At 58.7% G+C, this 115343-nt stretch carries 81 protein-coding genes, 1 other RNA gene and 1 pseudogene (1 of these 83 running past the window's edge); 31 read left to right on the top strand and 52 right to left on the bottom strand.

Annotation, left to right across the window (positions count from 1 at the left end):
• The 8 genes from ACWNZ1_RS22850 to ACWNZ1_RS22815 form a co-directional block, all read left to right on the top strand.
• Positions 1-1247: the 3' portion of a lactate permease LctP family transporter gene (locus ACWNZ1_RS22850; protein WP_456027915.1), read on the top strand. The gene continues 448 nt to the left of window position 1, outside the view; only the last 1247 of its 1695 coding nucleotides appear in the window; its start codon lies beyond the left edge, outside the window; it ends in the stop codon at positions 1245-1247.
• A 151-nt stretch (positions 1248-1398) separates the two neighbouring features.
• A complete protein-coding gene (locus tag ACWNZ1_RS22845; protein ID WP_135843628.1) occupies positions 1399-2223 on the top strand; it encodes a (Fe-S)-binding protein in 825 nt (274 codons plus the stop codon).
• Positions 2220-3677: a LutB/LldF family L-lactate oxidation iron-sulfur protein gene (locus tag ACWNZ1_RS22840; protein ID WP_265072693.1), complete on the top strand. Its 1458-nt coding sequence runs from the start codon at positions 2220-2222 to the stop codon at positions 3675-3677. The genes ACWNZ1_RS22845 and ACWNZ1_RS22840 overlap by 4 nt, the downstream gene beginning before the upstream one ends.
• Positions 3674-4345, top strand: a complete 672-nt coding sequence (locus tag ACWNZ1_RS22835) for a LutC/YkgG family protein (RefSeq protein ID WP_456027914.1) — start codon at positions 3674-3676, stop codon at positions 4343-4345. The genes ACWNZ1_RS22840 and ACWNZ1_RS22835 overlap by 4 nt, the downstream gene beginning before the upstream one ends.
• Positions 4342-7158 carry an FAD-binding and (Fe-S)-binding domain-containing protein gene (locus tag ACWNZ1_RS22830; RefSeq protein ID WP_456027913.1) on the top strand — a complete coding sequence of 939 codons (2817 nt, stop codon included), beginning with the start codon at positions 4342-4344 and terminating at the stop codon, positions 7156-7158. Before ACWNZ1_RS22835 ends, ACWNZ1_RS22830 begins: the two co-directional genes overlap by 4 nt.
• Before the next feature lie 148 nt (positions 7159-7306).
• Positions 7307-7597, top strand: a complete 291-nt coding sequence (locus ACWNZ1_RS22825; RefSeq protein WP_135843624.1) for a hypothetical protein — start codon at positions 7307-7309, stop codon at positions 7595-7597.
• Positions 7598-7692: 95 nt separating this feature from the next.
• Positions 7693-8090: a transfer-messenger RNA gene (gene ssrA / locus ACWNZ1_RS22820) on the top strand.
• Positions 8091-8277: 187 nt separating this feature from the next.
• Positions 8278-9534 (top strand): integrase domain-containing protein, encoded by a 1257-nt coding sequence (locus ACWNZ1_RS22815; protein ID WP_095667573.1) that lies wholly within the window; start codon positions 8278-8280, stop codon positions 9532-9534.
• Between the two features lie 146 nt (positions 9535-9680).
• Here ACWNZ1_RS22815 and ACWNZ1_RS22810 read toward each other — a convergent pair whose 3' ends face one another.
• From ACWNZ1_RS22810 to ACWNZ1_RS22790, 5 genes are all read right to left on the bottom strand, one after another.
• Entirely contained in the window at positions 9681-9950 is a 270-nt protein-coding gene (locus tag ACWNZ1_RS22810) for a hypothetical protein (protein WP_095667574.1), read from the bottom strand.
• Positions 9947-10927, bottom strand: coding sequence for an integrase domain-containing protein (locus tag ACWNZ1_RS22805; protein ID WP_095667575.1), 981 nt, complete (start codon positions 10925-10927; stop codon positions 9947-9949). Before ACWNZ1_RS22805 ends, ACWNZ1_RS22810 begins: the two co-directional genes overlap by 4 nt.
• Positions 10911-11264, bottom strand: coding sequence for a hypothetical protein (locus tag ACWNZ1_RS22800; RefSeq protein ID WP_095667576.1), 354 nt, complete (start codon positions 11262-11264; stop codon positions 10911-10913). The genes ACWNZ1_RS22805 and ACWNZ1_RS22800 overlap by 17 nt, the downstream gene beginning before the upstream one ends.
• Positions 11251-12657: a YfjI family protein gene (locus ACWNZ1_RS22795; protein ID WP_095667577.1), complete on the bottom strand. Its 1407-nt coding sequence runs from the start codon at positions 12655-12657 to the stop codon at positions 11251-11253. The genes ACWNZ1_RS22800 and ACWNZ1_RS22795 overlap by 14 nt, the downstream gene beginning before the upstream one ends.
• A 1068-nt stretch (positions 12658-13725) precedes the next feature.
• Positions 13726-14262, bottom strand: coding sequence for a LasR-specific antiactivator QslA (locus tag ACWNZ1_RS22790; protein ID WP_095667578.1), 537 nt, complete (start codon positions 14260-14262; stop codon positions 13726-13728).
• A gap of 533 nt (positions 14263-14795) precedes the next feature.
• On the opposite strand from ACWNZ1_RS22790, the gene ACWNZ1_RS22785 reads away from it, so the two are divergent.
• Positions 14796-15128, top strand: coding sequence for a hypothetical protein (locus ACWNZ1_RS22785; RefSeq protein WP_095669251.1), 333 nt, complete (start codon positions 14796-14798; stop codon positions 15126-15128).
• A 459-nt stretch (positions 15129-15587) separates the two neighbouring features.
• Here the strand turns inward: ACWNZ1_RS22785 and ACWNZ1_RS22780 are convergent, their stop codons facing one another.
• Positions 15588-16877 (bottom strand): hypothetical protein, encoded by a 1290-nt coding sequence (locus ACWNZ1_RS22780; protein WP_095667579.1) that lies wholly within the window; start codon positions 16875-16877, stop codon positions 15588-15590.
• A gap of 543 nt (positions 16878-17420) precedes the next feature.
• Here ACWNZ1_RS22780 and ACWNZ1_RS22775 point away from each other — a divergent pair.
• Complete coding sequence (locus ACWNZ1_RS22775) at positions 17421-18440, top strand: hypothetical protein (protein ID WP_456027912.1); 1020 nt, start codon at positions 17421-17423, stop codon at positions 18438-18440.
• A 255-nt stretch (positions 18441-18695) separates the two neighbouring features.
• Here ACWNZ1_RS22775 and ACWNZ1_RS22770 read toward each other — a convergent pair whose 3' ends face one another.
• The 13 genes from ACWNZ1_RS22770 to ACWNZ1_RS22710 all read right to left on the bottom strand — a co-directional run bounded on the left by ACWNZ1_RS22770 (position 18696) and on the right by ACWNZ1_RS22710 (position 33725).
• The gene (locus tag ACWNZ1_RS22770; RefSeq protein WP_143519871.1) at positions 18696-20069 is read right to left on the bottom strand and encodes a ComEC/Rec2 family competence protein; all 1374 of its coding nucleotides are present in this window, start codon (positions 20067-20069) and stop codon (positions 18696-18698) included.
• 238 nt (positions 20070-20307) lie between these two features.
• Positions 20308-21522 (bottom strand): patatin-like phospholipase family protein, encoded by a 1215-nt coding sequence (locus tag ACWNZ1_RS22765; protein WP_095667582.1) that lies wholly within the window; start codon positions 21520-21522, stop codon positions 20308-20310.
• Positions 21509-23740 carry a Mov34/MPN/PAD-1 family protein gene (locus ACWNZ1_RS22760; RefSeq protein ID WP_095667583.1) on the bottom strand — a complete coding sequence of 744 codons (2232 nt, stop codon included), beginning with the start codon at positions 23738-23740 and terminating at the stop codon, positions 21509-21511. Before ACWNZ1_RS22760 ends, ACWNZ1_RS22765 begins: the two co-directional genes overlap by 14 nt.
• 2 nt (positions 23741-23742) lie before the next feature.
• Positions 23743-24846, bottom strand: coding sequence for a ComEC/Rec2 family competence protein (locus ACWNZ1_RS22755; RefSeq protein ID WP_095667584.1), 1104 nt, complete (start codon positions 24844-24846; stop codon positions 23743-23745).
• A 1254-nt stretch (positions 24847-26100) separates the two neighbouring features.
• Positions 26101-26733 carry a Fic family protein gene (locus ACWNZ1_RS22750; protein WP_095667586.1) on the bottom strand — a complete coding sequence of 211 codons (633 nt, stop codon included), beginning with the start codon at positions 26731-26733 and terminating at the stop codon, positions 26101-26103.
• Entirely contained in the window at positions 26730-26939 is a 210-nt protein-coding gene (locus ACWNZ1_RS22745) for a hypothetical protein (RefSeq protein ID WP_143519873.1), read from the bottom strand. The genes ACWNZ1_RS22750 and ACWNZ1_RS22745 overlap by 4 nt, the downstream gene beginning before the upstream one ends.
• 654 nt (positions 26940-27593) lie before the next feature.
• Complete coding sequence (locus tag ACWNZ1_RS22740; protein ID WP_456027911.1) at positions 27594-27962, bottom strand: RidA family protein; 369 nt, start codon at positions 27960-27962, stop codon at positions 27594-27596.
• Between the two features lie 26 nt (positions 27963-27988).
• A complete protein-coding gene (locus ACWNZ1_RS22735) occupies positions 27989-29221 on the bottom strand; it encodes a D-amino acid dehydrogenase (RefSeq protein ID WP_256454235.1) in 1233 nt (410 codons plus the stop codon).
• Entirely contained in the window at positions 29221-30648 is a 1428-nt protein-coding gene (locus tag ACWNZ1_RS22730) for an amidase (RefSeq protein ID WP_456027910.1), read from the bottom strand. The genes ACWNZ1_RS22735 and ACWNZ1_RS22730 overlap by 1 nt, the downstream gene beginning before the upstream one ends.
• 4 nt (positions 30649-30652) lie before the next feature.
• Complete coding sequence (locus ACWNZ1_RS22725; RefSeq protein ID WP_265072680.1) at positions 30653-31336, bottom strand: amino acid ABC transporter permease; 684 nt, start codon at positions 31334-31336, stop codon at positions 30653-30655.
• Entirely contained in the window at positions 31333-31989 is a 657-nt protein-coding gene (locus ACWNZ1_RS22720; RefSeq protein ID WP_280944672.1) for an amino acid ABC transporter permease, read from the bottom strand. The genes ACWNZ1_RS22725 and ACWNZ1_RS22720 overlap by 4 nt, the downstream gene beginning before the upstream one ends.
• On the bottom strand, positions 31989-32777 hold the full coding sequence (locus ACWNZ1_RS22715) for an amino acid ABC transporter ATP-binding protein (protein ID WP_456027909.1): 789 nt from the start codon (positions 32775-32777) through the stop codon (positions 31989-31991). Before ACWNZ1_RS22715 ends, ACWNZ1_RS22720 begins: the two co-directional genes overlap by 1 nt.
• 78 nt (positions 32778-32855) lie before the next feature.
• On the bottom strand, positions 32856-33725 hold the full coding sequence (locus tag ACWNZ1_RS22710; RefSeq protein WP_456027908.1) for a substrate-binding periplasmic protein: 870 nt from the start codon (positions 33723-33725) through the stop codon (positions 32856-32858).
• Positions 33726-33823: 98 nt separating this feature from the next.
• Between ACWNZ1_RS22710 and ACWNZ1_RS22705 the strand changes: the two genes are divergently transcribed.
• A complete protein-coding gene (locus tag ACWNZ1_RS22705; protein WP_456027907.1) occupies positions 33824-34912 on the top strand; it encodes a GlxA family transcriptional regulator in 1089 nt (362 codons plus the stop codon).
• Between the two features lie 110 nt (positions 34913-35022).
• Here the strand turns inward: ACWNZ1_RS22705 and leuA are convergent, their stop codons facing one another.
• Both leuA and ACWNZ1_RS22695 read right to left on the bottom strand, forming a co-directional pair.
• Entirely contained in the window at positions 35023-36717 is a 1695-nt protein-coding gene (gene leuA / locus ACWNZ1_RS22700; RefSeq protein WP_456027906.1) for a 2-isopropylmalate synthase, read from the bottom strand.
• A gap of 425 nt (positions 36718-37142) precedes the next feature.
• Positions 37143-38624, bottom strand: a complete 1482-nt coding sequence (locus ACWNZ1_RS22695) for a leucine-rich repeat domain-containing protein (RefSeq protein WP_456027905.1) — start codon at positions 38622-38624, stop codon at positions 37143-37145.
• 336 nt (positions 38625-38960) lie between these two features.
• Here ACWNZ1_RS22695 and ACWNZ1_RS22690 point away from each other — a divergent pair, with 336 nt between their 5' ends.
• On the top strand, positions 38961-39827 hold the full coding sequence (locus ACWNZ1_RS22690; protein WP_456027904.1) for a hypothetical protein: 867 nt from the start codon (positions 38961-38963) through the stop codon (positions 39825-39827).
• 294 nt (positions 39828-40121) lie between these two features.
• On the opposite strand, the gene ACWNZ1_RS22685 is transcribed toward ACWNZ1_RS22690, so the two are convergent.
• Positions 40122-40463 (bottom strand): DUF6124 family protein, encoded by a 342-nt coding sequence (locus tag ACWNZ1_RS22685; protein ID WP_456027903.1) that lies wholly within the window; start codon positions 40461-40463, stop codon positions 40122-40124.
• Between the two features lie 438 nt (positions 40464-40901).
• Between ACWNZ1_RS22685 and ACWNZ1_RS22680 the strand changes: the two genes are divergently transcribed.
• Complete coding sequence (locus tag ACWNZ1_RS22680) at positions 40902-41339, top strand: hypothetical protein (RefSeq protein WP_456027902.1); 438 nt, start codon at positions 40902-40904, stop codon at positions 41337-41339.
• Positions 41340-41543: 204 nt separating this feature from the next.
• Here ACWNZ1_RS22680 and ACWNZ1_RS22675 read toward each other — a convergent pair whose 3' ends face one another.
• From ACWNZ1_RS22675 to ACWNZ1_RS22655, 5 genes are all read right to left on the bottom strand, one after another.
• Complete coding sequence (locus ACWNZ1_RS22675; RefSeq protein ID WP_456027901.1) at positions 41544-42182, bottom strand: hypothetical protein; 639 nt, start codon at positions 42180-42182, stop codon at positions 41544-41546.
• An 8-nt stretch (positions 42183-42190) separates the two neighbouring features.
• Positions 42191-49951: a two-partner secretion domain-containing protein gene (locus ACWNZ1_RS22670; RefSeq protein ID WP_456027900.1), complete on the bottom strand. Its 7761-nt coding sequence runs from the start codon at positions 49949-49951 to the stop codon at positions 42191-42193.
• A gap of 24 nt (positions 49952-49975) precedes the next feature.
• The gene (locus ACWNZ1_RS22665) at positions 49976-51682 is read right to left on the bottom strand and encodes a ShlB/FhaC/HecB family hemolysin secretion/activation protein (protein WP_280944665.1); all 1707 of its coding nucleotides are present in this window, start codon (positions 51680-51682) and stop codon (positions 49976-49978) included.
• A gap of 176 nt (positions 51683-51858) precedes the next feature.
• Entirely contained in the window at positions 51859-52758 is a 900-nt protein-coding gene (locus ACWNZ1_RS22660) for a proline iminopeptidase-family hydrolase (protein ID WP_135843587.1), read from the bottom strand.
• 90 nt (positions 52759-52848) lie between these two features.
• Positions 52849-53610 (bottom strand): LuxR family transcriptional regulator, encoded by a 762-nt coding sequence (locus tag ACWNZ1_RS22655; RefSeq protein WP_135843586.1) that lies wholly within the window; start codon positions 53608-53610, stop codon positions 52849-52851.
• A 164-nt stretch (positions 53611-53774) separates the two neighbouring features.
• Here ACWNZ1_RS22655 and ACWNZ1_RS22650 point away from each other — a divergent pair, with 164 nt between their 5' ends.
• Genes ACWNZ1_RS22650 through ACWNZ1_RS22625 form a run of 6 tightly spaced genes read left to right on the top strand, consistent with a single transcriptional unit; the run spans position 53775 to position 59962 of the window.
• Entirely contained in the window at positions 53775-54662 is an 888-nt protein-coding gene (locus ACWNZ1_RS22650) for a proline iminopeptidase-family hydrolase (protein WP_456027899.1), read from the top strand.
• A 3-nt stretch (positions 54663-54665) separates the two neighbouring features.
• Complete coding sequence (locus ACWNZ1_RS22645; RefSeq protein ID WP_046063111.1) at positions 54666-55613, top strand: ABC transporter permease; 948 nt, start codon at positions 54666-54668, stop codon at positions 55611-55613.
• A complete protein-coding gene (locus tag ACWNZ1_RS22640; protein ID WP_456027898.1) occupies positions 55610-56467 on the top strand; it encodes an ABC transporter permease in 858 nt (285 codons plus the stop codon). Before ACWNZ1_RS22645 ends, ACWNZ1_RS22640 begins: the two co-directional genes overlap by 4 nt.
• Positions 56464-57450 carry an ABC transporter ATP-binding protein gene (locus ACWNZ1_RS22635; protein WP_256454218.1) on the top strand — a complete coding sequence of 329 codons (987 nt, stop codon included), beginning with the start codon at positions 56464-56466 and terminating at the stop codon, positions 57448-57450. Before ACWNZ1_RS22640 ends, ACWNZ1_RS22635 begins: the two co-directional genes overlap by 4 nt.
• On the top strand, positions 57447-58418 hold the full coding sequence (locus ACWNZ1_RS22630) for an ABC transporter ATP-binding protein (protein WP_456027897.1): 972 nt from the start codon (positions 57447-57449) through the stop codon (positions 58416-58418). Before ACWNZ1_RS22635 ends, ACWNZ1_RS22630 begins: the two co-directional genes overlap by 4 nt.
• A 29-nt stretch (positions 58419-58447) precedes the next feature.
• Positions 58448-59962, top strand: a complete 1515-nt coding sequence (locus ACWNZ1_RS22625) for an ABC transporter substrate-binding protein (RefSeq protein WP_456027896.1) — start codon at positions 58448-58450, stop codon at positions 59960-59962.
• A gap of 50 nt (positions 59963-60012) precedes the next feature.
• Here the strand turns inward: ACWNZ1_RS22625 and ACWNZ1_RS22620 are convergent, their stop codons facing one another.
• A complete protein-coding gene (locus tag ACWNZ1_RS22620; RefSeq protein WP_135847943.1) occupies positions 60013-60603 on the bottom strand; it encodes a hypothetical protein in 591 nt (196 codons plus the stop codon).
• A gap of 356 nt (positions 60604-60959) precedes the next feature.
• On the opposite strand from ACWNZ1_RS22620, the gene katG reads away from it, so the two are divergent.
• Entirely contained in the window at positions 60960-63224 is a 2265-nt protein-coding gene (gene katG / locus ACWNZ1_RS22615) for a catalase/peroxidase HPI (RefSeq protein ID WP_256454216.1), read from the top strand.
• Positions 63225-63376: 152 nt separating this feature from the next.
• On the opposite strand, the gene ACWNZ1_RS22610 is transcribed toward katG, so the two are convergent.
• Entirely contained in the window at positions 63377-64225 is an 849-nt protein-coding gene (locus ACWNZ1_RS22610; RefSeq protein ID WP_135843579.1) for a phosphatase PAP2 family protein, read from the bottom strand.
• Positions 64226-64249: 24 nt separating this feature from the next.
• Entirely contained in the window at positions 64250-64921 is a 672-nt protein-coding gene (gene pmrG / locus ACWNZ1_RS22605; protein WP_256454215.1) for a lipopolysaccharide core heptose(II)-phosphate phosphatase PmrG, read from the bottom strand.
• A gap of 261 nt (positions 64922-65182) precedes the next feature.
• On the opposite strand from pmrG, the pseudogene ACWNZ1_RS22600 reads away from it, so the two are divergent.
• The 6 genes and pseudogenes from ACWNZ1_RS22600 to ACWNZ1_RS22575 form a co-directional block, all read left to right on the top strand.
• Positions 65183-66196, top strand: a pseudogene (locus tag ACWNZ1_RS22600) (methyl-accepting chemotaxis protein); the annotation flags it as partial.
• Between the two features lie 42 nt (positions 66197-66238).
• Positions 66239-67102, top strand: a complete 864-nt coding sequence (locus tag ACWNZ1_RS22595; protein ID WP_406550203.1) for a methyl-accepting chemotaxis protein — start codon at positions 66239-66241, stop codon at positions 67100-67102.
• A 236-nt stretch (positions 67103-67338) separates the two neighbouring features.
• A complete protein-coding gene (locus ACWNZ1_RS22590; protein WP_256454214.1) occupies positions 67339-69858 on the top strand; it encodes a Tc toxin subunit A in 2520 nt (839 codons plus the stop codon).
• Between the two features lie 33 nt (positions 69859-69891).
• A complete protein-coding gene (locus tag ACWNZ1_RS22585) occupies positions 69892-73815 on the top strand; it encodes a Tc toxin subunit A-related protein (RefSeq protein ID WP_456027895.1) in 3924 nt (1307 codons plus the stop codon).
• Positions 73812-78293: a SpvB/TcaC N-terminal domain-containing protein gene (locus ACWNZ1_RS22580; protein ID WP_265072665.1), complete on the top strand. Its 4482-nt coding sequence runs from the start codon at positions 73812-73814 to the stop codon at positions 78291-78293. Before ACWNZ1_RS22585 ends, ACWNZ1_RS22580 begins: the two co-directional genes overlap by 4 nt.
• On the top strand, positions 78290-81118 hold the full coding sequence (locus ACWNZ1_RS22575; protein ID WP_265072664.1) for an RHS repeat-associated core domain-containing protein: 2829 nt from the start codon (positions 78290-78292) through the stop codon (positions 81116-81118). The genes ACWNZ1_RS22580 and ACWNZ1_RS22575 overlap by 4 nt, the downstream gene beginning before the upstream one ends.
• Positions 81119-81204: 86 nt before the next feature.
• Here the strand turns inward: ACWNZ1_RS22575 and ACWNZ1_RS22570 are convergent, their stop codons facing one another.
• The 4 genes from ACWNZ1_RS22570 to ACWNZ1_RS22555 all read right to left on the bottom strand — a co-directional run bounded on the left by ACWNZ1_RS22570 (position 81205) and on the right by ACWNZ1_RS22555 (position 85404).
• Complete coding sequence (locus ACWNZ1_RS22570; RefSeq protein ID WP_256454211.1) at positions 81205-81573, bottom strand: glyoxalase superfamily protein; 369 nt, start codon at positions 81571-81573, stop codon at positions 81205-81207.
• Positions 81574-81697: 124 nt separating this feature from the next.
• On the bottom strand, positions 81698-83170 hold the full coding sequence (locus ACWNZ1_RS22565) for an N-acyl-D-amino-acid deacylase family protein (protein WP_256454210.1): 1473 nt from the start codon (positions 83168-83170) through the stop codon (positions 81698-81700).
• Position 83171: 1 nt separating this feature from the next.
• Positions 83172-84032, bottom strand: coding sequence for a MurR/RpiR family transcriptional regulator (locus ACWNZ1_RS22560; RefSeq protein WP_256454209.1), 861 nt, complete (start codon positions 84030-84032; stop codon positions 83172-83174).
• A 22-nt stretch (positions 84033-84054) separates the two neighbouring features.
• Positions 84055-85404, bottom strand: a complete 1350-nt coding sequence (locus tag ACWNZ1_RS22555; RefSeq protein WP_135843570.1) for a GntT/GntP/DsdX family permease — start codon at positions 85402-85404, stop codon at positions 84055-84057.
• A 333-nt stretch (positions 85405-85737) separates the two neighbouring features.
• On the opposite strand from ACWNZ1_RS22555, the gene ACWNZ1_RS22550 reads away from it, so the two are divergent.
• Positions 85738-87183 carry a SulP family inorganic anion transporter gene (locus ACWNZ1_RS22550; RefSeq protein ID WP_456027894.1) on the top strand — a complete coding sequence of 482 codons (1446 nt, stop codon included), beginning with the start codon at positions 85738-85740 and terminating at the stop codon, positions 87181-87183.
• A 123-nt stretch (positions 87184-87306) separates the two neighbouring features.
• On the opposite strand, the gene ACWNZ1_RS22545 is transcribed toward ACWNZ1_RS22550, so the two are convergent.
• The 3 genes from ACWNZ1_RS22545 to ACWNZ1_RS22535 form a co-directional block, all read right to left on the bottom strand.
• Entirely contained in the window at positions 87307-88200 is an 894-nt protein-coding gene (locus tag ACWNZ1_RS22545; RefSeq protein WP_135843568.1) for an NAD-dependent epimerase/dehydratase family protein, read from the bottom strand.
• A gap of 103 nt (positions 88201-88303) precedes the next feature.
• Entirely contained in the window at positions 88304-89215 is a 912-nt protein-coding gene (locus ACWNZ1_RS22540; protein WP_135843567.1) for a LysR family transcriptional regulator, read from the bottom strand.
• Between the two features lie 111 nt (positions 89216-89326).
• Positions 89327-89917 (bottom strand): NAD(P)H-dependent oxidoreductase, encoded by a 591-nt coding sequence (locus tag ACWNZ1_RS22535; RefSeq protein ID WP_456027893.1) that lies wholly within the window; start codon positions 89915-89917, stop codon positions 89327-89329.
• Between the two features lie 202 nt (positions 89918-90119).
• Here ACWNZ1_RS22535 and ACWNZ1_RS22530 point away from each other — a divergent pair, with 202 nt between their 5' ends.
• Positions 90120-90434 carry a putative quinol monooxygenase gene (locus ACWNZ1_RS22530; RefSeq protein WP_256454206.1) on the top strand — a complete coding sequence of 105 codons (315 nt, stop codon included), beginning with the start codon at positions 90120-90122 and terminating at the stop codon, positions 90432-90434.
• Here the strand turns inward: ACWNZ1_RS22530 and ACWNZ1_RS22525 are convergent.
• Entirely contained in the window at positions 90424-91188 is a 765-nt protein-coding gene (locus ACWNZ1_RS22525; protein WP_265072663.1) for a sulfite exporter TauE/SafE family protein, read from the bottom strand. The two genes, ACWNZ1_RS22530 and ACWNZ1_RS22525, sit on opposite strands and share 11 nt — an antisense overlap.
• A 216-nt stretch (positions 91189-91404) precedes the next feature.
• Here ACWNZ1_RS22525 and ACWNZ1_RS22520 point away from each other — a divergent pair, with 216 nt between their 5' ends.
• Together ACWNZ1_RS22520 and ACWNZ1_RS22515 are read left to right on the top strand one after the other, a co-directional pair.
• Complete coding sequence (locus ACWNZ1_RS22520) at positions 91405-92286, top strand: LysR substrate-binding domain-containing protein (RefSeq protein ID WP_265072662.1); 882 nt, start codon at positions 91405-91407, stop codon at positions 92284-92286.
• 97 nt (positions 92287-92383) lie between these two features.
• Complete coding sequence (locus ACWNZ1_RS22515) at positions 92384-92728, top strand: cupin domain-containing protein (RefSeq protein WP_135843561.1); 345 nt, start codon at positions 92384-92386, stop codon at positions 92726-92728.
• A gap of 73 nt (positions 92729-92801) precedes the next feature.
• Here ACWNZ1_RS22515 and gntB read toward each other — a convergent pair whose 3' ends face one another.
• From gntB to ACWNZ1_RS22475, 8 genes are all read right to left on the bottom strand, one after another.
• Positions 92802-93788 carry a guanitoxin biosynthesis L-arginine gamma (S) hydroxylase gene (gene gntB, locus ACWNZ1_RS22510; RefSeq protein WP_265072661.1) on the bottom strand — a complete coding sequence of 329 codons (987 nt, stop codon included), beginning with the start codon at positions 93786-93788 and terminating at the stop codon, positions 92802-92804.
• A gap of 195 nt (positions 93789-93983) precedes the next feature.
• Positions 93984-95099 carry an aminotransferase class V-fold PLP-dependent enzyme gene (locus tag ACWNZ1_RS22505; RefSeq protein WP_238346741.1) on the bottom strand — a complete coding sequence of 372 codons (1116 nt, stop codon included), beginning with the start codon at positions 95097-95099 and terminating at the stop codon, positions 93984-93986.
• 3 nt (positions 95100-95102) lie between these two features.
• A complete protein-coding gene (locus tag ACWNZ1_RS22500) occupies positions 95103-96311 on the bottom strand; it encodes an MFS transporter (RefSeq protein ID WP_265072660.1) in 1209 nt (402 codons plus the stop codon).
• A complete protein-coding gene (locus ACWNZ1_RS22495; protein ID WP_135843557.1) occupies positions 96308-97612 on the bottom strand; it encodes a hypothetical protein in 1305 nt (434 codons plus the stop codon). The genes ACWNZ1_RS22500 and ACWNZ1_RS22495 overlap by 4 nt, the downstream gene beginning before the upstream one ends.
• Positions 97609-98670: a threonine aldolase family protein gene (locus ACWNZ1_RS22490; protein ID WP_456027892.1), complete on the bottom strand. Its 1062-nt coding sequence runs from the start codon at positions 98668-98670 to the stop codon at positions 97609-97611. The genes ACWNZ1_RS22495 and ACWNZ1_RS22490 overlap by 4 nt, the downstream gene beginning before the upstream one ends.
• A gap of 11 nt (positions 98671-98681) precedes the next feature.
• Positions 98682-99644 carry a proline dehydrogenase family protein gene (locus ACWNZ1_RS22485; RefSeq protein ID WP_135843555.1) on the bottom strand — a complete coding sequence of 321 codons (963 nt, stop codon included), beginning with the start codon at positions 99642-99644 and terminating at the stop codon, positions 98682-98684.
• 309 nt (positions 99645-99953) lie between these two features.
• The gene (gene mmsB, locus ACWNZ1_RS22480; RefSeq protein ID WP_135843554.1) at positions 99954-100841 is read right to left on the bottom strand and encodes a 3-hydroxyisobutyrate dehydrogenase; all 888 of its coding nucleotides are present in this window, start codon (positions 100839-100841) and stop codon (positions 99954-99956) included.
• A 10-nt stretch (positions 100842-100851) separates the two neighbouring features.
• The gene (locus ACWNZ1_RS22475) at positions 100852-102378 is read right to left on the bottom strand and encodes a CoA-acylating methylmalonate-semialdehyde dehydrogenase (protein ID WP_135843553.1); all 1527 of its coding nucleotides are present in this window, start codon (positions 102376-102378) and stop codon (positions 100852-100854) included.
• Positions 102379-102516: 138 nt separating this feature from the next.
• Between ACWNZ1_RS22475 and ACWNZ1_RS22470 the strand changes: the two genes are divergently transcribed.
• The gene (locus tag ACWNZ1_RS22470; RefSeq protein ID WP_135843552.1) at positions 102517-103464 is read left to right on the top strand and encodes a LysR family transcriptional regulator; all 948 of its coding nucleotides are present in this window, start codon (positions 102517-102519) and stop codon (positions 103462-103464) included.
• On the opposite strand, the gene ACWNZ1_RS22465 is transcribed toward ACWNZ1_RS22470, so the two are convergent.
• The 6 genes from ACWNZ1_RS22465 to recC all read right to left on the bottom strand — a co-directional run bounded on the left by ACWNZ1_RS22465 (position 103461) and on the right by recC (position 115173).
• A complete protein-coding gene (locus tag ACWNZ1_RS22465; protein WP_256454201.1) occupies positions 103461-103964 on the bottom strand; it encodes an OmpA family protein in 504 nt (167 codons plus the stop codon). The two genes, ACWNZ1_RS22470 and ACWNZ1_RS22465, sit on opposite strands and share 4 nt — an antisense overlap.
• Before the next feature lie 3 nt (positions 103965-103967).
• Positions 103968-105236 (bottom strand): diguanylate cyclase domain-containing protein, encoded by a 1269-nt coding sequence (locus tag ACWNZ1_RS22460; RefSeq protein WP_280944664.1) that lies wholly within the window; start codon positions 105234-105236, stop codon positions 103968-103970.
• On the bottom strand, positions 105233-105808 hold the full coding sequence (locus ACWNZ1_RS22455) for a YfiR family protein (protein ID WP_135843549.1): 576 nt from the start codon (positions 105806-105808) through the stop codon (positions 105233-105235). Before ACWNZ1_RS22455 ends, ACWNZ1_RS22460 begins: the two co-directional genes overlap by 4 nt.
• A gap of 139 nt (positions 105809-105947) precedes the next feature.
• The gene (gene recD / locus ACWNZ1_RS22450) at positions 105948-108038 is read right to left on the bottom strand and encodes an exodeoxyribonuclease V subunit alpha (RefSeq protein WP_456027891.1); all 2091 of its coding nucleotides are present in this window, start codon (positions 108036-108038) and stop codon (positions 105948-105950) included.
• Positions 108035-111724 (bottom strand): exodeoxyribonuclease V subunit beta, encoded by a 3690-nt coding sequence (gene recB / locus ACWNZ1_RS22445; RefSeq protein ID WP_256454200.1) that lies wholly within the window; start codon positions 111722-111724, stop codon positions 108035-108037. Before recB ends, recD begins: the two co-directional genes overlap by 4 nt.
• Complete coding sequence (recC, locus tag ACWNZ1_RS22440; RefSeq protein ID WP_265072657.1) at positions 111721-115173, bottom strand: exodeoxyribonuclease V subunit gamma; 3453 nt, start codon at positions 115171-115173, stop codon at positions 111721-111723. Before recC ends, recB begins: the two co-directional genes overlap by 4 nt.
• Between the last annotated feature and the right edge of the window lie 170 nt (positions 115174-115343).

Here is a 115343-nt window from a genome sequence, read left to right as displayed (position 1 = left end):
GTTTCAACCCTCTGTACGCCGCCGGCCTGTGCCTGATCGCCAACACCGCCCCGGTGGCGTTCGGCGCGCTGGGTATCCCGATCATCGTGGCCGGCCAGGTCACCGGGATCGATGCGTTCAAGATCGGCGCCATGACCGGTCGCCAGTTGCCGCTGCTGTCGCTGTTCGTGCCGTTCTGGCTGGTGTTCATGATGGACGGCCTGCGCGGCGTGCGGGAAACCTGGCCAGCAGCGTTGGTCGCGGGCTTGAGCTTCGCCATCACCCAGTACTTCACCTCCAACTTCATCGGCCCGGAACTGCCGGACATCACCTCGGCCCTGGCCAGCCTGATTTCCCTGACCCTGTTCCTGAAAGTCTGGCAGCCCAAGCGCAGCGCAGGTGCCCAGATTGCTGGCGCCACTTCCAGCGCAACGGTCGCCGCCAGCGTCGGCGGTTTCGGCCAGCCGCGCAGCACCGTGGCTTCGCCCTACAGCCTGGGGGAAATTATCAAGGCCTGGTCACCGTTCCTGATCCTCACCGTGCTGGTAACAATCTGGACCCTGAAACCGTTCAAGGCGATGTTCGCCGCCGGCGGCTCCATGTACGGCTGGGTGTTCAACTTCGCCATCCCGCACCTGGACCAGATGGTGATCAAGGTCGCGCCGATCGTGGTCAATCCGACAGCCATCCCGGCGGTCTTCAAGCTTGATCCGATTTCCGCTACCGGCACAGCGATTTTCTTCTCGGCCTTGATCTCGATGCTGGTGTTGAAGATCAACCTTAAAACTGGTCTTACCACTTTAAAAGAGACTTTCTACGAGCTGCGCTGGCCGATTCTGTCCATCGGCATGGTGCTGGCATTCGCCTTCGTCACCAACTATTCGGGCATGTCGTCGACCATGGCCCTGGTGCTGGCTGGCACCGGCGCGGCGTTCCCGTTCTTCTCGCCGTTCCTGGGCTGGCTGGGGGTATTCCTGACCGGTTCCGATACCTCATCCAACGCTCTGTTCAGCTCGCTGCAAGCCACCACCGCGCACCAGATCGGCGTCAACGACACCTTGCTCGTCGCGGCGAACACCAGCGGCGGCGTGACCGGCAAGATGATTTCGCCACAATCGATCGCGGTGGCCTGCGCGGCGACCGGGCTGGTGGGCAAGGAGTCGGATCTGTTCCGTTTCACCCTCAAACACAGCCTATTCTTTGCAACGATCGTCGGCCTGATCACCTTGGCTCAGGCCTACTGGTTTACCGGCATGCTGGTGCACTGAGTACTACAGGTAACAGCGAAAAAACCGACGCCGAACCTCGATTCGGCGTCTGCTATTGATCACCGGGTCTGCAAGGCTGCTGAAAGATTTCCTGTCTATATTTCAGCAGCCTCAGCGGACGGATAACCGGGACCACCCGGAGACACGCCTGATGAGCGAGCTTTTTTATAACGCCGTGCCGAACGCGACCCGAGTCGCCCCGCCATTGCCCGAGCCTCGGCAGTACCCCAGCGAAAAACCGCAACGGGTCTATCTGTTCGGAACATGTGTGGTGGATCTGTTCTATCCCGAAGCCGGGATGGATGCGATTCATCTGCTGGAGCGCGAAGGGATCCGGGTGGAGTACCCGCAAGGACAAAGTTGCTGCGGTCAACCGGCCTACACCTCGGGATACACCGAGCAGGCGCGGACGGTAGCGCGAGCGCAACTGGCCCTGTTTGCCGGCGATTATCCGGTGGTGGTGCCCTCGGGCTCCTGCGCCGGCATGCTGCGCGAGCATTACGCCGACCTGTTCAAGGATGAGCCCGACACGCTCAAACAGGTCCAGGCCCTGGCGGCCCGGACCTATGAATTGGCCGAATTCCTGCTGTTTGTCTGCAAGGTGCAGCTGCAGGACAGCGGCGCGCCGGTGAAAATCGCGTTGCACACGTCCTGCTCGGCCCGGCGTGAAATGAACACCCACCTGCATGGCCGTGCGTTATTGGCACAGCTGCGCAACGTGGAGCGCGTCGAGCACAGCCATGAAAGTGAATGCTGTGGCTTTGGTGGCACGTTCAGCGTGCGCATGCCGGATATTTCCGGCGCGATGGTGGCCGACAAGACCCGGGCGCTGAAGGAATCCGGCGCGCACAAGGTCATCAGTGCCGATTGCGGCTGCCTGATGAACATCAACGGCGCACTGGAAAAACAGCAGGAGGCGTTACGCGGCCAGCATCTGGCGAGCTTCCTCTGGCAGCGTACCGGAGGTGTTGCATGAGCACGCCGACGCTGATCCCGACTGTAGAGGTGCAGGAAGATTTTCGCGCCCGAGCCCACAAGGCTTTGGACGACACGCAACTGCGAAACAACTTTCGCAGCGCGATGGATTCACTGATGACCAAACGGGCAACGTCTTTCAGCGATGCCCACGAAAGAGAACACCTGCGAGTGCTCGGCAATGCCGTCCGCGCCCGCGCGTTATCCAAGCTGCCCGACCTGCTCGAGCAACTTGAAACCAACCTGACCCGCAACGGTGTGAACGTGCACTGGGCGGAAACGGTGGACGAGGCCAATGGCATCGTCCTCTCGATCATCCGTGCTCACGAGGCGCGGCAAGTGATCAAGGGCAAATCGATGGTCAGCGAAGAGATGGAGATGAACCATTTCCTCGAGGCTCGGGACATTGAATGTCTCGAATCCGACATGGGGGAGTACATCGTCCAGCTCGATCACGAGAAGCCTTCACACATCATTATGCCGGCGATCCACAAGAACGCCGGTCAGGTCGCGTCCTTGTTCCACGACAAACTCGGCGTGGAGTACACCAAGGACGTTGACCAACTCATTCAGATCGGTCGCAAGGTATTGCGGCAGAAATTCTTCGAGGCCGACGTCGGCGTCTCGGGCGTCAACTTCGCCGTCGCCGAAACCGGCACGCTGTTGCTGGTGGAAAACGAAGGCAACGGGCGGATGTCCACCACCGTGCCGCCGGTGCACATCGCCGTGACCGGCATCGAAAAAGTCGTAGAGAACCTGCGCGATGTCGTGCCGCTACTGTCGCTGCTGACCCGTTCGGCCCTCGGCCAGCCCATCACCACCTACGTCAACATGATCTCCGGCCCGCGCAAGGCCAACGAACTGGACGGTCCCCAGGAAGTCCACCTGGTGCTGCTGGACAACGGTCGCAGCCAGGCGTTTGCCGACAGCGAATTGCGCCAGACCCTGAACTGCATTCGCTGCGGCGCTTGTATGAATCATTGCCCGGTCTATACCCGAATCGGCGGCCATGCCTACGGTGAGGTTTACCCGGGGCCTATCGGAAAAATCATCACGCCGCACATGGTCGGCCTGGCCAAAGTGCCAGACCACCCGAGCGCCTCTTCCTTATGCGGCGCCTGCGGTGAAGTGTGCCCGGTGAAGATTCCGATCCCCGCCCTGCTGCGGCGGCTGCGCGAAGAAAACGTCAAGGCGCCCAACAGCCCGAACCAGGTAATGCGCGGCCAGGGCAGCAAATTCTCGCCCAAGGAACGCTTCATCTGGAATGCCTGGGCCCGGCTCAACAGTTCGCCGCGGCTGTATCGGCTATTCGGTTTTTTCGCCACCCGCTTGCGCGCCCTGACGCCCAAAAACATCGGCCCGTGGACCCAAAACCACAGCGCCCCCAAACCCGCCGCCCGCTCATTGCATGACCTGGCCCGCGAACACCTGAACCAGCAGGGAGACCGCCGATGAGCGCCAAAAACAATATCCTCGCCAAGCTGCGCAAAAGTCTGACCGGCACCACGCCGGTTGCCGACAACTTCGATGTCGATCTGGTGACGCAAACCTACCGCTACGCGCCCGAGGAACGCATCCCACAATTGCGCAAATTGATGGAAGCGGTGCACACCGAAATCCACCTGACGTCCGGCGAAGGCTGGCCGGCGCTGCTGGCGCAATTGCTGCGTGACCGTCAGCTGCCGAGTTTGCTCATCGCCCCGACCACAGCGCACGGGCAAAAAATCACACAGTTCTGGGCGAACAATCCGGACCTGCCGGCCCTCAAGTACTACGACCGGCCGGTAGAGGAATGGAAAGCCGAACTGTTCAACGACACCCCCGCCAGCCTGACCGGAACCCTCGGCGCCATCGCCGCCACCGGTAGCCTGATTCTCTGGCCGACGCGAGAAGAACCACGGCTGATGAGCCTGGTACCGCCGATGCATTTCGCCCTGCTCAAGGCCAGTGAAATCCGCGACAACTTCTATGAAGTGCAACAGGAATTCGAATGGGCCCAAGGCATGCCCACCAACGCCCTGCTGGTGTCGGGCCCGTCGAAAACCGCCGACATCGAACAAGTCCTGGCCTACGGCGCCCATGGTCCAAAGGATCTGGTGGTCTTGATTCTGGAGGACCAATGACTCTTCCGGCCCCATTCCTGCGCGATGTACAGCAACTGATCCCGCAAAAGCGACGTTTCGACGATCCACTGTCGACCTTGGCCTTCGGCACCGACGCCAGTTTCTATCGGCTGATTCCGAAACTGGTGGTACGGGTCGAAAGCGAGGACGAAGTGGTCACGCTGCTACAACTGGCCCAGCGCGATAAGGTGCCCGTCACCTTCCGTGCGGCTGGCACCAGCTTGTCTGGCCAAGCCATCAGCGACTCGGTGCTGATTGTGCTGGGGGATAACTGGAACGGTCGCGAGATTCGTCAGCAAGGCACACAGATCCGTTTGCAGCCCGGTGTGATTGGCGCCCAGGCCAACGCCTGGCTGGCGCCGTTCGGGCGCAAGATCGGCCCTGATCCAGCCTCGATCAACGCCTGCAAAATCGGCGGCATCGTCGCCAACAACGCCAGCGGCATGTGCTGCGGCACCGCACAGAACACCTATCACACCTTGGCCGGTATCCGTCTGGTACTGGCCGATGGCACCCGCCTGGATACCGAGGACGACACCAGCGTGGCGGCTTTTCGTACAAGCCACGGCGAACTGCTGGAACGCCTGGCGACTCTGGGCCGCGAAACCCGCGCCAACACCGAACTGGCTGCGCGAATTCGCCACAAATACCGTCTGAAAAATACCACCGGCCTGTCACTCAATGCCCTGGTGGATTTCGACGAGCCTGTGGATATCTTGAGCCATTTGTTGGTGGGCTCCGAAGGCACCCTCGGCTTCATCAGCGCGGTGACCTACAACACCGTCATCGACCACCCGAACAAAGCCTCGGCGCTGATCGTCTTCCCCGATGTGGAAACCTGCTGCAACGCGGTCACCGTGCTGAAAAGCCAACCGGTATCGGCCGTGGAGCTGCTCGACCGCCGCAGCCTGCGCTCGGTGCAGGACAAACCGGGCATGCCGGATTTCGTACAGCATTTGTCGATCAATGCCTGCGCCCTATTGATCGAATCCCGCGCAGCTTCTTCGTCTTTGCTCCAAGAGCAACTGACCCGGATCATGGCTTCGCTGGCCGGTTTCCCGGTGGAAAAACAGGTCGATTTTACCGAAGACCCGCGGGAAAACGCCCGGCTCTGGGCGATTCGCAAGGACACCTTTCCAGCGGTGGGCGCGGTACGCAAAACCGGCACCACGGTGATCATCGAAGACGTGACCTTTCCGGTGGAACAACTGGCCATTGGCGTGAATCGCCTGATCGAGCTGTTCGACAAACATCACTACGACGAAGCGATCCTTTTCGGACACGCGTTGGAAGGCAATCTGCACTTCGTCTTCACTCAAGGCTTCAACAACCCTGAAGAAGTCGCACGCTACCAGGCGTTCATGGATGACGTGGCGCAGTTGGTGGCGGTGGAATTCGGCGGTTCGCTGAAAGCCGAACACGGCACCGGGCGCAACATGGCGCCGTTCGTCGAGCTGGAATGGGGCAGCGATGCCTATCAATTGATGTGGCAGCTCAAGCGCCTGCTCGATCCCAACGGGATCCTCAACCCGGATGTGGTGCTCAGTGAGGATCCGCAGATCCACCTCAAACATCTCAAGCCGCTGCCAGCCGCCGATGAGATTGTGGACAAGTGCATCGAGTGCGGTTTCTGCGAGCCCGTGTGTCCGTCCAAGGACCTGACCTTGAGCCCGCGCCAGCGCATCGTGATCTGGCGTGACATTCAGGCGAAGAAACGCGCAGGCATCGACACCATCGAACTGGAACGTGCCTACCAATACCAAGGCATCGATACCTGCGCCGCCACGGGCTTGTGCGCACAACGTTGCCCGGTAGGCATCAATACCGGGGAATTGGTGAAAAAGCTTCGCAGTCGTACCGCAACGCGTACGAAAACCGCCGATTGGCTTGCAAGCAATTTCGCCACAACCCTGCAAGGGGCTCGCTTTACCCTGCACGTTGCCAACGGCGCACGAATGCTGTTGGGCGCACCGCGATTGGCTCGCCTGTCAGCCAATCTGACGCGGTTGTCGAAGGGCCAGGTCCCACAATGGACCAACGCCATGCCCCAACCGGAGAAGGCCATCCGCTTCAGCCCCGCCGTATCCGACGAACGCCCACGAGTGGTGTACCTGGCGGCCTGCGTGTCGCGGGTGATGGGCCCGGCGGCCGGGGATAAAGAGCAGATGTCACTGTACGAAAAAACCCAAAGGCTGCTGGAAAAGGCCGGCTATCAAGTCGTCTTTCCCGACAACGTCGACAACCTCTGCTGCGGCCAGCCCTTCGCATCCAAAGGCTATGCCGAACAAGCCGAACACAAACGCCAGGAACTGATCGGCGCCCTGCTGCACGCCAGTCGCGGCGGGCTCGATCCGATTTATTGCGACACCAGCCCCTGCACACTGCGCCTGGTCCAGGACCTGGGGAATGTTCGCCTGGACCTGTACGATCCGGTGCGCTTCATCCGTACGCATCTGATGGAGCGTCTCGAATTCACCCCCCAGGATGAGCCCATTGCCATACACGTCACTTGCAGCACCCAACATCTGGGCGAAAGCCAGGCACTGATTGATCTGGCGCGCCAATGCAGCAAGAACGTCGTGATACCGGAAGGCATCCATTGCTGTGGTTTTGCCGGTGATAAAGGCTTCACCACCCCTGAGCTCAACGCCCACTCACTGCGAACCCTCAAAGACGCGGTTCAGTACTGCACCGAGGGGATTTCCACCAGCCGCACGTGCGAGATCGGTCTGACACACCACGGTGAAATCGACTACCACGGTTTGGTGTATCTGGTGGACCGCGTCACCCGCCCCAAACCCGTCAACGTATAGGGACGCCCTAGAGGACTCGAAGAAAAATCGAATTCCTGCGTTTCGCGGTAGTCACTTGAATAGGCCCGACGGTGTCGGGCCCTCAACCGACTCGGGCCTGGCCGCGACCCTCCGGCAGCGCCGAGACCATACGTTCAAGGAGATACACATGAAGCACATTGCATTTGCTGGCTTGTTCATTTCCGCTGCGATGTTGGCCTCTCCGGTGTTTGCAGATAGCCAGGCAGACCTTTGCCAGATCAATCTGCAGAAAATCAAGGACGCCAAGGTCAGTACCGAACAAATGAGCGAAGGCTTGAAGACCGATATTGACGCGACCGTCGGACAGGCCTCGGCCGAGCAAGCCAAAGGCACCGAAGAAGGCACCAAGAACTGCATCTCGCTGACCACCCAGGCTATCCAGAAGCTACAGAACAACACCAAAGGCGGTCAGCAGTAACTCGCGCCCGGCCAACCTTCGGGTTGGCCTTCGACGCGGATTGGCGTACACTGCAAATGCCTGGCGCTTCAGCAGATTCACGAAGCGACAGGTTCGGGGCCGTTTAGGATTCGACGCCGGTTGCGAAACTTTAGGTGCATGCCGAGTTGGTAACAGAACTCGTAAATCCACTGTTGCAACTTCTTATAGTTGCCAATGACGAAAACTACGGCCAGGAATTCTCTCTCGCTGCGTAAGCAGCCTTAGATCCTGAGCTTCTGGTACCTTCGGGTCCAGCAATCACCAGGGGATGTCTGTAAACCCAAAGTGATTGTCATATAGAACAGAATCGCCGTGCAGTACGTTGTGGACGAAGCGGCTAAAACTTACACAACTCGCCCAAAGCACCCTGCCCGTCGGGTCGCTGAGGGTTAACTTAATAGACACGGCTACGCATGTAGTACCGACAGCGGAGTACTGGCGGACGGGGGTTCAAATCCCCCCGGCTCCACCACTTCATCATCTAAAGACGTCCACGGACGTCTTTTTTTGTGCCTGAAATCCAGTAAATACGGGGGTTTCAGGGCCACGGGAGGCTTTCCAGGCTTTTTGAGTTCCAGGCAGTTTGGTATTCCCAATGGTATTCCCGGCTACCCGGCGCTAATCTTGGGAATACCAAAAGGTGTCATGGAGTACTTCTCATGTGCGCTCAAACCACCCGCCTCTCCGACCGCCAGCTCAAGGCGGTCAAACCGAAAGACAAGGATTACGTCCTCACGGATGGCGACGGGCTCCAACTGCGAGTCAGGGTCAATCGCTCGATGCAGTGGAATTTCAACTACCGGCATCCCATCACCAAGAATCGAATCAACATGGCACTCGGCTCTTATCCCGAGGTTTCTCTTGCGCAAGCCAGGAAGAAAACTGTTGAGGCCAGAGAGCTGCTTGCACAGGGCATCGACCCAAAAGCTCAGCGCAATGAGCTACAGGAAGCCAAACGAGCGGAAACGGAACACACCTTCGAGAACGTGGCCACCGCCTGGTTCGAGCTGAAGAAGGATTCCGTCACGCCGGCGTATGCCGAAGACATTTGGCGCTCCCTAACACTGCATGTTTTTCCGAGCATGAAATCAACGCCTCTCTCCGAAGTCAGCGCCCCAATGGTCATCAAGCTCCTTCGCCCGATTGAGGCCAAAGGCAGCCTCGAGACAGTTAAGCGAGTGAGCCAGCGCCTTAACGAGATCATGACCTACGGGGTCAATTCCGGAATGATCTTTGCCAACCCTCTCAGCGGCATTCGAGCGGTGTTCAAGAAACCTAAGAAAGAGAACATGGCAGCGCTACCACCAGATGAGCTTCCGGAGCTCATGATGGAAATCGCGAACGCCAGCATCAAGCGGACGACCCGCTGCCTGATCGAATGGCAGCTACACACTATGACCCGCCCTGCCGAAGCGGCGACTACCCGATGGGCAGACATCGACTTCGAAAAACGCATCTGGACCATCCCTCCGGAGCGAATGAAAAAGCGTCGTCCGCACACAATTCCGCTGACCGAACATGCACTCTCGTTATTGGAGACGCTTAAGCCCCATAGCGGCCACAGGGAATATGTGTTCCCGTCAGATAGAAATCCGCGCACCCACGCGAATAGCCAGACAGCCAACATGGCATTGAAACGAATGGGCTTTCAGGACCGCTTAGTCAGCCACGGCATGCGCTCCATGGCCAGCACAATTCTGAATGAGCATGGGTGGGATCCGGAGCTAATCGAAGTCGCGCTGGCGCATGTCGATAAAGACGAAGTTCGAAGCGCCTACAACCGGGCGGATTACATCGAACGCCGGCGTCCGATGATGGCCTGGTGGAGTGAACATATCCAGAAGGCAGCCACCGGCAGCCTGTCGGCATCCGCCATCAATCAAACCAGGGATCGTAACGTCGTGCCGATACGCTGAGCAGGCGACAATTCGTGCCGTGCAGCAGGGCGACTGAAGTGGCGACTGTCGCTAAATCAGCCGCATGCCTGCGCTTCTTCGGCCAAGCCCCTAAGTATGGGAAGGCTCCGCATTCCCGTACTTAGGGGCTCACGCTTAAAGGTCTATCAGACAACCACGAGTTGCGCCTTTCTGCGGCGGATCAGTCCTGCTGTTAACTCATAGTAATAGATGGTCGCTGGTGCTGAGCAACGCAGGTAGTGCTCTAAAAACCATCTGGTGTGCTTTTCCTTCCAGGACCAAGGGGTCGCACAACTCCAGCGCTCACGAATCGCCTCGTGCATCCTTTCTGCCTGCCTGATATGCCGCTCCCGCGTGGCATGCGCACCTTTGAGCACGGGGCTCAGAAACAACGCCATATCGAACTCGGACTTCATCGACGACCTCCGATGTAGGCACTCACCACGTCGATGCGGTTATGCCCCAACTCGTGGCTGATCTGCTGACGTGCACGCTGATCGAGTGCTCGATCCTCTCGTTGACCAAGACCGCCATTGATGGGCGCGGAGAAGCCGGTCAGTTGTTCATAGCGCTCACAGGCGTAAGCCGCCCGCAGTTCATGAAAGCCTTTCAATCCATGCTCATGCATGATGTCCCGCGCCGGTCGTACGATTGTCTGTAAGAAATCTTTGTAGCTTTCATCAGGTGTTAACAGATTCCTACTGCCCTTGGGTGAGGCCTCGCTGGCCCTGTCGAGGGCGCCACGAACTTGATCCGTGACCGCAATCCAACGCGGTGCCGATGCGCCTGATCGACCGCCTTTGGTGCCGTCCTGGATATTGATCTTGCCCAGTAGCCGAGCCTCACGTTGCAGCCGGGGCAAGTCCGCCAAGATCGCTTCACGCAGGCGCATGCCGGTCTCCCGAGCGAGGAGCACGATGGCACTCACCCTCAGTTGCTGTCGCTCTGACAGCGCTTGCGCAATCAGCCTGACCTGCACACGGTCTTGGCCTTGTGGCGCCTCACTACGCACGCCTGAGCGCTGCAAGCCAAGCGCCTTGCTCGGACTCGGGATTTTGACGTATTGATCACCGCGCAGCGCAGCCATCGTTCGGTTCACGCTGGACAGTCGGTTCTGCGCGGTGGCGATGCTGACGTTGCCCTGATCAACCTGCTCCCGCACGTGGGCGGCGTACCGCATTAGGACTTCGCGGTCGATCTGTCGCGCATCATTGAGCCTGGGCCCTTCCTCGGATAGACACCAACGCACGAAGGCCTGCCAGCGATCACTATGGGCTTTGACGGAAGCAAAATGGCCGTCGCCAAACAGGTCTTTCAGTGCTTGCGGTCCGGCATAGCTGAGCTGGCGACCGAAGCCGAAATTGCGCCCTGTTCGCTTACCGACCCGAGCCATTTTTCTGTTCCTGATCGGCTGCTGCGAGATCATGCAAAAGGGCTCGCCAGTGCGCACTTACAATCGCGAACTGAGCCCAATCAGTCGGGCGAAAACACAGCGTGTTGTCGGTGACGTAGAGATGTGCGCCCGCCTCTTTCAAGCATTGGATGATGGCTGTCGTCGAGGTGATAGCTTTACGGGTGGTGGCGACACCAGCGACACCGGCGACAGCCCTTGTCCTGCTTGGCTTTGAGCGTGGCGACAAAGTGGCGACAGTCGCGGCGACAAACCGCGCTTTCGGCTCCTTTTGGCGCTGAGCCAGATGGTTGCGCAGCGCTTCATCAAGATTGAACATGGCGCACCTCGAAGGTATGCCCGTCGGTGATCAGCCACTGATGATCAATTAACTCGACCAGCAGCTTGGCGGCATAGCGACTGCTCTTACGGGCAAAGCGGGGACCGTTGCGATTCAGCTCTCGAATACTGAAGCGTTTCCAATTCTTGACCTGCAGCCAGCGCAGCAGCCGGTCCGCCTCTTCTTTTACCCGGCACACCGGTTCCTGTTCGGTCAGGCGCTGGATCTCGGTGAGGTAGTAGCCCACCAAGGTGGAGGCCCGTTGGATATGGTCGACGTCCACGACACTGCTCTCCTCCACCACTGCCAGGATGCCGGCGACGCGCAGCAGGTTGTCGGCGGCCTTCGATCCGCTGGGCCGCACGCTGGCCAGCTCGCCAAACTCACCCAGCTGAGCTTCGATGGCATCATGCAAATCAATCCACCGACGACGAGCCAGTGGACTGAGGCTCAGCGGTGACAGCCGCAGGGCACCGTCAGAGGTAAGTGACCAGGGCTGATGAAACAGCGCCGAAAGGCGGTGGTGATAGCGCTTTAGGGCGGCATCTTTGGACAAGTCGACAGCCTGATAACTACGTTGTCCAGCCAGGCTGGTGGGCCAGGTCATCAGGCAGCGGCCGAGGATGCCTTGCCCTTGCAGTAACGGGTCACTGAGTAACTGCATGGCCAAATACGGTTGCAGCATCAAGTGCAGGCTCAGGCGTCGGTCGTAGGCTCGCAGGCTTTCGCCGGCCATGGAGCGAGCACGATCAATCGGGCTCCCATCCCAGAGTAACGACAAGGTCGTGACCGCTTTCAAACGGTGATCCCGACTCATGGTGCTGCTGCCGAGGAATTGCCCGCCCTCATCACAGAACAGCCCCATGCTAGGCAGGTCATGACAGAGCCCCTTGATCAGGGCCTCGATAGTCGGGTCGGTGGTGATCAGTCTAGGGGCTGAGGGCTCCGCTTCGAGCGGTACGCTGTTTGTGGGGGCGGGATCGGCAGGATTGATACGCTGCGCTTGTCGCTGTGCGGCACGGTACCGAGCAAGTTGTTCGCGATAGCGCTGCCACTGTTCACGCTCCCATTGCCGTGCCGGCAGCAAGGCACATCGGTCTGCGGCGGTCTTGCGATCACCTGACGCGGCCACCGTGATCAAGTACAGCGACAGGGGATAATTTCTCCCGTCGAGCTGTAAGCCCGCATGACCTTGAGTGGCCAGCGCCGAGGCAGCCAACACTGATTGCGCGGCCAATGCCTGGGGCACGCCGATGACCTCGGCCATTCGCTCTACCGCAGGCCCAAGAATCCCACCCAGTGCCTGCACCGGATAAGGCTGGGGCACGGGGTTCGACTCAATCAACGGTTGAGGTGGTCGTGGTAGTTCAAGCTTCGGATCTAACTGCTGCATGGGCCCTCTCCTCGGTGATGGCTAGTTGTCCTCACGTAGTCCCGCCACGACTGTTGAGTGTTATCAGGGATCAAGGCCCCTGCGGCCTGTGAGGTGTTCACTGACGCGGAACGAACGGCTCCTTACAACCGGGAGCGAGGGCATAACCCCATGAATCTGGCCTCCTTAGTCGCATCCGAAGATGCGGGCGGGTAGAGGCTGTGCCGACTGACGAGTTCGGCACCTGGAGATCTGGAGTAGGAGAAGGCAACGACATGGACACCTGGGGCATGCCTGACTGTCAGTCAGATGCAGCCTTTCCATGGGCTGCGGCACCGGTGCCTGTGTCGTTGCGGATGGCGACGAATCGGATTTGTCAGGTCGATTGTCACGAGGAGAGTTGCGGCAATGCCCTGTACGACGTGGCTTGCAGCAGTGGTACGAGCGCCCGTCTCTTTCCAGAAGAAAGAGACGGGCGCGGATTGGCGCAGCGAAGTGTGCCGAGAGGTGAGGTGGCTGCAGTGCAGCGAGGAAGGTCCATCGTCTGCCGCAGTAGGCAGATTGGTCGAGTAGGCATCCATCACTCTTGGGAGTGACCGTGCGAGCCGCCGGACGCTAATCGCACTTGGGGAAGAACCACCACGCGAGTGGCGTAGCCTTAAAGGTTCTGGCTACCTGGGCAGGTGCTGTCAACGACAGCGATCCGTGCGCCAATTGTTATACCCACTCGAAAAGGCGGTCAAGCGGCACCGCCAATGCGCTGAGAAAGTGGCGACTGTCGCCACTTCTGTCGCCATGCTCCAGACCACGTTATACGCGAGTTGTCGCCACTGTCGCCGCTGTCGCCATACCTATATCCATGCCCAACGAAAGGATCCGCTTTGACACTGAAATGGCCCTGCGCCCGATACAGATTACGAGCAATTACTGACGGGTAAAAGAAGGCTGGCGCTGATCAAATTTGAAATGAAAGAGGGGAACGCGGTGGCTGCAAGGAAAACCGAGTGAACCCTCCGATCGGCGCGATCAAAGATCGCTTAATCGGAGGGTTTGGCGGGAAAAGCAAAGTCTCAAACGTCAATTACAAACTCAGGCATCGATGCTGGTTGACTGGGAAGTGACTGCATCACGTCGCATGATCAGCGTTTGCTGCAATCGCAGCAGAAAACCTGCTTCAAATGCTTCTTGGGGATCACCTGGACGATGATGCTTTCGGTTTTGCGCTAGTGCCCACCACAGCGGCAATGATGAGCCATCGAGCCAGGTCTCAGCGCACCGAACGCCGTCCTCAATCATCGGGCGGAATTCATTGCCCCATGGTGTTCGAAGACCAGGACGGCCTTCAGCTGAAGGGACAGAGACGTACTCACCAACCTGTTGATGAACGCGCTGAGCTGGGATACCGGACAAACATCGAAACGCCTTGTCGAACAATACAGCCGCGTCATCCAACAGCTCTACCGCCAGCTCAACATCCTGTGGAAAATGAAGCAGGACGCTCTGTGCTCCATTAAGCCGAAGTATTGCAGCCTGCCGTAGTTTAATCGCGGCATCTTCAGGGGTAAGCGATGAAGTATCGATGCTGTTGGGTTTGGGTAGGCCAATGAGAAGCGAAAGATCAAACATCGCGGAGTCCTCCGAGATATTGTGCAGCTTGAATCATTTGGCCAGGGTGGCGCACGAGCTTAAAAGGGGGACAGGTCATTTTCCTTATCTCCTCGGACAATTAAGGAGCCGTCCACCCAGCCGTTCTGACACGAAATGGGTGGCGGACCGTACGGGGGTCAGAAACCGGCGTCCGAGGGAACCGGCCAGGCCGAAGCCTGCCCCGCACGGACCGCCATAGAAAAGCAGCAGCTAAGCCTATGTAAGCACTTAATAGCTGGCTATGGCGCTATGCGCCTCGAACAATTCAGGTTCTGACACCCGGCCACGGGATTGACCGTGACGGGACAAAGCGTAAATGTGAAGCAGTGACAACACAAGCATGCAGTATCAATAAGCTATACATCGAATGAAGCTGCCAGCCAGATGATGACGCTCGACGGTGACTGGTGGCCCTCCACCGCTTCAGGTCTGACCTAGCGACGAATAATGCAGAGTCCGACCACGCTGATAGAATCGGCATGGTTGTACATAACGCCCTTCTGAGAAATGTTATGAATACAGAATTGACGGAAGAAGAGATGCGCCGGGCGCTATTCGGTTATTCTCAGTCCCCTGCGCCAGCATTTAACACAAACGTGCAAGACACCGTCGCGGATGTCGTGATGGTACAACCGGTAAACGCAGCGAAGAAAAAGAAAGTCTCAAAAGGCTTCACGCCCAGGCTGAGAGTCACGCTGCGGGTGGGAAATGAATTTGAAGGCAAAATGCACGAGATGGTACATGAGGCCGATACGCTGAACTCACTAGTTGCGGAGCAAGAAGCTACAAAGACGGCCAGAAAAAAATTCAGGTTTGTGGAAGTTGTATCGGTCAAGTCGATGTGAGCGGCCCCTCTAATTTGGCACTAAATTGCTTTCTGTTACCGCGGGTCATCCGACCGACCAGTTCGTGTCGATTAAGGCCTTAAACCTCAGTTACGCTAATCATGTCGCAGGCTGGATTTAACACTGACGCTCCATCCAAAGTCTCGATACTTAACTGACCCCCAGCTCCCCGCCGCCGAGGATAGCGACGGGCAGAAACCGGCCAGAAGCGGTCATGACGGGAAAGGAGGCAGATTTATTTTTTTCATATAAAAATCTGCGTCTTTCACTATTACACTTACGAATTCCTTCGCGCTAACTTTTCCATCGTACATAGCTTTGTCGGTGCGCAGGTTCGCATAGCCCCACAAACTAACATAGTGAACTCACAAACTCTTGGATAGACGCAAAAGAAGCCCTATCCCTATGGGATTGTTTTGAAATAAGGAATTAGCAAACTCCCAGTTTAGAATTTTCCGTTTACTGCCAGCGCGGCACAACGCGGCGAACGATACCCACGGGCAACTTCTCGGGATTTAGTAGAGCTTCAGCATCAGATACAGGAAAGTCCTCGTAGAAAGGCAAAACTTGGTCGAACTCAGGCGCACCAGTAAGAATATGGCCATCACCACAGATAATCGGTGGGCGCTTGGGAAGCCTGATCAATGTTGGGACTAAGCTTTCCTGCTCCAGGATGTACTGATTGTTAGCAATCAGTGCTGGAATCGAATCGCGAAAATAGTTCGGACCGATCGCTGAAGCTTGGATAACGTTTTTCTTAAATTGCTCGTGACTCTGCTCGAAGAAAGAGCTGCGCTGAGTTTTCCAGTAGGGAAATAGCTCGAACACGAGGTCTTCGTCGAATTTGAGAGGCTTTCCTTGGCGTGCCGTATGTATCAGTCTCAAGAAGTGATAAATCAATCCTGCCTCAGGGCAGATTTCCATAATGTCTTTCATATTTGACTGCGGGTCGTACTTTTCGGCCCAATAAACTGCGCGCTTACAACTTTCCAGAAGCATGCCTGCAGGCATATGCAGCAATAATGTACAAACAGAAGATGCCAGAGAAAATGCTGAAACTAAGTCCTGCTCACATCCGGCTGCAGCGTAGGCATGCGCGATCGAATGATACTCTGGTTGAGTTGGATCTTTCGTAAACTCAAGTTCATCGTGGATGAACATTGCCTGCATCTCGGCCCACGAGGCATGCCCAACCATGAGCGGAACTGCATCCCTCATTTCTTGGAACGTAGCGCAGGTTTCGAGCATCGAACCCAGATAGATCGGGCTTTTGAACAGAATCTTCTCCTTCTTAACATCTAGCCCTGAGAAAAAACAGAGAGAAATGTGCTCGAGCATCTCGTGATACATCGGTACGCTGATCGACAAACTAAAGCGCCAAGGGTAATAAGCAATGCCATTTGTATGGTCGTGGCGTTCGATGAAGTGTGCTAGTCCAAGGTCTTTCTTGAGTTGAGGAATGAGTGGATTGTTTGGCTGAAGTGCCATCCCTAAGCCGAAGATTCGTTTGAGGGTTTTGAGACCGCGAACGGAACAGTTCATGTCCGCCCAGTGTCGTAACTCGTGAATCAAGGGCCGTAGCATAGTTTGACATCCCGTAACTGTACCGAGATTTTCCTTAGGGCTTTCGCTTGTCAATGCAGCCATGAACGCCTTGACGTTTGCCTCCTCAACGCGCTTTAAGTGAATGGTCTGCGTCATATGACAGTAGTAGGCGACCGTGCTGTTTTGGGCCAGCGAATCAAGCATGAACAACTCCTTGTTGGTGTTAGCGAAACGTGTAGCAGCCTTGGCGCAACACACTAAGGCAAAGCTTGACACGAACCGCCGGTCTCGGCGCACGGTATCATAGTGGTACTCTTCTGCGCCTTGCGATGGCGTGTCATGTCACGTATGTCTTGCGTAGAGGCAAATCCAGCAAAATTTCCACCGGCCGCTCCTGGCCGTTTTCTGCCTGTCGCCACCGGCAGAAATCGGCCAGAAGCTGGCACTGACCAATCCCTGATTGATACCTGCCTCGATCACGATTCAGGGTCGCGCAGAGTGTTAGCGGATTCGAGGTTGTGCTGAGCATCCACCTTGAGGTGTGCCTGATATATGTCGGGGGCGGGCTGCCAGCGCTCAGCTCTTTCAGCTTGGATGACTTTTGCTCGCTTTAAATGTCGGAACCGTGTTGCCTGTGAACCCGTCAGCACCGCAGCCAAGAAAAGCTCTACGTCGAATGGCTTACCGCGCACAGCTGGCCTACGCTCAGCGATGGTTAATGCCGAGCCATACAACTGGAGACGTGGAATGACGAAGGACGCCGAACACCCCCTCACTGAACTGATCTCCATCGCAGCCAAGGCTGGAATTGGAATGCTCCCCGGAGGAGGTTTGCTGACAGCGAGCTATGAAGGGTTGCAGCTGCTTAGTAAACAAGCGGCTGCGCAGATGGAGCGCCGGTCTGAAAAACGTTACCAGGAATTCATCCAAAGCGTCTTTGCTGGGGAGGTTACTCCGGAGGTCACGGAGCACCTGACAGCGGATGATTACACCGCTTTGCTGTCAGGTTGCATGGCAGATATGGAAAACGAGAAGGCCAAGTACTATGGTCGCCTGGCTGCGGCCATTGGTCGTGGCGAGGTGCAAGGGAAGAGCAGACGTTTCCTGATCATTACGCTCAGTCAGGTTTCAGATGAGCAACTGCAGATGCTCCGCAGATCCTATGTCGCGACCCGCTTTGACCTAAAACCGAGCCAAGGTAACGGTCATGTTGATCCTGTTGAGATACTGCACCTGAGTCACCCGGTACAAAAGCATGAATACGATGAGCTAGTTTCAAGGTTGATGTATGTTGATAAAAAACTGACTAAACTAGCTGAGGAATTGGTTCGGGCATGTTTTACAACTGAAGAGCTAAAACCATCCGCCATCGGCTATGTTGCCTGGTTCCCAAAGCTTGTGGACATTATCTTCGACACGAACCAATTCACTTTGGCTGAATCGTTAATAGACGGTTTTTGGTTGGAAGCAATTCGCACGTCAAACCGTTCAGTTGCCGTAATTGACCGTTCTGCAATTGCGAATTTTGCTTCTCCGCGTGTCATGGTGGTGGGATCGGAGGCTGCACCTGAATATTTAATAGAGCTCAAGGCACGCCTAAAAAATAATGACGTGTTGTTTGTATGTCTGCATGACCATGTGTTGCACATACAAGCCGATTATCCAGATAGCACCATTATTAATGCCGAAGGGTGGAGTATTCCTCAAATCACTGAAGCAGTGGTGAATCATGTGAAAGCGACCAATGGTCTATTAGAAGTCGCTTAGCGAGGGCGCAGGGGCTGAATCGCGTGCGTTGAGAAATAGATAATGCGAGACGGAGACATGCGGCTGTTGAGGGATTGCAGCTGAAATCCACCACCCTATCAATATCGGCCAAAAGCAGCTCTTAATGTAACGTCTGCTTTATGGCCGATTGCTGACTGTCACGGCCGACCGCAATCCCCCCTTACTGCCCCTAGCGGCAGGCAGAAAGCGGCCAGAAGCGATCGTTGAGGTGAGGCTGAGCTTAGCTGCTCCGGCTCACATAGCGTTCTCACTGCGGCGGGCAAATTTGGTGATTTTTCCGTTTGCCGGAGCAATGGCCGAAACAGCGGTGGCGCACCTCCCAGCGTGACAGCCACCTTGTAAAATGTGTGGCCTTCCCCCCCACGGAACTAATACATGGCATGGGCGCTGTCCTGACAAAGCCGTACCTGTTGGCAAGCTCCATCCGTGTTCTAGGTGAGTCGCGACTGTGTCAAATAGCGGATGACGATAGGAGTTCCGGGGCCCCGCAGAAAGTACGGATGCAGCGCCGCGCTTTGCTTTTGGATAAGTAGGGGAGTGCAGCCTGCCGCCATGGTGAGTCATGCACAGAGCGTTGAACGACTCCCCAGCCACAACAGAAGGAATGCAGGCGTAATCGGCATCGCCAGGGAGGAGACAGTTCTTGGGGCTACTACGCCGCCGACGCAGCGTGACTGCCAGCCCAGAATCGTTAGACGTCCGTCCAGTGCAACGCTCGATAGTGACCGCTCCAGCAGTGATAGTCCCAGGCCATGCAGCGTCCCAAATGTGCAAGGAACCTCGTTCATGCAACTCAGCAGCGAATGCCAGCTGGATTGGCTTCAAGGGCACTGGCGGTGTCAGCCAAGGCGTATTTAGAGCCTCAGGCCACCTTTGAGCTGAAGACCAGTGATCCCAATCCCAATGAGACAGAATGACCATGGGGTCGCAGGTGAAGCAGAAACCAGCAAAACCATCGGGGAATGTCTTTTTGTTCGTGAGCACCCCCCCTCCGAAATCTACGTAAAGTTGAGGAATGTGCAGATCATTATCAATGGCAGCCTGACACGAACCCTGCCCAACATCATAAAACGCAACTCCGCCAGCAGTAGATACCCTCGCTAAACGCTTTTTCAGAGAATACTGAGATTTACTAGAAGAGTTATATTTAGCCAGAGCTTGTGCGACTTCCCCTATTCCCCCCCTTTCTGCCCAGCCAAGCGGACGAGGCTCATGGAAAGATATTTTGACCGTCGCTCCTTCAGAAAGGAGAGTGGTGTAAATCCGCGCATCACTCTCCGAGCTAGAAGCGGGCTCGTACCCAAATTCGAACCACGCAATATCACCGGGGTTAGAACCCTCAGGAAATAGAGGAAGTTTGTAGCTAGTCAGCTCAAGTACTGATAGCGGTGCCGCCTGAAATAACTTGCTCCAACTCGGGCCATTCTCGCTCGCCTTAAAAGAGTTTAACCAAGAGGTATCGACACACTCAAGGTAGACTGGTTCAGCCTCATACGGCTGCAAACCGTCATCTAGCTCAGGAACTTCTATGGCAGCGTAAACGCGCCCTTTACGACGCGGCTCGCCATCTTCCTGGCCAGCAGAAGCAAAAAATTGGTTTTTGAACATAAGCGAGTGTATCCCTTTCTCTGCAATGCCAAGCTCGGAGTTTAGAGCCTACCAGTTTCTTGGTTAGGTTGCGGCTGTGCCTGCTGTACCCCGACGACCAGTGCTGCTCAAACTGGGCCAGCACAATTTGCTCTCCGCGAGTCACTAATCGCCCAATCGATATATCCTTCATTTTTCTTAAATTATTTGGATATCCAGCGCGCAGTCATTCACCTACGCGCATCACTGCGTTAAGAGATTAGACCTTGGTCTTGACTGACGTAGGGGGCATGTATGACTGCCAATGCTCTTTAAACTGCGCATGGACAATCTGCTCTCCTCGCCTTACTAGCCGCTCAATCCACTCTTTGTCCATTGCATTGAAATTGGTCGCATAGCCCGCTGTGGCCTCAGCGGTAACCATATCCAGGTTAGTAAATTTGAGGGTACTGTCCTTCTGACCGAGATAGGGCAACATGAAGCCCTTGAGCTTGCCTAGGTTTTTGAGGTCAAAAAGGCGTTTCATCGCTAGATTCTGGGCTCTTGCGAACACGCTCTCAAACGACGCCCCCATGCGCGCGCCCCACATTGAAGCGGGCTCAGTGACCTCGAGGCCATAACCTGCTCGGCAGGCAATAATCCAATCATGGCGTGGCACCGGGAGACTTTCCGAAAAGTCTCGGTCCGGCCAGAGCGGAGCCAAGCCCAGGTTGTCGTAAACGCCCCCGTCAGTGAGGGTAATCCTGTGCGCCTGCTCTTCCGAGGCCTTACTGAAAAGCAGACGCTGATCGAGAGCTGGAAGAAATGCCGGGTATGCTGCTGAAGCCACGACAGCATCAGCCAGCTCGACCCCTTCAGAGCTAGCGGATCCATACCGCCAGCAATGAAGGCGATCTCTGGTGTAGTAAAACGCTGCCTTTGCTCGCAGCTCACAAGCTATGACAATGAGCTGTGGTCGATCCTTTCGCAGGTCTTTCAGCAAACAGCCGTTGAGCGTTTTGCTGAAGACATTTCGCATGATGGTGGTACGGCTGGCCTTGCGCAGGAACGGCGCTGAATTAGGCCAATGCTCTCCCGCCCTCCACTTACGGAGTACCCGCTGACCAATTCGCCAGAAAAACGCCACCGCTCGCTCGACCACCAGCGCACTTGCATAAGCTACGGCTTTAACCCCGTCAGCAGAACTTAATGCCCTCCAGAGCGCAGGTTTGGCGAAGCCTTCACGAAGGATCTCACGTGTTCTGGCCTCGAAGGCCTCGAAGTCTCCAGGGTGGCTGCAATATAGGCCCGCCAATACGCTCCCACCCGAAACCGCGGTGATGGTAGACACCCGCTGAAGCACGCCTAAGTCATGCAATGCACGGAGGCAGCCCAAATGGAATGCCATAGCTCGAGAACCACCGCCCGACAGAGCTAGAGCTATCTTGTCGGTACCTTCATCCTGAGAAACCAGCAGGGAATCACTCACACTCATATGTCACCACTCCCTCCGCCACGCCACGCTCGTTCCATCCTGCACGAAGCCAACTGTCCCGCTCACCACAAATAAACATCACATATGGCGACCCTAGTGGCCCCAAATGGGTATCCAGGTGGGCAAAGACCTTCTCATCGTCAGCGCTAGGCCGAGCCGCCACACCTCCAGGGTGGCTATGCCACTCACCGATGTAATGCAAACGTCCAGCAGAACCGTCAGCCAACGCTTCAATACGCGGCTTAAGATCTTTGATACCTCGAATGAAATAGGTTGGCGCTTGCTTACTATCTGGAGGAGCAGGAAGTGCTGCAACAACGTGTAGCACATTGCGCACCAGGTCGAAGGTACCGATCAGAACACCTCCTGTCTCGTTCCTTCCAGATTGTCGACGCAGCTCACGCATTGTTCGAACGGCTTCGGCTGTAATTGTCACTCGGATCTGAGCAGTTTCAAACCGACTGACTGGTTGCACCGGCAAAGCCAATGCCTGTACAGCGCCTGTTTCCACAGTGAGCCTCCAGATTTTGAAGCTTGCATCATCGTTTTCAATGAGCTGCGCCAACTGCCCGGCAGCAAGACCACAAAGCGTCTGAAGCTGCCACGGTGGTAGCGGCCGCGAGAGGTCTTGGCATGCATTTGCATAGCGAATACGGTCAACCCGCGCAGCAGTCAGGTGCCCACACAGCTGAGCTTCGGTAGCCACAGCCCAGAAGTATTGAGCCTCAAGCTCATCGAGCTTGGTATCTCGAGCCTTATCCTCGGCAAGCACCACTAGATCAGAGCCATCAGGGCCGAAAAATGCACTGACTCCACGATTAACGGGCTGGTCCGATAACCAGCCCAACACCGCAGGTGAGGCGCTAAAATCCACAGAAATCTCGGAGTTTTGGAGCGCAGCATTGAGCGCGCCCGCGTGCTCACCAGGTGTAAAGACGTTGACGGGAATTGCTGTATTCCCACCTTCCTCTAGCACTTGCTCAAGGTCAATCTGCAACACTCTCGCTTTCGGAAAGCCTACCGAAGCATTCCTCTGCACCTGACGGACCGTGTTATGCGGCAACGTAATATCTCCGTCGACCAGCACCCAGGGCCCTATGCCCGAGCGGGTTGCGATCATTGCCACGTTCGAGCCGATCGCGCCGGCACCGATCGCCAGCAACGGAGTATCACTCTTATGTTCAGTACCGGCAAAGTGGCGGGCGGTGACACGATCGAGTCTCTGAACGATACGCCAAGGGTCCATGGAGATGGAGGAAAGATCTGCATTAGCAGTACTTCCGAAGAGCTTGGATGTAGTAAGCCCAGTTCTCGCTTCAGTGATGGTTACATCCAGCCGCTCCCCTAGCTGGGCAAGGTTCTCACCAAGCGTGTAACACCAAACCTCCGGCTGCTCATCTGGCCCATCGGCCCTCCGCCGCTTGGGCACCGTGAGAATTAACATCGGTTGCCGGCTTTCTGCACCATTCAACTGCTCAGGCTCCAACAACCATCGAGCCAAGTCTTGAACCAAATCAAACCCTAGGTCCAGGCAGAGGCGCTGTAACGCCCCTAAATCATAAGGCGTTCTGGCTAGACCACGGTGGAGCAGTCCAGGAAGCTGCGGTGTATAGATGGCGAAATTATTACCCTCTACATTTTTCTCGGGCTTCTCCCTAGACATTCCAATAGTGGTATGGCCTTCGTGCTTGAATGCAATCTGGATATACCACGGGCCGAGCATCTCCCCTGAGGGAATGATCAGCGTGTTTGAACCCGAGTGAATCAGCGGTTCCAGAAACTGGCCGTCATCATGCACCGTGCCTGCGGCCATCGAGGAGAACCAGGATCGAATCCTTTCTATCAAGGCTTGGCCAGTGAGGTTCGTCGCCAAGTCGGTCCAACCCTCCTCCCAGATGCACAAACCCAGGCCACCGTTTACGTCACGATCCAGGTTGGTGTGAACCATACCTACAGGAAAATCCTCACGACTCGACAGCACCCGTGGCTGCCAAGAGTCGTCGTTGTACATGAAGACAAGCTGGATTGGCTCCCGTGGTTGTATCAATACCTGGCGCCGCTGCTCCAGCTCGATCTCAAGCTCAATGTCGAGAATGTCGTGAGTACCGTTACGGCTCACCTTCGTCAAAGTTGCATAAGGGTGGTTCGGCGATTCACTCAGGTACCGCACTACTGAGCGAGCCAGAGAGGACCGCGGCGCTTCGTACTCCTGGCTCATGGTCAAATTCCCGCGCGTGGTGCGGGGGTGGTGATGATCACCTTCGGCGTCTGCTTACGGACTTTGTAGCCGGTGCTCTTGATTTCAATGACCAGCGGTTCTGGCTTCGTCTTGGTCGGATGCTCCATGGAGACGACCCACTCCCCACCCAGCTTTTTGGCTACATCTTTGTAATATGCGGCTGCCTGGCGGTGCGGAGGCTGCTTATCTTGGTCGTCAGTCGGGATGACCTTACTGGTAGATACCAAGAGCCCACCCGGCTGGCCGGCTTCTTCGTAGAGCCATTTCGACGAATCAGAGGGAACAGTCTTCTCTTCGCCTTTTTCGTCGCTCAGAGCCGTATAGCTACAGTGGTGCGGGATGTTGTTGATGTCCCACTCAAGGCGGTGCTCACGGTCGTGGTATCGGGTGACAAACACAATGTCATCGATGACGTCGTGGGGTACATCTGCCGATAGGATCATCTTGGTCTGCTGACCTTCGACCTCAAACGTAGCCTGCATAAACAGCGCATCGGCGTTGCGAACGCGAACGACGTCGTCACCTTCGCGCTTACCGAACGGCGAATGGACGAAGAATTCAACACCATCATGAGCAAGGTTGAATTCTGGGCAAGTTGTGCCTGCATCGCTAATTAAGTTGCGGCGCTTGGCCGGGTCGATGTCCCGCTCGGTGAGGAAATCATCCAACTCCGAAGGACGAGAGAACACCCGCACTCCTTCCCCCTGAAGGAATCGGTGGCGCGCCTCAGAACGAAGGGTACGAGCTTGACCTTCGACCCCCACCTCCAGGACGGCATGCGCTGGGACCCAAAGAGTTTTGATCTTAATGCGATCGTCGCCTTGGTACTTGGCGGCATGATCCAGCCAGAAAATCTCTTTCGCGCGGTTACAATGGTCTTTATCGAGGTGGGTGAACGCGACCACGTCAATCGTCTTGTCGTCACCCAGGATGTCCCGCAGCTCCTTTTCCAAGTCGCAACGCTTGTCCTCAGGATCATCAGCTTTATGCATGTCAGCAAAGTCGAAGAGAATTCGACGTCCATTGGCCAGCTCGATGAGACAGGTATCGGCGTTGCCGATGGGGAAAAACCGAACAATATGCATACTAGGTCCCTTAGAACGGAGCGTCGTTCGACTGGCTTTAGGCCATTATTGGCCACAATTGGAAATTACTACATGTTGTGCCAGAAAATCAATAGAGGCACAAAATAAGCGATTTAGTCAGGAATTCTTGCCTTTCAGGGGAGATACTTACCCCCTGACTTAACCTAAATCCCACCACCAACGGCCTTGCAGAAGGGTGAGATCCAAGTCTTGTGGCACAGGTGCGCATCTCTGACAGTGGTTTGCTGGGTACAACCGGGGGCTACAGCCATGTGTATCAACTCAAGTTGAATGCCCACTCCCTTTTTGCTATCAAGTCGACCTTACTCAGGAAGCTACGCAATGGATAGCACGCAACAAACCTTGGCCAACGCCTACCGCGAAATACTCACAGGCCTGTCGCAGCACTGGCTCGACCGTAGCTGATCCCACGAAGCGGAATACGCCAAGCTTTCTGGCCTTTTTCTCCCGGGCACCTCGCCTGCATACCATTTGCACCGCAGAAAATTCTGGTGGTCGGGCGCGAAACCCGCCGTTGGGACGTGTTGGAAGGGGATGACAAATTCGAGAACTTGGAAACCTACATCTGCAAAGCGATGGCAGTACAGCAAGATTACCTCGCCAGGTTCATATTAAAACCCAAAGACCGAGGCGAAAGCTTCTTCAACTTGCTGCGCAACTTGGCCGAGGATCATGGTACGCAAAGCATCGCTTGGGCAAATTTGTTCTGCTTCGCTTGGAACAAAAAGTCTCCGATGCACTAGAAGCACTTTGAAAAAGTGCTGGAGATATCGGAGCAATTGCTAAAAGCTCAAATAAATATTTTGCAGCCCGATGTCATTATCTTCGCAAACGGCGCCAGCAGTGCGAGGTTTCGCCAGGGTATTTTCCCCATAAGGGCGAATCGAGTGTATGTAGCGAGTTGGGTGACTTCTGCGAGCAGGGGATTCCGCTTAACCAACTGTGGCGATTCAATTTATACCAGCGCATTCAATGCTTTCGAATCCAGCACCCTAGCAGCATCAGCGCACCGTCTCGTGCAGTACGTCGTTTTTTGCTGGAGCAGTTACGCGTTGGTGGTGAAGGCGGGTGAACTCTATTAATTCGCCCCGCATGACCGCCGCAGTCTAATCAGTCGACCGACCACTTCTGGCCGTTTTCTGTCTGTTACTGAACGTTGAAAACGCCCCGACGCTGACAATGGCTATATCCCCGGAGTAATTCTCGTGCGAAACGACGAAGGCGTTATAGAGATTAATCCTGAGGCTTATCTGCGGGGGGCTGTTGCGTACTGAGTTGCTCGGTGATTAGCCGGACTAACAGATCATGCAGCGGGCTTAGATCCAGCTTTCCTGTAGGCAGCGACGCATCAACACGCTGTAGTGCATCGACGTATTCATCTCGGTTGCGACAAATCAGCTCAGGAAGGATCGTAGTCCCTGGTAGCCAGCTTCCGGACTTCACACACAACACGAAATAGCAGGCAGCCCTAGCTGTTCGACCGTTGCCATTGATAAACGGGTGAATGTGGTTTAGTCGCCAAAGCACGTATGCCGTTAGCGTCACTGGGTCGGATTGCTCCCAGCTCCTATTCACTATATTCACAAAATCGTCCATGAGCGCCTCGACACGGTAGTGCTCGGGGGGCATATGATTGCCTACGACGACTTGGCAAGGACGGTACTCGCCTGCATTTGTATGCAGGCAAGTAATGGCATGAAAATTCAATGCCTTGATGATGTGGTTCGACAGAAACGCTCGGTCCACAGCCAATGCTGCACCCACTATAGACCGCAAAAAGTCGTACTGCCGATTGCCATTGGAGACTTCCAGTTCTTGGTAGACTGGATTTTGCTCGGTGTTTCCGCATAGCTCGAAGAGGATCAACGTTTCGCCCCTTCGACTCCTTCCTGCTCAAAGATCAGCTTGCGAACCTGTTCGCGGGTTATGCCGTTCTTCGAGCCAACAGACCCGTAAACGAACGATACACGCTGTTCCAATACTTCTTCGGCCGTCTGCTTATGTTGCGCAGCCCCTTTGAGCGCAAGCAACAGATCTGGGCTCGTATTCAAGTCCAAGAAATTCTTTGCCACGTTGACCTCCTTTGCGCTGGTTGACCTATTCATTCGACACCGGTGCACGCCTGATGTCCTCTTTATTTATCGATCCCGCTGACAAATAGCGCAAGAAAATTTACGTTCCCGGCGCCAGACACCGACGCGGGGGCCGATAGGCTATGCAGCAGATTGTAGCCTGTTCTCACGCTTTGCCTCTGTGTGTTTTAGTACCTACTGTCGATCTGTAACGCCGATGAGAACCGCCAAGGGCATGCATCGCTCCGACCACGCGCAGCCCTTTGCAGACAATATGGGGGCAGGCTTTAGCCGGGTCGACGCTACCCATTCGTCCCTCGTCTGTCGACGGTCTGCTTTTGGCCGGTTTCTGCCTGTTGCCGCCTTCCGACTCGGATCGATTGCCACCCGTTGTCCCGACTGCTGCGAGAAGATCACTGCTTATCATAGATGCGAAGCAAGGTTTTCAGATCGAATATAGGCGGGGGTCAACGGAGTGCTATCTCATGAGGTATTCCATTTGGTATTCCAATCAAAATACACAAATAATATTTAATTTAATAATCAACAAGATAAATTACCGTTTCAGATTACCCCGGCCCACCACTTCATCATCTAAAGACGTCCACGGACGTCTTTTTTTTTGCCTGAAAATATCTACCACACCGGACTAGATCAAACACCAGAAGCAGATCTCACCGCTACAACCATAATCTCAACCAGCACCTCCGGCCGCGCCAGACGTGCCTGAACAGTGGCCCGTGCCGGAGCACTACTCGCTGGCAACCAGGCGTCCCATACCGAATTCATCAGCGCGAAATCACGATCAATGTCTTTGAGCCAGATCTGCGCGCTCAAAAGCTGGCCCTTGTTGCTGCCCGCCAGTGACAACAAGGCTTCGATCTTGGCCAGCACCTGCTGCGTCTGTTCTTCGATGCCAACCTGTAGATCAGTGGGCACCTGGCCGGAGAGGTAGAGCAGATCGCCGTAACTGACCACGCCGGACATCCGCGCGCTGCTCTGAAAACGTTGAATCGTTGCCATCGGTTTTACTCCATGAATTGAGAAAGCTAAGGCGCCGTGCTGCCGATCAACCGGACCAGACGCTGGGCACTACCGAATGCCAAGGTCATGCCCAGCGCACCCTGGCCGCAATTGACGTACAGATTGTCACAACCACTGACGGCCAGAATCGGCCGCCCGGTGGGGGTCGCCGGACGCCAGCCGGTCCAGGGCTGACAATCATTGGAGTTCCATCCCCGGCCGAATAATGCCTGCGTCGAGGCTTTCAGTTGTTCGATGCGCTTAACGGGAATCGAAGCATCCAGCCCACACAACTCGACCATCCCCGCGACGCGTAAGCGATCGCCGATCCGGGCGAACACCGTTTTACGCCGCATGTCCGTAACGCTGACCGTCGGTGCATTCATCGAGTCAGTGATCGGCAACGTAATGCTGTATCCCTTGAGCGGGTAGACCGGCATGCGCACACCGAACGTTGATAACAACCCCGCACTGTAAGCGCCAGCCGCCAGCACCACTGCCTGCGTCCCTAAGAGACCAGGGCCGTCGATGGCGTGGTGGATCTCCAACGCGGTGATGCGCCCGCGTTCACGTCGGAAAGCGGCAACCTCGCTGTCGAACAGAAAACGCACACCCTGCTTGCTCAGTAACCTTGCAAGCTCCTGACAAAGCTTGCGCCCATCGACCGCGCATTCGCTGTCGGTATGGATCGCACCATGAAACGCCTTCTTATAGCCCTCAAGTGCAGGTTCGATCGACAGGGCTTCGGCGGGACTCACTATTTTTTGTGGCCTGGAGCCTTGGGCGGCCTGGAATTTCACCTGCTCGCCGGCCTTGCGCAGGCTTTCAGCATCCGGGTACAGAACCAGTTTGCCGGTACGGGCGAAATCGCATTGCACCTTTTCCTGACTGATGAATGCGTCCAGCGCCAGCCGACTTTCATGCGCCAGTTCCAGCAATTCGACGGTGGTCTGACGCGAAATGGACGTCCGGCAGGCCGCGAGAAATTCCATACACCAGCGCCATTGTTCCACGCTCCATTGCGGCGAAAACTTCAGCGGGCCGTTGCGCTCCAGCAGCATCTTTGGAATGCCCGGCAACAGCGAGGGATCCGCCAACGGTTGCACGTAGCTGTAGCTCAGTTGCGCCCCATTGGCCGCGCTGGCCCCCATGCCCGCCTCCCCTGCACGATCGATAACCGTGACGTTATGACCCGCCTTGTGTAAAAACCAGGCACTGCTCAAGCCAACGATTCCGGCGCCGACGACACAGATTTCCATTACGCCACCACCCTGTCCGACAGGTCCCAACCCACAGGCCGCAATTGGTGCCAATCACTGACTTGCTGATAGGCGTGGGCGATCCGCAGGACCAATGGTTCGGCGAAAGCACGACCGACAATCTGCATCGAGACCGGCATGCGTTGCTCGTCGAAGCCCGCCGGCAGCGCCACTGAACAGAGATTGAGCAGGTTGGCGAAACGGCCGAGCAAGGCCAGGGGCGTACCGTACTCATCGACCTGATTCAACGGCACACTGCCAATGGCGTTGGTCGGAAACGCACAGGCATCGACATTGGACATGGCCTCTTCCATGGCTCGACGGGCAACGCGTCGCTGGTTGTGCAAGTTGATATAAGCCGCCGCGTCGACGGCGCGTCCGCTCAACACCCGACGCTGCACATGAGGATCGAAGCGCAGATCATCACGCTCGAACAAACTGCCAAGGCTGGCATAGCCTTCGGCGCTCATAAGGCCACCGGCGACACGCATGCACTGATCCAGCGAAGTCGGTAGCGGCTGTTCGACCAGATGCATGCCCAGTTCGGCCAATTGCTCAAGCCCCTGGTCATAGGCTGCCAATACGCCAGGCGCGATGTGTACGCGCTCGGTCTGTGGCAGCACCCAGATGCGCAGACCGGCCACCGGAAGATTCAAGCCTGCCGCGGCGCTGAACACTGGCGACTTGGCCGAGACCGGATCCAGCGGGTCCGGCCCCAGCAGCGCGTCAAGCATCCACGCGGCGTCTTCGACGGTGTGGGTAATCGGCCCCACCGAATCCAGCGATGGACACAACTCAATCAAACCGTGACGGCTAATCAACCCACGTGTGGTTTTCAGGCCAACCAGACCACACATACCTGCGGGAATCCGCACCGAGCCGCCGGTGTCGGTGCCCAATGCCGCGCTTGCCAACCCGCCGGCCACGGCCACTGCTGAACCACTGCTGGAACCCCCTGGAGCACGATGCACGTCGGCGTCCCACGGATTCCACGGCGTGCCCATCACGGCATTGGTGCCCCATCCCCCGAAAGCGAATTCAACGGTGTGGGTCTTGCCCATGATGATCGCCCCGGCGCGCTCCAGCCGCTGCACTGCCGTGGCGGTGAGCCGCGAGATACGCGGCGTCTGCGCCAGCGAACCACCGGTTATGGCCTTGCCGTCGATCTCGAACAAATCCTTGATCGCGATCGGAATGCCATGCAGTGGACCCAGGTCGATACCTGCGGCCCGCTGCCGATCGGCAGCGATGGCGGCACCGAGCGCGCGCTGAGGATAGGCCTCGACATAAGCATTGAGTTGCCCGTTGAAGCGCTCGATTCGCTCCAGTTGCGCGCAGACCAGGGACTCGCTCGTGAGTGCTCCGGACTCCAGTGCTTGCCGCAACTGGCCAATGCTGTGGGAAGCGGTTCGATCCATGATGCTCATGTGTTCAACCTCGAATGGTTTTGCGTCCGCGAGAAAATCGTACTTCCAGCACTCGCGACAACAGAGAAAGAGGGAAAGCGATGACGAAATAGAACAACCCCACCAGCAGGAAAATATGCATGGGCAAAAAGGACTCGGAGGCGATGGCCCTGGCCGCCAGCATCAACTCATCGGTGGCAATCAGGGCGCACAGAGAGCTGTCCTTCAGAATCGACACGTAGGCATTGAGCAACGGCGGCAACATGCCGCGAATGGCTTGCGGAAAGATCACGGCGGTGAAGGCTTGCACTGGCGTCAGGCCGGTGGCGATGGCCGCCTCACGTTGGCCGCGATGCAAGGAGTCCAGTCCACCGCGCAGGATTTCCGCGACGTAGGCCGAGCCCTGCAAGCCCAAACCGATGGCTCCGGCCCAGTAACCCGATAGCGTCAGCCCGAGACTGGGCAAGGTGAAATACAGCGCCAGCAGCAACGCCAGGAGCGGCACCGCACGCATCCCCTGAATGAAGGACACCGCCAGACGCTTGAGCAATACGCTGGGACTCTTCATCGCCCAGGCCAGTAACGCGCCCAACAGCGCCGCCAGGGCGAAGCCTGTCAGGGACAACTCGGCGCTGACCCGTGCGCCGAGTAGCAGGCGCGCGATCCAGTCGCTCCAGTATTCCGGGTATTGCTGGAAAAAACTGATCATCGCGCCGCCCCCAGATGACGTTCAAGTCGGATGAATCCCACGCCAATTGGCAGGATCATCGCCGCGTAGATGCACATCACCGCCAGGTAAATCAGCGAGGTCTGGAACGTGGAGGTCACCAGATTGCGGGCAAGGAACATGATTTCCGGCACGGCAATGGCCGAGGCGATGGACGTATCCTTGATCAGTTGCGTGACATAGTTGGCATACGCCGGCAACGCAACGCGCAGGGCCTGGGGCAAGAGGATGTAGCGCAGAATCTGCATACGGTTCAGGCCGACGGCCTGCCCGGCTTCATGCTGGCCGACGTGCAGCGATTGCAGGCCGGCGCGGAAAGTGTCGGCCAGCACTGCGCTGCCTACCAGGCTCAAACCGACGATGGCCGCCAGCCACGCGGGCAAATTGATGCCCAGGTAGGACAGCCCAAAGTAGATCAGAAACAGGTGCGCCAGCGCAGGCACGTTGCGCATCCATTCGATGAAACTGGCAATGGCGCCGTGTACCAGTCGCGATCGGCTGAACGTCAGTAAAACCGCCAGCACCAGGCCACCGGCACTGGCCAGCACCAAGGTGCAGAGGGCAATTTCCAGCGCACTCATTGCGCCTTTCAACAGCAAGGGCAACAGCCCGAGGAAAGCTTCCAGATTCGCCATCAAGCGCTCTCCACAGCCATACGCCCAAGAAAGCTGCGGGTACGTTCGTGACAAGGGTTGTCGATGACTTGCGCCGACGGCCCCTGTTCGACAATGCGCCCGCCGTCCATGAAGATCACCCGATCCGCCACATCGCGGGCAAACCGCACTTCGTGGGTGACCATGATCATGCTGCGGCCTTCTTCCGCCAGCTCACGAATCACCGCCAACACTTCGCCCACCAACTCGGGATCCAACGCCGAGGTCGGTTCGTCGAACAGAATCACTTTCGGTTGCTGAGCCAAGGCCCGGGCGATGGCGACCCGCTGTTGCTGACCACCGGACAATTGCTCGGGATAAGACTCGGCCTTGTGCCGCAGATGGACTTTTTCCAACATCGCGTCGGCCAACTCATACGCCTGCTTGCGCGGCATACCCTGGGCCTTGATGGGACCGAGCGCGACGTTATCGCGCACGTTCAAGTGCGGCCAGAGGTAGAACAACTGGAACACCATGGCGATCTCGCGGCGCTGCGGAGCCATCTCCCGGTCACTCATCAGACGCAAACGCCTGCCGTCCTTGACCTGCCCGATCAGCTCGTCCCCCAGCCAGATCTCGCCACGGGTAGGTTTTTCCAGGTAATTGATGCAACGCAGGCAGGTGGACTTTCCAGATCCGCTCGGGCCAATCAGCGACAGGGTCTCACCGGGCTTCAACTCCAGGCTGATGCCCTTGAGCACTTCCAGATCGCCATAGTTCTTGTGTAATTCGTGCACGCGCAGCAACGCGGTGTCAGACGGGTTCGACATTTCGGCTAACCTCTTTTTGTTATAGGCGTGGCGATGAATCGGTGCATCCGCCGGAGTCCTCCCCATCGCCTCACACACTTATTTGCAGCCAGGTAACGTCCAGTCCGCAGGGCGATCGACGCCGAGCCGCAGGTCCTTGCCTTCGGGCATGAACCAGACATCCTGGGTCAGGCCGTAGCGAGCGCCGATCTTGCGCATCTCACAGTTTTTCCAGAGCGTCTGAATCTGCGCGTTGACCGCCGTCACCAGTTCCGGACTGGCCTTGTTGAAGCCGAACACCACCTGACCCAAGCCCGTCAGCAGTGGGAAATTCGGATCGTTGTCGACAAAGGCGTTGAAATGCAGGTGCCATTGCTCATTGCGGGAAATGGCGTATTGCATGACCGGTGGATCGCCGATCACCGCATCGATACGTCCGGCGAGCAGATCGCGAACGGCCGCATCGGACGTGTCGTAAAGGGCGACTTGCAGGCCATCGATCTTGCGCATCTCAGGGATGAACGAAAAGCCGGTGATGGTCCCGACTTTCTTGCCTTGCAAATCCTTGAGGCTGTTCCAGTTGGTCTTGTCTGTCTGGGTGATGCCGTTTTTGAAGTAGTGAATAGGATCGCTCAAGGCCATGATTTTCGAGCGTTGTTCGGTCCAGCCCATGGTGCCTGCCATGACATCCACTCGTTTGGACTGCACCGATGCAATCGTCCCCGACCACTCCATCAACGCCGGCTTGACCTTGAGCCCCAGGTTCTCGGAAATTTGTTGAAGGATTTCACCGTCATAGCCGACCATCCGACTATCTTGATACCCTGTTCCTGGCATATCACCACTGAAGGCGATGGTCAGGCTTCCCGGCTCTACTGTCTGCAATGCGAACACCGGTGCCGCAGCCAGCACAGACACCAGAAAACCGGCAAAAATGCCGGAAAAACGCTGAACGTTGGACGTCTTCATCGGATGCTCCTCGATAGTTTTTATTGTGGCAGCAGAACGTTTCGCATGGCCCCATCGTAGTGGGACCGGCGCTATAACTGGTTGGATGCTTTGCACGAATGATTGAATATTTGCGACATTCTGACGGTGCAGAGAACGGGACATCCCAGGCAAGCCTCGTGGACGGGCTCGATCATGGGCAGGCGCGTCATCCACCCACGCGCCGCGGCACCGCCGAGCTGTCTATTGGCATCATGTTGTGGCCACGCTTCCCCTTGCTGTCACTGTCAGGACTGACCGATGCGTTGCGGCACGCCGCCGATACCGGTGATCAAAGCCGCCCCATACGCTGCCAATGGAAAGTACTCGGCACGCCCGGGCAAAGAGTCATTTCCAGTAGCGGACTGGACGTGCCCATCGACAGCGAACTCGCTGACCCGGCGCGTTTCGACTACATCGTGGTGATTGGTGGATTGCTCGACTCCATCGAGGCGGTGCCGAAAACCTATCCCGCGTTCCTCCACCAGGCCGCGGCGGCACAGGTGCCGTTGATCGGCCTGTGCACCGGCAGCTTCGTGCTCGCGCGACATGGCCTGATGGAGGGGCGAACGGCGTGTGTCCACGCCTACCATGGCGACGACTGGAAGCGGCTGTTTCCCTCGTCGCGCTTTGTCATCAACAGAGACTTTCTGATCGACCAGGACCGGATCACCTGCGCGGGTGGCGTGTCAGTGATCGAACTGGCCCTTCATCTGATCGGCCTGCATTGCGGACCGGATCGAGCGGGCAAAGTTGTGCACCAGATGACGGTGGCGAAGAACACGTCCAACAGTTTCGTCGACCGACGCAAGGCGCTCGGCTACGCCAGCTCCTCCAACCGTCGGCTGCACGAAGCCGTGATGCTGATGGAAAAACACATGGCCCAACCCCTGGATATCGAGGCCATTGCGCATCTGGTCGGCACCAGCAAGCGGCAATTGGAACGCCTGTTTGTCGCTGAAACCAACAACAGCCCAGCCCAGTTCTACCGCCAGGTTCGACTCAGGTTTGGCAGATGGTTGCTCGTGAGTTCCGATCGCCAGATCGGCGAGATCGCCTTTGAATGTGGCTTCGCGGATGCCCCGCATTTTATTCGGCACTTTCAGAGCATGTTTGGCATGTCACCAGGGAAGTTACGCAAGGCCCTGATGCAACAAGATGGGAAATAACGGCGCAAGTGACCGTAACCCTCGGTATAACGCCATTGTTGGAGAAACCGCCTTACGACCTTGGTGTTTTCATTGCGGCCAACGTCGCCAGGGCTGTACACGCAGCCCTGTCAGCAAGGCACCCCAGCGCTCATCACGCTGAGCAGCCCCAGGCGCGATGCGTGATTGACGGCGCTTGTCACCGCCTTGAGGGACGCCAGTAAGCTACTGCCATCGCGGGCGGCGCCAAATAGCAGCCGGTTATTCACGCGAATCTCGACATAGGCCAGTGCTTCGGCCTGAGCCCCATCGCGAGCAGCGTGCTCATGATAATCGGCGATATCGAAGTGAACGCCACGCTGGGCAAATGCATCGACCAGCGCCGCCAGCGGACCGTTGCCCTCACCGCTGAGGTCGAACCTGGTGCCCCCCATGTCGAGCACGCCCTCCAGGTAAGTCACAGCGCCCTCGCTGACCAATTTAGGCTGCAACAGCGTGTAGGGCTTGCCCTCATCCAGATAGTGCCGGCTAAAGCACGCAAGGATCATCTCGCTACTGATCTCCTGGCCCGATCCATCCGCCTCTTGCTGGACCAGGTTGCTGAACTCCATCTGCAATCGGCGCGGCATCACGACCCCATGCTGTTCAAGCAGATAGGCCACGCCGCCTTTACCCGATTGGCTATTGACGCGGATGACCGCCTCATAACTGCGCCCCATATCCGCCGGATCAATAGGCAGATAAGGCACTTCCCAGAAGCCATCGGGATTGGCCTGGCGCACTGCAAACCCTTTCTTGATCGCGTCCTGATGCGACCCTGAAAAGGCCGTGAACACCAGCTCGCCCGCGTAAGGATGGCGAGGATGCGTGGGCAGCTGATTACAGTATTCCACCTCGCGCTGGACGTGGATGATGTCCGAGAAATCCAGCTGCGGATCGATACCGCTGGTGTAGAGATTCATGGCCAGGGTGAGGATATCGACATTGCCGGTTCGCTCGCCGTTACCAAACAGCGTGCCCTCGACCCGTTCGGCACCGGCCAGGCAGGCCTGCTCGGCGGTGGAAACCCCGGTGCCCCGGTCATTGTGCGGATGGACGCTGATGATCACGCTGTCACGACGGCTGAAATGCCGGCAAAACCATTCGATCTGATCGGCGAAGACATTGGCCGTGGAGACTTCGACGGTCGTCGGCAGGTTCAGGATCATCTTGTTGGAAGGCGTTGGTGCGAAGACGTCCGTCACCGCCTCGCAGACTTGCAATGCAAAATCCAACTCGGTGAAACAAAAAGTCTCGGGGGAATACTGGAACGTCCACTGCGTCTCGGGATTGTTGTCCATGTGCTGTTTGATTTCGCGAGTGGCCTGGGTGGCAATCTCGATGCACCCGGCGCGGTCAACACCGAATACCACGTCTCGAAACACCGGTGCGGTCGCGTTGTACACATGCACGATAGCGCGGGGAGCACCCTTCAATGCCTCAAACGTGCGCTCGATGAGATGGCTGCGGGCTTGCGTCATGACCTGAATCGTCACGTCATCGGGAATCGCACCCGTTTCGATAAGTTCGCGCACGTAATCGAAATCGGTCTGCGAAGCGGCTGGAAAGCCTACTTCGATTTCCTTGAAACCGACCTTGACCAACAGGTCGAAGAAACGACGCTTACGCTCGGCATTCATCGGCTCAATCAAGGCCTGATTGCCATCGCGCATATCGACGCTGCACCAGCTAGGCGCAACGGACTGGACCTGACCGGGCCATGCGCGATCCGGCAGATCCACTGTGGTGAAATGTCGATATTTGCTGGAAGGATCCTTCAGCATCATGGCGGTTCTCCTTTTTATACCGTCCGTAGGTGGGCAGGCTCGGCATCTGACGCTACCTAACATTGGATCTAACAATAAATGAACATAACTTGATGCAAATTGCGTTGTCACATCAACAGCACGGAGAAACCAACAAAAAACACTAATAATGTTTGGTTTTTTGGTTTTTCGTGCTCTATACATAAACGCTACAGCAATTTTTACTCTAGCGAGTCGGAGTCACCCTACTGCTCTGGTTGCTGGGGAAGGAATAAGCGGTATCAGAGAGAGGAGACGACAATGTAGGAGCATCCAGCCCCCCCTAGCGCGATGATCGAAACTGGCGTCGTAGTCAGTCATGCTCCGTGGAGAGTGCTTCGAAGGCCCGCTGCAAGCGCTTCTTGCGCCAGGGTGTTGTCCAGCCACCGCCTATTCCTATCGGCGCGTCAGATTCCCGGACCTGTCACGTGGGCTGGCAACCTGGCCAAGCGGTCCCAACCGTTTGCATCGATCCCGGCGCAGTTGGGCAACCACAGGGCGTCCAACGGCAGTTGCTCCAACACCGGCACCACGGCCGACGTGATCCGCGATTCCCCTGGATCAGCCCCAAGCGTCAGGTCCCGCAGCGGCATGCCTGCGAGATGGGCCACCCCGGCGTCAGTCAACCAAGGGCTGTCATACAGACCCAGGCGCTGCAGGGGCAGGTCCCGCAAACAAACCAGGTCGGCATCGCGCAGGTTCAGGCCGCTTATTTCAAACTCCTCCAATGGCAATCCCAACTCGACGAGCTTGCGCAAAACCTTACCGTCGACGCCCTGGCAAAAACTCAGATTGAGCCGCTTCAGCGGCAGGCCAGCCAGTTGTTTCAGCTCCTTCCACGTGATGTCGTTCAAGGACAGGTCCAGGGACTCCAACTCCAACCCGCGCAGATCACTCAACGTACTGGCGCAGACACCTTGCACATCGGAGAGCCCCAATCGCTTGAGCGGAAACTCGTGCAACACATCGAGCCGCTCGATTACCTGACGTAGACACTTGAGGTCCAGCTCCGCAAGCGGCATTCCCTCCAGTACTTCAAGATCGTCTTCGCAGATGAACGCAGAGTGCAGCGAGAGCTTTTCCAGGGGCAGATCCTGAATCGCCTGCAACACGCTCTCGCTTGCATAACAGTCATCCAGACTCAACGAGCGCAACCCCGTCAGGTCGCGAAGCCAGGACGGATCGTCCAGGATCGCGCCGCTGCCACTGAGCGACAACTGTTCAAGGGGATGACTTGCCAAGTGCGCCATGCCACGGGACGTCAGCTCGCCCACGCGTTGTAAGGTGAGGGATCGCAGCTTGAGACGTGAAAGTGCGCGAAGGCCGTCGTCGGTCATCTCATCGCAACGGTTCAACGACAATTCCTGCAATGGGCTGTCGCTCAGTTGACGGAGGAAACTGTCGTCGAAGTCTTCGCCGTAGGTTTGCAACTTCAGCCGGCGCAAGCGTGCGGGCGACGGGAGGCAGTGGGCGTTATCGTCGCGGGAAAAATTACTGACCTCCAAGGTTTCGAGGGCATTGGCGGGCAAACGCTGCCACATCTCCGGGCCGCAGATAAACCTCGAGCTGTTGAGCACCAACGTGCGCAAGGGCAGCCCGGCCAGGGCGTCACACCAATGCGGCTCGGCGTCGTTCAACTCCAGGTGGTCGACCGGCAGGCCACGCAGTTGCGACAGCAAAGGGCCGGGGCGATTTGTATGGGCTGTGGTATTCAGTTGAGTCATCACCACCTTAGCCGCCGGATCGCACAGGCCCGCCGCGACGCGTAAACCTTCCAGTGACGCTTCCCCGCTGTCGAGCAGATCGCGATAGAGCGAAGCGCGCGCGGTGGTGTCATCGGGGTTGGCGGCGAGTTGGGTGATCAGAGCGTTGCGGTTGGGGTTCAGCACGATTCACGAGTCCGAAGTGAGCAGGTCCAGCGTAGGCTGCGAAAAGAATATAAAAAGAAATATCACCAGAAAGGAAGCACAAATAGAGCTTCGCTGAGGAAGCGCTCTGCATTGGTTTGAGGAACTTGAAACTCCCTCAGGACGCATCTAAAAAAGCAGCAGGAAACCCCTTGTGAAACCTGAGCAGGCGAGAGCCTTTCACGAGAGAGGAGAAACCAAAAATACGAAGGTCCTTCGCCCCAGTTTTTTCAGGAGTCCTGTTCTTTCAAACGCGCACCGAAAAAATACTCTGCTATCGTCAAGAAAGCCTAACGCCATCACCAAGGATGATAAAGCATGAAAAACACAAAAATGGGCTTAAGCCTTATTGGACTAACCTTTTTATCTGGCTGTTCAAATCTAGGCACAGAAGATACCCAATATGTAGGTTTCTCAGAAGCACGCTATTACGACACTAAAGCAAACTCATTTAAAGATAGATTTTGGAGTTCCTCTAATGACAAGTGCCTGACTACAGGAGACCAATTTGATATCAGGCTACAGAGTTTAAAAATAGATCAAGAGTTTGAAGGCCTCTTGGAAAAAATCACAAGTGACTCCGGCAACGAACTTGGTGTATTTCTTACGATCAACAAAACCAAACGCAACAACGAGTCAGCGCTCGCTAAAACCGGTGTCAGCCCACCGGTAGAAACGGGAACACTGGCATCGCCTGTCGAGCGCCGCCTCGTATACATGACCGACTCAAGATTGAAAAATGTAGATATAAACTCGGCAAACCTATTAATTTACAGCGACCTCTACGACAACAGTGACTACAAAATAACTTTGGAAGTAGTCGAATTCGATTCCGAAAACATTAAAAAATACGCATCCATTGCAAAAGAAATGATAAAAGCCGCTCAAGAATCAGGAATATCATATAACTTACCCTTCTCAGCACTGCTAACTAATATGGGAACAGCGCTTTTCAACCATATCGCTAGGGATGATAAAATAATTTCTTACGAAACCCAGTTACTAAGCTGCAATTCCATAGCAGATGGCGACAACTCTGTTTACTTCGAGCGTGGCGACTTGGCCATTATCAGAGTCTCTCAGCAAGCTGAAGCCATAGACTGGACTAAGATAACCTTCGACCCAAAAACCAAAAGATCCCCAAAAAAATCAAATGTAATATTAAGCATTATCAAAAGAATCTAATTACAAATTACTCCACATGACAAGCGAACAAACTTACTTAGAAAAAAAGTTCAAAAAAATAGAACAGATTTATTTAAGAACAAACAAATAAATTTGTTCCCTTTTTCGTTCCATATTGCTTTCGGCTCAAGAGAGCGGAGGTTTTCCACGCAAAGAAGAGATGCGTATCACAGGAGGTGTCGGAAAACTCAACAAGAACGACGTCTCAGATCCATCAGGAACAGGCCACGGCTCGAAGAAGCGCTATCACTTCCTCTTGGAAAAACGTGGCCTATTCCCTGTCAGTTTCAGCGATTATCTAGGGTCGATGACATCCAGCGCCCGGTTTGCCAATAGCTGACCCAGCTCGATCAACTGTTGCAGCCCTAGTGCAACATACCGTCGAGAATCCTCCAGATCGAACGCCAGATCGCCGGCCATGGCATGGGCGGAGGCCAAGGTTTCGCTGAGATTGGCCAACAGGCTTTCAGCATCGACGCCCTCCATGACGGTGAACAACTGCTCCGGAGGTGGCTTCTTGTCAGGCTGGGCGGGTTTGGGGTTCAGATAGGAATCGATGACACGCTCGGCGTTGGCGTCGGATGCGATGTCCAGATGCAGCGGTGGAACGGGTGGGTCGGGGATGAGTTTGTCCATGGAATGCTCCTAACGTTAGTGGGAGCTGCCACGTTCGCTGCTAAACGAGTGGGTGGCAGCCGTGCGCAGGTTAGCAGACCGGTACGTTAGGAAACCGGCGCACCCGAGGATGCCCTGCGCATAGCCGCCATAAGAATTCGAGCAATAAAAACGCCCGCATTGAAGGCAGTTGCCATGCGCCTAACGTAGTTCCGAGCTGCTAAACCCGACCGCTAAATTGGCTGCGGCGGACAAAGACTAGGCACCGAAATCAGCAGGCGCAAGGGACTGGAATTTTCTAGGAAATGTCCTGCAAGTCAATGGGGAATATTCGTTCCGTCGATTCCTACGACAAGCCTGTTTAACGATTCCATAAAGGAACAAATTGCGTATAGTCCCGCCCGCCGCCCTTGCGGCAATCAGTTTTAGCAGCCCACAACCTCTGATGGAGCATGAGTTTTGTACAAGAAATTTACAGGGATCGTTTTTCTGCTATTGAGCGGCTGCTCACTGCATCCGAATACCAAGGACGAGCTGCTGAACACTGGCAAAAACAGCCCCGAGTACTGCCTGACGCAAGAGCGGGCAGTGGTCGAAGAGCGGGTGCAAGGCTACCTGAACCACTGCTTTCACCCGCAAGTGACCGACCTCACGACGGGTGGGAGACTCGTCAATACCATCCAATTGAAAGTCGACAGCAATGCCGAGAGAAGCGACATGGTGCTATGGGCGCCGACAATCTACGGCAGCCAGTTCTATATGAACGTGATCGTCTCGGAAAAGAACCCCGCCTGCAAAACCACCATGACTGCCGTGGCTTCAGGCTGGGCCTTTGAGCGAAACTTTCCGAAGATCCTGGAAAGCGCGAAGGGGGAAGACCCGTGGTGCCCGCTGTAAACTCGTTGTACGCAAACCCGGGACACCCAAGGCGCGACAGGAAGAAAAAGAAGCGGACAGCAAAATAAACCTGCCCATGGCGAGCGATCACAATCCGGCTTTTGTGGCGAGGGAGTTTGCTCCCTCGCCACAATGAAATTATTGGACCGCCTGCCCGGCTGATTCAGAAGCCGGGCGGCAGCCTCGCCATCAGACTAAACAACTTCATCGCTGCAGCCTTGGTAAAAAATCATCAATACTTTTGTTTTTTTCCTTCAACAGAAACAAAACAAACTCCGGTTCAAACCCTATTAAAAACTCAATAGCGTCATGAATTTTCCACCGATGCATTTCCGGATGATCGATTATTGAACTGAGATACTGCTTAATAAGCGGGATATATTCTAGATATTTTTCACGCTTCACAAAGGCAAGAGCATCGGCTATTTCAAAAGGTTCGTTACCTGCAAACTCTATGATTTTAGATAAAGGTGAGAAGACTTGAGCCCTCGCTTCCTCTCGACCTCCCCTGCCAGCCATATTGGCAAAATACATAGTTACAGCCATAAGAATCTGACTATAAGTATCATCGTATCCATGTAGCCTATGAAGATAGATATTTTTGATAAGCTCAGGCCTTTCCATGCTTTTTTCCAAAGCGGCCAGGCCTTCAAGGACTCCCCAACTGGTCAGCAATTTCGCTGCGTGGAAGCGCACCACATCATTATCTGAATTGTGGAGCAAATCCAGCACAGCACTCATTCTCTCCTGCGGAATATCCTCAGGATCCAGCTCTCCCGCCTCGGCGGCATAGTCTGCTTGATCCGGGATGCTATTAAGTAGGTCGTACGTTTTCCGATCCATAGTAAATCCTATTTCTGGATAAATTTAATATAGCCGGCCGGTACACAGCCCTTGATCAAGCACTCGCCATCACGCATTACGTTTACCAAGTCTGCTTCTGCCCTACTCAATGAAGTCTCATTTTTTGGGGAGGGGTTGTTCGTGTATTTGTCCCGTGCGGCATTCACCCTAGCCTGCAGCTCAGCGGCGACCTCACGATTGCTCAAAAATTTGGTGTCTGGCAATACTCCAGAATCGATATCCTCCCGCAATCGCTTCACATCGATTTCTATTTTTTGAGTGCCGTAGTCTTTAGGGCTCAATGATACACTCGGATCGGTTACAGAGATGTACGGAGAGTTTTCAGAACCACCGCCGCGCACATGTGTTTGAATGCTGCCTGTCCCCTCAAGGTTAGGGGGTACCAAATCGCCATCCTCAGTGATGTATGCTTTTGGCTTTCCATTGATCCCTACAGGCAAAGAAAAATCATTGTCGCTGCGCACTACTACAGGGTCGCCTGAAGCTTTGGGCACGTTTGTAAAATCATCTACGGCACTAACTGTATCTTTTGCACCGATGCTCGTACTGCCCCGTCCCGAGAATCCTACCTTTGGAATCCCAAGGCTCGCCGCATTCATGGCTCCGACCACGATATTGCCGATGCCATTCCATGTATCACCGTCGTAGACTTGGCCCGCACCGTGGCCTGCCTGGAGTACACCATTGGCCGCAGCAGCGACTCGAATCGTAGTGCCGAGGTTACCCGTCAGAAAATAAAGAGCTGGTGACCCCACGTCGCTCATTGCCTGCATTTCACCATTGATGCGCAGGTAGCCTTGAGCATCGCGGTATAGCATTTCGCTGGCGCTCTGGTCCCTGGACCAAAATATGTTGGCAACCGACACGCCATCCTGAGCTCTCAGGCCGTCGGCGTAGGCAATTCGCTCCTGGGTAGTACCGCCCGCATACGGGTAGTCTCGATAAGGATCCGGTCCGTTTTCAAGCAGATTGTTGATGCTGGTGCGAGCAGCCTCAACCCCGTGTTCCTTGCTTTGCTCATAGCCAAACACCTGAAGATAAGCGCCCAACTCTGTTTTTTCTGACGGAGAAAGCGACGCGGGGTCGGTATGAAAACGCGCCAACAACGCATCACTACGTTGGTCCGAGCCTTGGAGCACCATCATTTTTTGGGCGGCGTCCAGGCTCTTGGTTTCTTCATACTCCTTGAGAACTCTGTCTCGCTCCGCTTTGGAGTGGTCTCCGAGGAAGTTGTAACGCGTACCATTTTCAGCCACTTGCGCGGCAACTTCGAGATCCCCATTCGAGGCGGCAGCCCCCAGTACGCCGACAACCTTCGAAAGTGCGACCAGATTTTCCTGGGCCCGAATGTATTCAGCCGTACCGGGTTCCAGATGCGAGGGCAGTAGCGTATCCCCCAGCAAACCAATCAGAACCTCGTTTGCCCCACCCGCTATCGCCCCTGTGCGGAAATCTCCTCCCATGACCTCTGCCATCAACCCGCCCAAGGCCGAATGAAGGAGAACTTTCTCTAGGCTACCTTCGGTTAGCGGTAGGTCACCTATTTTGCCAGCGCCGTATGCGCCCCCAATGCTTGCCGCCGTTCCAACCAATGAATTCGCGAAGTTATCCTTGAAGCTTCCTCCGTACACAGCTGTTTTTATCGCAGCATCCGCGGCCACTTTCATAGCCACCGTCTTCGCGCTCTCGGCATTAAACCCAACGTTGCCGGCCTCATAACCAAGCCCTTGCGTAACCCCCGCCGTGGCCATCGAGACGGCGTATCCTTTCAGGCTGTCCTTGGAAGTTACATCCTTGGCAATTGCGCCGAGATTGCCTCGGTTATCGATGGTGCTGACCGTCGCCTTGGTCGCGACACTGAGGGCTCCCGCCTGAAGCATGGTATTCATGCCAGCCATCATCGGGCCCATTACGGCCGCGAGGGCAATGGCAATGATCAGTTGTGAAGCCGGCCCCAAGCCCGACGTGTTGTACTTGAAGGACTCATGGATCTCCTTTACTTGCCGCCAGTCCACGTCACCGCGCTGCTCGGCTTCCTTGATCCAAGCCAGTTGCGGATCGGCTTTTACCATCGCATCAATGGTCTGACTAACCGTTTTCTGATCGACATGCTTGATATCGATCTTCAGGCCTTCGACTGCCTTGATGGTGATATTGCCCGCCGCCGCCATCTGCGTCTGGCGTAAGGTTTCGTCGGTATTACCCTTGCCCTTTGCGGAGTTCCAGAACGCATTGTTATTGGTCTTGGTATGGCTTTCGTCGTGCAGGTCCTTCACGCCTTCGAAAACGATGGCGCCGCCACTTTCCAGTATCAGGTCCTTTCCGCTTTGCAGCTTGGCGACTTGGTAGCGCTGGTCGCCGCCACTCCTGAGCGTCAGGTCGCCTCCCGTCTGGATCTGGCTGCCGATATGGGTAATTTGTGTCACCTCATCGCGCCGCATCTTCAAGCTGCCCCAACCACCTTTCTTCTTCATGTCATACAGCGAATAGTCGCGGTTCTGCGCAGCCAGCAGCTCAAGCTTGCCACCCGCCACGAAGTAGGCCTGGTTTGCAGCGTTGACCTTGCTGGCGATCATCGCCAAATCCTGCCCGGCGCTCATTACAACGTTGCGCCCCGCATTAACCGTCGAGGCCACCTGACTGACGTGGTCCTCTTGGCGGGTGACCTTCTTGCTCTTGCTGTAGGAATGCTGCTCATCCGCCGCCGAGGCGAAGGTCAAGTTTCCTTGAGCAGCCATGGCAACGTCGCGCTTGGCATCGATCTGAGTGCCGACAACGGTGAGGTTGCGACCAGCGTTGACGGTCAGGTCGCGGCCGCTGTCGAGGCTGGAGCCGTATTGCTTGATGTCTTGGTCGCGATGCCTGCCGCGAGTGCCGCTGGTGATGCGTTCGGCCGCGATGAGATTGACATCGCGCGTGGCGTTTAGGGTGGTGTCGGCGCCACTTTTCAGCACGCCGCCGACGCTGTTGATGTCACGCCCTGCGCTGATGGTCAGGTTGTTGCCGGCTTCGATACGAGCGGCGCTGTCGATGAAGTCGGTGCGTTCGCTGCGGTAGCCGCTGTCGCTTTCGTGGGTGGTAACGGTACGCTCGTTAGTCACGTCGCCAGTCAGAGCAACAACACTGACATCCCGCCCAGCAATAACCCCACCCGCCCTGTTAGTCAGGTTATTACTCGCCAACGCATCCAGCCGACCACCCGCTTCCATCAACCCACTGTTGACCAAGCTGTCGCCCGCCGTCGCCCTCAGGTTGCTGGACGCACGCAAGGTGCCCGCATTGTTCAGGTTCTTACCCGCAATCAGGCTGACGTCTGAGCCCTGAATCAGCGCACCATTCGGCGCCAGGCGATTATTGGCCTGGGCCAGATAAAGCACCGGCACCAGCACCTGTTGATTATTCACCGTCCGGTTTTCCATCCAGACGATGTCATGGGTCAGGGCCGCAACCTGTTCGGCGGTCAGGCTGACGCCCAGGGACAGGTTGAGACTGTCCTTGCTGGCGATGGCGTTGTTCATCAGGTACTTGAACATGCCGTCGTCGGAGTTCTGGCCGTCGAGGAAGCGTTGGCCCGTACGGGCGATCACCGCCTGTTGGATCAGGCGTTGTTCGTAGAAGCCGTCGCCCAGGCGCTTGGCGGCGGTGTCCGGGTCGTAGCCCAGGTTTGTCAGCAGGTAGTCCGAGCTCATGAACCGGCGCATGTCGGTCAGCGCCGGGTTGGTCTCGATCAAGTACTTTTGCGGGTTGGCCTGGAACGAGCGGTCCGGCAGGCCACGCACTTGCGTCAGGCCCGTGCTCTGGGTCGGCGTGGTGGAGCCGTCGCCGCTCATGCGGAACAGGCCGTTTTGCCCGGTGGGCAAGTCAAACCCCGGCAAGGACAGCGGATCGACTTGTTGCTGGGTCAGGCTCGGGGGTAGCTGCCGATTGACGCTGATGCGGGTCGAGAAGGCGTTGTCGGCCTGGGTGTCGGTACGTGGGCCAGCGCCGACGTAGTTGTAGCCGCCTCGCACGACGCCGCTGTTGAGGTCGCCCTGGGTTGGAATGTCGACGGTGCCACCGGCCTGAATAATTGCGGCATAGGTTTGGCTGTCGGTGGTGGTTGTCTGAGTACGGAACTGCGTCAGCTCACGTTCGGTTCTGCCGATAAAATGGCTCATCGCCGCTTCAAGACCGCTCAGGTCATTGGCGTTGTAGCCTGGGCTCTGCAACCAGTATTTGTTGGTGAAGTTATTGGCGTCTGCGCGCCAGCTACCCGGGCGGCGCGTGCGTTGGGACCTGAAGGTGCGCGAGGTTTCAATCTCGCCGGTCTCGATGCCGATGTTGTTCAGGCTGACGAGGTTGGCGGTCAATGCACCGCCGACGCCGATGCTGCTGCTCCGGTTGGTCAGGGTGTCGCCCTGGATATTCAGGTTGCCGCCGGTGGTGATGCTGGAGGCGGCGCTGGCCGCGGTAACTTCGAACTTGTCGCGCTGGACGATCTGCCAGACGTGGTTTTCCTTGCCACCGCTGCAATCACCGGCGTTGACCCCTTCGATGCAGGCCACTTCCCTGATCGAGGCGGTGTAGATGCCAGCATCGTGGGTGGCCAAGACCTCGCGGACGTTGTCGATGGTGCTGGCCGCCAGGCGCATGTTGCCGTCGCTTTGCAGCGTGCCAGAGCTGTTGAGGATGCGGCTGGCACGGGTGCCGAGGCCGTCGCGATCGATGCTCAGATCACCCAGGCTGTAGATATCGGCATAGCGGTTGGTCAGGCTGTTGATGCGCAGGCTGGTATTGCCGCCGCTGAAGATCAATCCGTGCTCGTTGAGCAGGTCGCCGGTCGATACGCCGAGCGCGCCGGCACTGCCCAACGTGCCGTAGTTGTTGATCGTGGCGGCCGTGACGCTCAGGTCCGCCGCCGAGGTCAGCCGACCGTAGCTGTTGAGGACACCATCGACCACGACGGTTGTGTTGCCACCGCCAGCGATACTGCCGTTTTGCTCCAGATTGATCAGCGCGGCCTTCAGGCCCAAGGTCCCGAGACTGCTCAAGCGACCGTTGCCTGTATAGGCGCCGGTCAGTTGCAGGTCGGTCGCCCCATCGCTGCCGATCAGGCCGTCGACGCGCCAGTTGCTGCCGCGGCCCAACATGCTGTCGGTACTGAGCAGTTGGCCGGTGGCGGTCTGGGTCAACTGGTCGACATTCACGACCAGGTGCCCGGCCTGGATCGCCGTGTTGTTGGTCCAGCGATCAGCCGTCACCGTCAGGTTGCCGTAGGTCACCAGCTGACCGCCGGCCTGCCCCAGGTTGGCCTGGCTGATACCAAACAGTCCCAGGCCGGTGTGCAGCAGCTTGCCACCCACGTTCTGGACGCTGCCGGTGTCGAAGCCCACATCATTACTGGCGGTTTCGAGGGTGCCGTCGCTGTTATCGAACAGACCACCGATGTTGAACGCCGTGGTGCTGTTCTTGCCCAGGGTGCGCAGTTGGCCTTTCTGGTTGCTCAGGCTGGCCGCAAGAATATCCAGGCTGTCCTGGCTTTCGATAATGCCGGCGTTGTTGTTCAGCGCGCCCGAAAGGTCAAAGTCGATGCGACTGGCGCTGATCTGCCCGCCGCCACTGTTGTCCATGTCCCGGCCAATGACCTGGACCTTGCCCGTGGCGTACATCCCGCCGCTGCGGTTGTTGATATCCGCACCCGCGTTGCTGATCACGATATCGCCCGCTTGCGCGGCCAGGCGCCCGCCGTCGTTGAACAGCCCCGCCAAGGCTTGGATGTTCAGTCCTTGGGCCTGGATCGTGCCGCCCTGACGATTCACGTCATAGCCATTTTTCAGCACGCCGGTGGTGCGCGCCTCCAACGCGGCCTTGACGCTGGAGAGCACGCCACCACGGTTGTCCAGATTGGTGGCGAAGACACTCAGGTTGGCGTCCTGGGCGATGATGCTGCCGCCCTGGTTATCGATATCGCCCGCGACATCCACGGTGACCAAGCCTTTGCCTTGCAGCGTGCCTTTGGCGTTATTCAGACTGGCAGCATCGAACTCAACCTCGCCAGTACGGCTGGCGATCAGGCCTTTGTCGGCGTTGTTCACCGCGCCAGTCGCGCTGACCAGCAGCTTGCCATTGGCGGCGACGGTGCCTTTGTTGCTGTTGTCCAGGCTGGCGGTGCGCACGGTCATGACGCCTTGGCTGGATAGCTCGCCGCCCTGGTTTTTGATCGCGCCGGTGTTGGTGATGTCGAGGTTTTTGCCAGCCATGACCAGGCCGGTCAGGTTGTCCAGGCTGCCGAGGATCAGCGTCGCGCTGTTCAGGCTCGACAGTTCACCCGCATTATTTTCCAGATGGCCCAGGTTGCCCGTCAGCAGGCCCTGGCTATTGATCAGGCCGCCCTGGCTGTTCAGGACTTGATTGGCGGCCAGGTGCAATTCGGTGCCGCCGAGAATTCGGCCTTTGTTGCGGTTATCCACAGCGTTGCCGGTGACGGTGGTCTTGCCCTGCCCACTGAGGGTGCCGCCCTGGTTGTTCAGCTCTGCGCTGGTCGTGACGTTCAGGTCGCGACTGGCGATGACGGTTTTTCCGGCGTTGTTCAACTGCTTGGCAGAGAGGGTGACATCACCTGTGGTGTTGCGGCTGTTATCGGCGTTGACCCCAGCTTCGATGATGCCGTTGTTGCTCAGCGTGCCACCGCTGTCCAGGTGAACGCTGTCGCGGGCCACCAGGTTGTTCTGGCTGGTCAGGTCGCCCTGGGTCTTAACGTCCAAGCGGCTACCAGCGTACACCTGGCCACGGGTTTCCAGGCTGTTGGCCTGGATGTTGACGGCACCGGCGGCGGCCGTCTCGGCCATGCTCAAATGCCCATTGGCATCAAGCTGAATATCCCCCCCACTGGCGACCATCTTGCCGTCCAGCTTCACCCCAACCCCGGCCTCGGTACCCACCAGCTTGATCGCGCCGGCGTACATGCCACCCAACGCCGAAGAATCGATAGCCAGTTCCGGCTTGGCGCTGCCGTCGTCGGCGCGGGCGGTGGCATTCAGGGTGCCGGCGTTAACGTCGTTGCGCCCGGCGACGATGGTCAGGTTCTTGGCCTGAATCTCGGCGTTGATCTTGGCGCTGCGGGTGATGATTTCGAAGCGGTCGACGTTGTTGGCGTTAAGGCCCGCGCCCTCAATGGTGACGCTGCCCTGATCCACTTGATAGCGGTTCACCTGGCCGTTTTCGATGATCGGCTTACCCGTGGTCAGGGTCGCCTTCGGGGTGTTGATGAACCCGCAGCCATTGCAGGTGATGCCATAGGGGTTGGCGACGATGACGTGGGCCGACTGCCCCGCCACTTCGGTGTAGCCGCGCAGCTGGCTGGGGTTGCCGCCGTTGACTTCGTTGAGGATGACCCTGGCGGCCGTGCCCTTGAGGTTCGGGTTGCCAAGGATGATCCCGCCCAGTTGCGTGGCTTGGGCGGGGTTGGTGGCGTTGTTGAGGATCACGCCGTTGCTGCCGACGTTGTAGTCCTTGAACTGGTTATGGGACAAGCCGCTGCCGTTGGGCTTGGCGATGTTGACCACCGGTACGCCGTTGCCGGCCTTACCCAGACTGGTACCCGGCGCGCTGACCACGATTCCGTCCGCCTGGGCCCACAGCGGCTGCCAGAACATGACGTTGGCCAGCAGGAATGCCAGGCCGCGCTTGGGCATGCCCCAGAAGGCGTTGCGGGTTTGCAGGGCAGCAGAAGGCTGGCGGGCCAGGAAGGCGTATTGGCGGTCGTCCATGATCAGGTCTCGTTACAGCAAAAATTAGATAGATACATCCACGCGGAAGTAGATCGGCGCTTCGCGCTCGGTCAGGGCATCCGGACGTTCCAGGGAGTGGGCGAAGGTCACGCTGGCGCTCAGGTGCTCGCCGCGGGCGAACAACTCCAGCGAGTTGCTCGACATGCGCCCGTGCTCATCGCCGTTGTAGCGATTGCCGCGAATCACGCCCTGGTCATAACCGAGGCTGGTGCCGTATTCGGCGAACACCGGGCGCAGCCACTCCAGGGTCACCGGCCGGCTCCAGCGCAGGTCGTTGCGCCAGTAGCCGCCGCTGTCGCCGGACAGTGTCTGGTCCTTGTAGCCACGAATCGACGACAGGCCCCCCAGGCTCATGCGCTGCGGGCTGAACAACACGTCCTCACTGCGCTGGCCGGTCATCAGGCTGCTGAAGCTGAACGATTCGCCCCACACCTGGAACGGTTGCAGGTAGCTGAGGGTGGCTGTGTATTTGCGATAGCGCGCATCCGGCAGCCCAGGCCCCGGCTCGTGATCGCCCTGGGCATCGAGGGCGCCGATACCTTGTTGCAGGCCCAGGTCGAGGTTGATGAATGCGTTGCCGACCCGTCGTCCATGGTTGATACCGAACTGCGCTTCGCTGATGCGATTGCTGCTCTCGGCGAGTTTGCTGTCTTCGATGAAGTTGTTGGTGCGCAGGTACGCCAGGCCGGTGTTGAGCGAGGTCTTGCTCACGGCGTCGCGATGGATCACCCGTTCCAGGCGCACCTGATGGTTCTGGCTGTCGCCGCTCTGCTTGAAATTGAAGCCGTTGGCCTGGCCCAGGGCGCGGTATTCACTCTGGCTGTAGGTGTAGCTCAGGTTCCACCAGCCAAACGGCAGGTTGTAATAGAGCATGCCGTTGCGTGAGGTTTTCTGGTGATCGCTGACGGCATCGTGGCCGCCGCGCAAGGCCAGTTGATCGGCCAGGCCCAGGGGGCTGTCCCAGTCCAGGGAGGCGCCCCATTGCTGTTCGCCGGTGCTTTTCTGCCCGTCGTTATGCCGTGACAGGCCGGCGCGCCAAGGTTTCTGCGCGGTGTTATTGACCAGCACCTGGCTGCCACCGATGTTCTGCCCCGGCGTCAGTTCCATTTGTGCACGGTTGGACGGCAAACGGTTCAGCTGATCGACCATCTGCTCCATCTCCCGCAGGTTGAGCAGTTCGCCGGTTTTGCCGGGAAACGCCATCGCCAACTCGCGCTCCGACAGCTTACTGTTCTCGGCACCTTTCAGGCCTTCCAGGCGCCCCTCGACCACCAGCACTTGCAGGTGACCGCTGGACAGGTCCTGTTGCGGCAAGTAGGCGCGACTGGTGACCAGGCCTTTTTCCAGGTAGTAATCGGTGATGACCTTGAGCAACTGGTTAAGCTGCGGCACGCCCAGGCATTGGTTGAGGAAGGGCTTGAGCAGGCGCTGGCGCTCGCCTTCGGACAGGGCGTCGGCGCCCTTGAGTTCGATGGTCTTGATCGGGAAACAACGGGTATCGGCAGGTGCCGTGGGCTGGGCCGGCTTCGCCTCCTTGCCAGGCAGGTCCTTGAGTTCTTCAAGGCGTCGGCGCTGCTCTTGGAGCAGACGGTCCTGCCGTTCACGGATCAGGTCCGTGTCGCCGGGGGTTGGCGCGGCGACGGCAATGTTCATCGCTAGAAAACACAGCGACGCAACGACTAGCCTCGTCCCTAAGGCGAATACGGACATGTTCGATCCCTCGATACAGAAATGACAGCAGGCATGCACAGCAATGCGCGCACACCAGACCCTGCATATCGCTTTCGGTTCAAGAGAGCGGGAATTTTCCACTCAAAAAAGAGACGCGTCTCACAGGACGCGTCGAAAAACACAACACAAAACGACTGCTCGGATTGCGCAGACGCCTACAAACACTCATCCAGGAAACTCACCACAGTTCCCATGCAAGCCATCCGCTCCTCGATATGGGGCATATGGCTGGAGTGTTCGAACAACGCCCAGCGAATGTCGGGAACATGATCCACATAGGGCTTGACCACCAACGGCGTCGCTTCATCGTATCGGCCTGAAATCAACAGGGTCGGCACCCTGACGCGAGGCAAGCGATCGGTGATGGACCAGTCCTTCATGCTGCCGATCACATGGAACTCGGTGGGGCCATTCATGGCGTGATAAACGGTAGGATCGGCATCGATCTGGGCAAAGGTACGGGCGACTTCGTCGGGCCAGGGCGTGATACGGCAGACATGACGGTCGTAGAAAACCCGAGCGGCCTCAAAGTACTCGGTAGACGTCAAGGTTCCAGCCCGCTCGTGCTTGAGCAGTGTTTGCTGCACCTCAATGGGTAGCAGCTGGCGCAAGCGATTGACTTCAAGGAGCCAGGTGGACATGTCCGCCGGGGAGTTGGCGATGATCAACGCGCGCAAGCCCGCAGGCTGGAGCACCGCATGTTCGCTGGCCAACATGCCGCCCCAGGATTGCCCCAAAAGTGCGTAATTGTCGCGAATGCCCAGATGATCCAGCAGGTTCCCCAACTCATCGAGAAAAAGCGCCACGTTCCAGAACGAGGGGTCTTTTTCCGGAAGATGGGTGGAACGCCCATTACCCAGTTGGTCGTAATGAATCACCGGATAGCCACTGTTGGCAATATCCTTGAAAGCATCGACATAATCGTGTGTACAGCCCGGGCCGCCATGCAGGATCAGCAGCGGCGTACGGCCACTGCTGAAATCGCCAGTGATGCGATACCAGGTCTGATACGGACCAAAAGGCGCAAAGCCTTCGTGTGTTACGGGAAGATCCATTTCGTGCCGCCCCCTAGGAATCCTGCGGCACACGATACCGGGGACTGGCCGGCGGAATAACTAGAGAAACAGATAGGTTTTTGCCCGACTTCAGCTATCGAGCAACCGATAATGCACTGCCCTGACCACGGCCTGGACCCGATTCCTGGCGCCGAGCTTGTGCATTGCAGAAGTCAGGTGGAGGGTGATGGTGGCCAAGGAGCGATTCAGTTGCCTGGCAATGTCCGCCGCCGTCAACCCCTCAGCGGCTAATCTCAAGCACTCACGCTCGCGTTTGGTCAGGCGAACCGGGCATGTGCGGGCTTCCTTGACGAGTAGCGGAAAAGCCGCCTCTTGCAGGGCATGGGAAATCAGGCTGAAGTCGCCCAGCGTTTGCCGGACATCCTGCAGGGTGCTGCCCTTCGTATCGGCGCGCAGCCCGGTCAATGTCGCAAAGCCGCCCTTGGGCAAATGCATCGGCACCGTCACGCCACAGGTCATGCGCGAATCCTGCAGATAGCTCACGACCGGTGCATGACTCTGGCCGATGAACGGCTGCAGCACCGTGTCGGCCTCCGGTCGATAGGACCAGACAAAAGGAGAAATGGCATTGATTGCCAGATGCTGGACGGGGTCGATCTGGTAATAACCTTCTTCACACCAGAGCGAGTGCCAATCACGGGGGGTATTGCGCAACTTCAGCACAGTCGGGGTGATCAGTGCCCCATCATGATCCAGTGGCACCGGACTGTAGTCGTACACCAAGGCTTCAAAGCCTAACGCCTGGGCCATCCCCAGGGCGTTGTCCATCTGCTCGTCCAGGCTCCTGCCAGACAAAAGACGGGTATTGAAGTCAGACAGCTTGGCCTGCATCCATTCGGCTCCCTTATTAATTTCAATCCTGAAATCGTGCAAGTAGAATGCCACGCCTGAGCGAGGGAATGCCAGATCAAACCTATAAGAATTGCTAGCTTATGGGCACGTAGCTTCCTCGGTAAGGTTTAGCCAAAGGGCGGCACCTGGGCAGGAGAGCAATGATGTGGCGAGAGATCGAGCCGGACCAGCGGTACGACCTGGAAGTCGATGGTCATCATCTGGTGGCCTATGGCTTTGGCGACGGCGACGAGGTGCTGTTGTGCCTCAATGGCGGCCCGGGATTGCCTTGCGATTATCTGCGTGACAGCCACGGCTGGCTCAAGGAAAAGGGCTTGCGGGTCATCGCTTTCGATCAGTTGGGTACCGGTGCCTCGGCCAGGCCTACTGACGAATCCCTGTGGGACATCACCCGTTATGTGGCGGAGGTAGAGACCGTCCGCCAAGCCCTCGACCTGGGCAAAGTGCACCTGCTAGGGCACTCCTGGGGTGGCTGGCTGGCGATCGAGTACGCCATTCATCACCCCCAATCGCTGAAAACCCTGATCCTGGAAAATACCGCCGGCGATATCCCTCACCTGTCTCTGGAGCTCGAGCGTCTGCGGGCGGCCCTGGGCAGTGAGACCGTCGCGATGATGCAGCGCCATGAAGCCTCGGGCACCCTGGATCATCCGCAATACCAGGCGGCCATCACTTTGCTCAACTATCGCCATGTCTGCCGTCTGGACGAGTGGCCAGCACCGGTGACACGTTCCCTGGGCGACTGGAACATGGGGCCTTACATGACCATGCAGGGCCCCAACGAATTTCTCTATACCGGCAATCTCAAGGACTGGAATCGCATCGAGCAGATGGCCAGCTTCGAAATGCCCGTGCTGATCACCACCGGTCAACATGATGAACTGACGCCAGCCTGTGCAATGCGCATGAAAATGGCGCTCAAGGATGTACAACTGAATGTGTTCCCCAACAGCAGCCACATGCCGTTCTACGAAGAGCCCCACGCCTATTTCCCAGTCCTGCTGGACTTTCTGCACCGCCATCGGAACTAGCCCATGAACCTGGCGCGCTACCGTTTCATACTGTCGCGCCCGCTACAGCTATTGCCGGTGCTGTTTGGCATCAGCATGATCACCTTTGTGCTCGTGCGCTCAATCCCCGGGGACCCCGCCCGGGCGCTGCTGGGCTCGCGCAGCACGCCGGAGGCGCTGATCAGGATTCGTGCCCAGTACGGTCTCGACCAGCCCTTGTGGATGCAGTACTTCTACTTTCTCAAGAACCTGTTCAAAGGCGATCTCGGCCAATCGCTGCTCTACAAAGTCGACGCCTTGAAGCTGATCAGTACCCGCATTGAGCCAACCTTGTTCCTGGTGCTCGGCAGCGTACTGCTGGCGCTGCTGATTGCCGTGCCCCTGGCAACGGTGGCGGCGCGCAACAAGGGCGGCTGGCAGGACCACCTGATTCGCCTGTTCACCACGGCAGGGCTTGGCATGCCGGCGTTTTGGCTAGGCATCATGTTGATCCTGCTGCTCAGTGTGCAGTTGGGGCTGTTCCCGGTCTCAGGCTATGGACGTACAGGGTGGGACAAACTGCATCACATGGTTTTGCCGTGCCTGACCATTGCCTTGGCACTTTCCGCCGTGCTGGTGCGCAATCTGCGCGCCAGCATGCTCATGGAGCTACAAGCCGATCATGCCACCGCCGCACGGGCCCGGGGCTTGTCCGAGCGGGCGATATTTCGTCGGCATGTGCTGCCCAACTCCCTGGTACCGGCGGTCAACCTGCTGGCGGTGAACATCGGCTGGTTGATCAGCGGCACGGTGGTCATCGAAAGTCTGTTTGCCATTCCCGGCATCGGCCAATTGCTGGTACGCGGCATCTTTACCCGCGACTACATGGTGGTCCAAGGCGTGGCCATGGTGCTGGCCCTCGCCACCGTCACGGTCAATTTCCTCGCCGATGTGCTGACCGTGATGATTGATCCGCGGGTGAACATGCGATGAGCGGCCAGGCCCTCAGTCCCACCTGGCGACTTGCGCTGCGTTTGGGCTTGCGCAACGGTCGCCTGGCCACCGTGCTGGGCCTGGCGATTCTGTTTGGCTGGCTGTTGCTCGCACTCTTCGCCCCCTGGGTCGCGCCCTTCGATCCGATTGCCCAGAACACCGATATCCGCTTGCTGGGGCCGAGCCTGGCCCATCCGTTCGGCACGGACAATTTCGGCCGCGACGTTCTTTCCCGAGTGATCTGGGGCGCGCGCATCGACTTGCAGATTTCCGTGATCGGGGTGGTTTTCCCGTTCTTGATCGGCACTTGCGTCGGCGCCTTGGCCGGCTACATCGGTGGCCGGTTCGACACGATCTGCATGCGCCTGATCGATATTATTCTGGCCTTCCCCTTCCTGGTGCTGATGTTGGCGATCATGGCCATCCTCGGCCCCGGCCTGAGCAGTTTTTATATTGCGATGGCTTTGGTGGGTTGGGTGTCCTATGCACGGCTGATCCGTTCGCAGATTCTGGTGCTCAAGGAAAGCGATTTCGCCTTGGCGGCGAAAAGCCTGGGCTTCGGTCATGGACGCATTCTGTTTCGGCACCTGTTGCCCAATGCCATGTTCGGTTCGATTGTGTTCTCCATGTCCGACGCGGTGCTGGTACTGCTCAATGGGGCGGCGGTCAGCTACCTCGGCCTGGGGGTTCAGCCGCCCACCGCCGAGTGGGGCACGATGGTCGCCGAGGGCCAGAGTTTTATCACCAATGCCTGGTGGATCTGCACCTTCCCGGGACTGGCGATCGTCACCCTGGCCATGGGCTTCAGTCTGCTGGCTGACGGTGTCGCCGAGCACCTCGGAGAGCGTCCATGAGCACACCGGTGTTGCACGTCGAGGACCTCAGCGTGATCGCCGGCCACGGTGAGAGCGAAGTCACGCTGGTGGATCGTGTGTCATTTGACCTGGCCGAAGGCGAAATCCTCGGTCTGGTGGGTGAAAGCGGCTCAGGCAAGACGATGGCCTGCCGGGCCTTGATGCGCTTGCTACCCTCTTCAAACCTGCGGGTCCAGGGCAAGGCCGTGCGCCTTGCCGGTGAGGACCTGCTGTCGCTGGATGAAGCCGGCATGCGGGGCATACGAGGTCGGCGGCTGGGGATGATTTTTCAGAATCCCGGCAGTCATCTTGACCCGTTGATGCGTATCGGCGAACAGATCGGCGAGGGCATACGCCTGCATCAGGGGGCGTCCAAACGTGAAGCTCGGGCGAAGGCCATTGATGTGTTACGCCAGGTGGGCATTCCCGATCCGCTACGGCGGGTCGACAGTTATCCCCATGAGTTTTCCGGTGGCATGCGTCAACGCGCCATGATTGCCGTGGCATTAGGTTGCAACCCTCAGGTGCTGATCGCCGATGAGCCGACCACCGCCCTGGATGTCACGGTACAGGCACAGATCCTGCGCCTGCTCCTGGATTTGCGCGACCAACGTGGCCTGTCAATCATCATGATCACCCACGACCTGGGGGTCGTCGCCCAGACCTGTGACTCGATCGCGGTGATGTACGCCGGTCGGCTCTGCGAGCACGGCAACAAGCTTGATCTGCTGGCTCACCCACGACATCCCTATACGGCGGCCCTGATCGACTGCCAACCGGCTACCAGCGCCGGCCATGCCATGCTCAAAACCATCGCCGGCCAGCCGCCTCTGCTGGATGCGCTGCCCACCGGTTGCCGCTTCAATCCACGCTGCCTTCAGCAGGGCAGCCAGTGCACGCGGCTGTTGCCACAGATGCAAGTCACGGCCGAGGCACACCGAATCGCCTGCCATTACCCGTTGCCTGTGGGAGCTTCGTCATGACCCTGTTGCAAGTGAAGGATCTACAGGTGCGCTTCGCCGCCCCTGGCAGTGGTCCGTTCGGGATCAACAGGCAATGGGTGAAAGCCGTCAACGGTGTATCGCTGAGTCTGGCCACCGGGCAAGTGCTCGGGCTGGTGGGTGAGTCGGGCAGCGGCAAGAGCACCCTGGGTCGGGCCATCTTGCGCCTCACTGAGGTCAGCGCCGGACAAATCCTGTTCGATGGCGTGGATATGGCTCAAGGCAAGCGGATCGACATCGAGCGATTGCGCCACGAAACCGCGATGATTTTCCAGGATCCTTATACCGCGCTCAATCCGCGATTGAGCATTGGCGACACCCTGGCTGAAGTGCTGCGAGTGCGATGTGCGATCCCTGCATCGCTGATTCGCCATCGGGTCGATGAATTGCTGACCCTGGTCGGCCTGCGGCCGGAGCTGGCCAACCGCAAACCGGGTTCGTTGAGTGGCGGTCAATGCCAACGTGTAGGAATCGCCCGGGCACTGGCCATCGAGCCACGGTTGATCATTGCCGATGAATGCGTGGCCGCGCTGGACGTTTCCATCCAGGGACAGATCATCAACCTGCTGCTGGAACTGCGGCAGCGCATGAACCTGGCGATTCTGTTCATCGCTCACGACCTGGCGATCGTTCGGCGGCTATGTGATCGGGTCGCCGTGATGTACCTCGGCGAGATCGTCGAGCAAGGCCCCACGGAGGCCGTGTTCAGCAGCCCGCGGCATCCCTATACCGTCGCGCTGATCCAGTCCATTCCACACATCGACCCGACTCGATCGTTGCTGAGCGAACCCCTGCCTGGCGAGCCACCCAGCCCCCTGAACCTTCCATCCGGCTGCGCTTTTCACCCGCGCTGCCGGTATGCACAACCCATCTGCGCGAAAACGCCGCCCCCCATCCATGACATCAATGGACATCGTTATAGCTGTGTGCTCGGAGAGCCATTGCTCTAAAAAAACATTCATCAATAGGGAGTTTGACCATGCGATCGAAACATTTGAAGTTGCTGACCGCCGCGACGTTGACCGTTTGTACCCTGGCGGCCGGTGTCGCCCAGGCTGCAGGCGTGCTGACCATCGGTTGCCGTGAAGAAAGTACGACGTTCGACCCGATCAAAAGCGCGCAAAACCGTGATAACTGGGTGTTCTCCAATGTTTACGACGTATTGGTGCGCGTCGACAACACCGGCACCAAGCTGGTACCGGGGCTGGCCGAAAGCTGGCACGTTTCCGACGATGGCCTGACCTATACCTTCAAACTACGCTCGGCCAAATTCTCCGACGGCTCACCGATTACCGCCAGCGACGCAGCGTTCAGTCTGTTGCGCATTCGCGACAACAAAGGGTCGCTGTGGAGCGACTCCTACAAGATTATCGACAAGGCCCAAGCAACCGACCCGCAGACACTGGTGGTGACACTCACGAGCCCTTCAGTCCCCTTCCTCGCGCAGCTGGCGTTGCCCAACGTCTCCATCCTGTCGCAAAAGGCCATGGAAAAAATGGGTGAGGAAGCCTATGCCCAGGACCCGGTTGCCTCTGGCGCCTTTGTCGTCAAGGAATGGCTACGCGGTGATCGCGTGGTGCTGGAGAAGAACCCCAACTTCTGGCAGGCCGACAAGGTGAGCCTGGATGGCGTGGAATGGATCTCCATCCCCGATGACAATACGCGGATGTTGAAGGTACAGGCCGGGGAACTGGATTCGGCGATCTTCGTGCCCTTCTCGCGCGTCGAAACCCTGAAGAAAGATCCCAACCTGGTCGTACACATGGATCCCTCCACCCGTGAGGATCATCTGCTGATCAACCATGAGCACGGATTGCTGGGCAAGCCTGAAGTACGCCAGGCCCTGGACCTTGCGATCAACAAAAAATCCCTGGTCGATACCGTGACGTTCGGCCATGGCCAGGTGGCGTATTCCTACATTCCTAAAGGCGCGCTTTATCACAATGCCGATAATCTGCAGCGCCCGTACGACCCCGAAAAAGCCAGGAAAATGCTGGCAGATGCAGGCGCCTCAGGCCTGAAGCTCAACTATGTGGTCAATGCGGGCAATGAAGCCGACGAGCAGATCGCCGTGCTGGTCCAGCAACAGCTCGCAGCGGTCGGCGTCACAGCCACCTTGCAGAAAGTCGACCCAACCCAGAGTTGGCAAATGCTGATCGACGGCGATTACGATCTATCCGTGATGTACTGGACCAACGACATCCTCGACCCGGACCAGAAGACCACCTTCGTGTTGGGACACGACACCAACATGAACTACATGACCCGCTACAAGAACGACAAGGTCAAGGATCTGGTCGCGGCCGCGCGGGTAGAAGTCGACCCGACCAAGCGCAAGCAGATGTATACCGACCTTCAGGCGATCGCCAAGCAGGACGTCAACTGGATCGATCTCTACTACAGCCCGTACATCAATATTTCGCGCAAGAACATCGAGCACTTCCAACAGAACCCACTGGGGCGCTTCTCTCTTGAGGAAACGGTGAAGCGCTAGCGAGCAGTGGCTTTCATCCGAGTCGGATAGGGCCAGTGGCAACGCCTCGATCACGAGTCGAGGCTTGCCACTTGATGGCCAAGCAACATCGGTCGCTCCCCGGTCATCTCGCACAGCAGCGCTGTGACGGCGTTCCCCTCAACCGTGCCGTGCTCTTGCAGAAAGCCCGCCACGGCGCTGACAGCCGGCCAGTAGCGATGCACCAGACAGCTGCAACGGGCAATGGCCTGGGATTCGGCATCAAGTAGCTTGCGCGAGGGCAGCAGGCTGATCAATTCGAGCCCCCGGTCCAGGTCTCCCCGGCCGCTGCCCCTGATCAACCGGTCGGACCTGCGGTGCCGGTAGACCGCCTCGGCCACCGGCCCCGCGAAGCAATGGAGCAGGTCACGTTCAATGGCATCGACCATCGAGGGCAGGTATTCAGCGATCCCCGGAGCGTTGAAGGCCGGACGCGGGACAAGATAATCCGCTTCCACCATCCCTTCTGCGTAAAGGGGATTACCGCACAGGTCGAACAGAGGGCCGGTGCAGGCCTCGGCCTTGGTCCGCACGGTGATGCGTTTTATCGGTTGACCGTTCCACCAAAAGGCCAGGGCATGACCCGCTTCATGGAAGGCCGTGCTGCGCGGGCATTTGTTCATTATTGGGTCCGTCACGGCAGGCGCCATTCATATCATCTACCTCATCTGCCAGCCCCCGATAAAAGATAATTCCTATCGCCCGTTAATACTGCGCCTATTAGCTATCTGGCAGAGGGGGGCTAGCCTTAATTCAGGCTGGTGTAATCCGGCCCGTTGAAACCTGATAAGAGATACGAAGACTTCAGAAGCGTACTGGGCTTGCCGTGGGCCGCCGTATTGGCAACCAGATTGCCGTGTGGTCACAACGATCAGTTGAACGAACTGTGAGCCCTGCACCTACGTCCTTGATTTCACCTACCGCTATAAAGCCCGACCGGGCCGGATAGCTGGATGAACACGACCAAAGGTAGCTCCTCATGGCAAACGAATCGAAATGTCCGTTCAATCATGCCGCCGGCGGTGGCACGACCAACCGCGACTGGTGGCCGAACCAACTGAATCTGAAGATCCTGCACCAGCACTCCTCGCTGTCCGACCCCATGGGCGAGGACTTCGATTACGCCCAAGCGTTCAAGGGCCTGGATTTCCAAGCCCTGAAAGCAGACCTGCGGGCGCTGATGACCGACTCCCAGGACTGGTGGCCGGCGGACTTCGGCCACTATGGGCCGCTCTTTGTCCGCATGGCCTGGCACAGTGCCGGTACCTATCGCACCGGTGACGGGCGCGGTGGGGCGGGTTCCGGCCAGCAGCGTTTTGCGCCGCTCAACAGCTGGCCGGACAACGTCAGCCTCGACAAGGCCCGCCGGCTGCTCTGGCCGATCAAGCAGAAATATGGCCGCAACATTTCCTGGGCCGACCTGATCGTCCTCACCGGCAACGTCGCGCTGGAGTCCATGGGCTTCAAGACGTTCGGTTTTTCCGGTGGCCGCGCGGACGTCTGGGAACCGGATGAAGACGTCTATTGGGGTTCCGAAAACAAATGGCTGGGCGGCGACGTCCGCTACGGCAAACCGGATAAAGCCGCCATGCAGGATCCTGGTGAAGGACAACTGGTGGCCGAACCTGGCAACGAAGAAAGCCGTACCGACGAAGGGCGCAACCTGGAGAACCCACTGGCAGCGGTGCAGATGGGGCTGATTTACGTCAACCCGGAAGGCCCCGAGGGCCAACCGGATCCGGTCGCCGCCGGGTTGGATATCCGCGAAACCTTCGCCCGCATGGCCATGAACGATGAAGAAACCGTGGCGCTGATTGCCGGCGGCCACGCTTTCGGCAAGACCCACGGCGCCGGGCCCGCGGACAATGTCGGCGCCGAGCCTGAGGCCGCCGGCCTGGAGCAGCAGGGCCTGGGTTGGAAAAGCACATTCGGCACCGGCAAAGGCGCCGATACCATCACCAGTGGCCTGGAAGTGACCTGGACCACCACGCCCACCCGCTGGAGCAATAACTACCTGGAAAACCTGTTCGGCTTTGAGTGGGAGCTGACCAAGAGCCCGGCCGGTGCGCACCAATGGACACCAAAAAATGGCGCAGGCGCCGGCATCATCCCCGATGCCCATGACCCGTCCAAACGGCGTAATCCAACGATGCTGACCACTGACCTGGCGCTGCGCTTCGACCCGATCTACGAAAAGATCTCGCGGCGTTTCCTGGAGAACCCGGAGCAATTGGCCGACGCCTTCGCCCGCGCCTGGTTCAAGCTGATCCACCGCGACATGGGCCCGCTCTCGCGCTATTTGGGCCCGGAACTGCCCAACGAAGAATTGCTGTGGCAAGACCCTATCCCAGCGGTGGACCATGCCCTGGTCAACGACAGCGACGTCAGCGCCCTCAAGGGCAAGCTGCTGGCCTCGGGCCTGTCGGTTTCACAGCTTGTGTCTACTGCGTGGGCCGCCGCATCCACCTTCCGTGGTTCCGACAAGCGCGGCGGCGCCAACGGTGGACGCCTGCGCCTGGCCCCGCAGAAAGATTGGCCCGCCAACCAGCCGGAACAACTGGCTCAAGTGCTGGCGACCCTGGAGAAAGTCCGGAACGAGTTCAACACGGCCCAGTCCGGTGGCAAAAAGATCTCCCTGGCGGACCTGATCGTACTGGGCGGCAGTGCCGGCATCGAACAAGCGGCAAAAAATGCCGGGCTCAGCGTGACGGTACCTTTCTCGCCGGGACGCATGGACGCGAGCCAGGAGCAGACGGATGTCGAGTCGTTCGGTTTTCTCGAACCCATCGCCGATGGCTTTCGCAACTACCTCAAGGGCCGCTACCGCGTGTCCGCCGAGGCGCTGTTGATCGACAAGGCCCAACTGCTGACCCTCAGCGCGCCGGAAATGACGGCCCTGATCGGCGGCTTGCGGGTGCTTGATATCAACGCCGACCATGCTCAGCACGGCGTCTTCACCCAACGGCCAGGGGCGTTGACCAACGACTTCTTCGTCAACCTGCTCGACATGGGCGTGGAATGGAAACCGCTCTCCGACACCCAGCAAGCGTTCGAAGCCCGCGACCGCAAGACCGGCCAAGTCAAATGGACCGGCACTCGTGTCGATCTGGTCTTCGGTTCCAACGCACAGTTGCGGGCCTTGGCTGAAGTCTATGCCAGCGCGGATGCCCAGGGGCAGTTCGTCAAAGACTTCATCGCGGCGTGGGTCAAGGTGATGAACCTGGATCGGTTTGACCTCAGGTAAGCAGAGGCCGAGGGCATGAGGTCTTGCAAGGAAGCGGCCTCATGAACTTTTCTTCACCCCACACCCCCGTGTGATTGGGTAAAGTCCCCTCGCTCATTCAAGAAACTAAGGTTTTAGCCCGCTCTCCCAGCGGGCTTTTTTTTGCCTGGCATTCAGGCCTGGGATTGAGCGTTATCCAACTCAGGCAAGGCTCGCGCCACCGTTGGTTGAGGTCGCTTCGACAAAGGCTGCTCCAGGGCCTCCCGCCCGTAAAACACCAGCGCCATCAGCCAACAACTCAACCAGACGAAAATCCCCGCCCAGAACGTGTGCGACATGTAGTGCCAACCCTGCAGGACCCGTGTCGTGCCGTAGATAAACCCCAGGGCCAGCGCCCCATACATCAAGGCTTTGGAATGGCGCCAGCGGTAACGGCGCGCAACGAAATACAACGCCAGCATCGTGAAGCCGCCGGAAGCATGACCGCCAGGCCAGCAACGACCGTCGCCGGCGACTTTCAGCAGGTTGAAATTCTGGAACCATTCCTTGTGCTCGATCTTGCCGGCGTACTGGGTGGTTTCCACCGGGCAATACACGCTGGTATGACCTTTGAGGTAATGAATGACGCCAGTGCTGAGGGAAAATGCGAAGACCACATAGAGAAAATCGCGCCGATGCTTGTGGGCAAAACGCAACGGCGCGGCCAAGCGGGTCTTCTCCAGCAGGCGAAGTAATCCCGGGCGTCTTTCCGGTTTGAAGATCGGCCAGACAAACGACAACAGCGCCCCGATAATCGCTGCCTCGCCGGTCCAGTTCGGGATGATCCTGGCCCACTTGTGGGTGATTTTCTCGAACAGCCCCACGTGCCCCAACGGAAATACCTGATGCAGCGGGTCGTAGAATAAATCGCTGAAAGCGATGTCGATGCGGGTCATGTCAAACAGCAGGAACACCACCACGGCGAAGACCAGGGGAATTCCAAGATTGAGCCCATAGAAACGGGCGCGAGCAGACGTCAGCATGGGCGGTCCTGATCGTGGGAAAAATTACTGAAACGCCACCGAGCGCCAGTCAGATGCTTCGATAAAACCGAGCAACTGCGGTGCTTGTGGCTGGGCGGTGGAAACGAACAGCGAAGCGCCGTAGCCAAACGTCGAGGTCGGCCGCTGGAGCGTGGTTTCCAATGCCTGCATGCATTCGCTGTGGGTGACCAGAATCAGGTTACGCCCGGCTACTTTATGGGCCAGGGCATTGCGCAGAAGGTCGTGGCGGCAATTGAACAGCCAGGTGTCGCCAGCACTCACCTTGTTGAACATGTAGCCCGCCGTCTGGGCCGCACGGACCAGAGGGCTGTTGTAGAGGTCGGCGTTGTCCAGGCCCAGTTGTTCGAACCGCGCCCCCAGGCCCACCGCAACGGCACGGGCCCGGTCAGTGATGCCTTCGCGATCATTCAGGCACGCGGCCTTGGAGTGGTCGCAGCGTTCGACATGGCGTACCAGCACGATCATCTCCCCCTTGGCCCAACCCTCGGTCAACGCCCGGGCGCCGGCGACGTTGCCGTGGGCAAGATCCGGTATCGCAGCCGGGCTCAGCAGCCAGAGGGTCAACGGGATCACCAGCAGTGCCGCCGCCACGACCACCACGGCGTTTCGGTAACGGGCAAACCGGCGCGTATCGATCGAGCGCGTCAGGCCGAAAAGGCTCAGTCTCAGTTCCACATCAAGCCGCCCCGACGGCATCCACCCAGTCATTCGATGGCGCGACAGTAGAGAGACCGACGTCGGCAGGCAGTGAAACCGATGTGAAAAAAAGCTTGGAGGTATGCACCTGGATATTCAGCAATCCTGGTGTCAAAAAAAATCTTTCAGATCCAGGGGCAGCGGCCGATATAGCCCTGCACACGTTTTTGCTGGCTCTTAACAACAACAACCTTCCAGCGTACCGACGATCAAGCAACACAACGTTCCTGGAGGATTTTGATGAATAGCTGGTTTGGCAACATTAGCGTCAACATGAAATTGGGCCTGGGCTTCGGCCTGGTGCTGGTCCTGACCTGCCTGCTGGCCCTGACCAGTTGGACCAGCCTGGGCGGTCTGATCGACCGTAGCAACTGGATGAGCGACATCACCCAGCTCAATGCCGGCCTGACCAAATTGCGGGTCACGCGTTTGCAATACATGCTGACCAATGGCGACGAGACCGCCGCACAAAATGTGCAGACCACCCTCGACGGTTTCGTGGCGCAACAGAACGCACTGCTCAGCAGTTTCAAGAGCCCGGAAAACGTCAAACTGCTCAAGGAGCAGAGCGCGACCATCAGTGCCTATCAGGTGTCCCTGAACAAAATGCGCAGCGCCTATCGCACCGGCAACACCGCCCGTGACGCCATGGGCGCGAACGCCGATATCGCCTACAAGCTGATCGAGACCATCGATGCCGACGTGCGGCAAATGGCCCTCGGCGATGAACGCTTCGCCCAGTTCCAGGCCATCACCCAGGCCAAGCAGGCGTTCATGCTGGCCCGCTATGAAGTGCGCGGCTACACCGCCAACAGCAACGCCGACACCGAACGCAAGGCCGTTACCCAACTGGACGCCGCCATTGTCTCGCTCAAACCGTTGAATGAGCATTTCTCCAGCTCCCGCCAGGATGAACTGCGCCAGCTGGAAAACGCCCTGGCCCAATACCGCAGCGCCTTGCAGGCCTTCAAGCTGGCCACGGCCGATGTGGTGCAGGCACGCAAGGAAATGACTGAACAGGGCGCGACCATCGTGTCCCTGAGCGAGCAGCTGTATCAGATCCAGCTCGACCGCCGCGACGCCGAAAGCGCCCAGGCGCGGACCCTGCAACTGACCAGCACCTTGCTGGCGTTGCTGATGGGCATCATTGCGGCCGTGATCATCACGCGCCAGATTACTGGACCGCTGCGTGAAACCCTGGCCGTGGTCGAACGCATCGCCAGTGGCGACCTGTCGCACACGGTCATCGTCACCCGCCGCGATGAACTGGGCGTCCTGCAACAAGGCATTGCGCGCATGGGCGTGACCCTGCGCGACTTGATCAGCGGCATCCGCGATGGCGTGACCCAGATCGCCAGCGCCGCCGAAGAGCTGTCTGCCGTGACCGAGCAGACCAGCGCCGGGGTCAACAGCCAGAAAGTCGAGACCGATCAGGTCGCGACCGCCATGCACGAGATGACCGCCACCGTTCAGGAAGTCGCACGCAACGCCGAAGAAGCCTCCCAGGCAGCCGCCGCCGCAGACGGCGAAGCCCGTGCCGGCGACAAGGTGGTCAGCGAAGCCATTGCCCAGATCGAGCGCCTGGCCAACGAAGTGGCACGTTCCACCGATGCCATGACCGTGCTGCAACAGGAAAGCGACAAGATCGGCAGCGTCATGGACGTGATCAAGGCCGTGGCCGAACAGACCAACCTGTTGGCCCTCAACGCCGCCATCGAAGCGGCGCGCGCCGGTGAAGCCGGTCGTGGGTTCGCCGTGGTGGCCGACGAAGTCCGTGGCCTGGCCCAGCGCACGCAGAAATCCACCGAGGAAATCGAAGGCCTGGTAGCCGGCCTGCAGAACGGCACCCAGCAAGTGGCCGCCGTGATGAACAACAGCCGCAGCCTCACCGACAGCAGCGTGGCCCTGACCCGCAAAGCCGGCGTATCACTGGGGAACATCACCCGCACGGTGTCGAACATCCAGTCGATGAACCAGCAGATCGCCGCCGCCGCCGAACAGCAAAGCGCCGTGGCCGAGGAAATCAGCCGCAGCATCATCAACGTGCGCGACGTGTCCGAACAGACCGCTGCCGCCAGCGAAGAAACCGCTGCGTCCAGCGTCGAACTGGCGCGGTTGGGCAATCAGTTGCAGATGATGGTGAGTCACTTCCGCGTCTAACGTCCGACTCACTGTGGGAGCGGGCTTGCTCGCGAAGGCGGTGGGTCAGTCAAGTTCAATACTGGCTGACCCGACGCCTTCGCGAGCAAGCCCGCTCCCACAGGGTTTGCATCAGAACAGACCACGCATCGCCCTTTCGTACAAATCCTCCGCCCTCGTCCTACCGCCTTTTATTGCGCGCTCCTGTACGGTTTCCTGAACCCGAACATTTCGTTCGAACAGGAGATGGACAACACATGGACGTAAGCGACGACTCTCTGTTGCACAGGCTCATCGAAGCCCCCATCGGCAAGGACAACACCGACTTCAGAACCGCCCTGCAGCGCATGGGACTGAACTCGGTTTTCGACATCATGCGCATGGGCAAGACGCAGTTCGCCCTTGAGCTCGGCCAGCACACAGACGTGGATGCCGGGCAGGTCTATGACAACGCGGCGTGCTATGCCGGCCAGATCAGTCGCCTGTATCAAGAGCAGCAAATATCCTCCAACGACACCAGCCAGCGCGTGCGCCGCAGCCTGGGCTCGAACACGCTATCGGAGTCCACTCGCTATCAGGCGCTGTTCAAAGAGAATTGGGATCAATTCTGCAAGGAAGGCGATATCGCCGCATTCGACTCCCCCGTGGCCTATCTGCGGGCGCTGTATCTGTTTGCCGGGCAGCTGGAAAAAGCCTCCCCGTCCGCCGACAAAATCACCTTGGAACAACGTCGACCGGATCTCAAAGGGTTAGAGATCAATCGGCAGAGTGCCTTCGTCGCGCAACCAATGCTCGGCATCGTCAATGAAACCTTGCGCAGCCAGATCGAGGCGCACCTGGCAGACACCGGCAAGACCGTCCACGAAGTACTGGCCAGCGAACATTACCCCTTCACCCTGCCCTACGACCTGCATCATCACCAATGCCTGCTTGGGCTGGGCGCAAACAAACCGGCCCTCGGCGAGTTGAATTATCGGGCGAGCCTGAAGGTGCCGTTTGCCCCAGGCGACACCGTTTACGGGGTCGTTTCGCAATCGCGTATCGAGGCGCAAAAACTGCTGTCCGGGCTCAGTCCAGAGCAGCAGAAACTCCTGATCGAACCGCCCGGTCCAGATGCCAACATCGGCGTCCTGAGGAAAAGCTATGGCATTGAAAATATCAATCTGCTGGATGATCCCGAGTTCTTCAAGGCACGCACCGGGCTGACGACCGACCAGCTGGAGCAACTGCTGGCGCAAGGCACCTACCGCCCTCGCCCCTCAACCAACAGCCCATCCTCCAACCATTCCAACTATGGGGCCGCCTACATCAACTGGCCGGCCTCGACGCCAGCCCTGGCGCTTCTCAATTCAGCGAAGACCTTTACCCATGTATCCCGTGAACGTCTGGCCCGCTTGCAGCGAATGATCCGACTGCACCGCTGGACCGGTATTCCCGTTGCCGAACTGGATACGCTGATCGTCAATGCCCTGCGCGCCGAAGGCAGCACAACGATGGCGCTCAACACCAATACCTTGCGCACGCTGGGGGTCTATCGGTACCTGAATCAGCGCCATGGCATCGCGCCTGAAGAATTTGCTTCGCTACTGCATGACATGCCGACCCATGCTTGTGGTGAGCGCGTTCCGTTGTTCGACCAAGTGTTCAATCGCACCCAACTGCTTGAACACCCTCAGGTAGAAGACCTTGCCACGACGGACCTCAAGACCTTCAGCTATCTCAGTGCCGGCCTTGGACTTCCCATCACGCAGGATTCGCTGCTGCTGCTTGCCAAACAGGCCGAGAAACACCTTTCATCGTTGAAACATGATTTATCCACTGTCTCGTCACTCTATCGCCAGGCCCGTATCGCGCGGATGTTCGGGCTCACGCCCTTGGAGTGCACAGAACTGGCCCATTTATTGGGCGGGGAACATTTCTGCAAAACCTTGGTGACCGGGTCACTGCGCACGTATAAATCCCTGAGCCCCGACATGCTCGACGTGCTGATGGCATTGGATTGGGCCGTCGACTGGCTCAGGCAAAACAACCGTGATGTGCTGCAATGGTGTCGCCTGTTCGACACCACGGAAAATGACCTGCCGCTGAATCAGAACCTGGAGAAGCGACTGGCGACACTGCTGGCAGACGCCAACCTCGGCGATGAGCGACGCCTGGTGGAAACCCTGCTGCACGACATGGCTGACGTGTCCGCCGAATATGTTCCCGCCGTACTGCAAATGGCCGACACCAGCGCCATGGCGATTGTCGAGGCCATCAAGGCCTCCCCGGGGAAAATGCCGTTCCTGTTGGCGACGGTGCTTCGCGCGGCCCAGGCCTGCCATGGATTGCACCTGGGCAGCAGCACACTCCAGCAGTTGATGAACAAGCCAAAGTGGCTGACTTCCAAGAGCTCGGGAACGTTGACGCCACACACGCGGTACCTGCTCGAACGCTTCAGCCACCGCGCTCGCCATCACGCGCAGTCAGAAGAAAGCCTGTTGCATTACTTGCACCTTGCCAATCAGCGTACGCAGGACCCGGAGGAAGATGCCAATAGCCTGCTGGCCAGGCTGCTGGAGTGGAGCACCGATGAAGTGAGCTGCCTGACCGCGCAATTGCAGCACAAACGCGCCACATCAATGGAGGCCGTGGATTGGGTCATGCGTTGCCAGGCCTGCTGCAAAAGTACAGGACTGTCGGCCAGCCTCTTGCTCAAGGCAACCGCACTGAACGCCGACAGCGCGACCTCGGACTGGAAGACCGTCGGTGAAACACTGATCGCGGCCTGCCACTGACACCCGCCCCCCTTCGACATTCAAGGATTGAATATGACCGTTGCCATAAAAAAGCAGCTTGATGAAAGCCTGCGCGATGCACAGTTGGCGTTCTACCTGAACAAGGTCGTGCCCAATAACGCCACGACAAGGAACCTGAAGCTCAAGACGGCCCAGGACCTCTACGAATACTGGTTGCTCGACGTGCTAGTCAGCCAGGATGTGCCCACCACGCCCGTGGCGTGCGCCATTGCCAGCCTGCAGCAATACATCCATCGGATCCTGATGAACATGGAGCCCGGTTACGACTCGGATGACATAACCACCGAACACCTGCGCACGTGGCGCAACGAGATGCATCAGTACCCGAGCTGGGCGGCCCATCAAAAGCTGCTCTACTTTCCCGCCGCGTATCTGGAGCCATCGCTCAGGGCCAACAAGAGCGCCAACTTCCGGCAACTGGAAAACGACCTCAACCAGCACCGGATCCAACCCGATGCGGTTCAGTCGGCAGTCATGGCCTACCTGAGCCGACTCGAAGAAGTCGCCAACCTGAATATTCTCAATGGCTACGTCGACGGCGAGGACTTCGCCAACAGCACCTATTACTTCATTGCCAAATCAAGGTCCGAAAACACCTACTTCTGGCGTTCCCTGGACATGGCTCAACGCCCCCTCGATGGTACCCCGCCGCAACCGCCCGCTACCCCACCCAAACTTGACCCGCCGGATCCATACGCCTGGTCGGACTGGGAAAAGGCCGACGTGCCCATCCCCGACAGCGCGGCCGAACACTCGATACGCACGGTCTGGTTCAACAATCGCTTGTTCGTCATATGGGCTGAATGCATCCATCAGGATCCGGCCACCCGCATTGCCCACACGGACTCAAGCACAGCCCAGCCAGGCCCGAGCGCGCCGCTGTTGCGCCTGAGCCTGTGTTACAAAAAACAGGATGGCAGTTGGAGCACCCCGCGTGTTTGCCTGCAAGGCTATTGCCAGGACAAAGCGCTGCGCGACAAGGACGTGCAGGCCATCAAGCCGCTGTTGGGTAGTGTTGCAACACATCAGCGCAAAGGTTCGCAGCACTTACTCTTCCTCGCGTTGTGTGTCAGGGGCTCCCAGACCGACTCGGCCAACCACTTCATTTTCATTGAAACGACTTGCATCGATAAAAACCTCAGCCACGAAGCTGATCGTTCACACACAGCAAAAGCACCAGGGACAAAAAAGTACCTGCAGTACCCAAGCGCTGAGCAAGCACTCCTGGACAGCAGTGCCCACCGCATTCAGGCCAAGGTGCCCCTGCAAACCAAAGAAGAGTCACCGGCCACTGATGTTTACACCGGGGCACAAGGCAAGCTGCCTGTCACCGATGTCTACTACAGCGCACAAACCGAGGCCACAGCCACTGGCGCTCAACGGAACACCAAAGAAGCGAGCCTTGAAACGGCAACGGAAACGGGTATCCGCTTGGAGCAGGATCCCCCTGCCAAACGCCTCACCCCCGACATCACCTCTGTGAGATCAAGCCTGGGCACCAGCCAACTGCTGGATTTTTCCAACTCCGCGATCAGTGACAGCGACGCCCAAGACCAACCACGCCAGCCGATCAGGTTGAACACCGTGTTCGCCGCAGAACTGATCCGGCGAACCGAAAACAGCCTGGATGAACTGTTCGATTGGGAGACGCAACACCTGCCGGAACCCGACTTGCCAGGTGCTTCCAGCACGCGGATGGACTTCCATGGGCCTTATGGTCGTTACTTCACGGAGCTATTTCTCTACGTACCGTGGCTGGTCGCCGATCGATTGAGCAACGAACACCGCTACGAGGAGGCCGAACGCTGGCTGCGCTATGTCTTCGATCCGGGGCGTGGGAGTGATGCGTGTTGGAAGAGTGTCCCGTTGGTCGGCACCCACACCTCAGCCTATGCCGATCAGGCCCCCCATGACCCGCACCAGATTGCCCTGAGTCATCCGGTACACTTTCGCAAGGCGCTGTACTTTCTCTATCTGGATATCCTGATCAACCGTGGCGACGCCGCCTACCGCGAGCAGACCGCCGATAGCCTGAGCGAGGCGAAGCTGTGGTATGTACGAGCACTGGACCTGCTGGGGCCACGGCCAGTCGTGCAGCCGGTCGATCAGTGGAACACCGTCAGCCTGCAGACGTTGAGCGAAACAACCAACAGCCACCTGCGCACATTTGAACGCTCACTGGCCCGCTCAAGTGCCACCCCCACGTTGCTGATTCGCAAAGACAGTTCACAGCCCACCTTACCGGGCATCGACAGTGCGCAGTTGCGCTTGCCGTTCAACCCCGAGCTGCTCAAGCGCTGGGACATGACCGAAAGTCGCTTGTACAACCTGCGGCATAACCTCGATATCGCCGGCAAACCGCTGCACTTGCCGATATTCGCGGCCCCGCTGGACCCTCGCGCGTTGCCCGGCGCCCACACCCTGAATATCCCGAGCAATGCCGCACAAGGACTGCCAGACATAAACCATGCGCACTATCGTTTCACGGTCATGCACAGCCAGGCCCAGGGTGCGGTTGAAAGCCTCAGCCAGTTCGGCGCCACGCTGCTTTCTCTGATCGAACGCAAAGAACAGGCGCAATTGCAGGAACTTCAACAACAGCAAGCCTGGGACCTGGCGAAAATCTCCGTCGACCTGCAACGCCAGGCACTGAACGTCGATCGTCATAACCGCCAGGCGCTGTTGGCCAGTAAAGCGATCATCCAGAACCGGGCCAGCCACTACCATCACTTGCTGGAACAAGGCATCAGTGAGGCCGAGCGGCAGGCCAGTCACCTGTACTTGCGCAGCGGCGGATTCGAGCTCGATGTATCCCGCGCCCAGGTCGTGGCGGGCGGGCTCATGATGACGCCCAACATTTTCGGTTTCAGCAATGGCGGCTGTCGCTGGGAAGGTGCGCTGCACACGACCACTGCCCTCGCCCAAGGCGCCGCCGTCTCCCATCGTACCTCCGCAGCCCATCTCGACCGTACCGCGCAGTTCAGTCGTCGCCGGGAGGAGTGGATCCTGGCTCGCCATCAGGCTTTGCTCGAACTGCACCAGATCGATGCGCAACTGGCGCATTTCGCCGAGCAGGAAACGGCCACGCGCCTGCAACTACGCCTGGCTGAATCGAGCCTGAACCAGGCCAAGGCCAACTACGACTTTTTCCGCAAGCGCTTTACCAAAACGCAACTGTACCAATGGCTGAACAGCCAATTTGCCACACTCTACCGCCAAGCCTACGACGCAACACTGGCGCTGTGCCTGGCCGCCGAAGCCTGCTGGCAGTATGAATTGGCGGACTTCAACAGGCGCTTCATTCAACCCGGCACCTGGAATGCAACCTATCGAGGACTCGGCGCGGGCGAGCAGTTGAAACTGACCCTGTTGAACATGCAGGCCGAGTACTTGCGAGCGAACGTACGCGAGCTGGAAATTCGCAAGACGGTATCGCTGCGTCAGTTGAAGAGCAAAACCACAACCAGCACGATCAACCAAGACTGGGCACAGCTTCACGCCGACCTGAGGGCGGGCAAGTGCGAATTCGAGCTGACCCACGAGCTGTTCGAAGACGACTACAAGGATCAGCAGCATTACCTGCGGCGCATCAGAACCATCAGCGTCTCCTTGCCGGCCATCGTCGGCCCGTATGAAAACATCCGGGCCACGCTGACCCAGACCGCCAGCAAAGTGTTCCTGTCGCCAGAGGGCCCAGCCCTGGAAAGCCGCCGCGCCAACCAACAGATCGCGCTTTCCACCGGGGTCGACGATAACGGCCTGTTCACCCTGGCTTTCAACGATGAACGCTATCTGCCTTTCGAATACACCGGGGCGATCTCCACGTGGTGCCTGACCTTCCCAAACCCCGAAGCACAAAAGGACATGCTTGAGTCCCTGACCGACATCATCGTGCATGTGAGCTACACGGCCAGGGCCGGCGGAGGTTCGCGATGAGTGAACCCAATGCATTGCCCGTGACCATGCCAGCGTTGCCCAAGGGCGGCGGCGCCATCCAGAGCATCGGCAAGGGTTGGGGCACCATCGGCGCCCACGGCACGGCTTCCTATGAGCTTGCCCTGCCGATTTCGCCGGGGCGCGGCTTTGCGCCCTCCTTGTCGCTGGGGTATGTCAGTTCGGCCGGCAACGGCGTGTTCGGCCTCGGCTGGGGGCTGTCATTACCCTGCGTGGCGCGCCGCACCAGCCAGGGTGTGCCGGCCTACACCGAAGATGACGAGATCCTCGGTCCAAGCGGCGTGGTGTGGTTGCCCGAGCGAGATCCACAGGGCGCCGTACGCTCAACGCGGATCGACCGCTACAACACGCTGGACCTGGGCAGGACCTACACGGTAACGCGCCACTTCCCGAGCATTGAAAGCAGCTTCGACCGCATTGAGCGCTGGGCATCGGAGCATGACAAAGCGGGTTTCTGGCTGGTACACGGCGCCGACGGCAGCCTCCATGTGTTCGGAAAAAATCCGGCATCGCGCCGGGCCGATCCTGAAGATGCCAATCGGGTAGGCGAATGGTTATTGGAAGAAAGCCTGAACGCCCACGGCGAGCACATCCTCTACCAATACCAGGCAGACGCAACGGCCCAGCGCTACCTGAGCCGGGTGAGCTATGGCAATTTCGCGGCCGATGCGAACCTCTATTCGTGGACAAGCGAACGGTTGAAGCCGGTGCAATGGCATTTCGAATTGCTGTTCGACTATGGCGAGCGCAGCACGGAGTACTCGCAGCAACCACGCTATGAAGGCCAGCCGTGGCAAACCCGCAGCGATGCATTTTCCAGCTTCGCCTACGGCTTTGAACTCCGCACACAACGGTTGTGCCACCAAGTGTTGATGTTTCACCGCTTTCCCGATGAATTGGGGAGTGCTCCCGTTCTGGTGCGCCGCCTGCTACTCGAATACCGCCAAACGCACCTGGGCTATCACCACCTGATCGCAGCCCATGACCAAGCGTTCGACGACTCGCCGACCATTGCCAATCGTCCTCCTGTCGAGTTCAGCTACAGCGAGTTCAAGCTCCCGTTTGAAGCCCAATCCTGGCACCACATGCCGCGGTTCAACGAAACGCAAGGCTATCAACTGGTGGATCTGTACGGCGAAGGCCTGCCGGGGGTGCTCTGTCGAAGCGATGCCGGTTGGTATTACCGCGAACCCATGCGGGCCAAGGCCCAAAGCAATGAAGTGGCTTACGACCAATGGCGGCCGTTGCCGCGCATTCCTGTGGCCGACCCGGCCAAACCCATGGGCCAGTCACTGAGTGACCTGACCGGCGACGGTCGCTTGGATTGGGTCGTTGCCGCGCCGGGGTTGAGTGGTTTTTTCTCCCTGGGCCCCAACCGAGACTGGTCGGACTTCGCCACGTTCAAGGCGTTCCCCGCAGAGTTTTTTCAGCCACAAGGGCAGTTGGCCGACCTGATGGGCGCCGGTCTCAGTGACCTGGCGTTGATCGGCCCGCGCAGCGTGCGCCTGTACGCCAATCAGCGCGAACATGGGTTTGCGCCAGCGCGAGAAGTGCGCCGCCACGAAGATGACGACACCCTGGCGTTGCTCAGCCCTTCGCCCGGCGAGCTGGTGGCCTTCAGCGACATGCTGGGCAGTGGGCAACCGCACCTGGTGCGCATCCGTCATGACGAAGTGAAGTGCTGGCCCAACCTGGGGCGTGGACGTTTCGGCAGAGGCATCGTGCTGGGTTCGCCGGGCCTTGCCTACGAAAGCTTCGACGCCTCGCGGGTCCGTCTGGCGGACCTGGATGGCTCCGGCGCCGCCGACCTGATCTACCTGCAAGCCGATCAGGCGCTGATCTTCATGAACCGCGGCGGCAACGGCTTCAACTCTCCCGTTGCGCTGCCCTGGCCACAAGGCCTGCGCTACGATCGCTTATGCCAGGTGAGCATCACCGACCTGCAAGGGCTCGGCTGTTCCAGCCTGATCCTGAGCGCGCCACACATGACGCCCCAACAACATTGGCGCTATGACTTCGTCAGCGAAAAACCCTATCTGCTCACCGGCACCAACAACAATATGGGCGCCGCCAACAGCATCAGCTACCGCAGCTCGGCGCAGGAATGGCTCGATGAAAAAGTCGAAAGATTAGCCACCGACACGCCCCCTACCTGCCATGTACCACTGGTCCTGCATCTGGTGTCGAGCCAGACCCAGGTGGATGAGATCACGGGTAATCGACTGTCGCAGACATTCGCCTATCGCCAAGGCTACTACGACGGTGTCGAACGGGAATTTCGCGGCTTTGGCCTCTTGCTGCAAACCGACAATGAAACCACCTGCGAAGATACTGACTCGCCAGACTTCACCGCACCTTGCCTGACCAAGACCTGGTTTCACACCGGGCAAGCGCTGGACCTGCCTCGAATCGGTTACAGCCGCGTCGACCCATTGGCCGTGCCATTGGGCAAGCCCCTGCCTTGCCAATACCAGCCCGAGACCGGCAATGACACACCCATGGCCTCGCCCACCGCAGCGACGACCCTGGAAATGTCCCGCGCCCTGAGCGGTCATTTGCTGCGAAGCGAGGTCTTCGCAATCGATCCTCACCGGAACAGCAGGACGTTGTATTCGGTCCAGGAAAACCGCTACGCGATACGTTTGCTCCAGGCCCCCGGCGGCAAACAGCGCTATGCCCGGATGTTGCCGCTGCTGCTGGAGTCCATCCACTATCAGTACGAAGGCCTGAGCGACGACCCGCAATGCCAGCACACCTTCAATCTGCAGCACGACCTGTTTGGCTCGCGGACTCACAGCGTCAACATCCATTACGCCCGACGCAAAACCGCCAGCGACACCCCGCCGTTCAGCGATGCCGACCAACAGCAATGGTGGTGCGATGCCCATGATCCGGCGCAACAGGTCCACTACCTGACCGAAACCCGTGCCGAATTCATCCATCTGCAAGCCCCTCAGGGTTGGCGACTGGGCCTGCCTTATCGCCAGCGGACGAATGCCCAGGAACGCCCCAAGGCCCCTGAAGACGGTGGGCTGGCCACGCAGGACATGACACATGAGACGCTCATCGAACTCACCCAGGAAACCACCTGGACCACCCAAAGTGTCCTGACAGGCCTGTCCGTGCAACGCTACAAGGACGCCACAACCGCAGAAACCCTGCCGGACGGCGTCGCTCACTTCGAGGCCCTGGGCGACCATCTGGAAAGCGTCGAGCTGGACGAAACAACCCTGAAAGCCTTCCATCTCTTGCCGCAGGACGCCCGCCCCAAGGGAAAACTGCTGGAAAGACTGGGCTATCACCGCATGGAGAGCTTCCTGCCGGCGACCCCATCACTCAAAAAACTCTGGTCAGTCAAAAGTGGCTTCGCGACCTACGCCCAATTGCAAGGCTTCTACAAAATCCAGACCCTGCAAGCGAGTGAAAGCCATGGTGTGACCGAGTTCAGCTACGACAACTGCCACTGTTTTATCACCGCGTTCAAACAGCCCGATGGCTGTGCCACCCAGGCGCTCCACGATTACCGTTCACTCCAGCCATGGCGCATTACCGATCCCAACGGCAACGTACAGGAAGGTCTCGTCGATGCCTTCGGCCAAGTCCTGGCCACGACTTTTTACGGTAACGAGAACAACGCACCGGTCGGTTTCAAACCCATAGCGCAGTTCAAACGGCCACTATTCGACAGTCCGACGGAGGCGATCAAACAGAACAGGCAAGCCCTGCAAGATGCTGCCAGCGCCCTCTATTACGCGCCCTTCAGTTGGATGGGGCGCATATCGGACACCGCATTGGCCGACACCGACTGGCTGGCGCGGTGCGTGGCCAACCGTGACCTGCTGCCCAGCGGGCACATCCGCGCTTCGGCGCGAACCCGGCTGGCGGCGCTTGCAATACGCTCTGCCGATGACGTGAAACTGAAAAAGCAAATTGATGCATTGGTACGCGAGCCGGTGCACATCGCCGTGCTGCTCGCCGACCGTTACCCCGACGACGAGCAGCAACAAATCCGCACCGCTATCACTTGCTTCGATGGCTTCGGTCGAACGCTGCAAAGCAAGCAACAGGTCGAACCGGGCATGGCCTGTGTCGTCAACGCCCAGGGAGCACTGACGCTCAAGGATGGAAAACCACTGGAGCAGACCGCCGCTGAACGCTGGCGTGTCAGCGAACGGGTGGAATACAACAGCAAGGGATTGCCGATCCGCCTCTATCGTCCTTACTTCGCCGACCAGCCGCACTACATCAATGACGAGTCCTTGCGGCAGTTCGGCCATTGTGACCAGCAGTTCTACGATGCATTGGGCCGCCCTACCCGCACGCGCCTTGCCACACGTGATGGCCTCTCACCAATGCGGCGGCACACCCGCCATCCCTGGTACACCCTGGACGAGGACGAGAACGACACACTGGAAGAAGTCATGCCAGAACACCCCCTGGCGACCGGAGGTCAAGCATGAACCCACGCCTTCACCGCAAGACGCCCACGATCAACGCGGTCGACAGCCGAGGACAGCCCGTGCGGCAGGTCGCTTACTGCCGGCGCAACGCAGACGAAACAGCCCAAGCGCGCATCACCCGCCAACGCCACGACACGACCGGGAGGCAGGTTGCGCAGTGGGACCCTCGGCGGTCTGGCGAAACACCTGACGCCAATCTGACGACCGTCTACAGCTTTTCCGGCAAGCCGCTGTTGGTGAACAGTGTCGATGCCGGCTGGCGCCTGAGTTTGCCTGGCGCCGCCGGACAAGTCCTGCGCAGCTGGGATCAGCGCGGCACCCAATGGCGAACCACCTACGATGATCAGTTGAGGCCGACCGCCATCCACGAACACGCGCCCGATCAAGATCCGCGTCGAGTCGAATGCCTGCGCTACGGCGACAGTTCGCCAGAATCGGCGGCGCGTAATGTGTGTGGTGCACTGACCCGCCACGATGACAGCGCGGGCAGCCTGCTCATCAATGGATATGCGCTCTGTGGCAAACCGCTTGACCAGACCAGGCACTTCCTCGCCGATGTTACCCAGCCGGACTGGCCCGCCGATGAGAAAGATCGCGATGCCTTGCTGGAAAAGGGGCATGGCTACACGACGCGCTGGCGCTATGACGCCCTCGCAGCGCCTATCGTGCAATTCGACGCCGCCCAGCACCGACAGCGCTACTCGTTTGATATCGCAGGCCAACTCAAGTCCGTGAGCCTGAAACCAAAAGACGCGGCGACCGAGAAAGTCATCGTGAAGGATCTGGTCTACAACGCCTTCGGTCAGGTCGAATCCCAAGTGGCCGGCAATGGCGTGGTCAGTCGCGCCGTGTTCGATCCGACCAGCGGTCGACTGACCTCGCTCAGCGCGTCGGTGTCTGCCAGCACCTTGCAGAATTTGCACTACACCTACGATGCGGTGGGGAACGTGACGCAAATCGAGGACCGGGCCCAACCGGTGCAGTTCGGCAGTAACCAGCGGGTCGACGCCATCGGTACATTCACCTACGACAGCCTCTACCAGTTGATCAGCGCGACGGGCCGTGAGGCGGCGGGGCTGACCAGCAACCCTGATATTCCGGCCTTCAGCAGGACACCGTTCGACGCCCGACAACTGTTCAAGTTTACCGAGCATTACGAGTACGACGCCGGAGGCAACCTGATCGAACTGCGCCATGTTCGCGAGCGTAACAACTACACCCGGACACTGAACATTGCCGCCTCCAGCAATCGCCTCCTGTCCTGGAACAAGGGCCACTCAATGCCCGACGTGCCCACGAACTTCGATGTCCACGGCAATCAGCAAATGCTCTCTCCAGGCCAGGCGCTGCAATGGAACGCCCGCAACCAACTCGCCAGCGTGGTCTTGGTCCACCGCGAAGATGGCCGCGATGACATTGAGCGCTATGCCTATGACAGCACGGGTCAACGGGTACGCAAGATACAAACGACCTATGCGTCGGCAGTGACGCACACCCGGGAAGTCCGCTATTTGCCGGGCCTCGAAATCCGCACCCGGCATAACGAGCGCCTGGAAGTCATTACCCTGCAAGCCGGTCGTTACAACGTCCGTTATCTGCACTGGACTGAAGGCCGACCGTCCGGCATCGCCGCCAACTCGCTGCGCTACAACCTCGAAGATCATCTGGGTTCCAGCTCAATGGAACTCGACGACCAGGCGTGGCTGATCAGCCAGGAAAGCTATTTGCCCTACGGTGGAACCGCCTGGGCGGCCTCCCGCTCGGCCGTGGAAGCCGACTACCGGACCATTCGCTACTCCGGCAAGGAACGCGACGCCAGCGGCCTGTATTACTACGGGCACAGGTACTACGCGCCATGGTTACAGCGCTGGATCAGCCCCGATCCGGCGGGGGCGGTCGATGGCTTGAACTTGTATCGCATGGTGGGAAACAACCCGTTGCGCTACACCGACCCAAACGGCCACGACAAAGAGGAATTCAACGACCTCAAGGCCGAAATAGCCGCCTACCCGAATATTCTGGCCGAGGTGAACAACCGGGTCGGCACGCTGAACTATCAGCTCTACAACAGCATGCGCACAAAGGACATCACCAAAAGGGTTTTTCAAACCTACGCCTACAACGCACTCAATAACCTGATCTCGCTCGGGGCCGGCGTGCTGGCAGCGCCTGGCGGATGGGTCGCCTCATTGGCCGCCATGGGCGGCACCTCTCAAGCGACTCACGCAGTCGCCAGCAAAATAGAGGCAACACGACACCTGACGGAGTCGATCTATCCACAGGTCAGCCGACTGGACCCCGAGGAGATAGAGCATGACGGCAGGACCGCCTCCTACGACCTGATCAGGAAGTCCCATAAGGCCATGAAGGATCTGAGCCCACGCACCTCCAAAGGACAAAAAAAAATATCGTTGTTGGTGACCAGTTTTATCCTGACAAAGGGCCTTCGGATCCCGGGCGCGTGGATTCCAAACTTCGAAGCGTCTACCCAGGCGACCAAAAACTCGAACGGTGTCCCGGGACAGAAAATCGAACGATTGAACGACGCCTTACTGAAGCTCGATGACAATCTGGAGCATGACTCCAACGCCATAAATACGGCATTCGATACCCTTGGCGTGGAGCAATTCTATGCCCCCGGTGTAAAAGGCTCCCTGGATCGAACCCTGGACCGGATGACCAACCAGGCGGGGGGCCGCACACTACGCCGCGCGGAAATACAACGCGAGATCCACGCCACCCGGGCGACGATACAACGTGGACGGGAACTGCTGTTCCGACTTAACAAATACAACCAATCGTTAGGCCGATACTCCATCCCCTAGGCTTCATTAACGCTCCAATCAAGAGATGATCAATCCATCACTCAAGCGTTCCACGGATTGATCATCTCGCCCCCGAACAGCCGCCGCTACACACAGATCCCATTGGTAAACACCAACCGGTTGCCAAACGGATCGACCACCGTCATGTCCTGGCTACCCCAGGGCATGGCTTGGATTTGCGGGCGGGCGAAGGGGTATTGTTTGGCGAGCAACTGCGCCTGGAAGGCTTCCAGTTCATCGGTCTCGATCCGCAGCGCCGAACCCGGCGTGCAGTCGCCATGGTGTTCGGACAGGTGCAGCACGCAGTCGTCACGGGAGACTTGCAGGTACAGCGGGAAGTCGTCGCCGAAACGATGTTGCCAGTCGACGGTAAACCCCAGGAAGTCGACATAGAATGCCAACGCCTTGGCTTCATCGAAGATCCGCAGGATCGGAGTGGTTTTACCGAAGCTCATGGGTTGCTCCCTGGCTGAAAAGACCCAGTGTAGATGGGTTGACCTTAGTGCTTCGGCCTTGGGCCCGGCTTCTTTAGTGCCACGACGCCATTATTGTGACGCCAATTTACACATTCTCAGCTCCTTACACGCCATTCGCTGGACTAAACCCCTGGCGCAGATCGCCCTCGCGCGCCAGGAACCGCCCTTCCCGACACCCGTTTGCCTGCCCTTCGCGATAGCTCAAGACACCATTGACCCACACGCCATCAATCCCTTCGGCCGCCCGTTGCGGTTCGTTGAAATCGGCGACGTCGCGAATGGTGTGCGGATTGAACAACACCAGGTCCGCCCAATGGCCTTCACGAATTTCACCACGCTCCTTCAGGCCAAAGCGTGCCGCCGACAGACCGGTCATTTTGTGCACGGCGGTGTGCAACGGAAAAAGCCCGATGTCACGACTGAAATGTCCCAGCACCCGTGGGAAAGCGCCCCACAAACGCGGGTGGGGAAACGGGTCCTCGGGCAAGCCGTCGGAGCCGACCATGGATAACGGATGGGCGAGGATCCGTCGTACGTCGCTTTCATCCATGCCGTAGTACACCGCGCCGGCCGGTTGCAGCCGACGCGCCGCATCCAGCAACGACACGTCCCACTCGCTGGCAATGTCGGCGAGGTCGCGACCGCCCACGTGCGGATAGGGCGTCGACCAGGTGATGGTGATGCGATGGGCATCGGTCACTTGCTTGAGATCCAGCGTCGAGGAACTGGCTGCGTAGGGATAACAGTCGCAACCGACAGGATGGTTTTTAGCGGCGTTTTCCAGCGCCGCGAGCACCTGCGGACTGCGCCCCCAGTTACCGGCGCCTGCACATTTGAGGTGGGAAATGATTACCGGGCTTTGCGCATGACGGCCAATCTGGAACGCCTCCTCCATGGCCTCGAGCACCGGTTCGAATTCGCTGCGCAGGTGAGTGGTGTAGACCGCACCGAAGGCGCTCAACTCTTCGGTCAGTTGCATGACCTCATCGGTAGAGGCCGAAAACGCGTTGGCATAGGCCAGGCCGGTGGACAAGCCAAGCGCACCGGCCTCCAGGCTTTCGCGCAGTTGCTGACGCATGGCGGCGATTTCTCCGACGCTGGCCGTGCGCAACAAATTGTCCATGTGGTTACTGCGCAGGGCCGTATGGCCCACCAGCGCCGCCACGTTGACCGCCGGCGTTGCCGCTTCCACTGCTCCGCGATAATCAGCGAAGCGCGGGTAAACGAACGCCTGGGCGCTGCCGAGCAGGTTCATCGGGTCCGGTGGATCGCCCCGCAAGCTGACCGGTGCCGCGCTGATGCCGCAATTGCCGACGATGACCGTGGTCACGCCCTGGCTGAGCTTGGGCAACATCTGGGGTTGGCGAATGACCACCGTATCGTCGTGGGTGTGCACGTCGATGAACCCGGGCGCCAGCACCCGTCCTGCGGCGTCGATTTCTTCAACGGCCCGGGCATCGTGCAAGTCGCCGATGCGCTCGATACGACCGGCGCGAATCGCCACGTCGGCGCGGTAACCGGGTGTGTCGCTGCCATCGATGACCAGCGCGTTGCGGATAAGCGTGTCGTACACCATGTCAGTCTCCCAGCGGCAAGTCATCGTCGCCGCCGCGGTAATCGTCCAGGGCGAGTTTGACTCGTCGCAGGCGCTCTTGATTGTCTTCGGGGCGGGCCAGCGCGAGCTCGGTGGCGAGCACATCGATGGCCAGTAGCATGCCGTAGCGCGCCGCCGTGGGTTTGTAGATGAACGAGGTTTCCGCGCCTTGCAGCGGCAGCACCACGTCGGCCAATCGGGCCAGCGGCGAGTCGGCGCGGGTGATGGCCAGGATGGCCGCACCGTAACTGCGGGCCAGCTCAACCGCGCCCAACAGTTCCGGGGTGATGCCGGTGAGGGAACAGGCAATGACCAGATGTTCGTCGCTCAGGGAGGTGGCGGTGATGCGCATCATCACCGGGTCGCGGCAGGCGGCAATCGGGTAGCCGAAACGCACCAGCCGCACCTGCAACTCCTCGCCGCACAGCGCCGACCAACCACCGAGGCCGAACGCATGAATCATCCGCGTCTTGCCCAGCAGACGCACGGCATCGGCAAACCGTGACTCTTCGAACGCCGACAGATGCTGGCGCAAGGTCGACTCGATATCGCCGACAATCTGCCCATAAAACGCCGACTGCTCGGGCGCGCCGGCCGGGTCGAGGAAACGGCTGCCGACGCCGCTGGCCTGGGCCAATTGCAGGCGCAGATCGCGCAGGTCGCGACAACCGACGGTACGGGCGAAGCGCGACAGCGTGGCACTGCTGACTTCGGCCCGCTGGGCCAGTTCATCGAGGCTGGCGGAGGCGGCAAAGCCTACGTCGTCGAGCATCAGGCGGGCGATTCTTCCTTCGCCAGCGCTGAAGGAATCCTGGCGAGAGCGGATCTGGTAGAGGATGTCCATGGCGGCTCCGGTGTGGTTGCGTTCAGAGTAAACGCGCAAGCCCGAGGGTCAGGCCGAACGCGACCACGGAGATCAGCGTTTCCAGTACCGTCCAGGTCTTGAAGGTTTGGGCAACGGTCATATTGAAGTATTCCTTGATCAGCCAGAAGCCGCCGTCATTGACGTGGGAAAAGATAACCGACCCGGCGCCAGTGGCCAGCACCAGCAGTTCGGGATGGGGATACCCCAGACCGATCGCCACCGGCGCGACGATGCCCGAGGCCGTGGTCATCGCCACGGTGGCCGAGCCGGTGGCAACACGCATCAGTGCGGCGAACAGCCAGCCCATGACCAGCGGCGACAGCTGGAATTCCTGGGCCAGACCGACGATCTGTTGCGTGACGCCAGCATCCACCAGGATCCGGTTCAAACCGCCGCCCGCGCCCACCAGCAAGGTGATGCTGGCCGTCGGTGCCAGGCATTCGTTGGTGAACTTGAGGATCGATTCACGGTTGAAGCCCTGGGCCAGGCCGAGGGTCCAGAAGCTCAGGATGGTCGCCAGCAACAGGGCGATCACCGAGTTGCCGATGAACAGCAGGAACTGGTTGAAACCGCTGCCCGGCGTGGAGATCAGGTTGGCCCAGCCGCCGATCAACATCAGCACTACCGGCAGCAGGATCGTCCCCAGGGTCACGCCAAAACCTGGCAGGTCGGCGCGGGGTTCGCGGTCGAGAAACTGCCGCTCCAGCGGGTTGTCGGCCGGCAGCTGGATGCGTGGCACGATGAATTTTGCGTACAGGGGACCGGCAATGATCGCGGTGGGGATGCCAATCAGGATCGCGTAGAGCAAGGTCTGCCCCACCGAGGCCTGGAACGCTTGCACTGCCAGCATCGCCGCCGGATGGGGTGGCACCAGCGCATGGACCACCGAGAGCCCGGCGACCATCGGCAACCCTACCATCAGGATCGACACGCCGACGCGCCGGGCGATGGTGAATGCGATGGGCACCAACAGCACAAAACCGACTTCGAAGAACAACGGCAGCCCGACCAGAAACGCGATGCACACCATCGCCCAATGGGCGTTGCGCTCGCCGAAGCGTTCGATCAGCGTCTGCGCCATCCGCTCGGCCCCGCCAGACTCGGCCATCATCTTGCCAAGCATCGTGCCCAGGGCCACCACCAGCGCAATGTGCCCCAATGTCTTGCCGACACCCGCCTCATACGCCCCCACCACGCTCGACGGCGGCATTCCGGCCAGCAGTGCCAGACCGATGGACACCAACGTAATCACGATGAACGGATTGAGCCGGTAGCGGGCGATCAGAACGATCAGCGCAATGATCGCGATGGCCGCGTAGACCAACAGCCAATAACCGAATTCAGGTGCCATGCGTTACTCCTCGAATGGGGTCACGTCGATGTGTCGTGAAACTCATAAATCATTTCGAGGAGAAATCTTCAAACGCACTGAAAGTAATTTTCGTACACAGATAAGAAGTGTCGCTGACGGATATCGCGAAGCAGCGGCAATGAAAATTCACCACCGAACTTTCATCCCCGGATTGATCTTCTGTGGCGAGGGAGCTAGCTCCCGCTGGGCTGCAAAGCAGCCCCCCGGCAGCCAATGACTGGTCGCGCGGCACTCAATTCCGTACCATTCGCACCTGTTTTTGCACCGCTCCCCCGGCAGCCGACTCTCCACCGGCGCCCAATCAGGTAAACCATGAAACCAGCACGTCTTCGCGCCGACGCCCTCGCCGGCCTCACCACGTCTTTCGCCTTGCTTCCCGAGTGCATCGCCTTCGCCCTGGTGGCCCACCTCAACCCGCTGATGGGGCTGTACGGCGCGTTCATCATCTGCACGCTGACCGCCCTGTTCGGTGGCCGGCCGGGCATGGTGTCGGGGGCGGCGGGGTCGATGGCCGTGGTGATCGTCGCGCTGGTGGTGCAGCACGGTGTGCAATACCTGCTGGCCACGGTGTTGCTCGGCGGGCTGATCATGATGGCCTTCGGGCTGTTGCGGTTGGGCAAGCTGGTACGCATGGTCCCACACCCGGTGATGCTTGGCTTCGTCAACGGCCTGGCGATCGTCATTGCGCTGGCCCAACTGGAGCATTTCAAAAGCGGCGGGAGTTGGCTGAGCGGTGCCCCGCTGTATCTGATGGCTGGCCTGGTGGCGCTGACCATGGCCATCGTCTACCTGCTGCCGCGCCTGACCCGCAGCGTGCCACCGGCCCTGGTGGCGATCCTCGGCATCGGCCTGGCGGTCTACCTGCTTGGCCTACCGACCCGAACACTGGGCGACATGGCCCACATCGCCGGCGGCTTGCCGGCCTTTGCGCTGCCGGACATCCCCTGGAACCTGGAAACCCTGCAGATCGTCGTACCCTACGCGGTAATCATGGCCATGGTCGGCCTGCTGGAAACCTTGCTGACCCTGAACCTGACCGATGAAATCACCGAGAGCCGCGGTTATCCGGACCGTGAATGCGTGGCATTGGGCGCGGCGAACATGGCGTCTGGATTGTTCGGCGGCATGGGCGGTTGCGCGATGATCGGCCAGACGGTGATCAACCTCAGCTCTGGCGGGCGCGGGCGGCTGTCGGGTGTGGTGGCCGGGCTGATGGTGCTGCTGTTCGTGTTGTTTTTGTCGCCGCTGATCGAGCGTATTCCGCTGGCCGCGCTGGTGGGCGTGATGTTCGTGGTCGCGCAACAGACGTTTGCCTGGGCCTCGCTGCGGGTGATCAACAAGGTGCCGAAGAATGATGTGCTGATGATCATCGCGGTGACGGTCATCACGGTATTCACCGACCTCGCGGTCGCGGTGTTGTGCGGGATTGTCATTGCGGCGCTGAACTTCGCCTGGCAACAAGCCCGGGAGCTGTACGCCGACACGCACCTGGAAGCCGACGACAGCAAACTTTATCGCCTGCACGGCACACTGTTCTTCGCCTCGACGACACGGTTCCTCAACCAGTTCGACCCGGCCAACGACCCACCCCTGGTCACCCTGGACTGCCGTCACCTGAGCTTCGTCGACTACTCGGCGATTACCGCACTGAAGACCCTGCGCGAGCGCTACGGCAAAGCCGGCAAACACCTGCGAGTGTTTCACCTGTCCGAGCGCTGCAAGCAGATGCTCAAGCGGGCGGGTGTGCATCACGATTGACGATATGCCAACACAAAACCTGTGGGAGCGAGCTTGCTCGCGATAGCGGTGTGTCAGTCGCCTTCAATACCACTGACCCGACGCCATCGCGAGCAAGCTCGCTCCCACAAGTCGATGTCTGCCTCACACCATTTCGTTAAGAATCCACTCCACCACCGAAGTCCGCTTCGGCGCCCAGCCCAACAACTCACGGGCATGCTTACCCCGCACGCGGCTGTTGGAGCCCAGGCCGTAGTTGGCCATTTCGTAGCCCCACTCGGCTTCGGCATCGGCCAACGGCCAGTCCTGCGGTTCGCCAAGCATCAATGCACGAGCCATGGCGGTGGTCATGTCGATGAACGAGGCTTCGCCACTTTCGACGAAGTAGAACGTGCCAGGCTGGTTGCGGGTCAGGGCCAGTTTGTACAGTTCGACCACGTCCTCGATATGCACATTGGACCAGATGTTCTGCCCCAACCCCACATGCCGCACCACCCCACTTTTACGCGCCTGCTTGAGCAGCCGCGGCAGCTGCACACTGTCACGCTTGACGCCCAGGCTGTGGCCGTAGATCAGGGTGTTGCAGATCACCGCCGAGTTCACGCCTTGCTTGGCGGCGTCCAAGACCAGGTTGTCGATCGCGACACGGGCAGCCTTGTCGGCGGTGGGCGGCGGCAGCTTGTTTTCGTAGTAGATGGTCTCGCTGGAACGACCGCCCGAAGCGTCACCGACGATGCTCGAACCGCTGGTGTGCAACAGCACTTTGTTCGAACCTTTGAGCCCATCGATCAAGGCTTCGACCGCACCGCGATGGTCGCTGCTGGCGGCATTGATCACTGCGTCGGCGGCACGGGCCTGCGCGGTGAGCAGCGCGCTGTCTTCCAGGGTGCCGACGATCGGCTGGATGCCCAGCGCACTCAGTTCGCTCGCCTGCTCGGCGTTGCGCACCAGACCGGTGACGTGATGCCCGGCGCGTACCAGGCCGGTGGCGATGGAGCCGCCGATAAAACCGGCAGCGCCGGTGACGAATACGTTCATGGACAAACTCCTTGGCCAGGTAAGTGATGGAACAAGTATCGAGGACCACTTCTTGACGAAACAGTCCACATTGCCCAAATCACTCTTGCCTTGAAGTCACGAATCAGCCCTTGAATTCCCGCGAGGCGTAGTCGGCTAGCTTGCCCTGGATGAAGTCCAGGAAACACTGGATCCGCAGCGCCAGTTGGGAGTTGCGGTAGTACACCGCGTTGATCGGCTGGCGATATCCGCTGTTGGCGTCGGCCAGCAACACCTTCAGCCGACCGTCACGAATGTCTTCGCGGGTCATGAAATCCGACAGGCAGGCAATCCCCTGCCCTTGCAGCGCCAGGTGGCGCACGGTCTCGCCGCTGGACGCGCTGATGGCCGGCTGGATCGGCCAGCGATCACCGTGTACATGACGCAGCGGCCACTGGTTGAGGCCCTCGTTCTGGGCAAAGCCCAGCAGCGCATGGTTCGCCAGTTCGGCGACACTCAAGGGCGTGCCGTGCTGCTTCAGGTAGGCGGGGCTGGCGAGGATATGCAATGGGCTGCAACCCAGGGAACGGGCGTGCAGCGTCGAGTCGCTGAGGGTGCCAATGCGGATGGCGATGTCGGTGCTTTGCTCCAGCAGGTCGATGATCAGGTCGTTGCTGTTGAGCTCAAGCTGGATGTCCGGGTAGAGCCCGCGGAACTCTTCGATGTGCGGGACGATGGCGTGCAGCATGAACGGTGACGCGGCGTTGATCCGCAAGCGTCCTGCGGGGTTTTTCTGGCGGGACGACAAGCGCTCTTCCAGCACATCCATCTGGTCGAGGATACCCTTGGCCTGCTCGAAGAAATACTTGCCCTCCTCGGTCAGGTCCATGCGCCGCGTGGTGCGGTTGATCAGCGTGGTCTCGAGCTTGGCCTCCAGGCGCGACAAGGTCCGACTGACCGCCGACGGCGTCTGCCCGACCTGCTCGGCGGCGGCGGAGATGGATCCGCACTCGATCACGCAGACGAAAATCTGCAACTCGTCGGATCTGGCTTTCACGTATCCCCCTGTCGATTGATCTTGTGTGGCGAGGGGATTTATCCCCGCTATGTGGGAGCAGGTTTCCCCACCCGCCACAGGATAGTATCGGGATACGTAGCAAAAGACAGGTCACGCCTTCAGGCCGAACACCTCAATCAAATGCTGCTCATACCGCACCACATCGGTCTCGATGTTCGGACGTTTCATCACGTCCACGCAGAGGAAGGTCGGCAAGCCGGTCATGCCGAGGAATTGGTTGGCCTTGTGGAACGGAAAATACACGGCGTCCACGCCCTTGGCTTCGAAGAAGTCGGTGGGGTCGTCGAAGGCTTGCTGCGGGGCGTTCCAGGTCAGTGACAACATGTATTGCTTGCCCTGCACCAGGCCACCGCTGCCGTACTTCTGCGAGGCATCGGAGCGGGTACGACCGTCGCTGGCGTAGAGGCTGCCATGGCCTTCGGTGAAGACTTCGTCGATGTACTTCTTCACGGTCCAGGGTGCGCCCATCCACCAACCTGGCATCTGATAAATGATCACGTCGGCCCAGAGGAACTTGGCGACTTCTTCCTGGAGGTCGTAGCCGCCGTCGATGAAAGTGGTTTTTACGTCGAAACCGCCACGGTCCAGCACGCTGAGCGCCGTGTCGTGAAGGGTCGTGTTGTAGCGACCGTCGGAGTGGGCGAATTGTTTGCCGCCATTGAGCAACAGGACTTTTTTCATGGAGAGCCTCATCGGGTTCCACGGCGTGGGCCATTTGGATGGCCGCCGAACGGAAAGGTTGAAAACGATGGCGGCAGCGTACCGATGAGCTTCGCGCGGAATAAGCACCACAATGGCAAAACTGATTTGACCTATACGCACGAATGACCAGTCGATTATTGCTGCAGACTCCGTGACACTTTTTATTCCAGGAGCCCGCCCAATGAGTGAACTGCACGGTTTCATCCTGCACGCCAAGACCCGTCCGGAAAAAGCCCAAGCCTTCGAAGCGCTGTTCCGCGCCTACGTCGAACCGAGCCGCGCCGAGCCCGGCTGCATCGAGTACCACATGCTGCGGGACCAGCAAGACCCGACGCTGTTTATCTTTTATGAGATCTGGGCCTCCCAGGCGCACCTGGATGTGCATTCAAACCTGCCGCACATGAAGCAGTTCTTCGAACGACGCATGGATTACCTGGAGCGCGACTTCGAAATCCGTCGCGTCGACATGCTCAGCCCGTCCTCGGCTAACCGCTGACCAGCAGATGGCCGCCGAGCACGCCGAGGCCGATGAAAAACACCCGTTTAAACAGCACGGCGCTGATGCGCTGACGCAACCATTGCCCCAGCCACATCCCCAGCAGCGCCGGCACCAGCGTCAGCAGGGAAGCGCTTAGCTCACCCCCGCCCAAGGCGCCGCGCCACAACAGGCCGGCGGCCAGGGCCATCGTCGAAACGGTGAACGACAGGCCCAGGGCCTGCACCAACTCATCCTTGCTCAAACCCAGCGCTTGCAGATAGGGCACCGCCGGAATGACGAACACCCCCGTGGCGGAAGTGATGATGCCGGTGAGCAGCCCGCAGAACGGGGCGAGCCACCGTTCAACGTTGGCCGCGATCCGCAGCGTTGGCAGCAACAGCCCGCTCAGCGCATACAGCAACAATGCCCCGCCCAAGGCCCGCACCACCCAAGCGCCTCCCGTCATGCCGATCCACAGCGTACCGAGACCGGTGCCAAGGAAAATCGCCAGCAGCAGCGGCCACAGACGTCGGATCAAGGTTTGCAGATGGCCGCCGAAAGCCAGTTGCCAGAGGTTGGTCAGGGTGGCCGGAATGATCAGCAGCGCTGCAGCCTGCGTCGGGGCCATAGCCAGCCCGAGCAGGCCCATGGAGATAGTCGGCAGGCCAAGGCCGATCACGCCCTTGATGGTGCCGGCCAGCAGGAAGGTGCCGATGACCAGCAGGGAAAGGGCCAGGCCGAGGTTTTGATAGAAAGCGATGAGAGTGTTCATCGGGCTATCGTGGGCCTTGGTCTTTGGCTTGAAAAGCTGTCATATACTGAGGGTGCCTCTCTTTCAGCAAGAGGCTAATAATTTTGTGGGTGCTACCGCCGCCTTCTCGAGCAAGCCCGCTCCCACAGGGGATTGCATTTCAAATGTGGGAGCGGGCTTGCTCGCGAAGGCGCCAGATCAGCCACCACAGAACCCCGGCACAGGATCACATTGCCCATGCACTTCGACCTCACCGACCTGCGCCTCTACCTGAATATCCTCGACACCGGCAACATCACCGCCGGTGCGGCCCGCAGCCATCTGTCCCTGGCAGCCGCCAGCGCACGAGTGCGTGCCATGGAGGCGTCCCTGGGCATTGACTTGCTCGAACGCGGGCGGCGCGGCGTCACCCCGACGCCGGCCGGCAAAGCACTGGCACAACATGCCCGGGTGTTGCTGCAACACGCCGAACGCTTGCAACAGGATCTGGCCGAGTACGCCAGGGGTGTCAAAGGCCAGGTGCGCTTGCTGTGCAACACCAGCGCCATGACCGAATACCTGCCCGAGCTGCTGGCCGGTTTCCTCAAGGACCACCCCAACCTCGATATCGACCTGCAGGAATTGCCCAGCTCACGGATCACCCACGCGCTGCGCCAAGGCGCGGCGGACCTGGGTATCGTGTCCGACGCAGTGGACACCACCGGCCTTCAGACCTGGCCCTTTCGCGACGATCCACTGGTCTTGATCCTACCGTCCGGACATCCCTTGGCTGACGGTCGAGCGCTGAGTTTCAGCGAGACCCTCAGCCACGATTATGTCGGCCTGAACGCTTCCAGCGCCTTGGCCATCTACCTCGAAGAACAGGCACTGCACACCGGGATGCGTATGCAAATCCGCATTCGCGCCGACGGTTTCGATGGGGTGATTCGCATGGTGGCCCATGGCGCAGGCATCGCCATCGTGCCAAAGGCCGCCATCGCCCGCCGCCCGCCCGAGTCCACGTATCAATACGTCCCGCTGCAAGAGGCCTGGGCGCACCGGGCGTTGTTGCTGTGCGCCCGTAACTTCGAAGGTTTGCCGGCCTACGCCAAGGCCCTGGCTCGGCATCTAGCCGACTGATGTGCGCTTCTGGATAGCCCGGTGTCGAGCACAGGCATCTACCCGTTCATGCCGCGCGTTAGGGTGCCTGTTCTCTTCTGCCCCTTTCGGAGTTCACATGACCGCACCCATCACCGTCCTGCGCGATACCCACCCGCTGCCCGTACTCGATGCCTGCAAATGGGAAAAACTCGAAGGCGACCCGCACACCGTCAACCTCAACGCCTACACCAGCGAAGACGGCAGCAAGATCATGGGCACCTGGATCTGCACCCCCGGCAAATGGTATGTGGAGTATGTGAAGTGGGAATACTGCCACTTCCAGGAAGGCTACTGCATCATCACCCCGCAAGGCATGGAGCCGATCCATCTGCGCGCCGGCGACATTTTTGTCATCGAGCCAGGCATGAAAGGCACCTGGGAAGTGGTCGAGACCGTGCGCAAGTACTTCGTCTTCGCCTGACAATACCTCGTACGCTTTTGTCGATACGCTGTGCTCAAAGCAAGCTTGGAGCACAGCGCGATCGGACCGCCCGCTACACCGCCACGTCAACGGTGCTGATTTTACCGCTTCGATACGCCTCGAATATCTGATGGAGACTGGATCGGGCCTGCCCTTTCGCGGTGAAAATACCGCCACAGCCGCGGTTGGCAGCCGCATAGCTTTCGTCCTCCATCAATATCAGGTGCGCCTGCTTCAGATTCCAGAACGGCACGCCGGCAAACAGGTGGTGCGTCAGATGATAGTTGTCGCCATGCATGCCGATAAACAGTCGCTCGATCAGCGAGGGGAAACGATTGCGCGTCAGCTGGACCTCATCCTTGTACACACCGAACATGCCGAAGTGCTCGGAAATCTCGGAGAGCCAGCCAATCACCTGGAATACCGTGAAGTACGGGACCAACCAGAACAGGACATAGGCCCACGGGCCGACGAAGTAGCTGAAGAGCAGCAGCATCGCGCCATGAACCACCAGAAGCTTCACGCCCTGTAACGGGTTGGCCAGGATGTCACCCGCCCGGTTCTTGACCAGGTAGAGGAAATACTTGTAGGTATTGACCAGCGTTACGCTCCTGAACAGATGTCGGAACAGGAAATCCATACGGTCCTGAGCCTCATACAGGCCCGACTCGATGTAGAAACGATGGTCGGGATCCTTATCCTTGTCGCCCAGATGGTGATGGTGCATCTGCACATGGGATCGACGATAGGCTTCATAGTCCTGGAAGATGGGGTATGCCAGCAGGTATTCACCGACCCATTTGTTAAGCGCCTTGCCTTGCGCCAGGGTCATGTGCGCCGCTTCGTGCAACAGCGAGGCGAGCGCCCTCTGCCGGGAGCCAATGAGCAGCAGTGCCAGCGGATACAGAGCGTTATAGCGATTGGCTAGAAAGATCGCCGAGGCAATGACCAGCAGGTCCGCGCCCAGGGCAACCAGCCAGTGCCAATTGTCTTTTTTGTACAGAGGACGCAAGCGCAGCCTGAGTTCAGCAGAAGGATTAAACCTGTTTACATCGTTCATCGGAATTCCCTTTCATAACTCGAAGTGATGAATACAGACGCGAACGCCTGCACAGCCATAATTATTTTTCCAAACAATTAGTGCAGTACCACTGTCGCAGACGGTCACCTGCCAACACACGACGCACATTCCATTGCGACACACCGCACGACATAGACTTTCTATTTATATGCTCTTTGTTGTCTTGCTCATCATTTACAACTCGGACAGTAACGCGATGAACTCATCCACCTCTTGAGCGCTGTTCCTCGCGTTGATGGACACTCGCACAAAGCGCTGATGCCCGTGCTGCAACATGAAGTACGGTGTATGCGCAGCGTATCCCGGCCAAGCGTTGATACCTCGTGCTCGCAGATAGCTGACGACTTCTGTCGCCGAACAGCGCTCATGGGTGAAAGCGATAATGCCCTGATGCTCGGTACCCGGTGCGATCAAGTTGACGCCGGGGGTGTCTGCCAGACGACGGAACAGCGCTCGATAGAGCTCGGACTCCGTCCCGTAGGCGCTCGACAAACGCTCTTTGATCGCCTGATTCAAACCCACCACGGCCGCATTGTTGCGTTCGGCATATTCAAAACAGCGGGCATCTCCCATCCCCCGCGTGACGACTCCGGATGCATCGACAGTGGCCCGGCCCAGGTCGGTGAAACGAGGCTGCGCGGTGGCCAGGAAACGATCGGACAAGTAGGCAAACCCTGTTCCTCTCGGCCCACACAGGAACTTTCTACCGGCAGCCGTCAACACGTCGCAGCCGGCGGCGCGCACATCCAGCGCCAGCATGCCCGCCGATTGACAGGCATCGACAAAGTACCAGGCCGGGTAGTCGCGAAGGATATGCCCCACCGCCTCGATATCATTCACGATCCCACAGCAAGAAGGGACATGGACAATCGAGACCAACTTGACCTCGGCGCTCATGTGCCGGGCCAGCCATGGCAGGTCGAGGTTGCCCTCGGCCAGCAGCGGCATCACTTCAACCACTACGCCGTACAAGCGCTGCAATGTTGCCAATGCGATCAGGTTGCCCGCGTATTCGTAAGGAGTGACCAGCACGCGCGCGCCTTCGGACCAGTCCAATGCCTCCAGCGCGGTCACCCAAGCCTTGGTCGCGCCATCAAAAAGTGCCACGTTACGTGCATCGGTACCCAGCAGCCGGGCAATGTTTTCATAGACCTCAACGTCCAGGACCGCTGAGTAATTCAACTCGGTTTCATAGGCCCCCGATTCAAACTCGTCCTGCAAGTAACGTTGCATCAGCTTCAGCGTCTCGGCGGACATAAGCCCCGAACCCGCCGTATTGAAGTGAATCATCAATCACCTCTCGCGCCTTGAACCCAGGAAATAAAACAGACTGGCCACGACCACGCACATGGACAACATGTAGAACACGGCCTGAGGTGCATAGAGTGATAATGCAACACCGCACAACACCGGCCCCAGCGCAGCCCCCAAGTTCGACAGGTTCTGCGCACCGTAGTACACGCCGCGCATGTCCTCCGGGGCGATGTAGTCGATGAACAGGTATTCCACCGGGATAATAATGATCTCGCCCACGGTAAAAACGATCATGGCCAATACCCAGACAACCGGGGTCTGTGCGTAACAAAAACCCATCAGGCCGACCACGAAGAACAGCATGCCCAGCATCAGCATCCGGAACAGATTGCCTTGGTTGATCCTGGAGCCGACCAGGTATTGCAGACCAATGACCACGCAAGCATTGGTGGTCACCAAATAGTTGATGATGTTGTAGGTATTCTCCGCAGTGCTGGTCACGATCAAGTATTGCGACAGATAGGCCGTGAACTGACCAAACACGATGGCACTGAGAATGCCGCCGATCGTAAAACACACCAGCCGGTAGTTACGCACCAAATGGACCAGTACGCGGGCAAAATCATTATTTGGCCGCGCCACGCCTTCGCCGCGAGGAAGTCGCTCGCCCATCCCGCTGTACAGCACCACAAAAGCCACCCCAATCAGCGCCGAGACCGCAAACGGCAGGCCGGGGCTGATTTTCGCGCAGAGCACACCCAGGAAAGGGCCGATGGCATAACCGACATTGGTCAGCGTGTACTTCATGGAAAACACGCTGGCGCGCTTGTCCGCCGTCACCAGAAAACCGATGCCTGATTTCACCGCGATATCGATCACCGCGTAGGACAGATTGACCACCACGATGGCGATGATGAACGGCACCAGGCTGGCGACCTGATAAGCCACGGCAAATGCCAAGGCAAACAATGTGGCGGCGCCGAGCAGGATCCGATAGTTGGAAAACCGGTCCACCAGAAAGCCGCCGTAGACACCCAGGACGGAGCTGACGATCAACGCGCCGCCCACCACCAGACCGATATCGGTGACCCCCAGGCCAAAGGCCTGGGAGAAATAAACCACCAGATACGGCAAGGCCAGCGCCCGGGCAACGGTCAGGATAAACGTCGCCGACAGCAACAGGACCACGGGCCTGCTATACACCTTGAGCCCGCCTTGCACGGCCAACTCACCCGACACGTCTTTCATGCCAGCATTTCCCTGTAGACGCCGGGTTCGTCCTCGCGCAGCAACTCTATGCTCTTCTGAATGGCGGCACGGTCGCGGTCGAGAATGAACACGTGACCTGGGCAGTTTTCCAGGGAAACGGTTTTCTTCAGCGTCCCTTCATCCTGGATCTTGATGCTGTGTACCCCAGGAATCGCTTTCCACCGAGCCAGGTTCGGCACTCGCTTGATCGGCCCCGCCTGTCGAGCAATCAGAAACACACAGCTGGAATGAAAATAGAGCTTGTTTCGCGGGCGTTGTCGGTCATCGAGAAAAGCCTGGGGGTTGACCAGCGAGTCGATCCACAGGCTCAACTGGTTATGCCCCAAGGCCCGTGTATAAGCCGACAGATCAATGCCACCCGGCATCCGTGCCGCTGTTTCAAGCAGCACCGGTTCATCGTCGACAATCATCAGTTCGCTGTGGCCTACGCCCTGGCGGATACCCAGTGCATCGAGCACGGAAAAGATGTACTGCGACAGACGACGGTAGACATCGGCATTGTCCACCGGGCACATCAACTGGTTGTAGTCGTGCACCGGCGAATCGCCGATCCGAGTGCGGTACACCCGGATGATTTCGCTGACATAGTGCTGACCGTCGACACTCACGGTATTGACGCAATATTCAATGTCCACATCAGTGGATTTGCTCGCCGACAACTCCGAGTTGAAATCCGAGTTATCCAGATACTGCTGGACCAGAATCTGCTCGTTACTTTCGAGAAACAGGTTCCGGCTCGACTTGATGACCTCGAAGGCCTGTTCAACTTCGCTTTCCTGCGTGCAGATATGAATATTGTCCGACCCGGCACTTTTGATCGGTTTCAACACCACCGGCAGGATGCGTTGCTCTTTTATCCACTCCAGAATGGCGGCCAGCGAATCCGATTTGAAATGCTTGATCGAGCGTACACCCGCGCGCTGCAAGGCTTCATGCATTTCAAACTTGTCGCGCCAGCGAATGGCGTGGGACGGATCATTACGGCGTGGAATATCAAACAGTCCAGCCAGATGAGCAGCCAGTTCAACACCAAATTCGCAACCAGCCAGCACAAACTGCACGGAATATTCGGATAACGCCTGACGCAGCTCGGCGTCCGAGTTGTAGAGAATGTCTTGGGTAAAGTCCGCCGGACGGAACCAGGCGTTATAGAACTCGTTGACATTGGCGGTGGAACGCACATGCACGCATTCGAATCCACGGGAAATAAAGGCGGGGGCAATAAGACTGCCGGTCGAATAGGCATCGACGATCAGCACAATGTTTTTCTTATAGATCACTTGACCGTCTCCCCGGCCCGACTGAGCGCTCGAACGGTATCCTTGATAATCCCGGCGGCTTTATAAATATCGTCGAGACTGATGTTGATATGTGGCATGAAGCGCATTTCCCTGGCGTTATACGGCAAGCCCCCCACCCCGTTCTGGCGCAGAACAGCTGCGAACTGCACCGGTGCAATACCCAGCGAGGCAACGTCCAGGGTGACCATGTTAGTGCCCTTGTAGCGCGCGGGCGCCTCGTCGATATCGTTGAGCAACTGGTGCAGCAAGGCTGCGTGCTCATGGTCTTCGACCAGCCGTTCAACGTGATTCTGCATCGCATAAAGCCCGGCAGCCGCCATCATGCCGGCCTGGTGCAGATCGCCGCCGAACCATTTCCGGTATTTTTTAGCGCGCAGTATCAACTCCTGGGAACCCACCATGATCGAACCGATCGGCGCCCCCAACCCCTTTGACAGGCACATGGACAGCAGATCAGCGTTGTCGGTGTATGACGTCACATCGATGCCGGAGGCAATAGACGCATGGAGAATGCGTGCACCGTCGAGATAACGATAGGCACCGATATCCTTGGCATAGGCAAAGACATTGTTCATTTGCTGCAGAGGAAAGATGGCACCACCTTTACAGCCGAGGGTGTTTTCAATCACCACCACCCGTGGCAACGCGTAGGTCTGACTCCAGCGGCATTTGGAGGCGTGGAGCTTTTCCAGGTCACTGACGTCGAACAGGCCATTGTCGTGATTGGAAAGCGAAAAGTTGACCCCTGAAAAGGCCGACGTCGAGGCGGACTCGTAGAAATTGATGTGGTACGAGGCGTCCAGGAATATCTCATCGCCCGGGTTGGTCAGTGCCTTGATTGCCAACTGGTTGCTCAAGGTGCCACCCGAGGTGAACAGCGCCGCTTCCTTCTGGAAGTAATTGGCACAGTATTCCTCCAGCGCACGCACGCTCGGGTCTTCACCGAAACAGTCATCACCCACTTCTGCCTGATAAATCGCCTTGCGCATGCCTTCCGTTGGCTTGGTTACCGTATCGCTTCTGAGATCGATAAACATGAGATGCTCCGTTAATAACCTGCGCCAAAGACAATGCGGGAGGGGTCGTAGAAGTCTGCGAGAGCTTCCAGGACGTTTTCAGGCGACTCCGCGAGTCGATGCAGAAAATGCAGGTACCAGCTGTCGCCGTAAACCGCCGCGATACGGCAAGCCAGCCCTGCTTCTTTGGCTTTGCGCAACGTCTCGGGTTGCACCCCGTGGAGCATTTCCAGTTCCTGGATCTGCGAATGGTACCCCTGGTCGAAAATGCGCTTGATCAAGGTGGGATCCTGCGTCGCACAACTGACCGCAATCCTGGCCTCGAGGATTTCGGCGAGTAACGTCAAATAGCGCTCATCCAGTTCCGCTCCCCGCGGCAGGGCTATTTCAGGCGCTTCGTTATAAACGCCTTTGACCAATCTGATTTTACGACCATAACCAATGATTGCAGATAGATCATCAACTGTTCTATGCAAGTGGGCTTGGACAGTGAGGCCAATATTGGCGTGATCTGGGGCCAACTGGGAATACACTTCGAGGATCTTATCGACCGCCGAAGAGTGTTCCATGCTGATCATCACGGGAATGTTATGTTCTGCGGCAGCAGACAAGATAGTGGCGGCGTTGCGATAGGCAGTTTCCTGGGAAATAAGCATGCCCACTGCGCTTAAATCGAAACCCAACTGTGGAGTTAATCCAGCCTTGGAGAAAGTCTGGATAGATTTCAGGTACTCATCGACGAACGTTTGTACGACGTGAGGATCATGATTCTCCTCGCCGACATACTCAACACCGAGTCGATAGCCTTTATTGCGGAGTAATTGCAGCTTATCACGGAGTGTTTCTCGATCCGAGGCGATAATATAGCGGTGAGCCGCTTGCTCGAATAACCTGAAGAATAATGAGTCTTTACTGAAGGCGTCTCGACATTCTTGATTCAGCGCCAACTTTTTAAGGCCGGCAGATATAAGTACGCACGTATCCTGCGAAGGCATGGGTATCGCTCCTTGATAATAATTGCTCGTCCTGAGCGCCGAGTATTGTGCAACGATTTTTTTCTGTCAAGGCTCCACAACTATAACAACTTGTTATCACTCGCAGCGTTTCATATATATGAAACCGAGGATTACTCAGGACACATTCATATTAGATATCGTTTATTACAGCTTCGCGGCGAGACCTCGCCCAGGGGTTTATTTCCTGCGCCAGCGACGCAGCCTTAAACCTGCAACGCGGCTCACGCCGCTTTTAACAGGTTCAATCCGCTACGTCGCCGGGGATGAACGCTTCATGCAATGCTGCGCCTATTGCGGCTTGCGATAGCTGTTAACAATTGCCGAAAAATCCTTGCCGCCCTCGCCCCGCTGGCTCATCGCCTGATACAACTGCTGAGCCACCGCCCCCAGCACCACCGGCTGATGGGCCTGCCGCGCGGCTTCGGTGGCCAGGCCCAAGTCCTTGAGCATCAGGTCCGCACCGAAACCGCCGGTGTAACCTCGGGACGCCGGCGCCGTTTCAATCACGCCCGGCCATGGGTTGTAGGTGTCCGAACTCCAGCAACGCCCCGTCGAGCTGTTGATGATCCCGGCCAGCACCTGGGTGTCGATCCCCAGAGCGTCGCCCAGGGCCATGGCTTCGCTGACGCCCACCATGGAAATTCCCAGCAGCAGGTTGTTGCAGATTTTGGCGATCTGCCCGGTGCCGACCTCTCCGCAACGCACAATGTTACGGCCCATTTGCGCCAGCACCGGTTGCAAGGTGGCAAACAGCTCAGCGCTGGCACCGACCATGAAGGTCAACGTGCCAGCTGCCGCACCGCCGGTGCCGCCCGAGACGGGAGCGTCGGCCATCGCCACGCCCTGCCTGGCGGCAGCGGCGGCGACATCGCGGGCGGTCTGTGGATCGATGGTGCTGCAATCCACCGCTGGCGTACCAGCGGCGATACCGGCCAGCACGCCGTCTTCCCCCAGCCAGACACTGCGCACATGGGCAGCGGCCGGCAGCATGGTGATCACCAGTGCCGCGCCCTGGGCCGCATCCCGCGGCGAGGTGCTGATAGTGCCACCTAGCGTTGCCAGCTCGGCCAGCACCGTCTGGTTCAGGTCGAACAGGTTCAGCGAATGGCCGGCCTTGAGCAGATTGCGCGCCATGGGGGCGCCCATATTGCCGAGGCCGATAAAGGCGATGTTCATGTCCGGCTCCTTAACGCAGGTTGATGGTGGTATTCACGCCGTCATTGACGCTGTCATCATCGAACCAGCGCGCGGTAACGGTCTTGGTCTGAGTGTAGAACTGCACCACTTGTTTGCCGTACGGGCCGAGGTCGCCGAGTTTCGAACCCCGGGAACCGGTGAAGCTGAAAAACGGTACCGGCACTGGAATCGGGATGTTGATCCCCACCTGGCCGACGTCGATTTCACTCTGGAATTTGCGTGCCGCCGCACCGCTCTGGGTGAACAGGCCCGTGCCATTGCCGAACGGGTTGGCGTTGACCAGGGCAATCGCCTGATCGAGGGTGTCGACTTCCAGCACCACCAGCACCGGGCCGAAGATTTCTTCGGTGTAGATGCGCATGTCGGTGGTCACGCCGGAAAACAGGGTCGGGCCGACGAAGTTACCCTGCTCGAAGCCCCGCACGCTGATGTCACGGCCATCGAGTTCCAGCTTCGCCCCTTCCTTCACGCCGCTCTCGATCAACTCGAGAATCCGCGCCTTGGCCCGTTTGGAAATCACCGGCCCGACATCGGTACCCGGCTCGCTGCCAGCGTTGACCTTGAGCTTCTGCGCCAGGGCCTTGAGTTCCGGCAACCATTGCTTGGCCGCGCCCACCATCACCACCACGGAGGTGGCCATGCAACGCTGGCCCGCCGCGCCGAAACCGGCCCCGACCAGGGCGTTGAGGGTTTGCTCGCGATTGGCGTCAGGCAACACCACGGCGTGGTTCTTGGCGCCCATCATCGACTGCACGCGCTTGCCATGGCGACCCGCAAGCTCATACACATGAGTGCCGACCGCCGTCGAGCCCACAAAGGAAACCGCCTTGATGTCTTTGTGGGTGCAAAGCGCATCCACCACATCCTTGCCGCCATGCACCACATTGAGCACACCCGCCGGCACGCCAGCCTCGATGGCCAGTTCCACCAGCAGCATGGTCGACAGCGGGTCCTGTTCCGACGGCTTGAGCACGAAGGTGTTGCCACAGGCGATGGCCATCGGGAACATCCACAGCGGAATCATCGCCGGGAAGTTGAACGGGGTAATGCCCGCACACACCCCAATCGGCTGGCGCAACGTGTAGGTATCAACGCCGCCGGCAACGTTCTCGGCGAACTCGCCCATCTGCAGCGTGCCGATTGAACAGGCATGCTCGACCACTTCCAGGCCGCGAAAAATATCGCCCTCGGCGTCAGCGATGGTTTTGCCCTGCTCGGCGCTGAGCACCGCGGCGATACGCTTGGAGTGCTCGCGGATCAACGCCTGGAGCTTTAGCATGATGCGCATCCGCGCGCCGATGGGGGTCAGCTTCCAGGTCTGGAAGGCACGCTGGGCGGCAGCAATGGCGGCATCGACTTCCGATGCGGTGGCGAACGGAACCTTCGCCAGCACCTGCTGAGTGGCCGGGTTGACGATGTCGTGCCATTCGCTGGATTGGGATTCAACCCACTCGCCATCGATCAGCAGTCTGACGGTTTGCAGGGCAGTGTCGTTGGGCGTAAGGGAAACATTCATGCTGGCCTCCGGGATTGTTCTTATAGGGCGCGCTGGTTCAGCAGAGACCAAGGCGCATAGACACCTTGGTGATGGGACTGTTTTTGGAGTATAGATGTGCAAACTTCTAATAAGAACGCACATAAAAACCGGTCCAACATGCAAAAAAACATCACCTCCCTGGGGTCGCTCAATTGGGACGACCTCAAGTTTTTCCTCGAAGTGGCCCGCACCCGCAAGGCCAGCACGGCGGCCAAGCGCCTGGCCGTCGACTACACCACGGTGTCGCGACGCATCAGTTCGCTGGAAACGTCATTGGGCACGCTGCTGTTCGAAAAATCCCGGACCAACGGTTTTGTCCTGACGGCTGAAGGCCAGCGCCTGCTGGGTTACGCCGAGTCGATCGAAAGCACCCTGCACATGGCCTGCGAACAGGTTTCGGGGTCGGGGGTCGCACTGTCCGGCCACGTGCGCATGGGCTGCACCGAAGGCTTCGGCAGCTTCTTCATCACCCCGCAGTTGAGCCACTTCGTCGACGCCTACCCGGCCATTTCGGTGGACATCCTGCCGTTGCCGCACTTCATCAGCCTCTCCAAGCGCGAAGCCGACATCGTCATCGCCCTCGAACGCCCCGAACACGGCCCGTATGTGTGCTGCAAACTGTGCGACTACCGGCTGCAGCTCTACGCCACCCAGCCATACCTGGACAACCACCCACCCATCCGGCGCCCGGCAGACTTGAGCAATCACTCGTTCATCAGCTACGTGGATGACCTGGCGTTCAGTTCCGAGTTGCTCTACCTGGCCAACGTACTGCCCGGCGCCCACGCTCATCTGCGCAGCACCAGCGTGATCGCGCAATTCGTGGCGGCGCAGCAAGGGCGTTCGCTGGCAATTCTGCCGTGCTTCCTTGCCGCCCAGGACCCAAGGCTTTTGCCGGTGCTGCCGGAGGAAATCAACGTCACCCGGCAGTTCTGGATGTACTGCCGGGAGGACCTGCGCAAGCTCAAGCGCATTACCCTGCTGTGGGATTACATCCGCGAAGTGACTGAACAGAACCAGCCACTGCTGATGGGGGACAGCCGGGAGATGGTGTTTGCCGACTAGTCGGCGATGACCACGATGGCGACGCGACGGTTTTCGGTACGCCCATCGACCGTGTCGTTGGATGCGACTGGCTTGCTGCTACCGAGACCGCGTGATTGGACGTTTTCTTCACGCATGCCTACGCCTATCAATACTTTGCTCACGCTAAGGGCGCGACGTATCGACAGTTGTTCGTTATAGGCTTGAGAACCCGAGGCGTCGGTGTGGCCATCGACGCGTACCCGCTCGATTCCAGCCCCCAGCAGCGCCTTGCCAATTCGCTCGACGATCTCGGTGCTGGCCGGGTTGAGGTTTTCCACATCGCTGCCGAACAGCACCTTGCCTGACAGACCAAAGGCCCAGCCATCGTCAGTCAATTCGAACCCTTGCTGTTTGAGCACGGCCACTTGCGCCGGGGTAAGCCCTTTCTGCGGTGCAGTCTGGCAACCGCTCAGGGCCAGGACGGCGAGAAACAAAAACGCGGCGAAGTGCCGCAAGTAACGTTGAGGATATAGACGCACAAGTCAGCTCCTGGTTTGAAGATCCGCGACGGAATGCTCCGACCCCGCCGTGTGTTGGCCGCCTCGGGCGAGGCGTTTGGCCTGGTACATCGCCGCATCGGCGGCGTTGAGCAAGGCGCCTGGCGTGGCGCCATGATCAGGGTAAACGGCAATACCGATACTGAGGGACGTCAGCACTGAGGCATTGCCGGGCAATTGAATCGGCATTTCCATGCTGGCGATGATTTTTTCCGCGATCAACTCGGCGTCTTCGGCATTGTGCAGCGGTGCCAGCAACACGGCGAACTCATCGCCACCCAGACGCGCCACCAGGTCATCCTCACGCAATTGTGCGCGAACCCGCGTCGCCACCGCCGTCAGCACCGCGTCACCGGCAGCGTGGCCGAAATTATCATTGATGCCCTTGAACCGGTCGCTGTCCAGATACAGCACAGCCACTTGTTCGTCGAGTTTGCTGGCATTGCGCAAAGCACGGATCAACCGGCCTTCGAAGTACGCCCGGTTCGGCAACCCGGTCAGGCTGTCGTGACTGGCCTGATGGGCCAGGGTTTCGTTCTCGCTTTGCAGGTGGGTCTGCCAGGATTCCAATTCATCGAGCAATGCGTTGAAGTCATTGCCCAGGTTATCCAGTTCGGCGATGGCGGCCGGCGGCACGCGCCGGTCCAGGGCTCGCTCGCTGCGGGCCGCGTGGGCTACCTCGGCCAGGCTACGCAGCGGCCCCGTGATCGCGCGCAACTGGCGCCGCGCCAGGTACAGCGCCACCCAGGCACTCACTGCCGTGCACAAAATGATCCCCGCCAGACCGCTGAGCAAAAAGCGCAACAGGCTGCCACCATGCCCCGCCAACAAGATGCTGCCAATGTTCCGCCCCTGATGAACGATCGGCAGGCTGATGGGTTTTTCCAGGAATGCCTTGGCGATGTGCATCTCCAGCTCCGACAAAAGACCGGTTTCCGGTCGCTGCCAGCGCGCCAACAAGCGCCCGTGCTCATTGAACACCCTGGCATCGGCGACTTCTTCGGTGGTGGCGATCAAGGCCAGCGCTTCGGTAGCCGCAGCCGAATCATCGAACACCACCGCCGCTTCCACGGTGTAGTTGATCGAGCGGGCGATCAGGTGCAGGTTATGATCGGCGTAGACCCGCAACGCAAGCACACCCAGCAAAGTCAGGGAAACACTGGCCATGGTGATTGCCACCAACGCGACGATCAGGTGACCGCGCCCGATGACCGAACCCAGGGTGGGACGGACCCGTGTTTTGGCCAGACTCATGGTGTTGCCGGCCTGCGACGGGAAAGCTGCAGAACGCTCGGATGGATACGCACGCCACTGCGCGCCACCGAGTCGAGGTTGACCTCGAACGATACCTGCTCATCACCGACCCGCAGGCAGAACAGGCTACCCACAGTGCACTGGTCACCACCCTCGCTGATGCTCAACACAGGCTTACCGATCAAGGAGGCGAACAGACGGGTGCGCTCGTCGCTGGTCAGCCTGCCGATGTAGACGGCGTTGCAATCCGTGGCGATGCTGGGGTGATCGGCCAGCAACCTCTGCACGGTCACTGGTCGGCCGGTGGCCTGGGTGGTGCCTTTTACCAGGTCGTCGGTGTATTGGGTCGGCCCGACAATGCACAGTTGCAGTTGCGCGGGTTCCAATGGCCAGCGAGCGTAGCTGAGAATGCCCAAGACGACTTGAGTGACCGCTTCGGCCCGCTGTTCGGCCCGGCTCGTGGATGACGGGTCTTCGGCAACCACCACAGGCGACAGCAACCACAGAAGACCGGTAAGCAGATAATGCCTCCAGTCCTTGCTGCGCACTGCCTCCCGAACCACCACTCTCATGGAAAATCTCTTGGTCATACGATAAGTGCCGGAACGATAGCACAGTGCCAAAAAGCCAGCGAGCCGGCGCTCTACGGACATATCCGACAGAAAACAGTCAAAATCGCGACCCAGGCATTGAATCACGAAAGCTGATCATTCAGTCATCTCGTTCCAACGCCAGCATCAACCCACTCAAGCGCTTGACCTTGCGCCGCACCGCCTCCTCGAACACTCCCGCCCGCGGCTCGATCAGGCTGAACCATTGCTTGGCCCGGGTAATGGCGGTGTACACCAGTTCCTTGGTCAATACGGGGTTCAGCGCATCCGGGAGAATCAACGCCGTGTGGGTGAATTCCGAGCCCTGGGACTTGTGCACGGTCATCGCATACACGGTTTCCACATCATTGAGCCGACTGGGCAGGACGAAACGCACGCCCCCCTGGCCGTCGTTGCGGGGGAAGGCGACACGCAGCACCTGTTTACCGGCATCCGGCCCTGCACGCTCGGGCAACTTGAGGGCAATGCCGATATCGCCGTTCATCAACCCCAGCCCGTAGTCGTTGCGAGTCATCAACACCGGGCGCCCTTCGTACCACTGATGATCGCTATCGATCAGCCGGGCCTTGAGCAGCGCGGCGGTGATGCGCTGGTTCAGTCCTTCAACACCCCATGGCCCTTTACGCACAGCACAGAGCAATTGGAATTCGTCGAATGCCGACAAGACCTCCCGAGCCCAATCGGCCCAGCAAGCATCTTCCAATGGACGAGAAATGGCTGGTCGTCGCTGCCGTAGAAGGCTCAGGTAATGTCGATACCCCTGCGGCCCTTCCGGCCGGCCTTCGAGTAACAAACGCTCCAGCGCCCCATCATGCTCGCCCTTTAACGCCAGGGAACACAGGTCGGCATGTTGGCCATCGATCAGCAACTGACGGGCTTTTTCAGGCTGTTGCTGGTTGACCCAGCGGGCCAACTGACCAATGCCACTGCCCTCGCCGAAGCGACGGGAATGCCTGAGCATGACCACTTGCTGCGCCAGGGGATGGGTGCCGTCGAGGTCTTGCTGCAGATCACTGGCCGAAAAATTTTCGCCACTGATCGACTCAAGCCAGGTTCGGGTCTGCGGGCTGTACCAGCCCTCCTCGGCGTCCCGACACAAATCCCCCAGCACCGCACCGGCCTCCACGGAGGCCAACTGGTCCTTGTCCCCCAGCAACACCAGTCGCGCGTGAGCCGGCAACGCATCCAACAGATTGGCCATCATCTCCAGATCGATCATGGATGCTTCATCGACCACCAGCACATCCAGTGGCAACCGATTGCCTGCATGGTGACGAAAATGGCGGGTACCGGGCCGACTGCCCAGCAAACGATGGACCGTGGTCACGTCGCAGGGAATGCGTTCACGCACAGCGTCGTCCACATCCAGAGTCCGCACCTGCTGGCTGATGGACTCGGTCAGACGTGCTGCCGCCTTGCCGGTCGGAGCGGCCAGGCGAATCCGCAGCGGCTTCCCGGCTTCCACCGCTGGCGCCTGCAGCAACGCCAGCAAGCGTACAACGGTGGTGGTCTTGCCGGTGCCTGGGCCGCCGGTGACGATACTGAAGCCCCCCCGAGTCGCCAGCGCACAGGCCAGTTTCTGCCAATCGATAGGAGCGGTGGCGCTGGCCGGCCCGAACAGCCCGTCCAAACGCTCGCGCAGGTCGCCAGGCGCGGCTTCCTGCTCGGCAAGCCGTTGGCGCAATGTCTCATCTATCCGCCGTTCATAGGCCCAGTAACGGCGTAGATAGAGACGTTTGCCGGACAACACCAACGGGCGCTGCTGCGCCTCTTCGCTCCCATCGACCGCCAGCGCCACCAGGCGGCTGGAGGCCAGGACGTTGCACCAATGAGCGCCATCCAGGGTCCGCAGGATTTGCGACGGCAGCACGCCGGTCTGCAAGTCACCCTCCGGGGGCAGCGACAGGGCGAAGTCCGGTTCCTCGAGGGTTTCGAACAAGTCCAGGCAGACATGCCCATGGCCCAACTGATGACTGGTGAGGGCCGCGGCGAGCAGGACCAACGGATCATCGTCAGGCGCCAGCTCATGGAGGAACGCGACGAATGCCTTGTCCAGGGCACGCAACCAACCGCGTTCGACCCAACGCGTCAGCAACAGCAGCAGATCATCTGCACGAGTCAAAGGCGCCAGTTCAACCAGGTTCTCGTCATCGGACGATGTGGGCCGCAGGTCGGCAAAAGAACGACTCATAGCAACTCTCCCTGTACCCACGCCGGCTCGGCCTTGGGTTCGGGTGCCCCCTGGAACAGACGATCCAGCTGCTCGATCAACGCCCGTGGCGGCTTGGTGAAATAAACACCCTGACTGGCTGAGCGGGTACCCCGAAGGAACAGATATAAGGCACCGCCGACATGCCGGTCGTAGTCATAGTCGGACAGGCGGGCCTTGAGCTGACGATGCAGGGCCAACAGATACAACACGTATTGCAGGTCGTAGCGATTGTCCAGGATCGACTGCTCCATGGCCTGCGCGGTATAGGCCATGTCATCGACACCCAGCCAGTTGGATTTGTAGTCGGCCACGTAGTAGCGGCCGTCGTGCTCGAAGGTCAAATCGATGAAGCCCTTGAACATGCCGTTGAGCAACACCGGCTCGGCGGCGACACGGGCCACACCGCCATGGGTGAAGCGGCAAACCAGTTGATCGAGCTTGAGCACATCGACCTTATGACTGGCGAACCAGAATTCCATTTCGACCTGGAAATGGGTCAAGTGCTCGAACACCACCGGCGTCTGGCCGTTACCGACAGGCAAAGGCAGTTGGATCAGGTGTTGCAGCCATTCGCTCAGCGTGGTGATCCAGCCTTTCCAGCCACGGCGATTGCAGCGTCGGGCAATGGCATCCTCGATATCCGTCGGCGCCGATGAAAACCCTTCCCCGGCGACCCATTCCAGAAGTCCATGAAGAAAGGTGCCAGGGTTGGGCCCGCGGGGAAAGCGATGGATGTCGCCGCCCACGGCAATGACTTCCCTTGGGGCATCCGGGTCAAGTCGCTCATCGTCGAACAGTTTCTGGGCCTGCGGATTCTCTGGCGCGCTATCGCTGCCTTCGCTCAGGCTTTCGCCAATGCGCAACGCGCTGTAGGAGGCAATCCACCAGTTTTCGCTGGCTTTGCGCACGGGTATCAGGGGCTCGAGCAACACTGCTTCGTTACTCGGGGGGCGGTAGCACTCATCGGTGGCCTGGGGCATTTCCTGGCAACTCACCGCATCGCTGCCCTGTTGCAGCGCCTCCAGCCAGCCCCTCAACTTCACCGACTCGGCCAACGGCACACCGCCACCCAATAGATACCCCAGCGCGGACAAATGCAGGATCGAGCTGCTGTGGTTGCCGCGTTTGAGATCAGCGACACCCAGCCAGCAGGCATGTTGCGCACGGGTAAGCGCCACGTAAAGCAGCCGCAGGTCCTCGGCCAGACGCTCGTCATCGGACTTGGCAATCAACTCGGCGGTGGGCTTGAGACTGATCTGCGCCTGGCGGGACTCATCGTGGTAATGCAAAGGCAATCGACTGCCATCCACCGGTTTCGTCGAACAGATAAAGGGCAAAAAGACCAACGGGTATTCAAGCCCCTTGGACTTGTGGATCGTGACCACCTTGACCAGTTGTTCATCGCTTTCCAGGCGCAGGATCTGCTCCTCTCCCGCCTGCCCGGACAAGGCCAGGTGCTCGGACAAATGTCGAATCAAGGCCTGCTCGCCATCCAGCTCGCCGGCGGCCTGCTGTAACAGTTCGCACAGATGCAACAAGTTGGTCAGCACCCGCTCGCCATCGCTGCGCGCCATCAAGGCCTGGGGCAATTCGAAATCATGCAACAGACGGCGCAACATGGGCAGCACCCCCTGGGTACGCCAGACTGTGCGATAGCCTCGGAACTGCATGACCCGGGCCTCCCAGGCCAACTCATCCTGGTTGAGCCGCTCCAGCTCCGTCAGCGACAGGTTCAAGGTAATGCTGGCCAGTGCTGCCCGCAGCGGCCGTTCGACATCCGGCTCGGCGCAGGCCCTGAGCCATATCAGCAAATCCCGTGCTTCCTGAGCAGCAAAGACCGAGTCCTTATCGGACAGATAGACACTGCGTACTCCTCGTGCGGACAACTGGTCTCGCACGGCCTGCGCTTCCTTGCCGTCGCGCACCAGGATGGCGATATCCGCCGGTCGCAACCCTCGGAGCGTTTTTTCATCGACCGTGAAACCGTCGCGTCCCGACTGGCCGCCATTGAGCAACGCCGTGATCTCACTGGCGCAGGCCGCCGCCATGTGTTGCCGATACACCGCACCGGAGAGCGGCTGATCCGAAGGCAGGTGCCAGATATTCAATGCCGCAACGGCTTGCCCTGCGATCAGCAGGGACTCCTTGCGTCCTTGGGACTCAACAGGCAAAAACGGCACCGGGTTCACACCCGATGGCTCCCGGAACAGGAAGGCTCCGCGCCCCTGCGGGCGAGCTTCGGCGTTCTGGAAAATATGGTTCACGGCGCCAACCATGGCGTGGCTGGAGCGGAAGTTCGTGCCCAGCGTATGCAGCCGGCCAGCGGTGGCTTCGCGGGCTCGCAGGTAGGTATAGATGTCGGCACCGCGAAACGCGTAGATCGCCTGCTTCGGATCGCCAATCAGGAACAGGCCGGTTTCAGGGTTGTTATCTTCGATGCGGTAGATGCCTTCGAAGATCCGGTATTGAACCGGGTCGGTGTCCTGGAACTCATCGATCAATGCCACCGGGAACTGCTCGCGGATCAGGCTCGCCAGACGCTCTCCCCCCTCGGCTTGCAGAGCGGCGTCAAGACGCAGCAGCATGTCGTCGAAGCCCATCTCCGCGCGGCGACGTTTCTCTGCCTCGAAGCGCGCCCCAACCCACTGCGCGGCATGTTGCAGCACCGCGGCATCCGGCGTGGGCAAGGCATCCAGGCTGGCCTTGAGAGCGGCCATGGCGTCCAGCCCGGGATGGCTTGGCACTTCGCCTTTCCAGGCTTCGGCCATGCCCTCGGGCGTCAACCGGGTGAACCCGGTGCCAATGTCCAACAGCTCGAGGCTTTCGTCATCCACCCACGCCGTGATTTTCTGAAACCAGGGTTCGAAGTAGCGTGCCTGCATCTTGCGACCATCGACACTCTTGCTGGCGACACCTTGCTGGCAGATCTCCAGCAGCTCCACGGCCCATTGCCGCCACGGCGCCTTGAGATCGAGCAAAGCGGCACTGCGCTCCTGCAGGGAGGCCGCGATGAGCTCGGCAGGTTCGAGCCCCTCTCCGTTGCCACGCTCGCTGGAAAACAACCCTCTCACACGGGGCAACAGTGCAGCAGGCCCTCCCCAATGAGCACGCACCCAGTTCAGCGCCTCACCTTGCATCGAGTAGCAGAACAGCCGCCAATAGTCGCGCAACACCTCGCCAAGCAATTCGCTGTGGTCGGTTTCCAGGGTTTGGGTAAACAGGCTACCGCTGTCGAAAGCATGCTCGCGCAGCATCCGCTGACACCAGCTATGGATGGTCGAGACCGCCGCTTCGTCCATCCACTGCGCGGCAATGTCCAGCCGGTTCGCACAGCCAGGCCATTGCTCGGCAGGGAACTCGTCCCGCAACTCTGCGATCAGCGAATCCGGAGCAGGAATCTCGTCACGAAAGAAACGCGCAGCTTCGGCCAGGCGCGTGCGAATACGTTCACGCAACTCTTTGGTGGCAGCGTCAGTGAAGGTCACCACCAGGATCTGCGGAGGAAGCAGCTCGCGACCGAAGCCACTTGCCGAGTCGCCATGCCCAAGTACCAGACGCAGATACAGCGCCGAAATAGTAAAGGTTTTGCCGGTACCAGCACTGGCCTCGATCAACTGGCTGCCACGTAGCGGGAAGGCCAGGGCCAATGGTGTCTGATGACTCATGAGCGTGCCTCCTCGCTGACCAATGAACGCCATGGCGCGTCGAGCAGAGGCCGGTAAAGCGCATTGCACCAATCGGGGAATGTTTCGTCAGCCGTCAGGGCATCAAAATCCGCAAACTGTCGGGCCAAGGCCGGACTTTCCCGTCGTTCGCCTTCAGAGGTCTGTCCATCGCCTTCGTAGGCTTTTCGAGCCGCCGCATCGGCTTTGGCCGGATCGCTCTGGCCCAGCCAGGCAAACGCAGTCTTCACCGCGACCGGTAGCGGCTGGCGCATCCCGGTCTGCCAAGCCTGCAACAAATCGCCGAGCAGTCTCTGCGCGACTGGCTGATCAAAAGGCGCCAGCAGCAAGCTGTCATCACTGGCCACCAGCGCCGTCGTCATCGACAAACCGTTAGCGCAGGCCACCAGATGGTTGACCCAGGGACGTATCAGGCGATGCCATTTGCGGGTCTTGATAGAGCCAATGCTATTGGGAATCGCGGTAATGGCGAGGACCGCACCGTCGGAGCGCTGGTGCAGGCCGCTGAGCCAGCCTTCGACGCTTACCCCATGCAATTGCAGGCTGACAGGCACAGCACTGGTCAGCGGCGTGGGCCATAACGCCAGGAGCTGTTGGTAACGCTGGAGCAGATCAGGCAAGGGCTCGATCAACTCGCGCTGCATGCACTCACCGAAACCGGCCATCGGTAACAGGCCGCTGTTCTGGAGCCTTTTGGCGTGGGCGGCCAAGGCAAGCTCCGGCTGGTCCAGGCGAACCAGCGCGGCCTCGAGCAAGCTGTCGCTCAGGCTGTAGCGTTGCAAGGCATCGAGAACGAACGGTTCATCATCGGCCAGCGGCGCTTCGATGACCTCGAAGAATACTTTCAGTCGCTGGCTGAAGAAATGGCGGACGGGATTGCGCAGGAAGTCCTGCAACTGGCCAAGGCCCAAGGGTTCTTCCTGAAGGTAGGGCTCCAGCACCTGGGTCTTGCCGGTGTGATCGTGGGCGGCGTGAAGCATTCGCCATTCGCTGGCGTAACTGAACAACTCATCGCCTTGATGAAAATAACGAGCGCTGAACGGTTGCAGAGGGTGCTCCTGAGTCAGTGCTTCGAGAAGATTCTTACTGTCATCTGCCAGTCGCCATCCACTGGCCAGGTGATCGCGCAGCTGACCGATCAACACCGATGCGGGGCGCTCACTGTTATCGCGGATGCTGCGCCCCACCCAACTGATATAAAGCTTTTCCCGGGCCGAAAGCAGCGCTTCCAATAGCAGGTAGCGGTCGTCCTCACGCCGGGACCGATCGCCAGGGCGATAGTCGCTGCCCATGAGATCGAAATCCAAGGGGGGCTGGGCTCGCGGGTAATCGCCATCGTTCATTCCCAGCAGGCACACCAGCTTGAAGGGAATCGCACGCATCGGCATCAAGGTACAGAAGTTGACCGCCCCGGCCAGGAAACGTTGGGACAGTCGACCTTGATCCAGTCCGGCCAACCAGGCTTCGCGCACGACCGTCAGCGGCAACTCGTCGTGCAGCCCCACTGACTCACAGGTTTCCAACCAGGTTTCGCGCAAATCTTCGAGTTGGGCCAACAGGTAGTCGTCATGCTCGTTGCTCGCCTGGAAAAACACTTGCACCAGGTCGTGCAGACGCGAACCCCATTCCTGCGGCGATGCGGGTTGGGTGAGTTCCTTATGGGCGACTTCCAGCGCATCCAGCAAGGCAACCAAAGGCCCAATCAACGCTGCATCAAGGCCGCCGATTTCATCATAGGGTTCGATGCCCTCATAGGCGAGCGAACTGCCGACGGCATACCCCAGCAGCATGCGATGCAGACCGAAATGCCAGCTGTTCTGCTCAAGTTCCGCAGGCAACCCCAACCCGGCACGGTGTTCGGCGCTCATGCCCCAGCGAATGCCCGCACCCTCGATCCAGCGGTGCAGTGTCGGCAAGTCAGCCTCATCGATGCCGAAACGCTCCCGCAACGCCGGGACATCCAGCAAATCGAGGATTTCACTGACCGGGAAGCGGCTGTCAGGCAGCTTGAGCAGGTGCTCGACGGCGATAAGCAGCGGATCACGTCCACGCTGGCCCTGGTCGGTCAGGGTGAATGGAATAAAACGGGGATCGGTTCTATCCAGTTGGCCGAACACTGCACGGATATGCGGGGCATAACTGTCGATATCCGGGACCATGACGATGATGTCCCGAGGGCGCAGGGTCGGATCAGCACTAAAGTGGGCTAGCAACTGGTCATGGAGAATTTCTACCTCGCGCTGAGCGCTGTGGGCAATATGAAAACGGACTGACCCATCTCGTGCCGTATCGACGGTAGGCCAGTGTTCCCGGGTTTCATTCAGGGGACGCAGCTCCAGGATGTCATCTTGCAACTGACTGAGGAGGGTCGTGGGATTCCCGTCACTGAACAGGTCGATTCGTCCATCGCGAAATACTGAGCGATAGCTGTTGGGGTCATCGTAGCTGTCGAGCAGGTTGATGTAGTCGCGCCCCTGCTTGCCCCAGGCAGCCAATAGCGGATGAGCATGCTGATGCAAGGTTTGCGGGTCGAGGACGACGGGCATGCCGGTCTTGCGTGCCTGACGCTTGTATTGGTGACGCAGCAAGTCCTTGTCGGCCACGATGTCCGCCCAATGGTGACGACACGGGTTGTGGACGCACAGCAGGACCTGGCTGAACCGGGACAGGCCGGCGAGCGCCTCGAGGGCTTGGGCAGGCAACGAAGAAATGCCAAACACGATCACCCGCGCGGGCAGACCTTTCGGCGCGACCTCCAGGCTGTTGATACGCTCGATGTAACGCTGGTGAACGCCAGCACGGCTCTGGGCCATGCCCTTTTCTCCGACGTCCAGTAACAAGGCTCGCCACAGTTCAGCTTGCCAACAATTGGCTGGCGCGAGCGGCTTGATTTCGCCTCGGACGTTTCTGGTCTGGTGTCGACCTTCCGCCCAGTCTTCAAGCCAGTCGGCCCGGTACACCTGGTATTGGTCGAACAGATCGGCAAGACGCTCGGACAATTGATAGCGCTTGCGCAAGTCGGTGTCGTGGGTAAGGAATCGCCGCAGAGGCTCGAAATGAGGCTGCTCGATCAACTGCGGCAGCAGACGCATCAGTCGCCAGGTGAGCGGCGCCTTATCCAGCAAGGACTTGATCGGAATCTCGTCACGTCCCAGAACCATTCGATAAAGTTGCCACATGAAGCTGCCTGGCAACTGCACATCAATGGCAGCGGCAATACCGCAGCCGCCCGTGTCGTCGTCTTCCGGATCTTCAGCCAGTGCCAACTTGAGCCATTGGGCGATACCGTTGCTTTGTACCAGCGCAATTTCATTTTCAAGAGGGCCCAGCGGATAACGCCGCATCAAGCTGATCACCAGGCTGCGCAGCTCATCAAGGCGATTCCCGTGAACCACCATGAAAGCAGGGCTAAGGGACGTCGCGTCCGGCATGAAGGGCATCCTTGAAATGCAAAAGCTAGGGCCGAACCTTAGCACTGTCGGGGGGCTGTGACAGCCGGGAGCTGTCCGTGCTTGTCGTAAGAACTTTCTCGCGGGCAAAACAAAACCCCTACCTGCATCAGCAGATAGGGGTTTCGGAATTTAATCTTGACGATGACCTA

It is taken from the genome of Pseudomonas sp. CFBP 5748 (genome assembly GCF_053850495.1).
The sequence above is the reverse complement of the archived record's forward strand: the minus strand, read 5'-3'. Positions and strand labels throughout refer to the sequence as shown.

Bases quoted from the DNA above. Each gene is read 5' to 3' on its own strand.
- ACWNZ1_RS22845 (WP_135843628.1), top strand. From the start codon at position 1,399: ATGAGCGAGCTTTTTTATAACGCCGTGCCGAACGCGACCCGAGTCGCC.
- ACWNZ1_RS22840 (WP_265072693.1), top strand. From the start codon at position 2,220: ATGAGCACGCCGACGCTGATCCCGACTGTAGAGGTGCAGGAAGATTTT.
- ACWNZ1_RS22835 (WP_456027914.1), top strand. From the start codon at position 3,674: ATGAGCGCCAAAAACAATATCCTCGCCAAGCTGCGCAAAAGTCTGACC.
- ACWNZ1_RS22830 (WP_456027913.1), top strand. From the start codon at position 4,342: ATGACTCTTCCGGCCCCATTCCTGCGCGATGTACAGCAACTGATCCCG.
- ACWNZ1_RS22825 (WP_135843624.1), top strand. From the start codon at position 7,307: ATGAAGCACATTGCATTTGCTGGCTTGTTCATTTCCGCTGCGATGTTG.
- ACWNZ1_RS22815 (WP_095667573.1), top strand. From the start codon at position 8,278: ATGTGCGCTCAAACCACCCGCCTCTCCGACCGCCAGCTCAAGGCGGTC.
- ACWNZ1_RS22810 (WP_095667574.1), bottom strand. From the start codon at position 9,950: ATGAAGTCCGAGTTCGATATGGCGTTGTTTCTGAGCCCCGTGCTCAAA.
- ACWNZ1_RS22805 (WP_095667575.1), bottom strand. From the start codon at position 10,927: ATGGCTCGGGTCGGTAAGCGAACAGGGCGCAATTTCGGCTTCGGTCGC.
- ACWNZ1_RS22800 (WP_095667576.1), bottom strand. From the start codon at position 11,264: ATGTTCAATCTTGATGAAGCGCTGCGCAACCATCTGGCTCAGCGCCAA.
- ACWNZ1_RS22795 (WP_095667577.1), bottom strand. From the start codon at position 12,657: ATGCAGCAGTTAGATCCGAAGCTTGAACTACCACGACCACCTCAACCG.
- ACWNZ1_RS22790 (WP_095667578.1), bottom strand. From the start codon at position 14,262: ATGTTTGATCTTTCGCTTCTCATTGGCCTACCCAAACCCAACAGCATC.
- ACWNZ1_RS22785 (WP_095669251.1), top strand. From the start codon at position 14,796: ATGAATACAGAATTGACGGAAGAAGAGATGCGCCGGGCGCTATTCGGT.
- ACWNZ1_RS22780 (WP_095667579.1), bottom strand. From the start codon at position 16,877: ATGCTTGATTCGCTGGCCCAAAACAGCACGGTCGCCTACTACTGTCAT.
- ACWNZ1_RS22775 (WP_456027912.1), top strand. From the start codon at position 17,421: ATGACGAAGGACGCCGAACACCCCCTCACTGAACTGATCTCCATCGCA.
- ACWNZ1_RS22770 (WP_143519871.1), bottom strand. From the start codon at position 20,069: ATGTTCAAAAACCAATTTTTTGCTTCTGCTGGCCAGGAAGATGGCGAG.
- ACWNZ1_RS22765 (WP_095667582.1), bottom strand. From the start codon at position 21,522: ATGAGTGTGAGTGATTCCCTGCTGGTTTCTCAGGATGAAGGTACCGAC.
- ACWNZ1_RS22760 (WP_095667583.1), bottom strand. From the start codon at position 23,740: ATGAGCCAGGAGTACGAAGCGCCGCGGTCCTCTCTGGCTCGCTCAGTA.
- ACWNZ1_RS22755 (WP_095667584.1), bottom strand. From the start codon at position 24,846: ATGCATATTGTTCGGTTTTTCCCCATCGGCAACGCCGATACCTGTCTC.
- ACWNZ1_RS22740 (WP_456027911.1), bottom strand. From the start codon at position 27,962: ATGGCAACGATTCAACGTTTTCAGAGCAGCGCGCGGATGTCCGGCGTG.
- ACWNZ1_RS22735 (WP_256454235.1), bottom strand. From the start codon at position 29,221: ATGGAAATCTGTGTCGTCGGCGCCGGAATCGTTGGCTTGAGCAGTGCC.
- ACWNZ1_RS22730 (WP_456027910.1), bottom strand. From the start codon at position 30,648: ATGAGCATCATGGATCGAACCGCTTCCCACAGCATTGGCCAGTTGCGG.
- ACWNZ1_RS22725 (WP_265072680.1), bottom strand. From the start codon at position 31,336: ATGATCAGTTTTTTCCAGCAATACCCGGAATACTGGAGCGACTGGATC.
- ACWNZ1_RS22720 (WP_280944672.1), bottom strand. From the start codon at position 31,989: ATGGCGAATCTGGAAGCTTTCCTCGGGCTGTTGCCCTTGCTGTTGAAA.
- ACWNZ1_RS22715 (WP_456027909.1), bottom strand. From the start codon at position 32,777: ATGTCGAACCCGTCTGACACCGCGTTGCTGCGCGTGCACGAATTACAC.
- ACWNZ1_RS22710 (WP_456027908.1), bottom strand. From the start codon at position 33,725: ATGAAGACGTCCAACGTTCAGCGTTTTTCCGGCATTTTTGCCGGTTTT.
- ACWNZ1_RS22705 (WP_456027907.1), top strand. From the start codon at position 33,824: ATGATTGAATATTTGCGACATTCTGACGGTGCAGAGAACGGGACATCC.
- leuA (WP_456027906.1), bottom strand. From the start codon at position 36,717: ATGATGCTGAAGGATCCTTCCAGCAAATATCGACATTTCACCACAGTG.
- ACWNZ1_RS22690 (WP_456027904.1), top strand. From the start codon at position 38,961: ATGAAAAACACAAAAATGGGCTTAAGCCTTATTGGACTAACCTTTTTA.
- ACWNZ1_RS22685 (WP_456027903.1), bottom strand. From the start codon at position 40,463: ATGGACAAACTCATCCCCGACCCACCCGTTCCACCGCTGCATCTGGAC.
- ACWNZ1_RS22675 (WP_456027901.1), bottom strand. From the start codon at position 42,182: ATGGATCGGAAAACGTACGACCTACTTAATAGCATCCCGGATCAAGCA.
- ACWNZ1_RS22670 (WP_456027900.1), bottom strand. From the start codon at position 49,951: ATGGACGACCGCCAATACGCCTTCCTGGCCCGCCAGCCTTCTGCTGCC.
- ACWNZ1_RS22665 (WP_280944665.1), bottom strand. From the start codon at position 51,682: ATGTCCGTATTCGCCTTAGGGACGAGGCTAGTCGTTGCGTCGCTGTGT.
- ACWNZ1_RS22660 (WP_135843587.1), bottom strand. From the start codon at position 52,758: ATGGATCTTCCCGTAACACACGAAGGCTTTGCGCCTTTTGGTCCGTAT.
- ACWNZ1_RS22655 (WP_135843586.1), bottom strand. From the start codon at position 53,610: ATGCAGGCCAAGCTGTCTGACTTCAATACCCGTCTTTTGTCTGGCAGG.
- ACWNZ1_RS22650 (WP_456027899.1), top strand. From the start codon at position 53,775: ATGTGGCGAGAGATCGAGCCGGACCAGCGGTACGACCTGGAAGTCGAT.
- ACWNZ1_RS22645 (WP_046063111.1), top strand. From the start codon at position 54,666: ATGAACCTGGCGCGCTACCGTTTCATACTGTCGCGCCCGCTACAGCTA.
- ACWNZ1_RS22640 (WP_456027898.1), top strand. From the start codon at position 55,610: ATGAGCGGCCAGGCCCTCAGTCCCACCTGGCGACTTGCGCTGCGTTTG.
- ACWNZ1_RS22635 (WP_256454218.1), top strand. From the start codon at position 56,464: ATGAGCACACCGGTGTTGCACGTCGAGGACCTCAGCGTGATCGCCGGC.
- ACWNZ1_RS22630 (WP_456027897.1), top strand. From the start codon at position 57,447: ATGACCCTGTTGCAAGTGAAGGATCTACAGGTGCGCTTCGCCGCCCCT.
- ACWNZ1_RS22625 (WP_456027896.1), top strand. From the start codon at position 58,448: ATGCGATCGAAACATTTGAAGTTGCTGACCGCCGCGACGTTGACCGTT.
- ACWNZ1_RS22620 (WP_135847943.1), bottom strand. From the start codon at position 60,603: ATGAACAAATGCCCGCGCAGCACGGCCTTCCATGAAGCGGGTCATGCC.
- katG (WP_256454216.1), top strand. From the start codon at position 60,960: ATGGCAAACGAATCGAAATGTCCGTTCAATCATGCCGCCGGCGGTGGC.
- ACWNZ1_RS22610 (WP_135843579.1), bottom strand. From the start codon at position 64,225: ATGCTGACGTCTGCTCGCGCCCGTTTCTATGGGCTCAATCTTGGAATT.
- ACWNZ1_RS22595 (WP_406550203.1), top strand. From the start codon at position 66,239: ATGGGCGTGACCCTGCGCGACTTGATCAGCGGCATCCGCGATGGCGTG.
- ACWNZ1_RS22590 (WP_256454214.1), top strand. From the start codon at position 67,339: ATGGACGTAAGCGACGACTCTCTGTTGCACAGGCTCATCGAAGCCCCC.
- ACWNZ1_RS22585 (WP_456027895.1), top strand. From the start codon at position 69,892: ATGACCGTTGCCATAAAAAAGCAGCTTGATGAAAGCCTGCGCGATGCA.
- ACWNZ1_RS22580 (WP_265072665.1), top strand. From the start codon at position 73,812: ATGAGTGAACCCAATGCATTGCCCGTGACCATGCCAGCGTTGCCCAAG.
- ACWNZ1_RS22575 (WP_265072664.1), top strand. From the start codon at position 78,290: ATGAACCCACGCCTTCACCGCAAGACGCCCACGATCAACGCGGTCGAC.
- ACWNZ1_RS22570 (WP_256454211.1), bottom strand. From the start codon at position 81,573: ATGAGCTTCGGTAAAACCACTCCGATCCTGCGGATCTTCGATGAAGCC.
- ACWNZ1_RS22565 (WP_256454210.1), bottom strand. From the start codon at position 83,170: ATGGTGTACGACACGCTTATCCGCAACGCGCTGGTCATCGATGGCAGC.
- ACWNZ1_RS22560 (WP_256454209.1), bottom strand. From the start codon at position 84,032: ATGGACATCCTCTACCAGATCCGCTCTCGCCAGGATTCCTTCAGCGCT.
- ACWNZ1_RS22555 (WP_135843570.1), bottom strand. From the start codon at position 85,404: ATGGCACCTGAATTCGGTTATTGGCTGTTGGTCTACGCGGCCATCGCG.
- ACWNZ1_RS22550 (WP_456027894.1), top strand. From the start codon at position 85,738: ATGAAACCAGCACGTCTTCGCGCCGACGCCCTCGCCGGCCTCACCACG.
- ACWNZ1_RS22545 (WP_135843568.1), bottom strand. From the start codon at position 88,200: ATGAACGTATTCGTCACCGGCGCTGCCGGTTTTATCGGCGGCTCCATC.
- ACWNZ1_RS22535 (WP_456027893.1), bottom strand. From the start codon at position 89,917: ATGAAAAAAGTCCTGTTGCTCAATGGCGGCAAACAATTCGCCCACTCC.
- ACWNZ1_RS22530 (WP_256454206.1), top strand. From the start codon at position 90,120: ATGAGTGAACTGCACGGTTTCATCCTGCACGCCAAGACCCGTCCGGAA.
- ACWNZ1_RS22525 (WP_265072663.1), bottom strand. From the start codon at position 91,188: ATGAACACTCTCATCGCTTTCTATCAAAACCTCGGCCTGGCCCTTTCC.
- ACWNZ1_RS22520 (WP_265072662.1), top strand. From the start codon at position 91,405: ATGCACTTCGACCTCACCGACCTGCGCCTCTACCTGAATATCCTCGAC.
- ACWNZ1_RS22515 (WP_135843561.1), top strand. From the start codon at position 92,384: ATGACCGCACCCATCACCGTCCTGCGCGATACCCACCCGCTGCCCGTA.
- gntB (WP_265072661.1), bottom strand. From the start codon at position 93,788: ATGAACGATGTAAACAGGTTTAATCCTTCTGCTGAACTCAGGCTGCGC.
- ACWNZ1_RS22505 (WP_238346741.1), bottom strand. From the start codon at position 95,099: ATGATTCACTTCAATACGGCGGGTTCGGGGCTTATGTCCGCCGAGACG.
- ACWNZ1_RS22500 (WP_265072660.1), bottom strand. From the start codon at position 96,311: ATGAAAGACGTGTCGGGTGAGTTGGCCGTGCAAGGCGGGCTCAAGGTG.
- ACWNZ1_RS22490 (WP_456027892.1), bottom strand. From the start codon at position 98,670: ATGTTTATCGATCTCAGAAGCGATACGGTAACCAAGCCAACGGAAGGC.
- ACWNZ1_RS22485 (WP_135843555.1), bottom strand. From the start codon at position 99,644: ATGCCTTCGCAGGATACGTGCGTACTTATATCTGCCGGCCTTAAAAAG.
- mmsB (WP_135843554.1), bottom strand. From the start codon at position 100,841: ATGAACATCGCCTTTATCGGCCTCGGCAATATGGGCGCCCCCATGGCG.
- ACWNZ1_RS22475 (WP_135843553.1), bottom strand. From the start codon at position 102,378: ATGAATGTTTCCCTTACGCCCAACGACACTGCCCTGCAAACCGTCAGA.
- ACWNZ1_RS22470 (WP_135843552.1), top strand. From the start codon at position 102,517: ATGCAAAAAAACATCACCTCCCTGGGGTCGCTCAATTGGGACGACCTC.
- ACWNZ1_RS22460 (WP_280944664.1), bottom strand. From the start codon at position 105,236: ATGAGTCTGGCCAAAACACGGGTCCGTCCCACCCTGGGTTCGGTCATC.
- ACWNZ1_RS22455 (WP_135843549.1), bottom strand. From the start codon at position 105,808: ATGAGAGTGGTGGTTCGGGAGGCAGTGCGCAGCAAGGACTGGAGGCAT.
- recD (WP_456027891.1), bottom strand. From the start codon at position 108,038: ATGAGTCGTTCTTTTGCCGACCTGCGGCCCACATCGTCCGATGACGAG.
- recB (WP_256454200.1), bottom strand. From the start codon at position 111,724: ATGAGTCATCAGACACCATTGGCCCTGGCCTTCCCGCTACGTGGCAGC.
- recC (WP_265072657.1), bottom strand. From the start codon at position 115,173: ATGCCGGACGCGACGTCCCTTAGCCCTGCTTTCATGGTGGTTCACGGG.